At 61.5% G+C, this 114132-nt stretch carries 102 protein-coding genes, 5 tRNA genes, 2 rRNA genes and 2 pseudogenes (2 of these 111 cut by a window edge); 50 read left to right on the top strand and 61 right to left on the bottom strand.

Features of this window, described 5'->3' with window-relative positions:
• On the bottom strand, positions 1–37 hold the beginning of the coding sequence (gene moaB / locus PRJ_RS06745; protein WP_003254698.1) for a molybdenum cofactor biosynthesis protein B. 482 nt of this gene lie to the left of the window's left edge; 37 of the gene's 519 nt are visible here — the first part of the coding sequence; it begins with the start codon at positions 35–37; its stop codon lies beyond the left edge, outside the window.
• A 141-nt stretch (positions 38–178) separates the two neighbouring features.
• On the opposite strand from moaB, the gene PRJ_RS06740 reads away from it, so the two are divergent.
• Positions 179–1066: a LysR family transcriptional regulator gene (locus PRJ_RS06740; RefSeq protein WP_003254701.1), complete on the top strand. Its 888-nt coding sequence runs from the start codon at positions 179–181 to the stop codon at positions 1064–1066.
• Here PRJ_RS06740 and PRJ_RS06735 read toward each other — a convergent pair.
• Complete coding sequence (locus PRJ_RS06735; RefSeq protein WP_104960982.1) at positions 1054–1836, bottom strand: AraC family transcriptional regulator; 783 nt, start codon at positions 1834–1836, stop codon at positions 1054–1056. The two genes, PRJ_RS06740 and PRJ_RS06735, sit on opposite strands and share 13 nt — an antisense overlap.
• Positions 1837–2213: 377 nt before the next feature.
• On the opposite strand from PRJ_RS06735, the gene PRJ_RS06730 reads away from it, so the two are divergent.
• From PRJ_RS06730 to PRJ_RS06705, 5 genes are all read left to right on the top strand, one after another.
• Positions 2214–3827, top strand: coding sequence for an APC family permease (locus tag PRJ_RS06730; RefSeq protein WP_104960981.1), 1614 nt, complete (start codon positions 2214–2216; stop codon positions 3825–3827).
• 23 nt (positions 3828–3850) lie between these two features.
• Positions 3851–4777, top strand: coding sequence for a 4-hydroxyproline epimerase (locus PRJ_RS06725; RefSeq protein WP_104960980.1), 927 nt, complete (start codon positions 3851–3853; stop codon positions 4775–4777).
• Between the two features lie 46 nt (positions 4778–4823).
• Positions 4824–5771: a dihydrodipicolinate synthase family protein gene (locus tag PRJ_RS06720; RefSeq protein WP_104960979.1), complete on the top strand. Its 948-nt coding sequence runs from the start codon at positions 4824–4826 to the stop codon at positions 5769–5771.
• A 152-nt stretch (positions 5772–5923) separates the two neighbouring features.
• A complete protein-coding gene (locus PRJ_RS06710) occupies positions 5924–7501 on the top strand; it encodes an aldehyde dehydrogenase (NADP(+)) (protein WP_104960977.1) in 1578 nt (525 codons plus the stop codon).
• A gap of 2 nt (positions 7502–7503) precedes the next feature.
• Positions 7504–8751: an FAD-binding oxidoreductase gene (locus tag PRJ_RS06705; RefSeq protein ID WP_104960976.1), complete on the top strand. Its 1248-nt coding sequence runs from the start codon at positions 7504–7506 to the stop codon at positions 8749–8751.
• A gap of 123 nt (positions 8752–8874) precedes the next feature.
• Here the strand turns inward: PRJ_RS06705 and xenA are convergent, their stop codons facing one another.
• Complete coding sequence (gene xenA / locus PRJ_RS06700) at positions 8875–9966, bottom strand: xenobiotic reductase XenA (RefSeq protein WP_014755670.1); 1092 nt, start codon at positions 9964–9966, stop codon at positions 8875–8877.
• 49 nt (positions 9967–10015) lie between these two features.
• Here xenA and PRJ_RS06695 point away from each other — a divergent pair, with 49 nt between their 5' ends.
• A complete protein-coding gene (locus PRJ_RS06695; protein WP_020193084.1) occupies positions 10016–10351 on the top strand; it encodes a helix-turn-helix transcriptional regulator in 336 nt (111 codons plus the stop codon).
• Between the two features lie 132 nt (positions 10352–10483).
• Here PRJ_RS06695 and mqo read toward each other — a convergent pair whose 3' ends face one another.
• A complete protein-coding gene (mqo, locus tag PRJ_RS06690; protein WP_104960975.1) occupies positions 10484–12121 on the bottom strand; it encodes a malate dehydrogenase (quinone) in 1638 nt (545 codons plus the stop codon).
• Between the two features lie 327 nt (positions 12122–12448).
• Positions 12449–12640, bottom strand: coding sequence for a YhfL family protein (locus PRJ_RS06685; RefSeq protein ID WP_003254720.1), 192 nt, complete (start codon positions 12638–12640; stop codon positions 12449–12451).
• Between the two features lie 190 nt (positions 12641–12830).
• On the opposite strand from PRJ_RS06685, the gene PRJ_RS06680 reads away from it, so the two are divergent.
• The gene (locus PRJ_RS06680; protein WP_104960974.1) at positions 12831–13448 is read left to right on the top strand and encodes a LysE family transporter; all 618 of its coding nucleotides are present in this window, start codon (positions 12831–12833) and stop codon (positions 13446–13448) included.
• A 100-nt stretch (positions 13449–13548) separates the two neighbouring features.
• On the opposite strand, the gene PRJ_RS06675 is transcribed toward PRJ_RS06680, so the two are convergent.
• From PRJ_RS06675 to PRJ_RS06665, 3 genes are read right to left on the bottom strand one after another with little or no spacing between them, the layout of a single operon-like run.
• Positions 13549–14757 (bottom strand): hypothetical protein, encoded by a 1209-nt coding sequence (locus PRJ_RS06675; RefSeq protein WP_104886566.1) that lies wholly within the window; start codon positions 14755–14757, stop codon positions 13549–13551.
• Between the two features lie 10 nt (positions 14758–14767).
• A complete protein-coding gene (locus tag PRJ_RS06670; protein WP_104960973.1) occupies positions 14768–16672 on the bottom strand; it encodes a hypothetical protein in 1905 nt (634 codons plus the stop codon).
• Between the two features lie 8 nt (positions 16673–16680).
• Entirely contained in the window at positions 16681–17541 is an 861-nt protein-coding gene (locus PRJ_RS06665) for an SH3 domain-containing protein (protein ID WP_104960972.1), read from the bottom strand.
• A gap of 576 nt (positions 17542–18117) precedes the next feature.
• Between PRJ_RS06665 and PRJ_RS06655 the strand changes: the two genes are divergently transcribed.
• Both PRJ_RS06655 and PRJ_RS06650 read left to right on the top strand, forming a co-directional pair.
• Positions 18118–18435, top strand: a complete 318-nt coding sequence (locus PRJ_RS06655) for a hypothetical protein (protein ID WP_104960971.1) — start codon at positions 18118–18120, stop codon at positions 18433–18435.
• Between the two features lie 136 nt (positions 18436–18571).
• Entirely contained in the window at positions 18572–18844 is a 273-nt protein-coding gene (locus PRJ_RS06650; RefSeq protein ID WP_104960970.1) for a DUF3077 domain-containing protein, read from the top strand.
• A 53-nt stretch (positions 18845–18897) separates the two neighbouring features.
• Here PRJ_RS06650 and PRJ_RS06645 read toward each other — a convergent pair.
• The 5 genes from PRJ_RS06645 to dapA all read right to left on the bottom strand — a co-directional run bounded on the left by PRJ_RS06645 (position 18898) and on the right by dapA (position 22603).
• Positions 18898–18987: transfer RNA gene (locus PRJ_RS06645), tRNA-Ser, on the bottom strand.
• Positions 18988–19078: 91 nt separating this feature from the next.
• Positions 19079–19789 (bottom strand): phosphoribosylaminoimidazolesuccinocarboxamide synthase, encoded by a 711-nt coding sequence (purC, locus tag PRJ_RS06640; protein WP_003254733.1) that lies wholly within the window; start codon positions 19787–19789, stop codon positions 19079–19081.
• 30 nt (positions 19790–19819) lie between these two features.
• Positions 19820–20578 carry an MBL fold metallo-hydrolase gene (locus PRJ_RS06635; protein ID WP_003254735.1) on the bottom strand — a complete coding sequence of 253 codons (759 nt, stop codon included), beginning with the start codon at positions 20576–20578 and terminating at the stop codon, positions 19820–19822.
• On the bottom strand, positions 20579–21700 hold the full coding sequence (gene bamC, locus PRJ_RS06630; RefSeq protein WP_064492889.1) for an outer membrane protein assembly factor BamC: 1122 nt from the start codon (positions 21698–21700) through the stop codon (positions 20579–20581).
• 15 nt (positions 21701–21715) lie between these two features.
• Complete coding sequence (gene dapA, locus PRJ_RS06625; protein ID WP_003254739.1) at positions 21716–22603, bottom strand: 4-hydroxy-tetrahydrodipicolinate synthase; 888 nt, start codon at positions 22601–22603, stop codon at positions 21716–21718.
• Between the two features lie 259 nt (positions 22604–22862).
• Between dapA and PRJ_RS06620 the strand changes: the two genes are divergently transcribed.
• Positions 22863–23423, top strand: coding sequence for a glycine cleavage system protein R (locus tag PRJ_RS06620; protein WP_003254741.1), 561 nt, complete (start codon positions 22863–22865; stop codon positions 23421–23423).
• Positions 23424–23434: 11 nt separating this feature from the next.
• Positions 23435–23908, top strand: a complete 474-nt coding sequence (locus tag PRJ_RS06615) for a peroxiredoxin (protein ID WP_003254742.1) — start codon at positions 23435–23437, stop codon at positions 23906–23908.
• A gap of 117 nt (positions 23909–24025) precedes the next feature.
• On the opposite strand, the gene PRJ_RS06610 is transcribed toward PRJ_RS06615, so the two are convergent.
• Together PRJ_RS06610 and PRJ_RS06605 are read right to left on the bottom strand one after the other, a co-directional pair.
• Positions 24026–25096 carry an AI-2E family transporter gene (locus PRJ_RS06610; RefSeq protein ID WP_003254744.1) on the bottom strand — a complete coding sequence of 357 codons (1071 nt, stop codon included), beginning with the start codon at positions 25094–25096 and terminating at the stop codon, positions 24026–24028.
• Between the two features lie 20 nt (positions 25097–25116).
• Positions 25117–25356, bottom strand: coding sequence for a sulfurtransferase TusA family protein (locus PRJ_RS06605; RefSeq protein WP_003254745.1), 240 nt, complete (start codon positions 25354–25356; stop codon positions 25117–25119).
• A 122-nt stretch (positions 25357–25478) separates the two neighbouring features.
• Here PRJ_RS06605 and PRJ_RS06600 point away from each other — a divergent pair, with 122 nt between their 5' ends.
• Positions 25479–26915, top strand: coding sequence for a M48 family metalloprotease (locus PRJ_RS06600; protein WP_014590004.1), 1437 nt, complete (start codon positions 25479–25481; stop codon positions 26913–26915).
• 108 nt (positions 26916–27023) lie between these two features.
• Here the strand turns inward: PRJ_RS06600 and nadA are convergent, their stop codons facing one another.
• On the bottom strand, positions 27024–28082 hold the full coding sequence (gene nadA / locus PRJ_RS06595) for a quinolinate synthase NadA (protein ID WP_003254747.1): 1059 nt from the start codon (positions 28080–28082) through the stop codon (positions 27024–27026).
• A 274-nt stretch (positions 28083–28356) separates the two neighbouring features.
• Positions 28357–29865, bottom strand: coding sequence for a YdgA family protein (locus PRJ_RS06590; protein ID WP_104960969.1), 1509 nt, complete (start codon positions 29863–29865; stop codon positions 28357–28359).
• Positions 29866–30312: 447 nt separating this feature from the next.
• Here PRJ_RS06590 and PRJ_RS06585 point away from each other — a divergent pair, with 447 nt between their 5' ends.
• From PRJ_RS06585 to PRJ_RS06575, 4 genes and pseudogenes are all read left to right on the top strand, one after another.
• Complete coding sequence (locus PRJ_RS06585) at positions 30313–31665, top strand: APC family permease (protein WP_104960968.1); 1353 nt, start codon at positions 30313–30315, stop codon at positions 31663–31665.
• A gap of 66 nt (positions 31666–31731) precedes the next feature.
• A pseudogene (gene mcpU / locus PRJ_RS30630) lies at positions 31732–32940 on the top strand (methyl-accepting chemotaxis protein McpU); the annotation flags it as partial.
• Between the two features lie 102 nt (positions 32941–33042).
• Entirely contained in the window at positions 33043–33798 is a 756-nt protein-coding gene (locus PRJ_RS30625) for a methyl-accepting chemotaxis protein (RefSeq protein ID WP_370688784.1), read from the top strand.
• Between the two features lie 141 nt (positions 33799–33939).
• A complete protein-coding gene (locus PRJ_RS06575; protein ID WP_014589999.1) occupies positions 33940–34899 on the top strand; it encodes a cation diffusion facilitator family transporter in 960 nt (319 codons plus the stop codon).
• A gap of 96 nt (positions 34900–34995) precedes the next feature.
• On the opposite strand, the gene PRJ_RS06570 is transcribed toward PRJ_RS06575, so the two are convergent.
• The 18 genes from PRJ_RS06570 to PRJ_RS06485 all read right to left on the bottom strand — a co-directional run bounded on the left by PRJ_RS06570 (position 34996) and on the right by PRJ_RS06485 (position 48707).
• Positions 34996–35071: transfer RNA gene (locus PRJ_RS06570), tRNA-Lys, on the bottom strand.
• Between the two features lie 60 nt (positions 35072–35131).
• A complete protein-coding gene (gene queC, locus PRJ_RS06565) occupies positions 35132–35824 on the bottom strand; it encodes a 7-cyano-7-deazaguanine synthase QueC (protein ID WP_076403786.1) in 693 nt (230 codons plus the stop codon).
• Entirely contained in the window at positions 35824–36471 is a 648-nt protein-coding gene (queE, locus tag PRJ_RS06560; RefSeq protein ID WP_003254753.1) for a 7-carboxy-7-deazaguanine synthase QueE, read from the bottom strand. Before queE ends, queC begins: the two co-directional genes overlap by 1 nt.
• A gap of 168 nt (positions 36472–36639) precedes the next feature.
• On the bottom strand, positions 36640–37446 hold the full coding sequence (gene ybgF, locus PRJ_RS06555) for a tol-pal system protein YbgF (protein WP_003254754.1): 807 nt from the start codon (positions 37444–37446) through the stop codon (positions 36640–36642).
• Between the two features lie 6 nt (positions 37447–37452).
• Complete coding sequence (gene pal / locus PRJ_RS06550) at positions 37453–37953, bottom strand: peptidoglycan-associated lipoprotein Pal (RefSeq protein WP_003254755.1); 501 nt, start codon at positions 37951–37953, stop codon at positions 37453–37455.
• Between the two features lie 54 nt (positions 37954–38007).
• Positions 38008–39279: a Tol-Pal system beta propeller repeat protein TolB gene (tolB, locus tag PRJ_RS06545; RefSeq protein WP_012051477.1), complete on the bottom strand. Its 1272-nt coding sequence runs from the start codon at positions 39277–39279 to the stop codon at positions 38008–38010.
• 26 nt (positions 39280–39305) lie between these two features.
• Entirely contained in the window at positions 39306–40424 is a 1119-nt protein-coding gene (gene tolA, locus PRJ_RS06540; protein ID WP_010952368.1) for a cell envelope integrity protein TolA, read from the bottom strand.
• Positions 40424–40876, bottom strand: a complete 453-nt coding sequence (gene tolR, locus PRJ_RS06535) for a protein TolR (RefSeq protein WP_003254760.1) — start codon at positions 40874–40876, stop codon at positions 40424–40426. Before tolR ends, tolA begins: the two co-directional genes overlap by 1 nt.
• A gap of 14 nt (positions 40877–40890) precedes the next feature.
• Positions 40891–41586: a protein TolQ gene (gene tolQ, locus PRJ_RS06530; RefSeq protein WP_010952367.1), complete on the bottom strand. Its 696-nt coding sequence runs from the start codon at positions 41584–41586 to the stop codon at positions 40891–40893.
• A 2-nt stretch (positions 41587–41588) separates the two neighbouring features.
• Complete coding sequence (ybgC, locus tag PRJ_RS06525; protein WP_003254764.1) at positions 41589–42041, bottom strand: tol-pal system-associated acyl-CoA thioesterase; 453 nt, start codon at positions 42039–42041, stop codon at positions 41589–41591.
• A 125-nt stretch (positions 42042–42166) separates the two neighbouring features.
• Positions 42167–43213 carry a Holliday junction branch migration DNA helicase RuvB gene (ruvB, locus tag PRJ_RS06520; RefSeq protein WP_104960966.1) on the bottom strand — a complete coding sequence of 349 codons (1047 nt, stop codon included), beginning with the start codon at positions 43211–43213 and terminating at the stop codon, positions 42167–42169.
• Positions 43210–43827, bottom strand: a complete 618-nt coding sequence (gene ruvA, locus PRJ_RS06515; RefSeq protein ID WP_003254768.1) for a Holliday junction branch migration protein RuvA — start codon at positions 43825–43827, stop codon at positions 43210–43212. The genes ruvB and ruvA overlap by 4 nt, the downstream gene beginning before the upstream one ends.
• 109 nt (positions 43828–43936) lie before the next feature.
• Entirely contained in the window at positions 43937–44461 is a 525-nt protein-coding gene (ruvC, locus tag PRJ_RS06510) for a crossover junction endodeoxyribonuclease RuvC (RefSeq protein ID WP_010952366.1), read from the bottom strand.
• A 185-nt stretch (positions 44462–44646) separates the two neighbouring features.
• A complete protein-coding gene (locus PRJ_RS06505; protein ID WP_003254770.1) occupies positions 44647–45393 on the bottom strand; it encodes a YebC/PmpR family DNA-binding transcriptional regulator in 747 nt (248 codons plus the stop codon).
• A 114-nt stretch (positions 45394–45507) separates the two neighbouring features.
• Complete coding sequence (gene aspS / locus PRJ_RS06500) at positions 45508–47283, bottom strand: aspartate--tRNA ligase (RefSeq protein ID WP_004575741.1); 1776 nt, start codon at positions 47281–47283, stop codon at positions 45508–45510.
• Positions 47284–47376: 93 nt separating this feature from the next.
• A complete protein-coding gene (locus PRJ_RS06495) occupies positions 47377–47598 on the bottom strand; it encodes an FmdB family zinc ribbon protein (protein ID WP_003254776.1) in 222 nt (73 codons plus the stop codon).
• 94 nt (positions 47599–47692) lie between these two features.
• The gene (locus tag PRJ_RS06490; RefSeq protein WP_064492886.1) at positions 47693–48022 is read right to left on the bottom strand and encodes a ribbon-helix-helix domain-containing protein; all 330 of its coding nucleotides are present in this window, start codon (positions 48020–48022) and stop codon (positions 47693–47695) included.
• A gap of 211 nt (positions 48023–48233) precedes the next feature.
• Entirely contained in the window at positions 48234–48707 is a 474-nt protein-coding gene (locus tag PRJ_RS06485) for a Dps family protein (RefSeq protein WP_010952363.1), read from the bottom strand.
• A gap of 281 nt (positions 48708–48988) precedes the next feature.
• Between PRJ_RS06485 and PRJ_RS30565 the strand changes: the two genes are divergently transcribed.
• Positions 48989–49582 carry a cold shock domain-containing protein gene (locus PRJ_RS30565; protein ID WP_104960965.1) on the top strand — a complete coding sequence of 198 codons (594 nt, stop codon included), beginning with the start codon at positions 48989–48991 and terminating at the stop codon, positions 49580–49582.
• Positions 49583–49703: 121 nt separating this feature from the next.
• Here the strand turns inward: PRJ_RS30565 and PRJ_RS06475 are convergent, their stop codons facing one another.
• Together PRJ_RS06475 and PRJ_RS06470 are read right to left on the bottom strand one after the other, a co-directional pair.
• A complete protein-coding gene (locus tag PRJ_RS06475) occupies positions 49704–49910 on the bottom strand; it encodes a SlyX family protein (protein WP_010952361.1) in 207 nt (68 codons plus the stop codon).
• Between the two features lies 1 nt (position 49911).
• Entirely contained in the window at positions 49912–50331 is a 420-nt protein-coding gene (locus tag PRJ_RS06470) for an HIT domain-containing protein (RefSeq protein WP_014589992.1), read from the bottom strand.
• Between the two features lie 691 nt (positions 50332–51022).
• On the opposite strand from PRJ_RS06470, the gene PRJ_RS06465 reads away from it, so the two are divergent.
• From PRJ_RS06465 to PRJ_RS06455, 3 genes are all read left to right on the top strand, one after another.
• The gene (locus tag PRJ_RS06465) at positions 51023–52306 is read left to right on the top strand and encodes an OprD family porin (protein ID WP_019438836.1); all 1284 of its coding nucleotides are present in this window, start codon (positions 51023–51025) and stop codon (positions 52304–52306) included.
• A gap of 160 nt (positions 52307–52466) precedes the next feature.
• Positions 52467–54182 (top strand): proline--tRNA ligase, encoded by a 1716-nt coding sequence (locus PRJ_RS06460; protein ID WP_014589990.1) that lies wholly within the window; start codon positions 52467–52469, stop codon positions 54180–54182.
• A gap of 20 nt (positions 54183–54202) precedes the next feature.
• Positions 54203–55156: a hypothetical protein gene (locus PRJ_RS06455; protein WP_014589989.1), complete on the top strand. Its 954-nt coding sequence runs from the start codon at positions 54203–54205 to the stop codon at positions 55154–55156.
• 26 nt (positions 55157–55182) lie between these two features.
• Here the strand turns inward: PRJ_RS06455 and dinB are convergent, their stop codons facing one another.
• Entirely contained in the window at positions 55183–56241 is a 1059-nt protein-coding gene (gene dinB, locus PRJ_RS06450; RefSeq protein ID WP_162497235.1) for a DNA polymerase IV, read from the bottom strand.
• A 221-nt stretch (positions 56242–56462) separates the two neighbouring features.
• Here dinB and PRJ_RS06445 point away from each other — a divergent pair.
• The 5 genes from PRJ_RS06445 (at position 56463) to PRJ_RS06425 (ending at position 61157) form a co-directional block, all read left to right on the top strand.
• A tRNA-Met gene (locus PRJ_RS06445) sits at positions 56463–56539 on the top strand.
• Positions 56540–56673: 134 nt separating this feature from the next.
• Positions 56674–56750, top strand: a tRNA-Met gene (locus PRJ_RS06440).
• Positions 56751–56884: 134 nt separating this feature from the next.
• Positions 56885–56961: transfer RNA gene (locus PRJ_RS06435), tRNA-Met, on the top strand.
• 261 nt (positions 56962–57222) lie between these two features.
• A complete protein-coding gene (mprF, locus tag PRJ_RS06430) occupies positions 57223–59865 on the top strand; it encodes a bifunctional lysylphosphatidylglycerol flippase/synthetase MprF (RefSeq protein ID WP_104960963.1) in 2643 nt (880 codons plus the stop codon).
• On the top strand, positions 59865–61157 hold the full coding sequence (locus PRJ_RS06425) for a virulence factor family protein (RefSeq protein WP_064492882.1): 1293 nt from the start codon (positions 59865–59867) through the stop codon (positions 61155–61157). Before mprF ends, PRJ_RS06425 begins: the two co-directional genes overlap by 1 nt.
• 48 nt (positions 61158–61205) lie before the next feature.
• Here PRJ_RS06425 and PRJ_RS06420 read toward each other — a convergent pair whose 3' ends face one another.
• A complete protein-coding gene (locus PRJ_RS06420) occupies positions 61206–63116 on the bottom strand; it encodes a potassium transporter Kup (protein WP_104960962.1) in 1911 nt (636 codons plus the stop codon).
• 235 nt (positions 63117–63351) lie between these two features.
• On the opposite strand from PRJ_RS06420, the gene rimO reads away from it, so the two are divergent.
• Positions 63352–64683: a 30S ribosomal protein S12 methylthiotransferase RimO gene (gene rimO, locus PRJ_RS06415; protein WP_064492880.1), complete on the top strand. Its 1332-nt coding sequence runs from the start codon at positions 63352–63354 to the stop codon at positions 64681–64683.
• A gap of 71 nt (positions 64684–64754) precedes the next feature.
• Here the strand turns inward: rimO and PRJ_RS06410 are convergent, their stop codons facing one another.
• The 4 genes and pseudogenes from PRJ_RS06410 to PRJ_RS06395 form a co-directional block, all read right to left on the bottom strand.
• Positions 64755–65504, bottom strand: a complete 750-nt coding sequence (locus tag PRJ_RS06410) for a hypothetical protein (RefSeq protein WP_104886574.1) — start codon at positions 65502–65504, stop codon at positions 64755–64757.
• Positions 65505–65558: 54 nt separating this feature from the next.
• Positions 65559–67232 carry a DUF5666 domain-containing protein gene (locus PRJ_RS06405; protein ID WP_104960961.1) on the bottom strand — a complete coding sequence of 558 codons (1674 nt, stop codon included), beginning with the start codon at positions 67230–67232 and terminating at the stop codon, positions 65559–65561.
• Positions 67229–68074, bottom strand: coding sequence for a DUF6502 family protein (locus tag PRJ_RS30035; RefSeq protein ID WP_003254799.1), 846 nt, complete (start codon positions 68072–68074; stop codon positions 67229–67231). Before PRJ_RS30035 ends, PRJ_RS06405 begins: the two co-directional genes overlap by 4 nt.
• 191 nt (positions 68075–68265) lie before the next feature.
• A pseudogene (locus tag PRJ_RS06395) lies at positions 68266–68828 on the bottom strand (hypothetical protein).
• Between the two features lie 318 nt (positions 68829–69146).
• Between PRJ_RS06395 and PRJ_RS06390 the strand changes: the two are divergent.
• From PRJ_RS06390 to tsaA, 4 genes are all read left to right on the top strand, one after another.
• Positions 69147–69602 (top strand): GNAT family N-acetyltransferase, encoded by a 456-nt coding sequence (locus PRJ_RS06390; RefSeq protein WP_014755577.1) that lies wholly within the window; start codon positions 69147–69149, stop codon positions 69600–69602.
• 119 nt (positions 69603–69721) lie between these two features.
• Positions 69722–70432 (top strand): rRNA pseudouridine synthase, encoded by a 711-nt coding sequence (locus PRJ_RS06385; RefSeq protein ID WP_010952344.1) that lies wholly within the window; start codon positions 69722–69724, stop codon positions 70430–70432.
• Positions 70433–70481: 49 nt separating this feature from the next.
• A complete protein-coding gene (locus tag PRJ_RS06380; protein ID WP_010952343.1) occupies positions 70482–70943 on the top strand; it encodes a DUF1456 family protein in 462 nt (153 codons plus the stop codon).
• Between the two features lie 6 nt (positions 70944–70949).
• Positions 70950–71642 carry a tRNA (N6-threonylcarbamoyladenosine(37)-N6)-methyltransferase TrmO gene (gene tsaA / locus PRJ_RS06375; protein WP_104960960.1) on the top strand — a complete coding sequence of 231 codons (693 nt, stop codon included), beginning with the start codon at positions 70950–70952 and terminating at the stop codon, positions 71640–71642.
• A gap of 149 nt (positions 71643–71791) precedes the next feature.
• Here tsaA and PRJ_RS06370 read toward each other — a convergent pair whose 3' ends face one another.
• The 4 genes from PRJ_RS06370 to PRJ_RS06355 form a co-directional block, all read right to left on the bottom strand.
• Positions 71792–73114, bottom strand: a complete 1323-nt coding sequence (locus PRJ_RS06370) for a dicarboxylate/amino acid:cation symporter (protein WP_010952341.1) — start codon at positions 73112–73114, stop codon at positions 71792–71794.
• A 351-nt stretch (positions 73115–73465) separates the two neighbouring features.
• Positions 73466–74812 (bottom strand): ATP-binding protein, encoded by a 1347-nt coding sequence (locus PRJ_RS06365; RefSeq protein WP_104960959.1) that lies wholly within the window; start codon positions 74810–74812, stop codon positions 73466–73468.
• Positions 74809–75486 carry a response regulator gene (locus tag PRJ_RS06360; protein ID WP_020189835.1) on the bottom strand — a complete coding sequence of 226 codons (678 nt, stop codon included), beginning with the start codon at positions 75484–75486 and terminating at the stop codon, positions 74809–74811. Before PRJ_RS06360 ends, PRJ_RS06365 begins: the two co-directional genes overlap by 4 nt.
• Positions 75487–75682: 196 nt before the next feature.
• Complete coding sequence (locus tag PRJ_RS06355; protein ID WP_010952338.1) at positions 75683–76288, bottom strand: outer membrane beta-barrel protein; 606 nt, start codon at positions 76286–76288, stop codon at positions 75683–75685.
• A 129-nt stretch (positions 76289–76417) separates the two neighbouring features.
• Between PRJ_RS06355 and PRJ_RS06350 the strand changes: the two genes are divergently transcribed.
• The 3 genes from PRJ_RS06350 to PRJ_RS06335 all read left to right on the top strand — a co-directional run bounded on the left by PRJ_RS06350 (position 76418) and on the right by PRJ_RS06335 (position 79592).
• The gene (locus PRJ_RS06350; protein WP_004576834.1) at positions 76418–77209 is read left to right on the top strand and encodes a dienelactone hydrolase family protein; all 792 of its coding nucleotides are present in this window, start codon (positions 76418–76420) and stop codon (positions 77207–77209) included.
• A 111-nt stretch (positions 77210–77320) separates the two neighbouring features.
• Positions 77321–78675 (top strand): IS3 family transposase gene (locus tag PRJ_RS06345; RefSeq protein WP_104960958.1). Its coding sequence is split into 2 segments (ribosomal slippage): positions 77321–77794 and positions 77797–78675, totalling 1353 coding nucleotides; the frame shifts between segments, so codons are not numbered across the junction.
• A 215-nt stretch (positions 78676–78890) separates the two neighbouring features.
• Complete coding sequence (locus PRJ_RS06335; protein ID WP_010952336.1) at positions 78891–79592, top strand: 4'-phosphopantetheinyl transferase; 702 nt, start codon at positions 78891–78893, stop codon at positions 79590–79592.
• Between the two features lie 3 nt (positions 79593–79595).
• Here the strand turns inward: PRJ_RS06335 and PRJ_RS06330 are convergent, their stop codons facing one another.
• Entirely contained in the window at positions 79596–81203 is a 1608-nt protein-coding gene (locus PRJ_RS06330; RefSeq protein WP_104960957.1) for an ATP-binding protein, read from the bottom strand.
• Positions 81200–81898 (bottom strand): response regulator transcription factor, encoded by a 699-nt coding sequence (locus PRJ_RS06325; protein WP_019438844.1) that lies wholly within the window; start codon positions 81896–81898, stop codon positions 81200–81202. The genes PRJ_RS06330 and PRJ_RS06325 overlap by 4 nt, the downstream gene beginning before the upstream one ends.
• 1225 nt (positions 81899–83123) lie before the next feature.
• Between PRJ_RS06325 and PRJ_RS06315 the strand changes: the two genes are divergently transcribed.
• The 8 genes from PRJ_RS06315 to PRJ_RS06285 all read left to right on the top strand — a co-directional run bounded on the left by PRJ_RS06315 (position 83124) and on the right by PRJ_RS06285 (position 91871).
• Positions 83124–86003: a ribonucleoside-diphosphate reductase subunit alpha gene (locus PRJ_RS06315; RefSeq protein WP_003254820.1), complete on the top strand. Its 2880-nt coding sequence runs from the start codon at positions 83124–83126 to the stop codon at positions 86001–86003.
• A gap of 139 nt (positions 86004–86142) precedes the next feature.
• Positions 86143–86274, top strand: coding sequence for a hypothetical protein (locus PRJ_RS30285; RefSeq protein ID WP_003254821.1), 132 nt, complete (start codon positions 86143–86145; stop codon positions 86272–86274).
• Positions 86275–86714: 440 nt separating this feature from the next.
• A complete protein-coding gene (locus tag PRJ_RS06310; protein ID WP_003254823.1) occupies positions 86715–87965 on the top strand; it encodes a ribonucleotide-diphosphate reductase subunit beta in 1251 nt (416 codons plus the stop codon).
• A 150-nt stretch (positions 87966–88115) separates the two neighbouring features.
• The gene (locus PRJ_RS29785; RefSeq protein ID WP_147429954.1) at positions 88116–88832 is read left to right on the top strand and encodes a hypothetical protein; all 717 of its coding nucleotides are present in this window, start codon (positions 88116–88118) and stop codon (positions 88830–88832) included.
• A gap of 421 nt (positions 88833–89253) precedes the next feature.
• Positions 89254–89790: a Bro-N domain-containing protein gene (locus PRJ_RS06300; RefSeq protein WP_104960956.1), complete on the top strand. Its 537-nt coding sequence runs from the start codon at positions 89254–89256 to the stop codon at positions 89788–89790.
• A 340-nt stretch (positions 89791–90130) separates the two neighbouring features.
• A complete protein-coding gene (locus tag PRJ_RS06295) occupies positions 90131–90394 on the top strand; it encodes a hypothetical protein (protein ID WP_021784483.1) in 264 nt (87 codons plus the stop codon).
• Positions 90381–91115: a zeta toxin family protein gene (locus tag PRJ_RS06290; protein ID WP_104960955.1), complete on the top strand. Its 735-nt coding sequence runs from the start codon at positions 90381–90383 to the stop codon at positions 91113–91115. The genes PRJ_RS06295 and PRJ_RS06290 overlap by 14 nt, the downstream gene beginning before the upstream one ends.
• Before the next feature lie 426 nt (positions 91116–91541).
• Positions 91542–91871: a hypothetical protein gene (locus PRJ_RS06285; protein ID WP_223843555.1), complete on the top strand. Its 330-nt coding sequence runs from the start codon at positions 91542–91544 to the stop codon at positions 91869–91871.
• Positions 91872–92181: 310 nt separating this feature from the next.
• On the opposite strand, the gene PRJ_RS06280 is transcribed toward PRJ_RS06285, so the two are convergent.
• Both PRJ_RS06280 and PRJ_RS06275 read right to left on the bottom strand, forming a co-directional pair.
• Positions 92182–92460, bottom strand: a complete 279-nt coding sequence (locus PRJ_RS06280; RefSeq protein ID WP_104960954.1) for a type II toxin-antitoxin system RelE/ParE family toxin — start codon at positions 92458–92460, stop codon at positions 92182–92184.
• The gene (locus PRJ_RS06275) at positions 92450–92689 is read right to left on the bottom strand and encodes a type II toxin-antitoxin system RelB/DinJ family antitoxin (RefSeq protein WP_064492302.1); all 240 of its coding nucleotides are present in this window, start codon (positions 92687–92689) and stop codon (positions 92450–92452) included. Before PRJ_RS06275 ends, PRJ_RS06280 begins: the two co-directional genes overlap by 11 nt.
• Positions 92690–93507: 818 nt before the next feature.
• On the opposite strand from PRJ_RS06275, the gene PRJ_RS06270 reads away from it, so the two are divergent.
• From PRJ_RS06270 to PRJ_RS06235, 8 genes are all read left to right on the top strand, one after another.
• Positions 93508–94746 (top strand): OprD family porin, encoded by a 1239-nt coding sequence (locus PRJ_RS06270; RefSeq protein WP_104960953.1) that lies wholly within the window; start codon positions 93508–93510, stop codon positions 94744–94746.
• 683 nt (positions 94747–95429) lie between these two features.
• Positions 95430–96236 carry an NAD(P)-dependent oxidoreductase gene (locus tag PRJ_RS06265; RefSeq protein ID WP_104960952.1) on the top strand — a complete coding sequence of 269 codons (807 nt, stop codon included), beginning with the start codon at positions 95430–95432 and terminating at the stop codon, positions 96234–96236.
• 22 nt (positions 96237–96258) lie between these two features.
• Positions 96259–97140: an SMP-30/gluconolactonase/LRE family protein gene (locus tag PRJ_RS06260; protein ID WP_104960951.1), complete on the top strand. Its 882-nt coding sequence runs from the start codon at positions 96259–96261 to the stop codon at positions 97138–97140.
• Between the two features lie 64 nt (positions 97141–97204).
• Entirely contained in the window at positions 97205–98176 is a 972-nt protein-coding gene (locus PRJ_RS06255) for a TRAP transporter substrate-binding protein (protein WP_010952323.1), read from the top strand.
• Between the two features lie 65 nt (positions 98177–98241).
• A complete protein-coding gene (locus PRJ_RS06250; RefSeq protein ID WP_104960950.1) occupies positions 98242–98769 on the top strand; it encodes a TRAP transporter small permease in 528 nt (175 codons plus the stop codon).
• Complete coding sequence (locus tag PRJ_RS06245) at positions 98770–100050, top strand: TRAP transporter large permease (protein WP_104960949.1); 1281 nt, start codon at positions 98770–98772, stop codon at positions 100048–100050.
• Between the two features lie 67 nt (positions 100051–100117).
• Positions 100118–101041 (top strand): EamA family transporter, encoded by a 924-nt coding sequence (locus tag PRJ_RS06240; RefSeq protein ID WP_104960948.1) that lies wholly within the window; start codon positions 100118–100120, stop codon positions 101039–101041.
• A 25-nt stretch (positions 101042–101066) separates the two neighbouring features.
• On the top strand, positions 101067–101936 hold the full coding sequence (locus PRJ_RS06235; protein ID WP_104960947.1) for an aldose 1-epimerase: 870 nt from the start codon (positions 101067–101069) through the stop codon (positions 101934–101936).
• Positions 101937–102009: 73 nt separating this feature from the next.
• On the opposite strand, the gene PRJ_RS06230 is transcribed toward PRJ_RS06235, so the two are convergent.
• The 10 genes from PRJ_RS06230 to PRJ_RS06175 all read right to left on the bottom strand — a co-directional run.
• Positions 102010–102906 carry a LysR family transcriptional regulator gene (locus PRJ_RS06230; RefSeq protein WP_010952319.1) on the bottom strand — a complete coding sequence of 299 codons (897 nt, stop codon included), beginning with the start codon at positions 102904–102906 and terminating at the stop codon, positions 102010–102012.
• Positions 102907–103014: 108 nt separating this feature from the next.
• Complete coding sequence (locus PRJ_RS06225) at positions 103015–105051, bottom strand: pyridoxamine 5'-phosphate oxidase family protein (protein ID WP_104960946.1); 2037 nt, start codon at positions 105049–105051, stop codon at positions 103015–103017.
• A 27-nt stretch (positions 105052–105078) separates the two neighbouring features.
• Entirely contained in the window at positions 105079–105708 is a 630-nt protein-coding gene (locus PRJ_RS06220; RefSeq protein ID WP_064492310.1) for a glutathione S-transferase family protein, read from the bottom strand.
• Between the two features lie 169 nt (positions 105709–105877).
• Positions 105878–106429 carry a UPF0149 family protein gene (locus PRJ_RS06215; RefSeq protein ID WP_104960945.1) on the bottom strand — a complete coding sequence of 184 codons (552 nt, stop codon included), beginning with the start codon at positions 106427–106429 and terminating at the stop codon, positions 105878–105880.
• A 91-nt stretch (positions 106430–106520) separates the two neighbouring features.
• Positions 106521–107510: an asparaginase gene (locus PRJ_RS06210; protein ID WP_104960944.1), complete on the bottom strand. Its 990-nt coding sequence runs from the start codon at positions 107508–107510 to the stop codon at positions 106521–106523.
• Positions 107507–108661: a hypothetical protein gene (locus PRJ_RS06205; RefSeq protein ID WP_104960943.1), complete on the bottom strand. Its 1155-nt coding sequence runs from the start codon at positions 108659–108661 to the stop codon at positions 107507–107509. Before PRJ_RS06205 ends, PRJ_RS06210 begins: the two co-directional genes overlap by 4 nt.
• Before the next feature lie 10 nt (positions 108662–108671).
• Complete coding sequence (locus PRJ_RS06200; protein ID WP_020193031.1) at positions 108672–109568, bottom strand: nitrilase family protein; 897 nt, start codon at positions 109566–109568, stop codon at positions 108672–108674.
• Between the two features lie 545 nt (positions 109569–110113).
• Positions 110114–111757 (bottom strand): acetolactate synthase large subunit, encoded by a 1644-nt coding sequence (locus tag PRJ_RS06190; protein ID WP_023389386.1) that lies wholly within the window; start codon positions 111755–111757, stop codon positions 110114–110116.
• 587 nt (positions 111758–112344) lie between these two features.
• Positions 112345–112460: ribosomal RNA gene (gene rrf / locus PRJ_RS06180) — 5S ribosomal RNA — on the bottom strand.
• Positions 112461–112591: 131 nt separating this feature from the next.
• Positions 112592–114132, bottom strand: a 23S ribosomal RNA gene (locus PRJ_RS06175); it runs 1352 nt beyond the window's last position.

Genomic DNA, 114132 nt, shown 5'->3' with positions numbered 1-114132 from the left:
TCAGCGGTACGAAGACCGCATCAAGTTGGACGCGCACGGTGAAGCTCCTTGAAGGGCATTTTCACCACGCTAGAGGCATACCCCCAGAGGCGTCCAATCGATATGACGTACCGGCCGATCAATGACATCTATCGCAGACGTGGGTTAAGGTCTGCATAACCAGACGCCAGGCACTTTCATGGACATCAAGCAGCTCAAGTTCCTCATCGCCCTCGACCAGACCCGCCACTTCGGCCAGGCGGCGGCGCTGTGCCATATCACCCAGCCGACGCTGTCCATGCGCCTGCGCAACCTGGAAGACGAACTGGACCTGGTGCTGGTCAAGCGGGGCCAGCGCTTCGAAGGTTTCACCGAGGCCGGCGAGCGCATCCTGGCCTGGGCCCGCACCCTGCTCGCTGCCCACGACGGCCTGCAGGCCGAGGCTGCCAGTTGCCGTGGCCAGGTGGTCGGCAGCCTGCGCCTGGGCACGGTGCCGCTGGCCAGTTTCAACCCCATGCACCTGCTGCTGCCCCTGCGCGAAAAATACCCCGAACTGCACTTTCAGCTCAGCTCGCTGAGCTCGGAACAGGTCATCGACGGCCTCAGCCGCAACCAGCTCGACCTGGGTATCTGCTACCTGGACCAGGTCAACACCAGCTTCTTCGAAGTGATCGAACTCGGCACCACCACCATGGGCCTGCTGCACGATACGCGGCACTTCCAGTTCGCCAGCGACCGGCTGCGCTGGGACGAGCTCGGCGATATTCCGCTGGGGCTGCTGAGCAAAGGCATGCACTACCGCCAGTCGCTGGACCTGAGCTTCCGCAGCCGTGGTCTGGAGCCCAATGCGGTGCTTGAGAGCGACTCGAGCTTCCAGCTCATCCAGGCCATCAACACCGGCATATGCTGCGCGATCATGCCACTGGACTGCGGCCTGGAAGACCTCAGCGAGCACCTGCGCATCGTACCGGTGGCCGACGCCGCCATTCACAGCCCGGTCGGGCTGCTGCTGCGCCGCAGCGAGCCGCGCTCGGCGATTGCCGAGCAATGCTTTGCCGAGGCCCGGGGGCTGTTTCAGGCCACCTGATCGGCGGTAGCCTGGCGGTACTGGCGCGGCGTAAAGCCGGTCAGTTGCTTGAACTGGCGGCTGAAGGCGCTGTGGTCGGTGTAGCCGCAGCGCATCGCCACTTCAGTGATCGGCAGCTCCGAATGCAACAGGCGGTGGGCGTGCTCCAGGCGCGCCTTGTGGATCATCTGCCGGGGCGTGAGGTGGAACACCCGCTTGCAATAGCGCTCCAGCTGGGCCACGGAAATACCGGCGATGCGGGTCAGCTCGCCCATGCTGATCGGCTGGTGAAAATGCTGGCGGATGTGCTCGTCCACTGCGGCCAGGCGCTGGTAGGCGGGGTGGCTGTGGGCGGCTGACTGCAAGTCGACCGAGATGCCGACCAGGCCGATGATTTCGCCGGCAGGGTTGTACAGCGGGCGCTTGTGGGTCAGGCACCAGCCGGGCTCACGGCTGCCGTAGAGGTGCAGCTCCAACTGGTCCTCCAGCACCAGGCCTTCCTTGAGAACACGTCGATCCTGCTCGGTATAGCCGGGGCCAAACTGTGCCGGAAACACTTCGGCGCTGGTCTTGCCCAGCAGCGGTTGCAGGCGCTTGAGGCCACAGCGCTGGACCAGTGTGTTGTTGGCCAACGCATAGCGGGCGGCAGAATCCTTGATGAAGATCGCGGCGTTGGGGATGGCGTCGAGCATCGGCAGCAACAGCGATACACCGGCGAGCAGGGCCTCGAGGGTGGCGGGGCGGTGCTGGTCCAGGGACTGGTAGAGGGTTGCCAGGGGGGTGTCGGTCATCTGTCGGTTCTCTGCTGGCTGGGCCGGCCTCTTCGCGGGTGAACCCGCTCCTACAGGGCCCCCACAGATTTCGAATTCTGCGCCGTACCTGTAGGAGCGGGTTCACCCGCGAAAGGGCCGGCACTAGCACTGCATCTCTCAAACCCTTATCCGGTATGGCTTTGAGCCTATCCCCACGCTTTGCGCCTTACCACTGTTTTTCTGCAACTGTGCCGATTTCGTCATCCCCCTTGCAGAAAACCATCAAGAACCGCCGCCCTGATCGGTCCACTCTATGTCCCACGCAAGCCGCCCAAGTCCTACAAGAGCGCGGCCCAAAAAGCCGCATCTCGTGACATCAGACCTGCCTATCCAATAACCAACAAAAAGGCGAACCCATGTCAGGCAAATTCAAAAAACAGTTATCACTGCTGGACCTCACCTTCATCGGCCTAGGCGCCATCTTCGGCTCCGGTTGGCTGTTTGCCGCCAGCCATGTCTCGGCCATCGCCGGCCCGGCCGGCATCCTCTCCTGGTTCCTGGGCGGGTTCGCCGTACTGTTGCTGGGCATCGTCTACTGCGAGCTGGGCGCCGCCTTGCCCCGCGCCGGTGGCGTGGTGCGCTACCCGGTGTACTCGCACGGTCCACTGTTGGGCTACCTGATGGGCTTCATCACCCTGATCGCCTTTTCCAGCCTGATCGCCATCGAAGTGGTCGCCTCACGCCAATACGCCGCCGCCTGGTTTCCCGGGCTGACCAAGGCCGGCTCCAGCGACCCGACCGTGCTCGGCTGGCTGGTGCAGTTCGCCTTGCTGGGGCTGTTCTTCTTCCTCAACTACCGCAGCGTGAAAACCTTCGCCAAGGCCAACAACCTGGTCAGCGTGTTCAAGTTCATCGTGCCGCTGCTGGTGATCGGCGTGCTGTTCACCTTCTTCAAACCGGAAAACTTCGAGGTCCAGGGCTTTGCCCCGTTCGGCCTGTCCGGGGTGGAAATGGCGGTATCCGCCGGTGGCATCATCTTCGCCTACCTGGGCCTGACGCCGATCATATCGGTAGCCAGCGAGGTGAAGAACCCGCAGCGCACCATCCCGATTGCGCTGATTCTTTCGGTGTTGCTGTCCACCGCTATCTACGCCTTGCTGCAACTGGCCTTCCTCGGCAGCGTGCCGACCGAAATGTTGGCCAACGGCTGGGCCAGCGTGACCAAGGAACTGGCCCTGCCCTACCGTGACATTGCCCTGGCCCTGGGTGTGGGCTGGCTCGCCTACCTGGTGGTGGCCGACGCAGTGATCTCGCCAAGCGGCTGCGGCAACATCTACATGAACGCCACCCCGCGCGTGATCTATGGCTGGGCCCAGACCGGCACCTTCTTCAAGTACTTCACCCGCATCGATGCAGAGTCCGGCATCCCGCGCCCGGCCCTGTGGCTGACGTTCGGCCTGTCGGTGTTCTGGACCCTGCCGTTCCCGTCGTGGGAAGCGCTGATCAACGTGGTATCCGCCGCTCTGGTACTGAGCTACGCCGTAGCGCCGGTCAGCGTCGCCGCCCTGCGCCGCAATGCACCACACATGCCGCGCCCGTTCCGGGTCAAGGGCATGGCTGTGCTCGGCCCGCTGTCGTTCATCATCGCTGCGCTGATCGTGTACTGGTCGGGCTGGAACACCGTGTCGTGGCTGCTGGCCCTGCAGATCGTGATGTTCGTGCTGTACCTGCTGTGCAGCCGTTTCGTACCCACCCAGCACCTGTCGCTGGGTCAGCAAGTTCGCTCGTCGGCGTGGCTGATCGGGTTCTATGCGCTGACCATCCTGCTGTCGTGGCTGGGCAGCTTCGGCGGCCTGGGCGTCATCGGCCACCCATTCGACACCGTGGTCGTGGCGGCCTGTGCACTGGGCATCTACTACTGGGGCGCCGCCACGGGTGTGCCTGCCCACCTGGTGCGCCTGGAAGGCGACGACGAAAGCGAAGCCTGCGCTGAAACCTCTAACGGCCGCCCTGTTGCCGTCGCTTCCTGATCTTTTACGCAAGGGACAAGCCCATGAAACAGATTCACGTCATAGATTCCCACACGGGTGGCGAACCCACCCGCCTGGTGATGAAGGGCTTTCCGCAACTGCACGGCCGCAGCATGGCCGAACAGCGCGACGAACTGCGCGAGCTGCACGACCCATGGCGCCGTGCCTGCCTGCTGGAGCCACGCGGCAACGATGTGCTGGTCGGCGCGCTGTACTGCCCGCCGGTATCGGCCGACGCTACTTGCGGGGTGATCTTCTTCAACAACGCCGGTTACCTGAACATGTGCGGTCACGGCACCATCGGCCTGGTTGCGTCGTTGCTGTACCTGGGCCTGATCGCACCGGGTGTGCACAAGATCGACACCCCGGTCGGCCAGGTCAGCGCCACCCTGCATGACGACGGCGCCATCACCATCGGCAACGTGCCCTCCTACCGCTACCGCCAACAGGTTGCGGTGGACGTGCCCGGCCATGGCGTGGTGCACGGCGATATCGCCTGGGGCGGCAACTGGTTTTTCCTTGTGTCCGAACACGGCCAGCGCATCGAGCTGGATAACCGCGAGGTGTTGACCGAGTACACCTGGGCCATGCTCAAGGCCCTGGAAGCCCAGGGCATCACCGGCGAGAACGGCGCGCCCATCGACCACATCGAACTGTTCGCCGACGACCCCAACGCCGACAGCCGCAACTTCGTGATGTGCCCCGGCAAGGCCTACGACCGCTCCCCGTGCGGCACAGGCACCAGCGCCAAGCTGGCCTGCCTGGCCGCCGACGGCAAGCTTGCCGAAGGCCAGACCTGGGTGCAGGCCAGCATCACCGGCAGCCAGTTTCACGGCCGTTACGAGCGCGACGGCGAGCGTATTCGACCGTTCATCACCGGCCGTGCCCACATGACCGCCGACAGCACCCTGCTGATCGACGAACAGGACCCGTTCGCCTGGGGCATCTGAGCCCCCGGCCTTTTGACCAAACCCAATTTCGCCAGGAGTAACAACAATGACCAACAACATTTTCACCGGCACCATGCCCGCCCTGATGACCCCATGCACCGCCGAGCGCAAGCCGGACTTCGACGCCTTGGTGCGCAAGGGCCGCCAACTGATCGAGGCCGGCATGAGCGCGGTGGTGTACTGCGGCTCGATGGGTGACTGGCCGCTGCTGACCGAGGCCGAGCGCCAGGAAGGCGTGGCGCGCCTGGTGGCGGCCGGTATCCCGACCATCGTCGGCACGGGCGCAGTCAACACCCGTGAGGCAGTGTCGCATGCCGCCCACGCCGCCAAGGTCGGTGCCGCCGGCCTGATGGTCATCCCCCGCGTGCTCAGCCGCGGTGCTTCGCTGATCGCCCAGAAGCACCATTTCTCGGCCATCCTCGCTGCCGCACCGAAACTGCCGGCGGTGATCTACAACAGCCCTTACTACGGCTTTGCCACCCGCGCCGACCTGTTCTTCGAACTGCGCAGCCAGTTCCCCAACCTGATCGGCTTCAAGGAGTTCGGCGGTGGCGCCGACCTGCGCTACGCCGCCGAGCACATCACCTCCAAGGATGACGATGTCACCCTGATGGTCGGTGTCGACACCCAGGTGGTGCATGGCTTCGTCAACTGCAACGCCACCGGCGCCATCACCGGCATCGGCAACGCGCTGCCGCGCGAAGTGCTGCAACTGGTGAGCCTGAGCAAACAGGCCGCCAAAGGCGACGCCCGTGCCCGCCGCCTGGCGCGCGAGTTGGAAGCGGCGCTGGCGGTGCTGTCGTCGTTCGATGAAGGCTGCGACCTGGTGTTGTATTACAAGCACTTGATGGTGCTCAACGGCGACACCGAGTACAGCCTGCACTTCAACGAGACCGACGTCCTGACCGACGCCCAGCGCAACTATGCCGAACAGCAGTACGCGCTGTTCCGCAACTGGTACGCCAGCTGGTCGGCTGAGCAGAACATCGCCTGAGCAGCCACTGCTCTCCCTGTGGGAGCGGGCGTGCCCGCGAATCAGGCGACCCGGTGCATGGCACCGGCTTTGCCGGTGTTCGCGGGTGAACCCGCTCCTACAGGGGTCGTAATCCCCCCCATGCATCTGCATTAGATTTCCAAGGAGGCTCCATGACCCTCACAGGCAACCTGCTGATCGGCCAGAGGCCGGTAACCGGCAGCCGCGAAGCCATCCGTGCCATCGACCCGGCCACCGGTCAGGCGCTGGAACCGGCCTACCTCGGCGGCACCGGCGAACACGTGGCCCAGGCCTGCGCGCTGGCCTGGGCGGCATTCGACGCCTACCGCGAAACATCGCTCGAACAACGAGCAGAGTTCCTTGAAGCCATCGCCACACAGATCGAGGCCCTCGGCGATGCCCTGATCGACCGCGCCGTGATCGAAACCGGCCTGCCCAAGGCGCGCATTCAGGGCGAGCGTGGCCGTACCTGCACCCAGCTACGCACCTTTGCCCGTACAGTGCGGGCCGGCGAATGGCTGGACGTGCGGGTCGACAGCGCCCTGCCTGAGCGCCAGCCCCTCCCCCGCGCTGATTTGCGCCAGCGCCAGGTGGCCCTGGGGCCAGTCGCCGTGTTCGGCGCCAGCAATTTCCCGCTGGCCTTCTCGGTGGCCGGTGGTGACACCGCGTCGGCACTGGCCGCTGGCTGCCCCGTGGTGGTCAAGGCCCACAGTGCCCACCCCGGCACCAGTGAGCTGGTCGGCCAGGCAGTGGCCCAAGCAGTGAAGCAGTGCGGCTTACCGGAGGGTGTGTTCTCGCTGCTTTATGGCTCGGGCCGTGAAGTGGGCATTGCCCTGGTCAGCGACCCACGTATCAAGGCCGTTGGTTTCACCGGCTCGCGCAGCGGTGGCATGGCGCTGTGCCAGGCCGCCCAGGCGCGCCCGGAGCCCATCCCGGTGTATGCCGAAATGAGTTCGATCAACCCGGTGTTCCTGTTCGACGCCGCCCTGCAAACCCGTGCCGAAGCACTGGCACAAGGTTTCGTCGCCTCGCTGACCCAGGGTGCCGGCCAGTTCTGCACCAACCCTGGCCTGGTAATCGCCCGGCAGGGGCCGGCACTGCAGCGGTTCATCACTGCAGCCGACGGGTACGTGCAGCAGGCCGCCGCCCAAACCATGCTCACACCTGGCATTTTCAGTGCCTACCAGGCCGGTATCGCAGCCCTGGCAGACAACCCCTGTGCCCAGGCCATCGCCAGTGGCCAAGCCGGTCAGGGCCCCAATCAGTGCCAGGCACAGCTGTTCGTGACCCAGGCCGAAGCGTTTCTCGCCGACCCGGCGTTGCAGGCTGAAGTGTTCGGTGCAGCGTCGCTGGTCGTTGCCTGCACCGACGATGAGCAGGTCCGCCAGGTAGCCGAACACCTGGAAGGTCAGCTGACCGCTACCCTGCAACTGGACGAGGCCGACATCGACAGCGCTCGCGCCCTGCTCCCCACCCTTGAGCGCAAGGCCGGGCGCATTCTGGTCAATGGCTGGCCGACCGGCGTCGAGGTGTGCGATGCCATGGTCCACGGCGGGCCGTTCCCGGCCACTTCCGATGCCCGCAGCACCTCGGTGGGCACGGCGGCGATCCTGCGTTTCCTGCGCCCGGTTTGCTACCAGGACTTCCCCGATGCGCTGCTGCCGCAAGCGTTGAAACACGGCAACCCGCTGCAGCTGCGGCGCCTGCTTGATGGTAAACGGGAAGACTGAGCATGGTCGAAACCGCTGAAACCGATATCGCCGTGGTGGGCGCCGGCATTGTCGGCGTCGCCTGTGCCCTGCAACTGGCCCGCCAGGGCCATCGGGTAACCCTGGTCGACCGCCAGGCGCCCGGCCTGGGCGCGTCCTTCGGCAATGCCGGGCACCTGGCAACCGAGCAAGTGTTCCCGATTGCCGACCTGTCGATCCTCAAGCGCCTGCCTCGCATGCTGCTCGATCCGATGGGCCCGCTGCGCCTGGACTGGAAATACCTGCCCAAGGCCATGCCGTGGTTCACCCGGCTGCTGCTCAACCTGCGTCCGGCGCCGTTCCAGCGCAGCGTGGCGGGCATCCGCACGCTGAACGAAGGCAGCCTGGGCGCCTGGCAACGGCTGTTGGGCTCGATCGGGCGCAGCGAGTTGTTTCAAGAGGATGGTTCGTTGCTGGTGTTCGAGAAGCCTGAGTCACGCCAGGCGCTGGAGGCGTTGCGCACACGCATGCAACAGCAGGCGGTGCCGGTGGACTTCTGGTCGGCCGAAACCGTGCGCGAAGCAGCGCCGCAACTGAGCCCGTCACTGTTGGGCGGGCTGTTTTTCCCGCGCACGGGGCACTTCATCGACCCTTATCGGGTGGTGTGCGAATTGTTCGAGGCGGCCAAGGCCTGCGGGGTGCGCTTTGTCCAGGCGCAGGTCGATGGCGGGCATTTGCACAGTGCCGGCGTGAGCCTTGCCAGCGACCGGGGCACGCTCAAAGCCCGCCAGGTGCTTGTCAGCTGTGGCGCCCATTCTGCGAAACTGACCGCTGCGCTGACAGGCAAGCGGGTGCCGCTGGATACCGAACGCGGCTACCACCTGATGTTGCCGGGTGAGCACCAGCGCCTGCCGTTTGCAGTCACCTCGCTTGAGCGCAAGTTCATCATGACGCCCATGGCCGAAGGCTTGCGCCTGGCTGGCACAGTGGAGTTTGCCGGGCTACAGGCACCGCCGAGCATGCAACGGGCTTGGCAGTTGCACCGGTTGAGCAAGGGGTTGTTCCGGCACGACTTGAGCGTCGAAGGGGCAACGCCGTGGATGGGTTTCAGGCCTTCGTTGCCAGACTCATTGCCAGTAATCGACAGGGTGTGCGATGGGCGGGTGCTGTTGGCGTTTGGGCATCAGCACCTGGGGTTGACCCAGGCGGCGGTGACGGCGGAATGGGTGGGGCGGTTGGCTGAGCAGGCTGGTGGGCCTGAGATGGGTACATACCGACTGGATCGGTTTTAGCCTCTACCGGCCTCTTCGCGGGCAAGCCCGCTCCCACAGAGAGGGTGCAGCATCTGAAACCTGTGGTGTCTCTGTGGGGACGGGCTTGCCCGCGAATGGGCTGCAAAGCAGCCCCTCCAAGCCTCAGCGGTAACGCTCGAGCCAGTGCGCATAAGGCGCCGGCAAGGTCCAGGAGGCTTTTTCCACCCCCAGCTCCTTGGCCGCAAAGTAAGCCCAGTGCGGGTCGGCCAGGTGCGCGCGCCCTACCGAAACCAGATCCAGCTGGTTGGCCTGCAATGCGGCCTCCGCCAACTGCGGCGTACCAAAGCCCCACGCCGACGTCACGGGCAGCTTCGCTTCGCGGCGCACGCGCTCGGCAATCGGCCCCATGAACGCTGGCCCCCAGGGGATGTGGGTGTCGGGAATGGTGAAGCCGACACTCACGCTCAGCAGGTCGAGCCCACCGGCCTTGAAGCGGCGGGCCAGTTCGATCGACTCTTCCAGGGTCTGCTCATCGCGGCCATCGTATTCCAACACACCAAAGCGCGCGGTCAGCGGCAGGTTCTCCGGCCACACTTCGCGCACGGCGGCCAGTGTTTCCAGCAGGAAGCGGCTGCGGTTGTCGAAGCTGCCGCCATAGGCATCGGTGCGCTTGTTGGAGTGCTCGGAGAAGAAGCTCTGGCCCAGGTAGCCATGGGCGAAATGCAGTTCTATCCACTCGAAGCCGGCATCACGCGCACGGCGGGCGGCATCGACGAAGTCCTGCTTGACCCGGGCGATATCGTCCAGCGTCATTTCGCGTGGCACTTTCGGCAGGTGCGCGCCAAAGGCAATCGCAGACGGGGCAATGGTCTCCCAGCCGCGCGCGTCGTCGGCGGCAATGTGGTCGTCACCCTCCCACGGGCGGTTGGCGCTGGCCTTGCGCCCGGCGTGGGCGATCTGGATACCCGGCACGGAACCGGCAGCCTTGATGGCCTGCACCACCGGTACGAACGCCTGAGCGTGGGCATCGCTCCAGATACCGGCGCAACCCGGGGTGATACGCCCTTCCGGCGCAACAGCAGTGGCCTCGACCACCAGCAAGCCGGCACCACCACGGGCCAGGCCGGCCAGGTGTACGTGGTGCCAGTCGTTGATCATGCCGTCTTCAGCCATGTACTGGCACATCGGCGGAATGGCGATTCGGTTACGCAGGGTGACGTCTTTGAGGGTGTAGGGTTCGAACAGTGCGGACATGGGAAACTCCGGGTTCATTTGAATACTGTTGTTCGATCATAATCGAACTATGGCAATTAATGAAACCCCCGTTATCATGTCAACCATGCGAGCCTATAAACATCCCAACCCCGAAGACCTCATCCTTGAACGCCTGCTCTATGCGCTCAGCGACCCCGTGCGCCTGGAAATCGTCCGCCACCTGGCCGGTGTGGCCGAGGCCAGCTGTGGCGAGCTGGACGGAGGCCGGCCGAAGTCGAGTATGTCCCACCACTTCCGTGTGTTGCGTGATGCAGGGCTGGTGCAAACCCGCAATGTGGGGACTACCCATATGAATTCGCTGCGTAGCGAGATGCTGGGCGAGCGGTTTCCCGGGTTGCTGGAGTGCATACTGCGCCAGCAGTGATACCTGTGCAGGCCTCTTCGCGGGTGAACCCGCTCCTACCAGGGATGGCGATAAGCCTGAGGGTTGCGCTGGGCTTGGCAACAAAAAAGCCACGAGGTCTCCCCCGTGGCTTTCTTTCACAACAATGGCCGATTACAGCGCCATGTCGTTCTCAGGCTTGCTCTCGACCGGCTTGCTTGCCGCGCCACCGAATTCAACGCTGGCGTCGATCACCGGCGGTTTACCCAGTTGCAGCACTTCAGCGGTGTAGTTCCACTCTTTCTGGGTGGCCGCTGCCGAATCGTTCAGCTTGGTGCCGTAGCTCGGCACGATTTCCTTGATCTTGGCCTGCCACTCTGGGGTAGCGACCTTCTCCTTGAACACCGTTTCCAGCACGTGCAGCATGATCGGCGCAGCGGTCGAAGCACCCGGCGATGCACCCAGCAAGCCCGCGATGGTGCGGTCTTCGGACGCCACCACTTCAGTGCCCAGCTTCAGCACGCCGCCCCTCTCGGCATCACGTTTGATGATTTGCACACGCTGGCCGGCCTGCCACAGACGCCATTCTTCTTTCTTGGCGTTCGGGAAGTAGGTGCGCAGGGCTTCGAAGCGGTCATCGTCAGACAGCATCAGCTGGCCAGCGAGGTACTCGACCAGTGGGTACTGGTCGATACCGACTTTGGTCATCGGCCACACGTTGTGGGTGGTGGTGCTGCTCAGCAGGTCCAGGTACGAGCCGTTCTTCAGGAACTTGGTCGAGAAGGTAGCGAACGGGCCAAACAGGATGACGCGCTTGCCGTCCAGCACACGGGTGTCCAGGTGCGGGACCGACATGGGTGGCGCACCGGTCGAGGCGATACCGTAGGCCTTGGCCATGTGCTGCATGGCCACGGTCGGGTTCTCGGTCACCAGGAACGAACCGCCCACCGGGAAACCTGCGTATTCCTTGGCTTCCGGAATACCCGACTTCTGCAGCAGCTTCAGCGCGCCGCCGCCGGCACCGATGAACAGGAACTTGGCGTCGGTGGCCGACTCGGTGCCGTCCTTCAGGTTCTTGTACTCGACGTGCCAGGAGCCGTCCTTGTTGCGGGTGATGTCCTGCACTTCGCTGGACAGCTTCAGGTCGAAGCCTTTCTGGGTCTGCAGGTGGCCAACGAACTGGCGGGTGATCTCACCAAAGTTGACGTCGGTGCCGATCGGCGTCCAGGTCACGGCCAGCTTCTGGTTCGGGTCGCGGCCCTCCATCATCAGCGGGACCCACTTGGCGATCTGCGCGTGGTCCTCGGAGTACTGCATCGGACGGAACAGCGGGCTGGCCTGCAGTGCGTCGTAACGCTTCTTGAGGAACTTGATGTTGTCATCGCCCCACACGAAGCTCATGTGCGGGGTGGTGTTGATGAACGAGTGCGGGTTCTTCAGCACGCCCTGGCGTACCTGCCACGACCAAAACTGGCGGGAAATCTGGAAGGCTTCGTTGATTTCGATGGCCTTGGAGATGTTGACGTTGCCGTCTTTGTCTTCCGGGGTGTAGTTCAGCTCGGCCAGCGCGGAGTGGCCGGTACCGGCATTGTTCCAGCCGTTGGAGCTTTCTTCGGCCACGCCATCCAGGCGCTCGACCATTTCCATCGACCAGCTTGGCTCCAGCTCGTGCAGCCACACGGCCAGGGTGGAGCTCATGATGCCGCCGCCGACCAGCAGCACGTCTACTTTCTTGGTTTCTGCAGCGTGCGCTTGCATGACGCTTGCAGCGACCGCCAGACCCAGCAAGGTCTTGCCAGCTTTCTTGAACATTGATCAATTCCAGTCAGGAGAACAGAGTGAGGGCCTGTGGCTGGCCCCGGTAAAGCGTGTTCTTCAGCGCAGGCTTTTTGTTGATCATTGTTCAGCAGCCAGAGAACCAGAAAACGGCTCGGCCTTTGGTCGAATTGACCGACAAGGCTGAATCGTTTTTCCGATTGTATCTGAAATGCCAGCACAAACAAATTGCAGGCCGGAGCGTCAAGGCGACCGGTTGCCCCAGCGGCAGTTTGTCACGTCACAAACAAAAGCCCCCGGCCATGTGCATGACCGGGGGCCTTGGATCACGCCGCAAGCGTCGCGATCAGGGTACCGCCAAGATTACTGCTGCTGAGGCAGTTTATCGATCGGGCCGCAGCCACCGATGATCTTGGAGATGGAAACCGAAGGGTGGAACAGGTAGTCGTAGGTGCAGTTTTTCGGTTGGTTGTAAACCTGGCCAGTGCAACCCGACAGCAGGGCGACACCCGAAACGACGGCAACGGCTACGGTGGCCTTGAACAGCTTTTTCATTACTCAATCCTTTAAATGAATCATCTTCGACCATCGTCTGATGGCCGCGGAATCATACAGACTCCAGGCATTGGATCCAAGCCGCGCTTGGCACAGGTTCTTTGCAACTGTGCAACAACAGGTTGAAAAGCGCGCCTTTGGCGACGATAGTTCAGAGCACTGCCTTCGCAATACCCAACAGGAACTCACCATGCTTGGCGTCACCGACTACGGCGCATTCGTCATCGCCTTCCTCATTCTTCTGGCCATCCCCGGCCCGGGCAATTTCGCCCTGATCACCGCCACCGGCAAGGGCGGTATCAAGGCAGGCCTGGCCGCGACCTGTGGCGTGATCGTGGGTGACCAGGTGCTGCTGTGGCTGGCGGTAGCCGGTGTCGCCACCCTGCTGGCCACCTACCCTGCCGCCTTTCATGTGGTGCAGTGGGCGGGGGCTGCATACCTGGCCTACCTGGGCCTGCGCATGCTGCTGAGCAAACCCGGTGGCGCAGCGCACACCTGCCGCATGGACAACGGCCAGTACCTGCGCCAGACCATGATGATCACCCTGCTCAACCCCAAGGCGATCATGTTCTACATGGCGTTTTTCCCGCTGTTCGTCGACCCGGTGAAACACCAAGGGCTGGTGACGTTCGGTTTCATGGCGGCGACAGTGGCGGTGGTGACCTTCCTGTATGGGCTGATTGCCGTGGTGCTGACCCATCAACTGGCCGAGCGCATGCGCGCCAACCCGCGGATTGCCAATATGTTCGAGCGGCTGGCGGGGGCTTGCCTGGTGGGATTCGGCATCAAACTGGCGGCGATGCGCTGATCCCAAGCCCGACAGGGTCCGGGCGCGCCTGACAGCAACCCTGAAAAAGCCCCCGGCAACTCATGGTTCCCGGGGGCTTGTTCACTCAGCCATTACCCAGTCAATTGGTTTCCAGCTGATAGGCCTTGCTCACGAACAACGCCGCAAACAGGCTCTTGCCTTCCTTGAAGATGTACTGCTCTTCGAAACTGCCGTCTTCGACCAGCTTCTGCCCGATGGCGCATTCCGAATCGCTGTGGTTCTTGGCCTTGGCGCCAAAGTCACTGCTCCACGACGACAGCCCAACCTCCTGGCAGAAGGCTGCGAACTTTGCCTTGGGGACTTGCTGCTGGTATTCGCTGAAAGCCTCTTTCAGCGATTTGAAGCCGCTGTAACTTACCGAGTAGTTCTCGACCTTGGCCTTGCGGGCAAAGCCGCTCACCGCTTCAGCCAACACCGCCTGGCCGGAGTACGGGCTGTATGCCCCGATCAGCATCGCGCTCAGGGCACTCTTGAGCTGGGTTTCGACATCGTCCAGCTCCGGCAGCGACTGGAAGTCGGCCTTGCGCACGATTTCCCCCACCTTGGAGCCGTCGTTGCGGTGGGTGACCACGAACGCCATCGAGCCTTCGCCATCGCTGGAGCGCTTGATGGTGAAGTCCAGGTCGACTGTGGTACCAAAGTCACCCGTGCTGCTGACCAGAAACGCGCCAGTTACTGGCTGGCGCACCGCCATGTTGGCGCCCCAGGTGAAGTTCGACGGGGCGGCCCGACCATTGGCGGCCAGCTCGGCACGTGGCTGGACTTCGTCGCTGACATCAGCCACCAGCACGACTTCGGCACCCTTGCTGGCAACGTAAGGGTTGCTCATCTGCATGCCCAGCAACTGGATATGAATGCTGCCATCCTTGCTGTCTCCGTCATGGGCCAGCTTCAGCGCATCAGCCTTCAGGTACACCCCGGCCACATTGCGGCTGACATTGAGCTGGTACTTGGCCCAGCCCGCCAGGCCTTCCTCAGCCGAACTACCCTGTACGGACTCCATCAAGCCCGACAGGCCGCGCAGGAACTGCTGGGCGCCATTGGTCTGCGCCGCCGCCACGCGGATCTCCGGGTCGGCTACCGTCAGGTTGCCGGAAAACGCCGAGTAGGAAATGTCCCCCTCAGACAGCACATCCTCAAGAAAATAGCGCTCCTTGAAATCGTCGTAGTAGGCCAGCGCAGCCTTCTTGCCCGAGCTGGCGACCATCGCATAGCCACCACCGAGCACCAGCACCGCTGCGGCCACACCGCCAATCAGCAGCTGCTTCTTGTTCATCTGTTTGATCATGGTGTTTGCCTCACTGGACCATGGCGGAAGCGTTGTTCCAGTCGTTCACGTACTTTTGGGAGACCTCGGGGGTCCAGCTGAAATCGATACCGGCGTTGGGGAATTCCTTGGCCAGCACGGCGCCGAACGACACGCGGTCGGCACAGTGGTCCTGCTTGCAGGCCTCGGGTTCACCGGCGCTGTAGGCACGGTAGGTAGGCACGGCGCGGCCGTCGTCCAGCGGGTAGTACGGCGTGGCGTTGGCCACCTGGGTCACGTACCAGCCTTCGCTGTATTCCTCGTCCGCAACCAGGCGGCCGTTGCTCGGGAAGTCGATGCTGTAGAAGTCACCTTTCTTGCCGGTGACGTGCACCATCATCGGCATCACGCTGGCCGAAGTCGCAGGGTTTTGCTGCTCCAGTGGCGAAGCGAAGCGCACCTTGATACCGGCCATCTGCGCCAACGCCTCGGTTTCGCGCCCCTTGAAGTCGCTCATGCCGTCCTGCAACTGCTGGTAACGCTCCAGCACACGGGTGTGCACGCGGGCCAGTTCCTGTTGGCGCTGACGCTGCTCACGCACACGCTGCTGCTCTCGCTGTACCGCCCAGTTGGCACCGTCGCGCACATCGAAGAACAGGCCTTGGCGGTTGATGCCGATGCGGTTGCGGGTGATTTTCTGCGCGTCGTTGCCCCAGATGTTGTTCGAGATCGCCGACAAGTCTTTGACGATGAACAGGTTGGCCACATCGGTGGTGGTCGGCGAGGTGGTCTTGATCAGGTCGAAGATTTCCAGCGCAGCTTCCTTGTACTTGGTCGCGTCCAGGGCAAACGACTCGTCCGGGGTGACCGCGACGTAGTAAGGGTCGCTGCCGAACGGGCGGAGCACGCCGTAGCTGGAGCGGGTGAACGTCAGGTACACCTTCATCTGCCGGCCTGGGATCTCGCCGACCAGGAACGCGGCCTGGTCAGCTTGCGGCGTGAGATAAGAAACGGCCTTGTCCTTTACCGCAGGCTCAAGGCTCTTGTTGAAGATCAAACCACTCGGGTGAGCATAGACGCGGGTCCAGTTATCACCCCGGTAGGTACCCACAGCCTTCCAGCTGATTTTGTCGAAGCTGCCTTCACCAAAGCCGGACGCCGGGCACGGCATGGCCGGGGTGGTGCCGAACGACAGGGTGTCGCCATCGCCGATGATCGAGGTACTGAGCACCCATTTGCAGCCGGTGCCGTCCGTTACCTGCATCAGGTTGCGGTTTTCCAGGACCACCGAGCGACCGAAGTCCGAAGTGGGGGCTGCGGCGACTGCTGTGGCAGGTGCCGGGACGGGCGGCACAACAGGGGCTGCTGCCGGGGCTTCGGGGGTTGGGGCTGGCTCTGCAGCTACGGCTGGCGCCGGCACGGGGGCCGGAGCGGGTTTTGCCTGCGCAGGTGCGGCTTCGACCACTGCCGGCGCCGCTGCAGCAGCAGGGGCTGGGGCTGGGGCTGGGGCCGGAGCAGGTGCCGGTGTCGGTGCAGCAGCAGCCGGTGCTTCTGGCTGCGCAGGTGCCGGAGCGGGTGCAGCTGCTGCAGCCGGTGCCGGGGCGTCAGTGGCAGGTGCAGCAGCCAGGGTCACCAGCCCCAGGTTGCTGGCATTGCCCGAGCCGCTGGCGTACAGGTTGCCCTTGGCATCGACCGCCTTCCAGCTCACCTTGGCGGTCGAGCAGTCCTTGGCGAACACGAACGGCAGCTTGGTCAGCAGGCCCGCCAGCAGTTCCTGGTTATCCCAGGCCGGGCGGGTAATGGTCAGGTCGACCTGGGGTTTGCACCAGGTGGTGGCATCCCCGGGCACTTCGACCTTGATGTTGTCTTTCTTGGAAAAGGCCAGCTCGTGGGCGAACGCCTGCGGTACCAGACCACAAGCGCCGATCACAGCCAGCGCGAGCGCGTGCTTTTTCATGGAGTTCCTCAGATCAGTTCCCAGGTGCCGTTGGCTTGTTTGCAGAAGGTGTTCTGCTCTTGTTCGGTCTGGCCGCTTTGCGATTTCAGGCTGACGGTGACCGGGCGGCAGGCCGCTTCGGCGGCAACTGTCTGGGTCGGCAGCGACTGCACCGAGTCCAGGTCGAAACCTTGGGTTTCCTTGCTGGCGGCAACGTCCAGCTCGTCCAGGTTGACGGCTGGCGTTACACGCTTGGCAACCGCTTGCGCCTTGGGCTCGACGTAGTTCTTGTGCACATAGCCCACGGTCACACCCTTGCGCCCGACCAGGACCCAGTCACCGGTGGAGCCCACGGCGGTGAATTCGGTGTGGTTCTTCAGGCTGCCGACCTTCTCGCCAGCCTGGTTAGGCGCGGCGCGCACGTTGAGGTTGTCGCTGATGGTCACATACGGCTCGTTGATCAGCTTCATCGACGGCACCGCCTGGATCTTCGGCGCGCGCTTGACCTCGACCTGCTTGGTCTTGGTGTATTCCTTACCCGGCACGATCTGCGCGGTGGCGCCAGAGTGGTCGGACTTCCAGGTCACAGGCTGGGCGCTGGCGGTGGTCTGTTGCTGGCTCAGCACTTCCTGGGTGCGCAGCGCCAGGGCTTGCTGGTCCTTTTCATCGAGCATGTGGCCGATGCGGTTGCCCACGTAGGCGCCAATGCCACCTGCGATCAGCGCGGCGGCGATCTTGCCGTTGCCACTGCCCATGGTCGAGCCGATGGCCACACCGGCCAGGCCACCGATCACGGTGCCCGCTTGCTCTTTGCTGATCCCGAGCTGTGCACAGGCCGTGGTAGAGGCGATGGCGACCGCCAGAAGGGACGCGACGAATTTCTTACGCAAGTGGAGCACTCCATTTTCGGTGGGGCGCACAGCCGCGTACCGCAGCCAATGGTTGGCGGCAGCATTCGAGTTTGTGCGGGGTTTTCAGAAAGTGTGCAGCACTGGCCGCAGACGACAATTCAGCCGTCCAGCGAGGGGCGCAGGGGGAGACCAGTACGGCGCAAAGCATCCAACGAATCCATGTCAGGAAGAGTTCATCGCCCAGCGCGCGTAATCATTACGGCGTGTGGCCTGGGCGTGAGTGGCGTATCAGAGCGCCGCATTGTAGCCCAAGGTGCCATTGGCAGTTCAAGACAAAATGTTGCAGGAAGCCTGTCTGATTGATTAGTAGAAATCCGTCCTACAACTTGAACTCAGAATTATCCCCTTCCTTGTAGGGCGTTTCCCAAACATACTGCCAACCCGCTCAAACGGTTGCGACGGATTCGGTCGCGCTCTAGTCTCGGCTCGTCGTTGTGAAATCAGCGACCGGCTTTGACAGGCCGACTACTCAAGTTTCCGTTGCAGCGCTTAATGGCAGCTGTGCATGGGGCACATTCGTGTGCGCCGGGTCCTTGGGTACCGGTCTGTCAACCCATGTATAGCTGCCTCCATTCGTTTGACAGCATTGCCAGGCGGCTCCACTACCCAAGGCGCAAGACAGTCCCCGATCCGCCCTACTCCCCCGATTCCACCCAGATCCTGCAAGACACCCTGGTCCAGTCTTCAGAGTACGTGCTCTGCGCCCTGTCCGTGGCCCGCCAATCCGTGCAACTCAAACCTACCGCCCACAGCTCGATCGTGATGCAGGCCGTGATCCATGAAATGGAAGCAGTACAGGGGCTGGTCGAGTCAGCGTTGATGCAGTTGCAGATGCGGCCGCATTTACCCACAGAGCCTTACACCTTGCATTAGCAGGTCAGGCCCCTTCGCGGGCACGCCCGCTCCCACAGGGTCATCACAGCCGTCACGCACTGCACAGTACCTGTGGGAGCGGGCGAGCCCGCGAAGAGGCCAGCCCAGGCAACCCAAAATCCAGGGAAACAAAACAATGCCCACCGACAACACAAAAGAACCCACCACAGTCGGCAAGACCTGCTTCTACCAAGGCGAAAACAACACCCACCCGCTGTTCCGCATCGAACCCGGCATCCCCTGCCAGGACGCCCGCGAAAAGGCTTCCGAACTGATGGGTTACGTGCGCGACCTGATCATCACCGGCCTGATGGACGGCGACCAGAAACTGATCTGGGCCTCGCATTACCTGAGCGCGATGGCCAAGGCGCTGCTGGATGATGCTGAGTTGGGGATGATGAAAAAGTAAGCCGCAACGAAAAAGCCCCCGAAAGCTTTCGCTTCCAGGGGCTTGATCTTGTATGGCGGAGAGATAGGGATTTGAACCCTAGGTACTGTTGCCAGTACAACGGATTTCGAATCCGTCCCGTTCGACCACTCCGGCATCTCTCCAATGCCGCGCATCATACCAGCGTTCTTTAAAAACGCAAATCTTTTTTTCAAAAAAATCGCGTGGTATCAGGCGCTTGCGTGAACGCGCCGCTTACAGCGGCACGCCCAGGCGCTTGGCAACTTCTTCGTAGGCTTCGATCACGTCGCCCAGGCCCTGGCGGAAGCGGTCCTTGTCCATCTTCTTGCGGGTTTCTTTGTCCCACAGGCGGCAGCCGTCCGGGCTGAACTCGTCGCCCAGCACGATCTGGCCGTGGAATACGCCGAACTCCAGCTTGAAGTCGACCAGCAGCAGGCCGGCGTCATCGAACAGCTTGCTCAGCACTTCGTTGACCTTCAACGACAGCTTCTTCATTTCTACCAGTTGCTCGGCGGTGCCCCAGCCGAACGCGACAACGTGGGATTCGTTGATGAAGGGGTCGCCCTTTTCGTCGTTCTTCAGGAACAGCTCGAAGGTGGACGGCTCCAGCTTGATGCCCTCCTCCACGCCCAGGCGCTTGACCAGGCTGCCGGCAGCGTAGTTACGCACCACGCACTCGACCGGAATCATGTCCAGCTTCTTCACCAGGCACTCGTTGTCGCCCAGCAGCTTGTCGAACTGGGTCGGCACGCCGGCTTCTTCCAGTTTCTGCATGATGAAGGCGTTGAACTTGTTGTTCACCATGCCTTTGCGGTCGAGTTGTTCGATACGCTTGCCGTCGAACGCCGAAGTGTCGTTACGGAACAGCAGGATCAAGCGGTCGGCGTCATCGGTCTTGTAAACCGATTTGGCCTTGCCGCGGTAAAGTTCTTCGCGTTTTTCCATGATTGGGCTCCGCTTGCTTGAGGTGTTGGGCTAGGCGATTTCGCGCCAGTCGAGCCCGTGTTCCTGATTCGCCACCTGGAGCCAGTCCGGGTCACACCCGAGGGTGTCGACAAAGCACTGGCGGGCCAAGTGTGGCAGGTTGTTCTTGCTGCTGAGGTGGGCCAGCACCAGGTGTTGCAGGTTGTTCCAGCCCAACTCGTGCACCAGGCGCGCGGCCTGGTGGTTGTTCAAATGCCCTTGCATGCCACCCACCCGCTGCTTCAGAAAAGCCGGGTAGTGACCACGTGCCAGCAGGTCGCGGCAGTGGTTGGCCTCGATCAGCAGTGCATCCAGGCCCTGGTAACGCTCCAGCAACAGCGCGTCGTAAGAGCCCAGGTCGGTCAGCATGCCAAAGCGCCGCTTGCCGTCGCTGACCACGTACTGCAACGGCTCGTAGGCGTCGTGCTCGACCCGCGCTGCGGTTACTTCCAGGCTGCCGATACGCAGGCTTTGGCCACACGCGAGAAAACCGGCCACCTCCACCGGCTTGCGCATGCCGCGCAAAGTCCCTTGGCTGAGGTAGACCGGTACATTGTAGCGCCGTGACAGCAAGCCGACCCCATGCACGTGGTCGGCATGTTCGTGGGTGACCAGCACTGCACTGAGCTGAGCGGCAGAAACCCCGAGCAGCGCCAGGCGCCGCTCGGTTTCACGCAGGGAAAAGCCGCAATCGACCAGGATGAACGTGTCACCACTGGCGATCAGCGTGCCGTTCCCTTGGCTGCCGCTTCCGAGTACCGCGAAGCGCACTTAGCCCAGGTGGTCCTGAATGGCGCTCAGCACACGGCGGGCGACATCGGCCGGAGCCACGGTGTTGATGTTTTTCTCGACCGTGACCTGCACGCTCTCACCCACCTTGCTCAGGCGAACCTGGTAACGCTCGGCACGGGCTTCACGCTCTTCCTTGGTCGGCTCGCTGCCGAACAGGCGGCTGAAGAAGCCAGGCTGGTTCTGCTTGTCGTCAGGCTTTTCGGACAAGTTGATGTAGTACAGGCCCAGGCTGCGGTTGATGTCCTCAACACGCCATTCGCCACCCTGCTCCAGGGCACGGCCCACGCCAGACCAGGCGCGGTCCAGGTCGGAGCCCAGGTACAGCACCGGGTTGCCGCTGCCGTCTTCGCTCAGGCTGACGCGGCTTGGCGCGTCGAAATCGCGCGCGGCCAGCAGCGACACCGAACCACCCTTCTCGGCGCTGCGGTTCATGCTGGCAAGCATTTCGTCGGCCAGCAGGGCATCGGTGCCGGTATTGATGGAGGTGGACGGGAACGCAGGCTCGGCAGTGCTGCCCGCCGGGCGCTCGACGCTGACCACATACACTTCGGAGGTGTTGCGCTGCACGCCAGGCTCCATACGCACACGTACACGCACCTCGCTGTCGCCGCTGCTGGCAGTGCTGGCCAGACGCTGGCCAAGCGATGCCGACAGTTCGTCGAAACGCTGCCAGGCGGTGTTGAACTCACCCGTCTGCGGGCGCTCTTCAGCAATGCGGAAGCCGTTGTCCTCGAAGAACTGCCGGGCTACCGGCCACACTTCGGCTGGCGAATGCTGGGCCAGCACCCAACGGCTGCTGCCGCTGCGCTGCAGGCTGTAGTCGGTGACCTGGGCGGCACCGCCCGTCAGCGGTTGCGGGCGAGGCACTTCGAACTCACCCTTGACGGTATCGTCAGCGACGTTACGCGGAATCGGCAGCAGCGGATCAAGGCGCTTGACGTTGCTGGCGTCCGGCGGCAGCTGCATCGGCGCGGTCGGGTGCGCCTGCAGGTAGTCACTGCCGCGGTCGCGGAAATAGCCATCCTCGCCCCACAGCCAGCCACACCCACTGGTGTTGGAGATAATCAGGGCAAGGGCGGAAAGACCAGCCAGTCGCTTCATGCGGTGTACTTCCTCTTAAACCAGTACGCCGGACTGGCGCAAGGCAGTACGGACTTTTTCGTGGCAGCCTTCGCTCAGCCAGGTCAGTGGCAGGCGAATACCTTTTTGCATCAGGCCCATTTCGACGAGCGCCCATTTCACCGGGATCGGGTTGGACTCGCAGAACAGGTCTTTGTGCAGCGGCATGAGTTTTTCGTTGATTGCGCGGGCCTTCTCGGCATTGCCCTCAAGGGCGGCCTCGCACAGGTCCGCCATTTCGCGCGGAGCGACGTTGGCGGTGACGGAGATGTTGCCCTTGCCGCCCATCAGGATCAGCTCGACGGCAGTCGGGTCGTCGCCGGACATGACGATGAAGTCCTTGCTGACGCCATCGAGAATGGCCTTGGCGCGGGCCAGGTCGCCCGTGGCTTCCTTGATGCCGATGATGTTCGGCACGGTCGACAGGCGGATCACGGTCTCGGCCTGCATGTCGCAGGAGGTACGGCCGGGAACGTTGTAGAGGATCTGCGGGATGTCGACGGCTTCGGCGATGTGCTTGAAGTGCTGGTACAGGCCTTCTTGCGTCGGCTTGTTGTAGTACGGCACAACCAGCAGGCAGGCGTCGGCGCCAGCATTCTTGGCGTTCTGGGTCAGGTGCACGGCTTCGGCGGTGGAGTTGGCACCGGTGCCGGCGATGACCGGAATTGGTTTGGCGCTGCGTTTGACGCGCTCGACCACGTGCTTGATGACCAGGATGTGTTCTTCGACATCCAGCGTGGCCGACTCACCGGTGGTGCCGACAGCGACGATCGCATGAGTGCCGTTTTCCAGGTGGAAGTCTACAAGTTTGTCGAGGCTGCCCCAGTCAACACGCCCTTGTGCATCCATGGGTGTGACCAATGCCACCATACTGCCCGCAATCATGTAACTGCTCCTGCCGGAAAAAGAGAGCGGTAATGGTACTGGGGGCATCGACCTTGCACAAGCGAAGCAGGCGGGTGGAGCATTCCCCTCGGCGGCTTATTTCGCTACCCTTGGCCCTTTGATCGGTGCAGCGCGGCCCGCCGGGCCGTCGACCTTGCTCCCCGCCAGCGTCCAAGACCTCGCATGCGAGCCCCGGGCCCTGCCGACAGGAGGCTTTTGCCCGTCCTGTGCCGACCGCTCATCGCTTTAGGAATGCTGCATGTCCACCCCCACCGTCCGCGAACAATTCCTTGTCATCAGTGCCCTGGGCCCGAACCCCATGGAGCTGGCCAACGTCCTCAGCCGCGCTGCCTTCGAAAACCGCTGCGCGGTGGTCACCTCGCGCCTGAGCCGCCACGGCGAGACCAGCGCCCTGGTGCTGCAGGTGGGCGGCAGCTGGGATGCCCTGGCACGTCTCGAATCCACCCTGCCAGGCCTGGGCAAGAAGCACGGCCTGACCCTCGACGTGGTCCGCAGCGCGGACCAGGAAGTGCGCCCGCAGGCTCTTCCGTATGTGGCCTACGTGAGCGCTGCCTACCGCCCGGACATCATCAACGAGCTGTGCCAGTTCTTCCTTGACCACCGCGTCGAGCTGGAAGCCATGACCTGCGACACCTACCTGGCGCCGCAAACCGGTAGCAGCATGCTCAACGCCCAGTTCACCGTGATTCTGCCGGCCGGCACGCAGATCAGCTGGCTACGCGACCAGTTCCTGGACTTTGCCGATGCCCTGAACCTCGACGCACTGATCGAGCCATGGCGTCCCCAGAACCCTATGTAAGGAAACCGATCATGGCTGTAGCACTCGACCAACCTGTCGCCGACTTCCAGGCCCAGGCCACCAGCGGGCAAACCGTCAGCCTTGCCGAACTCAAGGGCCAGCAGGTGGTGGTGTACTTCTACCCCAAGGACAGCACCCCAGGCTGCACCACCGAGGGCCAGGGCTTCCGCGACCAGCACGACGCCTTCGCCGCGGCCAACACCGTGGTATTCGGTGTGTCGCGTGATGGCATCAAGTCGCACGAGAACTTCAAGGCCAAGCAAGGCTTCCCGTTCGAGCTGATCAGCGACAAGGACGAGGCCCTGTGCCAGCTGTTCGACGTGATCAAGCTGAAGAAGCTGTATGGCAAGGAGTACATGGGCGTTGACCGCAGCACCTTCCTGATCGACAAGGACGGGGTGCTGCGCCAGGAATGGCGTGGCGTGAAGGTGCCCGGGCATGTGGATGCCGTATTGGCGGCCGCCCAAGCCTTGAACAAGGCTTGAAATTGAATGGGGCTGCCTTGCAGCCCTTCGCGGGCACGCCCGCTCCCACCGGAATTGTGCAGGGCCCAGTGGGAGCGGGCGTGCCCGCGAAGGGCCGCAAAGCGGCCCCAATTACATTCAAAGCATCGGTGAAACGCTAGGCTCCTGCTTGGGCCACGCATCCAGCACGGCCTTGATCAGCGTCGCCAGCGGGATGGCGAAGAATATCCCCCAGAACCCCCACAGCCCGCCAAACAGCAGCACCGCGCAGATAATCGCCACCGGGTGCAGGCTCACCGCTTCGGAGAACAGCAGCGGTACCAGCACATTGCCATCCAGCGCCTGGATGATCGCGTACACCGTCATCAGGTAGATGAACTGGTCGCCCCAGCCCCACTGGAACAGCGCAATCAGGGTCACCGGCACGGTCACGACCACCGCGCCCACGTAAGGCACCACCACCGACAGCCCCACCAGCAACGCCAATAGCGCTGCGTAATTGAGCCCCAGGCTGATGAAGGCGATGTAAGTGGCAATGCCGCAGATCAGAATCTCGATACCCTTGCCACGGATGTAGTTGGCGATCTGCCGGTTCATCTCGCTGCCCACCCGGTTCAGCAAGGTGCGCTGGCGCGGCAGGTAGCCGCTGACCCAGCGGCCAATGAGTTCGCGATCCTTCAGGAAGAAGAACACCAGAATCGGCACCAGCACCAGATAGATCATGGCATTGACCAGCAGTGGCAGGCTGGACAGCGAGAAGGTCAGCGCCCATTGACCAAACTTGCCAATTTCACCGCGCACCGACTCGATGGCGTGCAATACCTGCTCGTCCGACACCAGGTGCGGATAACGCTCCGGCAGCAGCAGCAACAACGACTGCCACTTGCCGAGCATGCCCGGCAGCTCGTTGAACAGCGTGATCAGCTGGTGCCACAGCAGCGGTACCAGCACCAGCATGAACACCGCCAGTGCGCCCATGAACAAGGCGAACACCAGCATCACCGCCAGCCGTGTAGGTACGCGCACGCGCTCCAGGGCGTTGACCAGCCCCTGCATCAGAAACGCCAGCACCATGCCCGCCAGCACCGGCGCGAGCATGCCGCCCAGGGTGAGCACGGCGGTAAAAGCCAGGAACAGCAGGACCGCCAGTACCACCGCTTCCTCATCGGAGAAGTAGCGCTGCACCCAGTCGCGAAGCACTTTGAACATTGACGATCCTTGGAAAAGACTCAGGCCTTGCGCAGCCAGTAAGTGTAGGTACCGGCCTCGGCCGTTTCTTGCAGCAGGGTATGACCGGCCAACTGGGCGAAAGTGCGGAAATCGCGCTGGGAGCCTGCGTCCGTGGCGATTACCTTGAGCACCGCGCCACTGGCCAGGCGATTGAGCTCCATCTTGGCCTTGAGCAGTGGCAAAGGGCAATTCAGCCCGCTGGCGTCCAGTTCGGCGTCGCAGGTCAGGGTGTTACTCATCGCAGGGTCTCCAAAGGCATCGCCAGGCTGCTTCTTGGCATGGCTGGCTAGGATAGCGCCACTGGTCGTCAACGTGTGAGCCCGCTACAGTAGGTATCTTTGATCCGACGCGAGCTTCATGCATGAATCTACTGCGCCCTACCCTGCTGACGCTGGCCTGCCTGATGGCCCTTCCCGGCCATGCTGACGACCTGCCATCACTGGGTGATGCCAGTTCTGCGATCGTCTCGCCGCAACAGGAGCACCAACTGGGCCGTGCCTGGCTCAGCCTGCTGCGCGGCCAGGTCAATCAGCTCAATGACCCACAGCTCAAGGACTATGTCGAAACCAGCGTGTACAAGCTGGCCGAAACCAGCCAGCTGCAGGACCGGCGCCTGGAATTCATCCTGATCGACAGCCGCGAGCTGAACGCCTTTGCCGCCCCGGGTGGCATTGTAGGGGTCAACGGTGGGCTGTTCCTCAACGCCCAGACCGAGGGCGAATATGCCTCGGTACTGGCCCACGAACTGGCGCACTTGTCGCAACGCCACTTCGCGCGGGGTGTCGAGGCCCAGCAGCGTATGCAGTTGCCGATGATGGCGGCGCTGCTGGCCGGCATCGTACTGGCCGCAGGTGGCGCCGGCGACGCGGGCATCGGCATGATTGCCGGCACCCAGGCAGCGGCCATTCAGGAGCAACGGCGCTTCTCGCGCCAGAATGAACAGGAAGCCGACCGTATCGGTATCCAGAACCTGGAAAAGGCCGGCTACGATCCACGCAACATGCCGACCATGTTCGAGCGCCTGGCACGCCAGTATCGCTATGACGCCAAACCGCCGGAGTTCCTGCTGACCCACCCGGTGACCGAATCACGTATTGCCGACACCCGTAACCGCGCCGACCAGGCGCCCAAGGGTGGTATCGAAGACAGCATGCGCTACCAGCTGATCCGCGCCCGGGTGGCGCTGACCTACGAAGGCACGCCGGGGCTTGCCGCCAAGCGCTTCCGCGCCCAACTGGACGAAGACCCAAAGCTGGACGCCGCACGTTATGGCCTGGCCTTGGCACAGATCAAGGGCGGGCAATTGAACGAGGCGCGTGAAATGCTCAAGCCGCTGCTGGCCAAGGCGCCTAACGACATCACCTACAACCTGGCACAGATCGACCTGGACATCACCAACAACCGTCTTGCCGACGCCCAGCAGCGCGCCGAACGGATGCAGGGGCTGTACCCGGGCAACTACCCGTTGAAACAGGTGCGTGCCGACCTGCTGGTGAAACAGAACAAGCCGGCTGAGGCCGAGAAGGTGTTGAACGAGCTGGTGAAGAGTCGGCCGGATGACCCGGATGTGTGGTACGACATGGCCGAGGTGCGTGGCTTGTCGGGCAATACCATTGGCTTGCACCGGGCGCGTGCCGAATACTTCACGCTGGTCGGCGACTTTGATCAGGCAATCCAGCAGCTGGATTACGCCAAGCGTCGGGCGGGCGGTAACTTCCCGCTGGCCTCACAGATTGACCAGCGCCAGCGCGAGATCATGGAGCAGCGGCGCATGGTTCAGGAAATGATGGGGCGCTGAAGGCGATTCGCGGGCAAGCCCGCTCCCACAGGTACTCCACCGCCTTGGTAAACGGTGCAATATCTGTGGGAGCGGGCGAGCCCGCGAAGAGTATGACGCGGTCTGGCGTCAGGCATTACCAGACAGCTTCAGCCGCGCCGCCTGGGTAAAGTCCAGCATGCGATTAAGCGGCTTGATCGCCTTGGGCACCAGCGCCGGGTCAACGAAAATCTCGTTGGTGCCGTTACGCAGGCAATCCAGCACCCGCTCCAGGGTGTTCATCGCCATCCACGGGCAATGCGCACAGCTGCGGCAGGCCGCGCCGTTGCCGGCGGTGGGGGCTTCGACGAACTCCTTGTCCGGGCACAGCTGCTGCATCTTGTAGAAGATGCCGCGGTCGGTGGCGACGATGAAGGTTTTGTTCGGCAGGGTCTGGGCAGCCTTGATCAGCTGGCTGGTGGAGCCCACCGCATCGGCCAGCTCGATCACCGCTTCCGGCGACTCGGGGTGCACCAGGATCGCAGCATCCGGGTACAGCGCCTTCATGTCGGCCAACTGGCGCGACTTGAACTCTTCGTGAACGATGCAGGCACCGTCCCACAGCAGCATGTCGGCACCGGTTTGCTTCTGGATGTAACGGCCCAGGTGCTGGTCCGGGCCCCAGATGATGGTTTCGCCGTTGTCCATCAGGCTTTCGACAATTTCCAGCGCGCAGCTCGAAGTCACTACCCAGTCGGCGCGTGCCTTCACCGCTGCGGACGTGTTGGCGTAGACCACCACGGTGCGCTCAGGGTGCTGGTCGCAGAAGGCCGAGAACTCTTCCACCGGGCAACCCAGGTCGAGCGAGCAGGTGGCCTCCAGTGTCGGCATTAGCACGCGCTTTTCCGGGGTGAGGATTTTTGCCGTCTCGCCCATGAAGCGCACACCGGCCACGATGACCGTTTCGGCCGGGTGGTTCTTGCCGAAACGGGCCATTTCCAAAGAGTCGGACACGCAGCCGCCGGTTTCTTCAGCCAGCGCCTGGATGACCGGGTCGCAGTAATAATGGGCAACCAGCACGGCATTCTGGGCTTTGAGCTCGGCAGCGATGGCCGCACGGTATTCGGCCTCCTGCTCGGCTGTCAGCGGGTTGGGCTGCTTGGCGTCGAGGTGGGCCTGAACCAAAAGGCGTTCGGAAATCTGGGTCATGATCGCTGGACCTGCAGGCGCGCTTGCGCGTCAAATCGAGTGTATCACCCGGCCCTGACAGATCGGCTAAGGGCGCCGGACGGCATGCTGACCGCCACGGCCCTCTGCGGGCGCGGATTATTATCGGAGGCCGAAGGCTACAGACAATCCAGCGATTACTAAAGGGGTTTTTGTAGTGCTTGTGCGGGCCCCTTCGCGGGTGAACCCGCCCCTACACTGTGAAATCCTCGTAGGAGCGGGTTCACCCGCGAAGAGGCCGCAACAGGAGAAACCATCACCCCTGCGGCGACAGGGCCCCCAGATGCGCCGCCATGAACATGGCAAATTCTTCTACGGTCATTTTTCTGCCATTGAAATCGACCATGCCATCGGCATAGTGCAGGCTGCTGACCACATCATCGCCCTGCACGGTAGCCATGCCGCTCTGCAGCGCCATCATGCCGACCATCTCCCCCGCCTGGCTCGACTGCATGGCAATCGCTTGGGCGTCGGTCTGGCCATCCAGCAACGCCTGCAAGGTCGCCAGGTCACCGATCATCGGCTTGGACAGCGACAGCTTGCCTTTCACCTCGGTGATAATCTGCTTGCTCAGCTGGTCCGGCGGCAGGTCGAAGCTGGCCGGCGCGGCGAGGTCCATCGACAGGTTGAAGCGGCTCTCGCCATTGGCGGTCTTGAACGACAGGTTTTCCACCGCCAGCTTGGGCTTGGCGGCCAGCAATTTCTGCAAGTCACCCTGGAAGCGGGCCTTTTCGGCGTCGTCCATCTGGATCTGCGGTACCGGCTGGCCAGCCGCACTGGCGGCCTCGAACTCCGGCAAGTGCGACTGGTACCACTTCGACAAGGCCTGCAGCGCCGGGGCGTTTACCGAAGTCACGCTCACCGCCATCTGCGCCTTGCCTACCGCGCGGCCATCCCAGCTGATGTCACCGACCTTGTACTCCGCGCGGCCACCTACGGTGTCCGTGCCGTCGAGGGTTTGCAAGGCGTTCTGTTCCAGGCCCTTGATCAGCAGCACCTGCTGTTTCGGCCCAAGGGTGACCTTGGTTTCGGCCAACGCCAGATCGACGTTGCCGACATAGATGGCATCGTGCGCGGTGGCTGCGAGGTTACCGCCAAACGTCAGCCCTTTGAGCTCGAAGGTGGCCGGCGGCTGGTCGTCATGCACCCATTTCATCACCAGCCTGTCGGCCTGGCCCTGGAACTTCGAGGCCTTGCCCTCCTTGTCCCCACTGACTTCGAACTGCATGCCCGAGAAGTCAAGGCTGTTGCCATCCGCTTCGTCAAACTTGAGCGGCGCCAGCTGAACCTGGCTGACCACATTGCCGCCGTAACCCAGGCTGGTCTGCGCGCTGATCGGGGCCTTTTCACCCGCAGCGGCGAACCATGGCGCGACGGCGTCATCCTTCTGCAGCGTGCTGTTGCTGACCGCCATTACCGGCATCAGCTTCAGTGCCCTGACCCTCGACCAGGGAAACGGGCCGTGCTCGATCTGGTCGGTCACGCCCACGTCAAAATTGATCACCTCGCCCTGACCCACGTTGACGTCGCGAGCCTTGAGCCGGTACTGGGCAGTGCTGCTGAAGAGATGCTGCTCCAGCGACACACGCTCGATGCTCATGCTACCACCGGTACTGACCAGGGCCTTTTTGAGTTCGGCGTTGCTGCGTGCAAGGGCGTTATCCAGCTCTGCCGGCAGCTGCTTGCCGGTGTACCAGGCGCCTGCGGTAGTTGCGACGGCAATGGCGATAGCCAGGCCGGAAAGGATGCCAACTGATTTCTTCATGAATAGAACCGATTGCTGTCCGTAAGGGCTTCGAAGGCGGCCAGAGGCCACGCAGAAATCGAAGAGTACCACCCCCGATTGGGCCGAGTGCTGGCCCAGGTCGAGAAATGCCATTTTTCGGACACATCCGACAGCAAGGTGAGACAAGCAAAGGGCTCGTTAATTTTTACGAACACACAAATTGATCATAATCGCAAAAAAACGCGCAAAAACCGAACAAACCCCGTATTTAATCGATAGATATTTCAATCTGGCAACATCTTGTCATGTTTAACTTGACACCCACCTACCCATCGTTTTTTATTTTCACCACTTTGCGCGCCCCCACCGCGCCTTCCGCCGCTCCAACATAAAAGGTGAACAACATGGAGCCCACCCGCTCGCCCTTGCCGCATGCGCAATACACCGTGCCCGTCGTTTACGCCAAGCAGCAGGAGCCATGCCAGCATGCAGCCTGACCACAGCGCTTCCGGCAACGGCCAACTCCGCAAAACCCTGCGCCTCTGGCACGTGATCATCATCGGCCTGGCCTACCTGACCCCGATGACCGTGTTCGATACCTTCGGCATCGTCAGCGGGATTACTGCCGGCCATGTACCCAGCGCCTACATCCTGGCATTGGCTGGCATCCTGTTCACCGCGGTGAGCTATGGCACCCTGGTAAAACGCTTCCCGCAGTCGGGCTCGGCCTACACCTACACCCAGCGCGCGATCAACCCGCACGTGGGCTTCCTGGTGGGCTGGTCTTCGTTACTGGACTACCTGCTGCTGCCGATGGTCAACGCACTACTGGCCAAGCTGTACCTTTCGGCCATGTTCCCGGAAGTGCCTGAGTGGATGTGGGTGGCCGGCTTCGTCACCCTGATCAGCCTGATCAACATGCGCAGCGTGAACCTGGTGGCGCACTTCAACCTGCTGTTCGTGGGTGTGCAGGTGGCGATCATCGCCGTGTTCATCTACCTGTGCGTACGCGGCCTGGACCAGGGTGAAGGGCTGGGTACCACCTGGAGCCTGATACCGTTCGCCGACAGCCAGACCCAGTTCAGCGCCCTGGCCGCCGGTGCGACCATCCTGTGCTTCTCGTTCCTGGGCTTTGACGCAGTCACCTGCCTGTCCGAGGAAACCCGCGATCCGGCCAAGACCATTCCCCGGGCGATCTTCCTCACCGCACTGATTGGCGGTGTGGTGTTCATCACCGTGTCGTACTTCATCCAGGCCTACTTCCCGACCATGGCCCGCTTCCACGACCAGGAAGCAGCCCTGCCGGAAATTGCCCTGTACGTTGGCGGCAAGCTCTTCCAGTCGATCTTCATCGCCTGCACCGTGATCAACACCATCGCCTCGGGCCTGGCCTCGCAAACCAGCGTGTCACGCCTGCTGTATGTAATGGGCCGCGACAACGTGATCCCGGCCAGCGTCTTCGCCCGCCTGCATTCGCGCTACAAGACGCCAGTGCTGAACATTGCCGTGGTAGGGCTGATTTCGCTGTCGGCAATCTTCTTCGACCTGGTCACCGCCACTTCCATCATCAACTTCGGCGCCCTGGTCGCGTTCAGCTTCGTCAACCTGTCGGTGATCAACCACTGCTACCTGCGCGAAGGCAACCGTAAAGGCCTGGCCAACCAGCTGAAGTACCTGGTGCTGCCGACCATCGGCTTCTGCATCATCGTCTCGCTGTGGCTGGACCTGAACGCACATTCGCTGATGTTTGGCGGTATCTGGGCTGCGCTCGGGCTGGCCTATCTGGGCTGGCTGACCAAAGCCTTCCGCGCGGCACCGCCCAACTACGTCGCCGAATGACCCACGCTGCCAACAACGCCCGCGCCTGATCGCGGGCGTTGCATTTGTTCGAAAAGGAAAGCCCCCATGCCGCTGCGTCGCCTCTCCATCCAGTGGAAGATCACACTCCTCGCCGGCCTGTGCCTGCTGGCCATTGTCGCCTTGCTGGTCGCCACCTCGCTGACCCAGGCCCATCGCAGCGCCGCCCTGGTCAACCAGGCCAACACTGCCATGCTCGAAGACAGCGCCCGCCAGCGCCTGCAGGCCCATGCCGAAACCCAGGCCTTGCGTATCCAGCGCTACTTCATGGACGCCTACCAGTACGGCAATGGCTTTGCCCGCCTGGTACAGGTGCTGAAGGACCGTGGTGGTAGCGACCTGCGCGCCGAACTGACCCGCCAGGCGCGTGCCAGCCTGGCCGGCAACCCGGATGTGATTGGCCTGTACCTGGTGTTTCAACCCAATGCCCTGGACCAGCAGGACAGCCACTACCTCGGCCAGGACGCCATGGGCAGCAATGAGAGCGGGCGTTTCTCGCTGTACTGGTCCCAACCAAGCCCCGGCACCCTGGAACTTGAAGCCATGCCGGAAACGATGCTCGGCGACACCAGCATCGGCAGCAACGGCGCGGCGAAGAACCGCTGGCTGACCTGCCCGCAGGACACCGCCAGGACCTGCATGCTCGAACCGTACCTCGACGAGGTCAACGGCCGTCAGGTGCTGATGACCAGCATCGCTCTGCCCTTGCTGGAACACGGCAAGGTAGTCGGCGTGGTCGGCGTGGACATCGGCCTGGCCAACCTGCAGCAACTGAGCGTGGACGGCCGCCGCGACCTGTTCGACGGCCAGGGCCAGGTGAGCATCGCCACCGCCGCCGGCCTGCTGGCCGGCAACAGTCGCGACGACAGCGTGCTCGGCAAGCCCATGGACAAGGCGGTAGCCGACGGCCTGCTGCGCGTGGCCCACCCCTTCACGCCAATCCCTGACACAGCCCCGTGGCAGGTAGTGCTGGAACTGCCGGAAAGCGTGCTGCAGGCCCCTGCCGTCGCCCTCAACCAGCGCCTTGATGCCCATAACCAGAACGCCAACCTCACCAGCCTGCTGATAGGCCTTGGCACGGCTATCGCCGGTTTGCTGCTGGTGTGGCTGACCGCGCGCGGCGTTACCCGGCCAATCCTGGCCGTGGCTGCACGCCTGGAAGACATTGCCAGTGGCGAAGGCGACCTTACCCGTCGCCTGGACTACGCCCACCAGGATGAACTGGGCCAGCTCACCGGCTGGTTCAACCGCTTCCTCGACAAGTTGCAACCGGTCATTGCCCAGGTCAAAGGCTCGCTGCAGGAGGCCCGCAATACCGCCGACCAATCGGCCGCCATTGCCAGCCAGACCAGCGACGGCATGCAGCAACAGCATCGCGAAATCGAACAGGTGGCCACAGCGGCCAACGAAATGAGCGCCACCGCCCTGGATGTCGCCCACAATGCCTCGCAGGCGGCCCAGGCCGCACGCGCCGCGGATCAGGCCAGCCAGGAAGGCTTGCAACTGGTGGACAGCACGCGCCAGGGCATCGACCGCCTGGCCGCCGGTATGAACACTGCCATGGACGAGGCTCGTGCACTGGAAGACCGCAGCGGGCAGATCGGCTCGGTGCTTGAAGTGATCCGCACCATTGCCGAACAAACCAACCTGCTGGCACTGAATGCCGCCATCGAAGCGGCCCGCGCAGGCGAAGCCGGGCGTGGCTTCGCCGTGGTTGCCGATGAGGTGCGCGGCCTGGCCCAGCGCACGCAGGTTTCGGTGGAGGAAATTCGCCAGGTCATCGAAGGCCTTCAGCAAGGCACCCAGGACGTGGTCGGTGCCATGCATGCAGGCCAACGCCAGGCCCAGGACAGCGCCGCACGCATGGAGCAGGCATTACCGGCGCTGCAGCGTATTGGCGAGGCCGTGGCGGTGATCAGCGACATGAACCTGCAGATAGCCTCGGCGGCGGAAGAGCAGAGTGCGGTGGCCGAGGAAGTGAACCGTAACGTGGCCGGCATTCGAGACGTGACAGAATCACTGGCTGGGCAGGCCGATGAATCGGCACGCATCAGTCAGGCCCTGAACCGGCTGGCCAACCAGCAGCAGGCGCTGATGGAGCAGTTTCGCGTCTAGCCTGTCAGGGCCTCTTCGCGGGCACGCCCGCTCCCACAGGTTCGGCGTGCCCTAAGGGGCTGTGCAGTTCCTGTGGGAGCGAGCGTGCCCGCGAAGAGGCCCTGACAGGCACCGCACCATTGTTATTTTTGAGCACAACTTATGCCTAATCCAACCCGATCCACCTTCTTCGACATCACCAGCGAACAAGGGCTTTTACGCACCTCGATCGCCGCCACCCTGTTCATCGCCACCATCGGCATCGCCTTCGGCCTTGCCTCCGGATCGTTCTCCATCGTCTTCGACGGTGTGTACTCGCTGGTCGACGCCAGCATGAGCGGGCTGTCGCTGGTGGTGGTCAAGCTGATCACTTCGCACACCACCAGCGTGCAGATGTCGCGCAAGCTGCGCGAGCGCTTCACCATGGGTTTCTGGCACCTGGAGCCCATGGTACTGGCGCTCAACGGCATTCTGCTCGGCGGCGTGGCCATCTACGCGCTGATCAATGCCGTCAGCAGCCTGCTGCAAGGCGGGCGCCACCTGGAGTTCGGCATTGCCATGGTCTACGCGGCGCTGACGGTGATCACCTGCGTGACCATCGCCGTCATCGAGGCCCGCGCCAACCGTAAACTGAAGTCAGACTTCGTGCGCATGGACGTCAAGGGCTGGGTGATGTCGGCCAGCATCACTGCCGCACTGCTGATCGCCTTCTGTTTTGGTTATGCCGTGCAGGGCACTTCGCTGGAATGGGTATCACCCTATATTGACCCGGCGGTGCTGGCGCTGGTGTGCCTGGTGATCGTGCCGTTGCCGATGTCGGTGGTGCGTCAGGCGCTGTCTGAAATCTTCCTGGTCACCCCCGGCGACCTCAAGCTGCACGTAGATGAGGTGGCCAAGGCCTTCGTCGCCCGCCACGGTCTGCAGTCTTACCGCGCCTATGTCGCCAAGGTCGGGCGTTCGCGGGAGATTGAGCTGTATTTCATCGTGCCCAAAACCATGGCGGCGAAGACCATCGATGAATGGGATGCCTGGCGCAACGAGATTGGCGACGCGGTAGGCGGCGAAGGGCCGGACCGCTGGCTGACTGTGGTGTTCACTGGCGACCCGGAATGGGCCGAGTAATTGGTGGGCGCTCTGCGCCCCTTTTTTCCGAACACCCGTAGCGCAAACGAAAAAGCCCGCGACCATTTCTGGTAGCGGGCTTTCACGTACTGCGTATGGTGGGTCGTGTAGGATTCGAACCTACGACCAATTGGTTAAAAGCCAACTGCTCTACCAACTGAGCTAACGACCCATTTGATGGCGCGTATAATACTGATTTCTAACGAGAATTCAACACCCCATCACGATTTTTTCAAAAATACCGAGTCGGATCTTCGATACCGGCGGCCTTGAAACCATCGGCGCGCAGGCGACAGCTGTCGCATTTGCCACAGGCGCGGCCGTCATCGTCGGCCTGGTAGCAGGAAACGGTCAGGCTGTAGTCCACACCACGGGCCATACCGGCCTGCACGATCTGCGCCTTGCTCATGTTCTGCAGCGGCGCCTGGATGCGGAAGCCCTGCCCTTCTACGCCAGCCTTGGTCGCCAGGTTGGCCATGCGCTCGAAGGCCTCGACGAACTCGGGTCGGCAATCCGGGTAGCCGGAGTAATCCACGGCGTTGACGCCAATGAAGATGTCGCGCGCTTCCAGTACTTCGGCCCAACCCAGGGCCAGCGAAAGGAACACGGTGTTGCGCGCCGGCACATAAGTGACCGGAATGCCTTCACCCGGGGCTTCCGGCACGTCGATGCTGCTGTCGGTCAATGCAGAACCGCCGATGCCGTCGAGGTTCAGCCCAATCACCTTATGCTCGACCACACCCAGGTCGCGGGCCACGCGGGCAGCGGCGTTCAGCTCGGCACGATGACGCTGGCCGTAGTCGAAGCTCATGGTGTAGCAGCTGTAGCCTTCGGCCTTGGCCATGGCAACCACGGTGGCCGAGTCCAGGCCGCCGGACAACAGGATTACTGCGCGTTTTTCTGTCATGTGTACGTGCTCCTCAATCAACGTCCGGGCTCGTCGTTCCACAGCAGCTTGTGCAGCTGCAGCTGGAAGCGTACAGGCAGGTTGTCAGCAACGATCCAGTCAGCCAGGTCACTGGCGTTCACCTGATGATGGCTGGGTGAGAACAACACCTCACCGGCACGCTCGGCCAGGTTGTACTGGATCAGCTTGGATACCGCCCAGTCATAATCCTCGCGGGAACAGATGACGAACTTGACCTGATCGTTGCGTGTCAGCTGCTCGATGTTCTCGTAGCGGTTACGGTGCGACTCTTCGGAGCCTGGGGTTTTCAGGTCGACCACACGGCTGACGCGGGTGTCGGTGCCGGCAATATCCAGCGCGCCGCTGGTCTCCAGCGACACCTCGTAACCGGCATCACACAGCCGCTGCAGCAACGGCAAGGCGTTGGGCTGAGCCAGTGGTTCGCCACCGGTGACACAGACGTAGCGCGGTTTGAAGCCGGCCACTTGTTCGAGGATCGAATCAAGGGTGCGTACGGTACCGCCACTGAAGGCATAGGCACTGTCGCAGTACTGGCAACGCAGGGGGCAACCGGTGAGGCGCACAAATACCGTGGGCAGCCCGGCCGTTCGCGTCTCACCCTGCAAAGAGTAAAAGACTTCGGTGATGCGTAATGTGTCTTGCATGATCGCCACGGGCGTGACAGCTAAACAGGCTGTCCGCCTCCGTCAGGCACTGTCGCGGACTCGACATAGCGTTATCCGCAGCAGCGTGTTTACGAAAAAAGGGCAGTGATTCTAACGAAAAAACCCGCGACTGGCGCGGGTTTCTTTCGAGCGGTACAGCGACAAGGCCTAGAGCTTCTGCAGGTCACGCTGGGCCAGTTGAGCGGCAGAGGTGCCGGGGTACTGGGTGACGACCTGCTGAAGGATGCCTTTTACCTTGTCGGTATGGCCCATACGGCGCTCGACGTCAGCCAGTTTGTACAGCGAATCTGGCACCTTGCTGTGCTTCGGGTACTTTTGGCTGACCTGGGCAAAGGCCTGGCTGGCGCCTTGCAGGTCACCCTTGGCCAGGTTCACTTCACCCAACCAGTACTGGGCATTACCGGCGTACTGGCTGTTGGGGTACTTGCGCAGGAAGGCGTTGAACGCCTGGCTGGCCTTGTCGAAGTCTTTCTGTTTGATCAGGTCGAAAGCTGCGTCGTAATAGAGCTTCTCTTTCGCCGGATCACCGGGCTGGCTACTGCCGGCCGGTTGTTGCGCAGCAGCACCTGCTGCGGCATCGGGGGCGGCATTGGACGCACCACCACCGGAGGAATTGTCAGGGGTTGCGGCAGGCGCAGCGCCACTGTTGATGCGACGGTCCAGGTCCTGGTAACGCTCCAGGTTTTCCTGCTTCATGCGGGACACATCGTTTTGCAGCTCTTCGATGATGCCTTGCTGGCGGGAAAGCTGATCCTGCATCTGTTGCAGCTGCATGAACAGCTGGCCCTGTGCAGAGGCAGGGGCCGAAGCCCCTGACCCGGCATAGGCGCCGCTCGTGCCATAACCCGCAGGCGGATAGCTGCCTGCGTTGTCATCTACTACAGGGACCTCAGCCCAGGCCGCAAGCGGCAGGCTGAGTGCGAGGACGGTTACTACACGGCGGCACATACGCATAAGAACTTACTTACGCAGTTCTACGCGACGGTTCTGAGCCCAGGACTGCTCGTCGTTGCCGGTAGCAACTGGACGCTCTTCGCCGTAGGAAACCAGTTCCAGCTGAGCAGGGGAAACGCCCTGCAGAACCAGGTAGCGCTGAACGGCTTTCGCACGACGCTCACCCAGAGCCATGTTGTACTCGCGGGTGCCGCGCTCGTCGGTGTTACCTTCCAGAACAACACGGTTGCCGTTGGCTTTCAGGTCCTTGGCGTGAACGTCCAGAGCGCGCATGGCTTCTGGCTTCAGGTCCGAGCTGTCGTATTCGAAGTAGAAGGTGGTGATTGCGCGCAGGGCGGCTTCTTCGCTCAGGGAGCCGTCAACAGCGCCAGTGTTGGCACCGTAGCCAGCGTTAGGGTCTACAGCAGCGCCTTCGCCTGCGTTATCACCGCCCTTCGAGGAGCAACCTACAGCTACGGCCATGGCCAGAGCCAGCGCAGCAAATTTACCAAACTTCAGCATTTCCATCGTGAAACTCCTAATGAAACCCCAGTGTGTTAAGCAAAATGTATTACGCCGCAATCAGTTCAGGTAAGGGGACCAGGACGGTTCTCTGACTTCGCCTTGAGCGGTAGGAAGTGGGAGCCTCACGCGGCCGTTCAGCGACACGAGCATCAAGACTCCCCGGCCCTGCTGGCGGGTGGCGTAGATTAGCATGGTGCCGTTTGGCGCAACAGTGGGAGACTCATCAAGACTTGTTTCAGACAGAATCTTTACACTTCCGCGTTGCAAGTCCTGTGCCGCCACTTTGAAGTTGGTAAAGCCCTGTTGGCGATGAATCATTACCAAGGTCTTTTCGTCCGCCGAAAGTTTCGGGTTGGCGTTGTAGTTACCTACGAACGTTACGCGCTCGGCACCACCACCACTGACCGACTGTTTATAGATCTGCGGTTTGCCGCCACGGTCGGAAGTGAAGTAGAGGGTGTTGCCATCTTTACCCCAGAACGGCTCGGTATTGATACCCGGGCCTGCAGTAACACGGCTGATCTGGCGCGAGGCCACGTTCATCACGTAGATGTCCGGGTTGCCGTCCTTGGACAGCACGAACGCCAGGCGCGAGCCGTCCGGCGACCAGGCTGGCGCACCGTTCAGGCCTTCGAAGTTGGTCACCTGCTCGCGGCGGCCAGTATCGATGTTCTGCACGAAGATACGTGGGCGCTTCTGCTCGAACGAAACGTAGGCGATACGTTTGCCATCTGGCGCAAAGCGCGGCGACAGGATCGGCTCACGCGATTGCAGCAGGGTCACCGCACGCGCACCGTCGTAGTCCGAACGCTGGAGGGTGTAGCGGGTGTTGTTGGTGGAGAAACGCTCGGCCGTCACGTACAGCATGCGCGTAGAAAACGCGCCCTTGATGCCGGTGAGCTTCTCGAACGACTGGTCGGCAATGTAGTGCGCCATGTCGCGCAGCTGGTCGGTGCTGCCCGCCACGCTGCCGGTCAGCACTTGCTGCTCGGTGGCGACGTTGAACAGCGCGTACTGCACCTGCAGGCGACCGCCCGACGGCACGATGCTGCCGACCATCACGTACTGTGCACCCAGCGCTTTCCAGTCACGGAAGATCACTTCGCTGGCCTGCGACGGCTGGCTGATCATGTTCTGCCGCGGAATTGGCGAGTAGTAGCCAGAGTTGCGCAGGTCGTTGCCGATGATGTCGGCGATGTCTTCAGGCAACACGCTACCGCCCTGCAGACCGAACGGTACTACCGCGATGGGCGTGGCCCGGTCGCTGCCGCTGGTAACCAGGATGTTCTTTTCTTCTGCCACCGCCATGCCTGCCACGCAGCAGAGCATGACCAGCAGTCCTCTCAGACGTTTAATCACAACGCTAGATCCTCAGGTGTAAATGTCATCTTGAACGAACGATATTGGTTGAAATCGCTCGGCTTCATACCCTGCATCTCGGTCAAACGACCAATGTTCTTCACCGCAGCCACCGCCGAACTGTCATACGGGCCGTCACCACTGGACCGGGCCACGCTGACATTGGTGATGGTACCGTCCGGCAACATGTTGATCTGCAGGACCACCGTCATGCCCTTGCGCGCGGAAGGCGGACGTGCCCAGCCCTCGGCCGCGCGCATGCGGATCAGGTCGTCGAAGTCGCCGGCCACCTGGTCACCCTGCTCGTCGGCCAGCGCCTGCTGCCGCTCGGTGGTATCGGACAACAGCTCGGCCAGTGCCTGGGCTTTCTTGTCTTCTGCCGCCTTGCGGGCCGCTTCCTGTGCCTTCTTCTTCTGGGCATCTGCAGCGGCCTTTTTCTTGGCCTCTTCAGCTGCCTTCTTCTTCGCGTCCTCGGCCGCCGCTTTCTTCTTGGCGTCCTCGGCTGCTTTCTTCTTGGCCTCTTCGGCTGCCTTTTTCTTGGCGTCCTCGGCGGCTTTCTTCTTCGCCTCTTCAGCGGCCGCTTTCTTGGCCTCTTCTTCGGCTTTTTTCTTGGCTTCGTCCTCGGCCTTCTTCTTGGCGATGTCGGCCTGCTGTTTCTCGGCAGCTTTCTTCGCCTCGTCGGCCTTCTTGGCTTCGGCAGCTTTCTTGGCCTCGGCAGCCTTGGCGGCTTCAGCGGCCTTGGCAGCATCCTCGGCTTTTTTCGCCTCGGCGGCTTCGCGGGCCTCTTCGGCCTTTTGAGCGGCGTCAGCTTTCTTTTGTTCCGCGGCCTTCACGGCCTCCTGCTCGACCTTCTTCTGTTCCAGCTGCTCGACTTCGGTCTGGCGCGAAGCGGTTTTCTTCGCCTCCCCGGCAATCTTCTGATTGGTCTGGGTGGTTGCCTGGCTCTTGGACTTGAGCTGGTACAGGGTCGCCTGAACGATCGGCTTGGAAGGCGGCAGCTCCGGCGTCATGGCAAAACTGACGAACAGCAGGGCGAACACCAGCACATGCAGGCCGATGGCCCAGACACTGGGCCAGAAGTAGCTTTCCGAGGCGGATGGCTCTCGCTGTTGCATCAGGGCGCCTCGGTAATCAGGCCAACGTTACCGACACCGGCCTTCTGCAACCCGCCCATGGCACCCATGACCGCGCCATAGTCGACAGCCTTGTCGCCACGAATGAACACCTGGGTCTGCTTGCCCTGGTCACGGCCGGCAGCAATGATCTTGGTCACGGCGTCGGTCATGGCCGGCAAGGTCATGGCTTTGTCCATCTGCTTGTCGGTATCGACTTCGCTGCCGAGGTTCCAGTAATAGGTTTTATCGGCCTTGATGGAGATGGTGAGGATCTGGACGTTGTTGTCCTGCGGCAAGGCTTCGCTGGAAACCTTGGGCAGGTCGACCTTCACGCCCTGGTTGAGCATGGGCGCCGTCACCATGAAGATGACCAGCAGCACCAGCATCACGTCGATGTAGGGCACCACGTTCATCTCGGCGACGGGCTTGCGTTTGTGGCGAACTCGGGCCATGGGCTTCTACCTGATTACTCTTCGCTGGTGTGCACTTTGCGGTGCAGGATCGCCTGGAACTCGTCGGCGAAGGTGTAGTAACGGCCGATCAGTACTTCACTGCGCGCGGCGAAACGGTTGTAGGCAATAACAGCCGGGATTGCCGCGAACAGGCCGATGGCGGTAGCGATCAGTGCTTCGGCGATGCCCGGAGCAACGGTAGCCAGGGTGGCCTGCTGGGCGCTGGCCAGGCCGCGGAAGGAGTTCATGATGCCCCACACGGTGCCGAACAGGCCGATGTACGGGCTGGTCGAACCAACGGTGGCCAGGAACGGCAAGCTCTGCTCGAGTTTTTCTTCCTCGCGCGAGATGGCCACACGCATGGCACGGCCAACACCTTCCATGACGGCGTCCGGGTCAACACCCGGCTGCTGGCGCAGGCGCGAGAACTCCTTGAAACCGGCACGGAACACCTGCTCTACGCCGGAGTCCGGGTCTGGGTTGCTGCCTGCCTGGCGGTACAGCTTGGACAGGTCGATGCCCGACCAGAAGCGCTCTTCGAAGGCATCCAGCGCACGACGACCGGCGCGCAGCATGGTGCTGCGCTGGAAGATCATGATCCATGAGGTGACCGAGGCGGCCACCAGGGTCAGCATTACCAGCTGTACCACCACGCTGGCATTGCTGACCAGACTCCACATGGAGGTATGGTCGACGACGTTAGCTTCCACGCTTATTCTCCTGCATTCGATTGATTACCCGAGCCGTCCGCCGCAAAGGCGTCGCGCAGCTGGGGGGGTAGGGCTCGGGGTTTGAAAGTGTCGGCGCGCACGGCAGCCACCAGGAACTGCCCTTCGCAAAGCAGCGTTTCATCCTTTTCCCGCCAGACCTGCTGTACGAAACGCAAACTGGCGCGATTGAGTTCAAGGACCTGCGCGGTCACCCGCAATTCGTCATCCAGCCGCGCCGGCGCGTGATAGCGCGCTTCGCTGGAATGGACCACGAACAGCAGGTTGTCTTCAGCCAGTTGCGACTGGGAAAAGCCCAGGTGCCGCAGGCGTTCGGTGCGCGCGCGCTCCATGAATTTCAGGTAGTTGACGTAATACACCACGCCGCCCGCATCGGTATCTTCGTAATAGACGCGACACCGATGTGCGAACGGTTCGAGCTGATTTTGCGCGCGCATACTCTAGTGCTTACTCCTCAGCTTGCCAATCCGCTGTGGCAACTGTTTTTTCTTCATTAATGTCTTATTGCCAGCGCACCAGGGGCATGCCAGCGGTAGGACCACAAAAAGTCGCTTTCGATCTGTCATTCATCGCCTGGCTCGGAAAAATCGCCCCCCTCCCCCAAGCGCCCGGGAATATTCAGCCCAAAGTGCAGGTAGGCATGCCGGGTGACCACGCGGCCGCGTGGCGTGCGCATGATGTAGCCCTGCTGAATCAGGTACGGCTCAAGCACATCTTCGATGGTATGACGCTCTTCGCTGATGGCTGCAGCCAGGTTGTCCACGCCCACCGGGCCGCCATCGAACTTCTCGATCATGGTCAGCAGCAGGCGACGGTCGGAATGGTCGAAACCCCGCTCGTCGACATCCAGGAGGTTCAGCGCCATGTCAGCCACGGCCTTGGTGATATGGCCCTTGCCGCGTACCTCGGCATAGTCGCGCACGCGGCGCAGCAGGCGGTTGGCGATGCGCGGCGTGCCACGGGCACGGCGGGCGATCTCGTAGGCACCCTGGTCTTCGATGGCCAGGCCAAGGATGTTGGCCGAGCGGCTGACGATGGTGCTCAGATCCTTGTCGTTGTAGAACTCCAGGCGCTGGACGATACCGAAGCGATCACGCAGTGGGTTGGTCAGCATGCCGGCACGGGTAGTAGCCCCCACCAGGGTGAAGGGTGGCAGATCAAGTTTGATAGAACGGGCTGCCGGGCCTTCGCCGATCATGATGTCGAGCTGGAAGTCCTCCATGGCCGGGTACAGCACCTCCTCGACAACAGGCGACAGGCGGTGGATTTCGTCGATGAACAGCACGTCGTGCGGCTCGAGGTTGGTCAGCATGGCTGCCAGGTCACCGGGGCGCTCGAGAATCGGCCCCGAAGTGCTCTTCACCGACACGCCCATTTCATGGGCGATGATGTTGGCCAGGGTGGTCTTGCCCAGGCCGGGCGGGCCGAAGATCAGTGTGTGGTCAAGCGACTCGCCGCGGCCGCGAGCGGCCTGGATGAACAGCGCCATCTGCTCGCGCACCACCGGCTGGCCGATGTACTCGTCCAGGCTCAGCGGGCGAATCGCACGGTCCTGGACTTCTTCGCGGTCGCGGCCACTGGCGGCGATCAGGCGGTCGGCTTCGATCACTTGGAAATCATCCCTTTCAGGCTGCGGCGGATCAGCTCTTCACTGCTCAGGCCGGCCTTGTCCTTGATCGCGGCGATTGCCTTGCTGGCTTCCTGCGGCTTGTAGCCCAGCGAGACCAGGGCACTGACGGCATCGGCCTCGGCACTGGACTCGCTGGCGACCGGTAGAGGCCCATCGGACACCAGGGTGAACATGGCCGGCGAGGTTTCCCAGGCCTTGAAACGGTCCTTGAGCTCGACCAGCAAGCGCTCGGCGGTTTTCTTGCCGACGCCCGGTACGCGCACCAGGGCTGAGGTGTCCTGGGCCTGCACGCAGCGCACCAGTTCATCCACTTCCAGCCCGGACATCAGCGCCAGGGCCAGCTTCGGCCCTACGCCGTTCAGGCGGATCAGCTCGCGAAACAGCTCGCGCTCGCGCTTTTCGGCAAAGCCGTAGAGCAAGTGGGCATCTTCGCGCACGACCAGGTGGGTATGCACCGTGACGGTTTCACCCACTTTGGGCAGACGGTACAGCGTGGTCATGGGAACTTCCAGTTCGTAACCCACGCCGTTGACGTCGATAATCAGGTGAGGCGGTTGTTTTTCCGCCAGGGTGCCGCGCAAACGTCCAATCACGTTCCGATCCTTCCTCTCGGGGAGCCGGTCAAAGACCGCTCAACCCTATCAGCAAATGCAGCGGGTGAATGTAACACCCGAACAAAATGTGTATCAGCGCATGAAGCGCTTACAGACGCAAGCGCCCGCCGCGTCGCCGCGCTGTGGTCAAGCCATGCGGCACCAGGCTGGAGCGGGTGTGGGCGTGGCACAGAGCGATGGCCAGGGCATCGGAAGCGTCGATCTGCGGTTTCTGCGTCAATTTCAGCAGGTGCATGACCATCATCATCACCTGCTCCTTGTTGGCCCCGCCCGTGCCGGCCACGGCCTGCTTGACCTGGGTGGCGCTGTACTCGGCGATCTCCAGGCCGGCCTCGGCGGCGGCGACGATAGCCGCGCCACGTGCCTGGCCAAGCTTGAGCGCCGAATCGGCGTTGCGGGCCATGAACACCCGTTCGATGCCCATGGTCACCGGGCCGTGCTGGGCAATGATTTCACTGACACCACGAAAAACAATCTGCAGCCGCTCGTGCAGCTCACCGCTGCCGGTGCGGATGCAGCCCGACGCCACGTACTCGCAACCACGGGCGGTCTGGCGTACCACGCCATAGCCGGTGATGCGCGAGCCGGGGTCGATACCTAGAATCAGAGTCATAAAGCCCGTCGAAAAAATGATGCATCTCTACAAACTGCGCCGGCCCTTTCGCGGGTAAACCCGCTCCTACAGGCACTGCACCACATTTGAAATGGGCGTAATACCTGTAGGAGCGGGTTTACCCGCGAAAGGGCCGGCACAGGCGCTATCAAACGCTCAGAGTTGGCACAGAATGCCAAATCACCTTAGCCGAGGTTTTCCATGATCTCGTCGGAAATCTGGGCATTGGAATAGACGTTCTGCACGTCGTCCAGGTCTTCGAGCATGTCGATCAACTTGAGCACCTTTTCGGCACCGTCCTGGTCGAGCTCGGCACTGGTGGTCGGCTGCATGACGATTTCCGCGTCAGCGGCCTTGAAGCCTGCCTCTTCCAAGGCATTACGCACGGCATAGAAGCTGTTGAACGAGGTGAACACGTCGAACGAGCCGTCGTCATTGGCGACCACGTCGTCGGCATCGGCCTCCATTGCCGCTTCCATCAACGCGTCCTCTTCCACGCCCGGGGCAAAGCTGATCTGGCCTTTGCGCTCGAACAGGTAGGCCACCGAACCGTCAGTACCCAGGTTGCCGCCACACTTGGTGAAGGCATGACGCACGGCTGCGGCGGTACGGTTGCGGTTGTCGGTCATGGCTTCGACCATGATCGCCACGCCACCCGGGCCGTAACCTTCGTAGCTCAGCTCTTCGACATTGTCGCTTTCATTGGTGCCAGCACCACGGGCCACGGCGCGATCGATGATGTCGCGGCTCATGTTGGCGCCCAACGCCTTGTCCAGGGCCAGGCGAAGACGCGGGTTGGATGCCGGATCAGGGCCACCCTGCTTGGCAGCGACCGTCAGTTCACGGATCCACTTGGTGAAGACCTTGCCTCTCTTGGCATCCTGGCGCTCTTTGCGGTGCTTGATGTTCGCCCACTTGGAATGACCAGCCATAACGACTCCGAATCCTTTGAATCACAAACGGCCCCGCCCCATGACGGGGCGGGACGGGAAAAAACCTGCGTCGAAACGCAAAGGCGCATCCATGTGGATGCGCCCGGGGACTGCTTACTCGACCTTGGTCTGTTCGCGCAGTCGGATGTGCAGTTCGCGCAGGGCCTTGGCGTCGACCATGCCAGGGGCCTGGGTCATGACGCATGCAGCGCTCTGGGTTTTCGGGAACGCGATCACTTCACGGATCGACTGGGCGCCGGTCATCAGCATGACCAGACGGTCCAGACCGAACGCCAGGCCACCGTGAGGCGGTGCCCCGAACTTCAGAGCGTCGAGCAGGAAGCCGAACTTCTCTTCCTGTTCTTCCGCCTCGATACCCAGCAGACGGAATACCGCCTGTTGCATCTCTTTCCGGTGGATACGGATCGAACCGCCACCCAGCTCGGTACCATTCAGAACCATGTCGTAGGCACGGGACAGGGCGGTGGCCGGGTTGGCCTCGAGCTCTTCCGGGGTGCACTTCGGCGCGGTGAACGGGTGGTGCAGTGCAGTGAAGCTGCCGTCTTCGTTCTCTTCGAACATCGGGAAGTCGACGACCCACATCGGCGCCCACTCGCAGGTCAGCAGCTCGAAGTCGTGACCCAGACGAATACGCAGCGCACCCAGGGCTTCGCTGACCACCTTGAACTTGTCGGCACCGAAGAACACGATGTCACCGTCTACGGCGCCAACGCGGTCGAGGATGTTGTTGAGGTTGGCCTCAGGGATGTTCTTGACGATCGGCGACTGCAGGCCTTCGACGCCCTTGGCGCGCTCGTTGACCTTGATGTAGGCCAGCCCCTTGGCACCGTAGATACCGACGAACTTGGTGTACTCGTCGATTTTGCTGCGCGGCATGCTGGCACCACCTGGCAGACGCAGGGCGGTAACACGGCACTTCGGATCGTTGGCCGGGCCGGCGAACACCTTGAAGTCGACATCCTTCAACTGGTCGGCAACGTCGACCAGTTCCAGCGGAATACGCAGGTCTGGCTTGTCGGAGCCGTAGCGGCGCATGGCCTCTTCGAAGGTCATGTGCGGGAATTCGCCGAATTCCAGGTCGAGCACTTCCTTGAACAGCTTGCGGATCATGCTTTCGGTCAGGCCCATGATCTCGCTTTCATCGAGGAAACTGGTCTCGATGTCGATCTGGGTGAATTCCGGCTGACGGTCGGCACGCAGGTCTTCGTCACGGAAGCACTTGGCGATCTGGTAGTAACGGTCGAAGCCAGCGACCATCAGCAGCTGCTTGAACAGCTGTGGCGATTGCGGCAGGGCGAAGAAGCTACCGGCGTGGGTACGGCTTGGCACCAGGTAGTCGCGCGCGCCTTCCGGGGTGGCACGGGTGAGAATCGGGGTTTCGACGTCGAGGAAGCCGTTTTCGTCGAGGAAGCGACGGATGCTGCTGGTGATGCGCGAGCGCAGGCGCAGCTTGTCGGCCATTTCCGGGCGACGCAGATCGATGAAGCGGTAACGCAGGCGGGTTTCCTCGCCGACGTCGGAGTATTCGTTCAGGGGGAACGGCGGGGTTTCCGCTTCGTTGAGCACGTTCAGCTGGTAGCCGAGGATCTCGATGGCACCGGAAGCCATGTTGGCATTCACTGCACCTTCAGGACGCTTGCGGACCTTGCCGGTGATCTGCACGACGTATTCGCTGCGCACACGGTCGGCGGCAGCGAAGGTTTCGGCGCGATCCGGGTCGAACACGACCTGGGCCATGCCTTCGCGGTCACGGATGTCGAGGAAGATCACCCCGCCGTGGTCGCGGCGACGATGGACCCAGCCGCAAAGGGTGACTTCCTGGCCGTCCAGGCTCTCGTTCAGTTGGCCGCAATAATGGCTGCGCATCATGATGGTGGTTTCGCTTCTCGTGATTCGTGTATTCGGTGGAGGCCTTGGCCGCCCGGAGGGCTAATACTGCAAGACCCGGTCACAGCATTCAACTCAGTCGGCCTTGTCGCCGCCTGCCAGATTCTTTTTCGCCCCGGTCTTGAAGTCGGTTTCGTACCAACCGTTACCGCTCAGGCGAAAGCCTGGCACCGACAGCAGCTTTTTCAGTGCCGGCGCCTGACAGGCCGGGCAATCGGTCAGCGGCGCGGCGCTGATCTTCTGCAGCACTTCCATGCGGTGCTCGCAGGACGCACATTGATAGTCATAAAGGGGCATGGGTGTCTCTCGTCAACCATAACGCTGGCTGCCGGGGGGCAGCAAAAAGCGGGATTATATATGGTTAGCAAGCACTGCGCAGCCCGCCTGGCGATCAGCGCGCACTTGGCGGGTCCTGCAGCCACGCCACGCAGATTACCCGGATCAGCCCGCTGAAATTGCGCACTCCGCCCTGGCGCAGGTGCACCTCACGGTCCACGTAGGACAACACGGCACTGACCGAACAACGGTTGGCGGCGGCGATGCGCTCAAGGATACCCCAGTAGACAGCCTCCAGGCGCAGACAGGTAGAAAAGCCGTTGAGCCGCACGGAACGTGACACCGGCTGCGTCTGCAACATGTCGAAGTCCGCCTTGAACGGGTCGATGCACTGTTTTCCTGGCCAGCTGCCCTGGCCGGCCATACGCTTGTTCGCTTGCATCATGCGCCACACTTCCTCGTCACAGGTACCAGGTGACCTATGAAGCGCTGACGGGCGAGCTTAAAGCAGCGGCAAAATGTTCCTTCGCAAATACCTGAGTGCCAGGCGGAGCCTGTGGGAGCAGGCAATGCGGTGGATGGCACCGGCTGCGCCGGTGTTCGCGGGCACGCCCGCTCCCACAGGGGTTGCGCAAGCTTTCCGCCTTGAGCAACGGTTACTTGTCGTCGAGCAGTACCCGCAGCATCCAGGCGGTTTTCTCGTGAACCTGCATGCGCTGCGTCAGCAGGTCGGCGGTCGGCTCGTCACTGACCTTGTCCACCACAGGGAAAATGCTGCGCGCAGTGCGTACCACGGCCTCCTGCCCCTGAACAAGCTGGCGGATCATCTCGTCTGCCGGGGGGACGCCTTCCTCCTCCTTGATCGACGAGTGCCGTGCATAGAATGCATACGAACCCGGTGCCGGGAAGCCCAAGGCACGGATGCGCTCGGCGATCGAATCGACTGCCAGCGCCAGTTCGTTGTACTGCTCTTCGAACATCAGGTGCAAGGTGCGGAACGACGGGCCGGTGACGTTCCAGTGAAAGTTATGGGTTTTCAGATACAGCACGTAGGTATCCGACAACAGGCGGGACAGCCCATCGACGATGGACTTGCGATCTTCTTCGCTGATACCGATATCGATTGCCATGAAGCTCCCCTTTCCACAAGGCTTGAGACTCAAGCGGGTGCCGACCACTGTAGCAACACTTGTTGCATGCCGCATGTGACATGGCGCAATACATTGCCCACTGGGCGGCCTGCGGTTTGAGTAGGCTGCGGCTTTACTGTTAAATAGGCACTGTGCCACCCGTGCGGACTGTCATTGCCGGGTGCATAGGCTGGCCTGCCACGTGTTCGCGCTCTATATCTCATGCGCACCGTGCTGCCAGCTCTTCCTGTGATCGGCCTTATCAACAGTGAGCCAACCCCATGTTCAAGATCGTCCATCTGGTGACGGGCGTGGCAGCTTTGCTGCTATCGCTCATACCCAGCCTGAAAACCGATGCGACACCCTTCCTGCAACAACCCGACGCGGTCTACCTGGCCCTGCTCGGCCTGCTCAACCTTGTGCTGGCCCCGGTCGTGCCACTGTATCATCGCGGCGCGCGGCAACAACTGCAGCACCTGGCCTGCGCCCTGCTGGTAGTCGCCGTCGTGCTGCAGACCCTGACGCTACTGGCCCGCCCCGAAATGGGCAACCTGGCAGCCCTGGTGTGTGCGGCGCTGGCCGTGGCCGTGCATCTGGCCGTGGGCTTTGCCCGCAGCCCGCGCAAGGCACGCGGCACTCAACATATGGCACAAGATGCTGGCAACCGTGATACCGGCACCGTCAAATGGTTCAACACATCGAAAGGCTTTGGTTTCATCTCCCGAGACTCGGGCGATGACATCTTCGTGCACTTTCGGGCCATCCGCGGTGAGGGCCACCGCATTCTGGTCGAAGGCCAGCGCGTGGAGTTTTCGGTGATGCACCGCGACAAGGGCCTGCAGGCCGAAGACGTGGTTGCAGTAAACCGCCGTTGACCAACGGCTGACCGGCCGACGCTATCAACGGCAAACCAGCGTCCACAAGGACCGTGCTGCACCTGAAGGCAGCATCATACCTGTGGGGGCTGGCTTGCCGGCGATAGCAGCCTGGAACAACTCAATAATGAGGAGGCGGGGCCTCTTCCCCTTCGCTGCCATACTGGCCAACCATCTCTTCATGACGCTTGATCAGCTCGGCCATCTGCAATTGCAGCCGCTCGATCACCCGCGCTTGCTCCACCACCACGTCATTCAGCGCCTGGATAGTGTCATCCTGAAACGCCTGACGGGTTTCCAGTTCGACCATCCGCATTTCCAGTGTCATCTCAGGCCTCTTGGTATCCAGCAAGTTGTAGCCCGCGCAGACGCTGGCGAACAGCTTGCAGTTGATCATCGGTGTAGCCCACAGGCGCACACTTGCCCCATACCGGTGCCGGCCATGCAGCGTCGTCGCGCTGGCGCACAATCACATGCATGTGCAACTGGCTGACCACGTTGCCCAACGTAGCCACGTTCATCTTGTCGGCCCCGTAGCTGGCCTTCAACGCCTCTGCCAACAAGGTGGTTTCCTGCCACAACTGCTGTTGCTCTGCCACATCCAGCTCGAACAGCTCACTGATACCAGCGCGCTTGGGCACCAGAATGAACCATGGGTAATTGGCATCCTTGCTCAGCAGCAACTGGCACAGCGGAAACTCTCCCAACACCAGCGAATCCTGCTGCAAACGCGAATCGAGGACGAACACGGCATATCTCCTTCAGGCAATACCATCCCGCTTCAGGCGGAAAACAGGCCAGCAAGGATACCTTGCACACTCCCGGTAACACAGCGCTACTTTTCGCACCAAAATGAGGCCACCTGCCCGCCCTCCCCACACTGACCACCCCACAAACGATGCTGGATGAACAAGTTGCGGTAACACTTTGACTCTAAAGGCAAGTTTTTAATTTCTAATGATTCTCGATCGCATAAATCACACAAGCAGCCTTCGTCCCGCATTTACGGGACTTTCCGACCCTCGGTAGCAGGTTTTGTGAAAATTTCATGAACTGTTGCGAATTTTGAGCACGCTTGTTGCATTCCCTTCACGCCAAGTCGGCACGACATCTGCAGTAGCAGGTGTACGCGACAAATAACAACAGCGACATGGGTTACCAGGGAGTTTCCTCAACCGGAATCGGCAGTTACAGATTCGTTACGGTGCCAGGAACAGCGCTGAGGTTATACGGCCCCTGAACCGGGGCGTGATTTGCGACATGGAAATACTTAAAAGCGACACGGTGAAAAAGTTCCGCAAAGAGTGCTTATAGCCATATCGCCAACAACAGTCTGCGTGCTATACATTTTCGCCGACATAAAAAGAAAGAGCTGCCCCATATAACTAAAAGACTTGGACGCAGCGGTACTCTTCCTAAAAACCAAAGGAGCAAATCACGATGCGCGTGATGAAGTGGAGCATGATCGCCCTGGCCGTTTCGGCAGGGACCTCGCAGTTGGCAATGGCCTCGGCACAGGACGAGTCCAAAGGTTTCATCGAAGACAGCAAGCTGAGCGTCAAGACCCGCATGCTGTACTTTAGCCGTGACTTCCGTAACAACGCGCCTGGCTCCCAGAGCCGCGTTGAAGAAACCGGCCTTGGCTTCCTCGGCACCTTCGAATCGGGCTTCACCCAAGGCACCGTAGGCTTCGGTGTCGACGCCATCGGCATGCTGGGCCTCAAGCTGGACAGCGGCAAAGGCCGCGCCGGCACCGGCCTGTTCCCGACAGGTGCCGACGGTCGCTCGCAAGACGACTACTCCGAAGGCGGCGGCGCAGTGAAAATGCGCATTTCCAACACCGTGCTCAAGTTCGGCGACCAGTTCACCGCCCTGCCAGTACTGGCTACCGACGACAGCCGACTGCTGCCGGAAGTGGCTGAAGGCGGCCTGATCACCAGCAACGAAATCGATGGCCTGACCCTGCATGCCGGTCACTTCACCGCACTCAACGCCCAGGCTCAGACCTACCACGACAGCCTGAACCTGACTGAAGCCAACGTCTTTGGTGGCACCTACGCCATTACCGACAGCCTCAGCACCAGCGTCTACTACTCGCGTATCGAAGATCACTTCCGCAAGTGGTACGGCAACATCAACTGGGCGCTGCCGATCAGCGACAAGCAAGGCCTGGTGTTCGACTTCAACATCTATGACACCAAGTCGATTGGCAACAACCTGACCGGCGCCTACGTCAGCAAGTCCGACGGCACCAATGAGCTGGACAACATCGCAGCCAGCCTGTCGGCCGCTTACAACGTTGGCGCCCACACCTTCACCCTGGCCTACCAGAAAGTCAGCGGCGACGGTGATTACGCTTACGGCGTGGACGGTGGCGGCACCGTCTTCCTGGCCAACTCCGTTGCCCGTTCCGACTTCAACGCCGAAGACGAAAAATCCTGGCAAGCGCGCTACGACCTGAACTTCGCCGAGTTCGGTGTACCTGGCCTGACCTTCATGACCCGCTACGTTAGCGGTACCGGTGCCACCACCCGCACCACCGACAGCGGCAAGGAATGGGAACGCGACATCGACGTCAAGTACGTGATGCAGAGCGGCCCGGCCAAGGACCTGAGCTTCCGCGTACGTCAGGCCACCTACCGTTCGGGCGATGGCGTGTACTACGGTTCCCCATCGATCGACGAACTGCGCCTGATCGTGGAGTACCCGCTGAGCATCCTGTAAGCCTGGCTTGCAGTGCCCCGCACCTGAAAAAGCCCGGCAATCACGCCGGGCTTTTTCTTGGCTGACAAGTGTCACGCCCTGGGGCATCCTGTACGCCTTCGTTTCCCCCCCGTACAATGCGGGGCTATTTCAACGTCTTAGGCAATCGACACGGCTAACCATGCGCACCAGTCAATATTTGCTCGCCACCCAGAAAGAAACCCCTGCTGACGCAGTGGTCATCAGCCATCAGCTCATGCTGCGTGCCGGCATGATCCGCAAACTGGCCTCCGGCCTGTACACCTGGCTGCCGATGGGCTTGCGGGTAATGCGCAAGGTCGAAGCCGTGGTGCGTGAGGAAATGAACGCCGCCGGCGCCCTGGAAGTGCTGATGCCGAGCATCCAGCCCGCCGAGCTGTGGCAGGAATCCGGTCGCTGGGAGCAATACGGCCCTGAGCTGCTGCGCCTGAAAGACCGCCACCAGCGTGACTTCTGCGTCGGCCCTACCCACGAAGAAGTGATCACCGACCTGGCCCGTAACGAGCTGTCCAGCTATAAACAGCTGCCGCTCAACCTGTACCAGATCCAGACCAAGTTCCGTGACGAGATCCGCCCGCGCTTCGGTCTGATGCGTGGCCGCGAGTTCATCATGAAGGACGCCTACTCGTTCCATGCCGACCAGGCTTCCCTGCAGGAAACCTATGATCGCATGCACCAGGCGTACACCAATGTGTTCACCCGCCTGGGCCTGGACTTCCGCCCTGTGCAGGCCGATACCGGCTCGATCGGTGGCAGCTACTCGCACGAGTTCCACGTGCTGGCCGAGTCTGGCGAAGATGACGTGATCTTCAGCGACAGCTCCGACTACGCCGCCAACATCGAGAAGGCCGAGGCCATCCCGCGTGAAACCGTGCGCCCTGCCCCTACCGAGGAGCTGCGCCTGGTCGACACCCCGAACGCCAAGACCATCGCCCAGTTGGTGGAAAACCACGGCCTGCCGATCGAAAAGACCGTCAAGACCCTGATCGTACGCGGTGCCGAAGAGGGCAAGCTGATTGCCCTGATCGTCCGTGGCGACCACGAACTGAACGAAATCAAGGCCACCAAGCTGGAGCAGGTTGCCGACCCGCTGGTCATGGCCACCGAAGCCGAACTGCGCGACGCCATTGGCGCCGGTGCCGGCTCGCTCGGCCCGCTCAACCTGCCACTGGAAATCATCATCGACCGCTCGGTTGCCCTGATGAGCGACTTCGGCATCGGCGCCAACATCGACGACAAGCACTACTTCGGCGTCAACTGGGAGCGCGACCTGCCGGTGCCACAGGTTGCCGACCTGCGTAACGTGGTCGAAGGCGACCCAAGCCCGGACGGCCAGGGCACCCTGGTTATCAAGCGCGGCATCGAAGTGGGCCACATCTTCCAGCTGGGCACCAAGTACAGCGAGGCGCTGAAGTGCCAGGTGCTGGGCGAGAACGGCAAGCCGGTCGTGCTGTCGATGGGTTGCTACGGCATTGGCGTGTCCCGTGTGGTTGCAGCTGCCATCGAGCAGAGCTATGACGACAAGGGCATCATCTGGAACGACGCCCTGGCTCCGTTCCAGATTGCCCTGGTCCCATTGCGCTACGAAACCGACGTGGTCCGCGAAGCAACCGACAAGCTGTATGCCGAACTGACTGCCGCCGGCTATGAAGTGCTGCTGGACGACCGCGACAAGAAGACCAGCCCAGGCATCAAGTTTGCCGACATGGAGCTGATCGGCATCCCACACCGCATCGTCGTCAGCGATCGCGGCCTGGCCGAAGGCAACCTGGAGTACAAGCACCGCACCGAGCAGGACGCCCAGGCGTTGCCGCTCAATGAAGTGCTGACCTTCCTGCAGGCCCGCGTTCGCCGCTGATAACCAATGCACGAGTGATCATGTACAAGCGAAGTACCTTTACCCTTGGGGGCGCCGCACTGTGCGGCGCCCTGCTCGTCAGCGGCTGCGCCAACCAGATGTCCCAGCGCAGCGACCATGAGGAGCGCGTCGAGCGCAAACTGCTCGAGCATACCCTGCAGATCGATGTCGGCGAGCCGAAGGTGATGGAGCTTCCGCAGCGACGTGTGCGCGTGCATGAGCAAAAGCGCTTCGAAGTCACCGAATTCGAAGTGACCCGTCGTTATGACCGCTATACGCCTTACCAACCCTGGCGGGAGATCTACGAGATCCCGCTGGGTGCAGTGGCCGTGGTGGCGGGTGTCGGCGCCAATGTGGTCAACGTCTTCGCCTTGGGTAACCTGCCGCAAAGTATCACCCACGACTGGCTCAGCTATGGCGTGGATGGGCTCAACCCGTTCATGAACGTGCCATCCAACGGCCGCGCCCAGCAGAACCTGGCCGGGATCAGCGAAGTGCAGAAAGGCAAGCGCGAGGAATCCATCAGCCTGCCTTGGAGCGAGCGCCTGGTCGAGGTCAAGGCCGGCAAGATGACCCACGAGCTGACCACCGACCGCAACGGCGTGCTGCGCCTGAACCTGCTCGACAGCCCGTTCTCCGAGCAGAACCTCAACCACGTCGGTACCCTGCACCTGCAAGTACTTGACGAGGACAATGCGGTACGAGGCGATGCCAGCCTGTTGGTCAGCGCTACTCTGCGCAATAAGCTGCTCGAAGCCCATGAGCTGATCTTCGATGACCTCGAAGATGATGATGTCGGCCAGTGGGTGCACCGGGTCAAGCGCCTGTCCGAACTGGGCCTTGAAGAGGAAGCCAGTGAAATGGAACAGAGCCTGATCGAGCTGACCCGCAACGATCCGGAGCTGCAGCAGGAATTCTTGCAGTCGCTGACCAAGGCCACTGGCCGGTTGGTGGCTGATCCAGGCGTGCATTGACAGAAGGGGCTGCATTGCAGCCCCTTTCATTTGGGCGGGAACAGCTCCAGCTGTTCATGCGCGCCCCGCAAGTCACGCAACCTCACCCCTACCCCTAGCAAGCGTACCGGCTTGCCGCCACGGGCGAACGCCTGCCCCAGCAATTGCCGATAACTCTCCAGGTCCCGGCCCGCCCCGGCCTGCTCCATGGTGGTCTGGCTGAAGTCATGGAACTTGACCTTGACGAACGGTTTGTCTGGCCGGTAACTGCTGTCCATTCGGGCGATACGTTCGTTCAGGCTATCCAGCAGCTCTGGCAGCCGCGCCAGGCAACTGGCCAGGTCTGGCAGGTCGGTGTCGTAGGTGTTTTCCACACTCACCGACTGGCGTCGGCTGTCGTTATGCACCGCACGCTCATCAATCCCCCGCGCCAGCCCCCACAACCGCTCGCCAAAACTGCCGAACTCACGCACCAATGCCAGCCGTGACCACTCACGCAAATGCAGGCAGGTTTCGATGCCCAGCCGCGTCAGTTTGTCGGCCGTCACCTTACCCACCCCATGCAACCTGGCCACCGGCAAGGCTGCAACGAACGCTTCCACTTCATTTGGGGTAATCACGAACAGCCCATTGGGTTTGCGCCAGTCACTGGCGATCTTGGCCAGAAACTTGTTAGGCGCCACCCCAGCCGACACGGTGATATGCAGGGTACGGGCAACACGCCGGCGAATATCCTCGGCAATGCGCGTGGCGCTGCCCGAATACCACTGGCTGTCACTGACATCCAGATAGGCTTCGTCCAGGGACAAAGGCTCGATGAGCTCTGTGTAGTCGCGAAAGATCGTGTGGATTTCCCGCGAGGCCTCACGGTAGGCCTCGAAGCGCGGCTTGACGATCAACAGATCGGGGCAAAGCTTCAGCGCATGCCGCGATGACATGGCCGAGCGCACACCATAGGCACGCGCTTCATAGTTGCAGGTGGCGATTACCCCGCGATGGTCGGGCGAGCCCCCCACCGCCATGGGGCGACCGGCCAGGCGCGGGTCGTCACGCATCTCGATCGCAGCGTAGAAACAATCGCAGTCGACGTGGATGATCTTGCGCAAGGACATGGACGACCGTCAGCACTGTAAATTCATACAGATAGTATCGCATGCACCCTGCTCTGAAACAGCTCACCTGCTTTGCTACACGATAATCGGCCTGAAAGCCCCGCCGTGACTGAGCTGTACACTGTTATGGAGCGCTAAGGGTTTGAACAAAAAAGGTTTTTCCAAAACAATTGCTTGACATCAGTGCGTAAATCCGTAGAATTCGATCTCACAGGCGCGGGATGGAGCAGCCTGGTAGCTCGTCGGGCTCATAACCCGAAGGTCGTCGGTTCAAATCCGGCTCCCGCAACCAGATTCGAGAAAAGGCCACTGTTAACGCAGTGGCCTTTTTCTTTGCCCGTAAAAAAGCCTTTTCGAAAAAACCTCGAAAAATCAAAGCCTAGCGCTTGACATATTAACTACACGCTGTAGAATCCGCCCCAATGACGCGGGATGGAGCAGCCTGGTAGCTCGTCGGGCTCATAACCCGAAGGTCGTCGGTTCAAATCCGGCTCCCGCAACCAGATTCAAGAAAAGGCCACTGTTAACACAGTGGCCTTTTTCTTTGTCTGCAGATAAGCATTTTCGAAAAAACTTCGACAAATCAAAGCCTAGCGCTTGACATAAAAACCACACACTGTAGAATCCGCCCCACTGACGCGGGATGGAGCAGCCTGGTAGCTCGTCGGGCTCATAACCCGAAGGTCGTCGGTTCAAATCCGGCTCCCGCAACCATATTCGTCAGAACAAACCCCGCCTGTGTAAAAGCAGCGCGGGGTTTGTTGCTTTATACCTCCCTGACTTTCGTCGCCTCGATTTTCCCTCCCCTCATGCCAACCCGCAGGCGTGAGATGTCGTGTCCAGGATGAACTATCTTTAACCCTGCCAAGCCGCTGCAAACGCCTGAGGCCGGAGTAACATTGGATACGTTTTCCAAAGGGACTTTCACTTGGCCGCACCTTTCCTTCACCTCGCGCTGCATGCCCGGGGCAACTCATGACTTCGCACAATCCCGAACCTCCGGTGCCACTCGCTACGGCGCTACCCGGTGCGGTGCAGCGCCTGCCCCTACTCGAACGCCTGAGTCGCTACCGCCAGCCCATAGGCCTGATGGTGACCCTGCTACTGTTCACGATGGCCTTGATTGCCTGCCGTCACCTGCTGAGCGAGCTGGACATCTATGCCTTGCACGATGCCATGCTCAGCGTGCCGACCCAGTCATTGCTGGGCGCCTTGCTGGCAACGGTGATCGGCTTTGTGATCCTGCTGGGCTACGAGTGGTCGGCCAGCCGCTATGCGGGCGTGAAACTGCCAGCACGCAGCTTGGCACTGGGCGGCTTCAGCGCCTTTGCCATCGGCAACGCCATCGGCCTGTCGATGCTCTCTGGCGGCTCGGTTCGCTATCGCCTGTACGCACGGCAAGGGCTTGGTGCTGGCGAAGTCGCACGCATGACCGTGTTTGCCAGCCTGTCACTGGGCTGCGCGCTGCCGCCCCTGGCCGCCTTGGCGACATTGAGCAACCTGCCGGCGGCCTCGACAGCGCTGGGGTTGGCGCCCGGCCTGCTGGCAGCTGTTGCCAGCGCCGTGCTGGTGGTGTCTGTCTTACTGGTAATTGGCTTGTACCGCCGACGCCTGGCCGAGCAACCGGCGGCCAATAACCTGCTCGTTCAACTGGGGCGGCGCACACTTCGCCTGCCGGATGCACGCCTGGCGGCCCTGCAATTGCTGATTACCGCGCTGGATGTGGCGGCGGCTGCCACCGTGCTCTACCTGTTGCTGCCCGAAGCCCCTCCTTTCGGCGCGTTCGTGCTGGTGTACCTGCTGGCCTTGGCTGCGGGCGTGCTCAGCCACGTACCGGGCGGCGTCGGGGTGTTCGAAGCGATCCTGCTGGCGGCCTTTGCCGACCAGCTCGGTGCCGCACCGCTGGCGGCAGCCTTGCTGCTGTACCGGCTGATCTATGTGGTACTGCCACTGCTGCTGGCCTGCGTGTTGCTGCTGGCCAATGAAGCCCGACGCCTGCTGTTTGCGCAACAGGCCATCAAGGCCGCTTCTGGTCTGGCCGCACCGATCCTGTCGATCCTGGTGTTCCTGTCCGGCGTGGTGCTGCTGTTTTCCGGTGCCACGCCCGAGATAGATACGCGCCTGGAGCATATGGGCTTCCTGGTGCCACACCGGCTGATCGATGCCTCTCATTTCGGCGCCAGCCTGATCGGTGTGCTCTGCCTGCTGCTGGCCCAAGGCCTGCGCCGGCGCCTGTCCGCCGCCTGGCTACTGACCACCGTGCTGTTGCTGGTCGGCGCCCTGCTGTCGCTGTTGAAGGGCTTTGACTGGGAAGAGGCTTGCCTGCTGACCTTTACCGCCGCCCTGCTCGCGCTGTTCCGCCGCTCGTTCTATCGCCCCAGCCGACTGCTGGAGCTGCCCTTCTCGCCGGTGTTCCTGGTGGCCAGCGCCTGTACGGTGGGCGCATCAGTGTGGCTTCTGCTGTTCGCCTACCAGGATGTGCCTTACAGCCATCAGCTGTGGTGGCAGTTCACCCTCGATGCCGATGCGCCACGGGGCCTGCGCGCCGCCATGGGCAGTGCCTTGCTGCTGGCTGCCGTGGCACTGACGTGGCTGCTGCGTACAGCGCCGCCCGTGATCCACCTGCCTGACGAAGAAGAGTTGCAACGCGCCAACCGTATCCTGCAGGCCTCCGACCAGCCCGACGGTGGTCTGGCGCTGACTGGCGACAAGGCGTTGCTGTTCCACCCGCGTGGTAACGCGTTCCTCATGTATGCCCGGCGCGGCCGCAGCCTGGTGGCGTTGTACGACCCGATAGGCCCGGCCCAGGAACGCGCCGAGATGATCTGGCAGTTCCGCGACCTGTGCGACCTGCACCACGCACGCCCCGTGTTCTATCAGGTGCGCGCAGAGAACCTGCCGTTCTACATGGACATCGGCCTGACCGCATTGAAGCTCGGTGAAGAAGCCCGGGTCGACTTGCGCCGCTTCGACCTTGAAGCCAAAGGCAAGGAGATGAAAGACCTTCGCTACACCTGGAACCGCGGCGGACGCGATGGCCTGAGCCTGGAGATCCATGAGCCCGGCCACGCCCCGCTGACTGAGCTGAAGGAAATTTCCGACGCCTGGCTCGGCGGCAAGAACGTGCGCGAGAAAGGCTTCTCGCTGGGGCGCTTCAGCCCAGACTACCTGCAGCACTTCCGCATAGCCCTGATTCGCTTCCAGGGCCGCCCGGTAGCCTTCGCCAACCTGCTGGAAACCCATGGAAACGAGCTGGCCAGCCTCGACCTGATGCGTGCGCACCCCGAAGCGCCAAAGCTGACCATGGAATTCATGATGATCGGCTTGATCCTGCATTACAAAAGCCATGACTACGGGCGTTTCAGCCTGGGCATGGTACCGCTTTCCGGCCTGCAACCAAGGCGCGGCGCCCCCTTGACCCAACGCTTGGGTTCGCTGGTGTTCCGCCGTGGTGAACAGCTTTACAACTTCCAGGGGCTTCGACGCTTCAAGGACAAGTTCCAGCCGGACTGGGAACCCCGCTACATGGCCGTGCCAGCCGGGCTCGACCCGCTGGTGGCACTGGCCGACACCGCCGCCCTGATTGCAGGCGGCCTGACTGGATTGGTGAAACGCTGATGACCCGACGCTTTTGGTTGTACCTGCTGGTTCCCCTGCTGCTGGCCGCCCTGGGTGGTGCGCTGGCCTTCTGGCTGTGGACGCGCCCGGCCCCCGAGGCGCGCCTGGAACAGTTGAGCATCAATGACACCAGCATCACCCGTGTTACCCCTGGCGTGCACCCCAAGGCCCGGGTGGCCATCGGCGTGCCACAAGACCAGGCACTGACGGGCAAGCAATTGCTCGACCTGAGCCAGGCCGGTGAAGCCCAGCTGGTGCAGGTGATTCTGCCGCCTGGCGACTGCAGCAAGCAGCAACAGGCCATGGACCAGGCGCTGAACCAACTGCAGGAAAAACCGACCTTGGTCGCCGGTATCGGTCCCGGTGCCGCCCAGGCCTGGCGCTGGCTGGCCAGCCAGAACGATGACAAGGCGCGGGCCATTTCCGTGGGCTTCACCCTCGAACAGCCTGACTGCCAGGCACCGCTGCCCAAATCGGCTGCCCATGGCCACTGGAACGTCGCCTGGAACGACAACCCGGATGACGCCAGCGCCGCCTTCGTGCGCGACCAGGCCAACGCCGAAACCAGCATCAGCGACTACGACATCCACTTGCCACAAGTGCTCAAGGCGCAACTGACCCAAGCCCTGGTCGGCCGCGACGGTAACGCACTGGCCATCCCGGTGGTCGAAGTGCCGGCCGGGCAAACCACAGACACGGTTACCTTGTTCCTCTCTGGTGATGGCGGCTGGCGCGATCTGGACCGCGACGTGGCCGGGGAAATGGCCAAGCTGGGTTACCCGGTGGTGGGCATCGACACGCTGCGCTACTACTGGCAGCACAAGACCCCGGAACAAAGCGCCGCCGACCTTTCCGAGCTGATGCATCACTACCGGCAGAAGTGGGGTACCAAGCGCTTCGTGTTGACCGGGTATTCGTTCGGCGCCGACGTGCTGCCGGCGATCTACAACCGCCTGCCCGTCGAGGACCAGCAGCGTATCGATGCGGTGATGCTGCTAGCCTTTGCGCGCAGTGGCAGCTTCGAGATCGAGGTCGAGGGCTGGCTGGGCAAGGAAGGCCAGGAAGCGCCAACCGGGCCGGAAATGGCCAAGCTGCCGGCGTCCAAGGTCGTGTGCGTATATGGCGTCGAGGAAACCGACGAGAGCGGTTGCACGGAAAAGACGGCAGTAGGTGAGCGCCTGAAACTGCCTGGCGGGCACCACTTCGACGAGAACTACCCGGCACTCGCCAAGCGGTTGATTGGCGAGATCGAAACGCGCCAAGGCAAGTCCAGCGTAGCTGAGCAGAACTGACAAGGCTCAGGGCCGCTCTGCGGCCCTGAGCCTGCTGTATAAACCCATTCAGATCTCGACCTGGGTCCCCAGCTCGATCACCCGGTTCAACGGCAGGTTGAAGAAGCGCAAGTTGCCGTTGGCATTCTTCAGCAAGAACGCGAACAGGTTGCCCCGCCAGCGCGACATCCCCTCCAGCCGTGACGCGATCACCGTCTCGCGGCTGAGGAAGTAAGTGGTGCGCATGGGCGTGAAGTCCAGGCCATCCAGATGACACAGCTTCAACGCGGCAGGCACGTCCGGCTCATCCATGAACCCAAAGTGCAGCAACACCCGGAAGAATCCGTCGCCATAGGCTTCCACCTCGAAACGCTCATGTTCCGGTACCCGGGGCCGGTCCTCGCTGACCACAGTCAGCAGCACCACCTGGCTGTGCAGCACCTGGTTGTGCAACATGTTGTGCAACAGCGCATGCGGCACGGCATCGGAGCGTGCAGTCAGAAACACCGCCGTACCCTCGACCCGGTGCGGTGGCTGAATGCGGATGCTGCTGATGAACAATGGCAATGGCAGCGCCCCTTCATCGATGCGCTCGACCAGAATCTGCTTGCCGCGCTTCCAGGTGCTCATCAGCAGGAACAACACACCACCGGCCAACACCGGGAAGGCACCGCCCTGAGCGATTTTCGGCACGTTGGCGGCGAAGAACAGCCCGTCGACAAGCAGGAAGCCGACCAGAATCGGCACTGCGAGCAGCGGCGGCCACTTCCACAGCAGCAGCATCACCGCTGACACCAGGACGGTGGTGATCAGCATGGTACCGGTCACCGCAACCCCGTAGGCAGCCGCCAGGGCGCCTGACGACTCGAAACCGATGACCAGCAACACCACGCCCACCATCAGCGTCCAGTTCACCGCACCAATGTAGATCTGCCCCTGCTCGTCGCTTGAAGTGTGCTGAATGTGCATACGCGGAATATAGCCCAACTGGATGGCCTGGCGTGTCAAGGAGAAGGCCCCGGAAATCACCGCCTGCGAGGCGATAACCGTGGCCATGGTGGCCAGCCCGACCAAGGGCAGCAGCGCCCAGCCCGGCGCCAGCAGGTAGAACGGGTTGCGCGCGGCCTCCGGGTTTTGCAGCAGCAATGCACCCTGGCCAAAGTAATTGAGCACCAGCGCCGGGAGCACCAGGATGAACCAGGCCCGGGCAATCGGCTTGCGGCCAAAGTGCCCCATGTCGGCGTACAGCGCCTCGGCCCCCGTCAGCGCCAGCACGACCGCGCCGAGAATGGCCACGCCGATGCCAGGGTGCACCACGAAGAAATTGACTGCCCAGACCGGGCTGAACGCCTTGAGTACTTCCGGGCTTTGCGAGATGCCATGCACACCCAGCGCGCCCAGCGCCAGGAACCAGGTAACCATGATAGGACCAAACAGCTTGCCGATTTTCTCGGTGCCGTGCCGCTGTACCAGGAACAATGCCACCAGCACCACCAGCGAAATTGGCACCACCCAGTGGTCGATACCGTCGAAGGCCAGGCCCACGCCCTCCACCGCCGACAGCACCGACACCGCCGGGGTGATCATGCTGTCGCCATAGAACAGCGAAGCGCCGATCAAGCCACAGATCACCATCAGTGTGCGCAGCCGCGGGTACGCCGCCGTGGCCCGCCGCGCCAGTGCGGTCAGCGCCATGGTGCCGCCCTCCCCCTGGTTATCGGCGCGCAAGATGAACATCACGTACTTGAACGAAACCACCCACAGCAGCGACCACAGGATCAGCGAGAGGATCCCCAGCACGCCATCATGGTTGACCGACACCCCGTAGCCGCCGGTAAAGACTTCCTTGAGGGTATACAACGGGCTGGTGCCGATATCGCCATAAACCACCCCGACCGCCGCCACCAGCAGGCCCACCGCCCGCGATGCCCCCTGCTTCCCCTCGTGCCCGCTCTCAGCGTGACTGCTTGCCTGAACCATCGACCACTCCCGCAAACGGCCATCACGGCCCTTGGTAATCAGTCTGCCACCAGGCCCTGGAAGGTACCCCGGTACAACGGCGCGAAGCATAGCGCAGCGTTCGTCGTATTTCTGCTGGTCAAGCGCCCTTGCGCTCGCTAGAATTGCGCACTTTTTGATCAGAGGCGCCAAAAGCGCCCGTCAAGTTCGCCCCCGATTCCGGCCGGGCGACCTGCATTCAATACCGAGGTTAGTCATGTCCACCACGCCCGCCACCCCCAAGGTAGGTTTCGTAAGCCTGGGTTGCCCAAAAGCCCTGGTCGACTCCGAGCGCATCCTCACCCAGCTGCGCATGGAAGGCTATGAAGTCGTACCCACCTACGAGGACGCCGACGTGGTGGTGGTCAACACCTGCGGCTTCATCGACAGCGCCAAGGCCGAATCGCTGGAAGTGATCGGCGAAGCGATCAAGGAAAACGGCAAGGTGATCGTCACCGGCTGCATGGGCGTCGAAGAAGGCAGCATCCGTGACGTGCACCCAAGCGTGCTGTCGGTCACTGGCCCGCAGCAGTACGAGCAGGTAGTCAACGCCGTTCACGAAGTGGTACCGCCGCGTCAGGACCACAACCCGCTGATCGACCTGGTGCCGCCACAGGGCGTCAAGCTGACCCCGCGCCACTATGCCTACCTGAAGATCTCCGAAGGCTGCAACCACAGCTGCAGCTTCTGCATCATCCCGTCGATGCGCGGCAAGCTGGTCAGCCGCCCGGTGGGTGAAGTACTGAGCGAGGCCGAGCGCCTGGTCAAGGCCGGAGTCAAGGAAATCCTGGTGATTTCCCAGGACACCAGCGCCTACGGCGTCGACGTCAAGTACAAGACCGACTTCTGGAACGGCCGCCCGGTCAAGACCCGCATGCTCGAGCTGTGCGAAGCACTGAGCAGCCTGGGCGCCTGGGTACGCCTGCACTATGTGTACCCTTACCCGAACGTTGACGACGTGATCCCGCTGATGGCTGCCGGCAAGATCCTGCCGTACCTGGACATCCCGTTCCAGCACGCCAGCCCGAAAGTGCTCAAGTCGATGAAGCGCCCGGCCTTCGAAGACCGCACCCTGGCACGCATCAAGAACTGGCGCGAGCAATGCCCTGAGCTGGTGATCCGCTCCACCTTCATCGTCGGCTTCCCGGGCGAGACCGAGGAAGACTTCCAGTACCTGCTGGACTGGCTGACCGAAGCCCAGCTCGACCGCGTGGGCTGCTTCCAGTACTCGCCGGTAGAAGGCGCCCCGGCCAACGACCTGGGCCTGGAAGAAGTACCGGACGACGTCAAGCAAGAGCGCTGGGACCGCTTCATGGCCCACCAGCAGGCCATCAGTGCTGCCCGCCTGCAATTGCGCATCGGCAAGGAAATCGACGTGCTGATCGACGAAGTCGAAGAACAAGGTTCGGTTGGCCGCAGCTTCTTCGATGCACCGGAAATCGACGGCAGCGTGTTCATCGATGGCGACCATGGTTTCAAGCCAGGCGACAAAGTGCGTTGCCGTGTGGTGGATGCCGACGAATACGACCTGTGGGCTGAACCCATCTAAAACGGCTGAAGCCTGCAAAGCCCCTGCCCCGGCGTTCTCCATAGAGAATGACCGGCGCAGGGGCTTTTTTGTCAGAACGTGTGGAACAGCATCAGGCCGCCCTCGGCATCCGGGCTGGCATCCGAGAAGCCTTTGACTGCATAGAGTTGGACTTTCCACTGCTGGTTGAGCTTGTGGGTGAGGAACAGGGTAAGCTCCTTGATCTGCGCCCCGGTCGAGACCACTTTCTGCCGCCAATCGTAGGAGGCGCCGGCCGAAGTACCGACCGCCACCGGCAGGGCAAAGCCGAGACTGGCAAATACCGGGTCATCGAAGTCGCTATCGGGCGGGTCACCGAACTTCTTCCAACCCAGTGTCGCGAAACCGGTGACCGGGCCAAAGCCCTTGGCTATGTCGACCTGGGTGGTGTAGTCGTACTGGCCGGTGCCCAGGCACTGGTCTTCATCAGCGGTAGGGAATTTGACCTTGCCGATCAGGTCCAGCATCAGGCCGCCGTCACTACCATCGAGCAGTGCATAGGCGACGCTGGCAACCGTGTCACCCAACCCGCTTTCCACGTCTCGGCAACCACCGGGCAAGGGGTCACCATTGGGGCCGACTTCGGGGTTGGTGATACGCAACCAAGGCACGGTAACCTTGTAGGTCATGGGGCCGCTCTCATACTTGCCGACTACCGGCACATACCAGATTTCCGAAGTGGTGCCGGTACCATAGTCGCCACTTGAATAATCCATGCCAATGGCGGCACTGAAGGTATCGGCCAGCGCCGACACGCAGGTGCACGAGAGCAAACAGGCGAAAAGAGGGAGCGTGGGTCTCATTTGCAACTCAGTACTCTTTCGGGAAGCATGGCCAGACTTACCCAGCCTAGTTGGCTAACGCCCGGATCGCTCTGGATGCTCGACTTTTTCCACCGTCTCTGCCTTTTCCGGCCTCTCCACCTTTTCAACTTTCTCTGGTAACTCCACCTTTTCGACCCGTTCAGGCTTTTCTACTTTTTCTACTTTCTCGGGCTTCTCGACTTTCTCGACCTTCTCGACTTTCTCGACTTTCTCGACCTTCTCGACTTTCTCGACCTTCTCGACCTTCTCGACTTTCTCGACCTTCTCGACCTTCTCGGGCTTCTCGACCTTGTCTACTTTTTCGACCTTTCCGGTGTTTTCGACTTCGACCTTCTCAACCCGATCGGAGCTTCCACTGTTGCTGCGCGTCGATTGCTCCAATGCGTCGAGGTGTACCGACTTTCCCGACTTTTCACCGCTGCCATGGTCACTGGAGCCGTCAACGGCACTGCGCCCACTGTGATCATCGCTGTTTTCATCGCGATCGCTGGCCCCATCGCTTGCGCCATGACCGCTGCTGGAGCCGCCGGAGCTGCTTCCGTCATGCTCACCACCGTGCCCCGACTGGCTTCTGTCAGGATTGTCGACAAGGTCGTCCTGGAATTCCACGCGGGTTGCCCGCAGCTCGTGAGTTCCATTGAGCACCCCGCTCACCCGCACACGTTGATCAAGCGCCAACGCCGCTGGCTGCCGACCGACAATTACGGTGCCCTGCCCCAATGTCACATTGAGACCTGCAACCACCAACTGCCGAGCTTGTGTGCGCTGTACCAGCCCTTCAACCACCGCCTGCTGTACACGACCAGCAAAAGGCAGGCTCGGGTCTGGACGGGTTTGCGCCACTTCAAGCTGGCGCCCGGTCCACTGGCCGCGCACCAGCACCTCACGTGCAGGCGCCACACGGGTACCCAACTTCAACCCCTGAAGGCTGCCAGTGCGATCAACCGCGCCGATGGCGCTGGCCTCCCTCAACCCCGGTGCCCGTTCGATACGGGTCGCCACGACTTCTCCCCGGGCATCGCGCAGGCCGCTGACCCTCACGGGCTCACCCGGGCGCAACCCTTCAGCTACCCGCGCGCCAGCGGCCAGCCGCACGGGTTGCCCCATGACCCGCAGCGGGGCCGAGGCATTGGGCAGCGCCGTCAACGGCCCTTCGAAGACGTTGAGGATCGAAATGCGCCCCGCTTGCAGGCCGCGCTGGGTGGCGAATGCCTCCACCGCCACCACCTGCCCGATCGCCAGGTGACCACTGCTGGCAGGCGCACCGTTTTCACTCACCGGTACGTCCTTGCCATAGTGCACTTCCATGCCATTGACGCAGATCGAGGCGAAGCCGGTGATGGTACCGACGATGCCTGTACCCCCAGTACCACCCGGGCGCAGGATCGGCGTACCGGTACCACCTCCCCCCCCGTGGCGCTGATCAAAGTAGGTGCCGTCCACACCCTCCGCCACCGCGCCTGTGCCGCCTGTACCACCCGGGCGTTGCTGGACTGGGGCACCGGTGCCACCGACGCCGCCATTTTCATTGCGCACACCGGTGCCGCCTATGCCACCGGGAAACTGCAGGCCTGCGGCACCGGCCATACCCATCTCGTCACGGCTGACACACACCGGCGCTGCGGCCACCTCGGCCGGGGCCATCAGGTTCCACCCGAAAACCAGGGCAAACATGACAGCACTGAGGTAGCGCACAAGAAGTGTCATGGGCCAGGTGTCTTTGACGGATCCGAATCGGTAGCTTCAGTGTAGAAATAAAGCCCGACAGTGATGCGCTGACGTTGTTCGATACCGGGCTCATCAGCACTCTCCAACGCTGCTGCAAGCCGGCTGAAGGCAAGTAGTGTCTGCATGCCATCCTTGGCCACCACATCTCGCAAATGCTCGACGCTGGCCGGGCTCAAGGCATCGTAGTGCACGCTACGCTCAAAAAATGGCGGGCCTTCGCCGCTGAGGTTGTGCACCGCCGCACAGGCATGGTCATGCAGGTTGTGGCCGAAGTACGCAGCCTTTTCATCAAAACCCTTCTGTGGCACGAATGCATGGGCTTCCAGGTGCACGCAATCCTGCTCATCGAGCCGCACGACGCCCAGGCGCAACCATTCGTCCAGCACCACCCGGCCGCGAATATCGGTGCTGACCTTGGCGACCAGGGCGTCGAATGAGCAATCGCCACCCACACTGGCTAGCCGCGCAAGCGCCCTCGCCTGGCCGGGTGCCGAGCAGAATGGTGGGGTGTTGGTCCATACATTGACCAACTGTGCACCTAGCGTGATGTTATCCGGCAGGGCCGCAATTGCAGTGTCACCCTCATTACGCAGCCGCCGGACATCTTTACGATGTACGCCGGTAAGCAGGCTGATGCGGCTATCGGTTGGCGCGGTGTCGTTCAGGCGAAACTCGCGATGGGCCACATCGACGAACACCTCCTTGAGCAGGTCGGTGAACATCGTGTAGGTAACCCCTTTGCGCAGCATCAGGCGCACCAGCGGGCGCATCACACGCCGCAGCGCACTCAGCATCGACGGGGGTAAGACAGGCGATTGCATCGAGGGCATTCCTTGACAGAGGCACCCAGTATAAGACGCGGGAATTAATCCCACGCAAACCGCAATCATATCCCGGCATGGACGAGGAAAAAGCTGTCAGCACTCATTGGAAATGACGTGATAAAGGCAAGACAGGCCAGAACCTGCTCATACAAAACCCGTCCGCTGGGTTTTGTATGGGCCACCTCGGGTCAGCGCCAATCAGCTTCTGCTGTTGTCATCCCCGGCCTCGCCGCCGGCATGAACACCGTGGTCATCACCCGGTTCGCCACCCACATGGTTGCCGTGATCGTCACCAGGTTCACCACCAACATGATTGCCGTGATCATCGCCAGGCTCACCGCCGACATGATTACCATGATCATCCCCGGGTTCCCCACCCGCGTGATTGCCATGATCGTCACCCGCTTCAGCATGGTTACTGCTGCGCCCAGCGTTCGAATTACCGTCGTGGCCACTGCCGCTGTTGCCGGCATGGCCACCACCGTCACCGCCGCTGCCGTGGCCACCACTTCCGCTTCCGCCACCATGGCCACCGCCGCCACCACTTCCACCACCACCGTGGCCACCGCCACCGCCGCTTCCACCGCCACCGTGGCCACCGCCGCCGCCACTTCCACCGCCACCGTGGCCACCGCCGCCGCCACTTCCACCGCCACCGTGGCCACCGCCGCCCCACTTCCACCGCCACCGTGGCCACCGCCGCCGCCACTTCCACCGTGGCCACCGCCGCCACCGCCACCGCCACCGCCATCTTTAGCGTAGGCACTGGAGCCATGAGAAATCGAGTCAGGGATCAAGGCAATGGACATCGACAACACGCCAGCTACAGCAGCCGCGAGTAAAGCCTTCTTGAAAAGCAGGTGGATTTGCATAGTCCGTCTCCAGGTCTTCGCCACGAGAACGCCAAATCAGTCAGTAATCTTGCTTCAGATTGAACTTATACTTACGTGGGATTTTTTCCCACGCTTAATTAATAGACCGTCACTCCCCAAGTCTCAAGCGCCAAGCGAACCAGCCGACCGGTGGTTGGCCTGCTATGTTTTCCCTATCGCCCCAGAGGAACACCGGCATGGCTGCGCTACTGACGCTGCAAACCCCGCGCTTGTGCGACTACAGCGAGCTGGTACAGGTGTGGGAGGATTCAGTACGCGCCACCCACGACTTTCTGCCAGAGGGCTATATCCTGCTACTGCGCGAACATGTGCTGCGCCGCTACCTCGACGCAGTGATGCTGATCTGCTGCAAGGACCGCCAGCGCATCTGTGGCTTCGCCGGTGTCGCCAACGGGCGGGTGGACATGCTGTTCGTCGCACCTGGCTACCGCGGCCAAGGGGTAGGCAAGCGCCTGCTGCGCTATGCCATCAGTGAGCTGAATGCCGAGTACCTTGACGTCAACGAGCAGAACCCGAAAGCGCTGGGCTTCTACCTGCATGAAGGTTTCGAGGTCATCGGCCGTTCGGAAACCGACGGCCTGGGCCAGCCCTATCCTCTGCTGCACATGAGGCTGATGCGCACAGTGCCTTGAGGCGGCGCCTGAATGTGCCGCGCTATGTGTCCAAAATGGCGCATCTGACACAGATTCCCATCATCTACCGCTTGCAGGCAGGTACAATGGAGGCCTTTCCCTGCCTTGCGAATTGCCCCATGTCCGAACCCGTCCGCCTGTCCAAACGCCTCATCGAGCAGCTCGGCTGCTCCCGCCGCGAGGCCGAGCAGTACATTGAAGGAGGCTGGGTAACGGTCGATGGCGTGGTGGTCGAGCAGCCGCAGTTCAAGGTCGAGCAGCAGCGCGTCGAGCTGCTGCCAGGTGCCCGTGCCGAAACCCTGGAGCCAGTGACCCTGCTGCTGAACCAGCCAGCCGGCATGGACAGTGAAGACGCCCGCGCCAGCATGAACATGGGCAGCCTTAGCGAGGCCCACCGCGAAGGCGTGCGCGCCCTGCACGGGCATTTTGCCCGGCAGGCCTGCGTGGCACCGCTGGAGCGTGGCGCCAGCGGCCTGCAGGTGTTTACCCAGGACTGGCGGGTATCCCGCAAGATCGAGGCCGACCTGCGTCGCCTGGAGCAGGAGTTCATCATTGAAGTGCGCGGCGAAACCACCCCCCAGGCGCTGGAACGCCTGGCGCGTGGGGCCATGCGCAATGACCGCGAGTTGCCCAAGGCCAAGGCCAGCTGGCAGAACGAGACACACCTGCGCATGGTGTTGAAGAACCCACAACCAGGGCAGATTTCCGAGCTATGCGCCTACCTGCGCCTGGAGCTTTTAGGCATGCGACGCATTCGCCTGGGCGGTGTGTCGATGGGCAAGCTGCCCTTGGGCCAATGGCGTTACCTGGCTACCTCCGAACGTTTCTAAGCAATACGCCGCGCTGGAACGCGCGGCACCTGAACAGGATTCTGCTGCAATGAACCACAACGACGTCCTGCGCAGCCTGCGCTACATGCTCAAGGTGAACGACGCCAAGATGGCCGAAATCATCGGGCTCTCTGGCCTCGAAGTGCATCCTCTGGTGCTGGCCACCTACCTGAAAAAAGAAGAAGAGGAAGGCTTCGTGCGCTGCCCGGAACGGGTGATGGCGCACTTCCTTGACGGCCTGGTGATCTACCGCCGAGGCAAAGACGAGAGCCGCCCGCAGCAGCCGATCGAGCTGCCGGTAACCAACAACCTGATCCTCAAGAAGCTGCGTGTGGCCTTTGAGCTCAAGGAAGACGACCTGCACGCGATTCTCAAGTCGGTCAACTTCCCGGTCAGCAAACCGGAGCTCAGCGCGCTGTTCCGCAAGGCTGGCCACGACAACTACCGCCCGTGTGGCGACCAGTTGATGCGCAACTTCCTCAAGGGCCTGACCCTGCGCGTGCGCGGCTGAGTGGCCATGCAGCATACGGTTGTCCCGGTCGGCATCGTCCACTCCTGTTTCAAGGAAAAGTTCGCCATTCCGCGCCAGCCGCAGCTGGCGCCTGCCGCCCGTGGCGTACTCGAACTGTTGCCGCCGTTCGATCAAGGTGACGCGGTCGAAGGCCTGGAGCAGGTCAGCCATGTCTGGCTGCTGTTCCTGTTCCACCAGGCCCTGGAAGAAAAGCCGCGTCTGAAAGTGCGGCCTCCGCGTCTGGGCGGCAACAAGAGCATGGGGGTGTTCGCCACCCGCGCCACCCACCGGCCCAACGGCATCGGCCAGTCGGTGGTACGCCTGGAGGGCGTGGAGCCCGGGCGCCTGCTGCTGTCCGGGATCGACCTGCTCGACGGCACGCCGGTGCTGGATATCAAGCCGTATGTGCCCTATGCCGACAGCGTCGCTGGCGCCAGCAACCAGATGGCCAACGCAGCGCCTGTGGCAATTGCCGTGCAGTGGGCGGACAACGCCCTGATCCAGGCCCGCGAGCATGCGCTGCGTTTGAATGAGCCGCTGGTGCAACTGATCGAGCAATGCCTGGCGCAGGACCCACGGCCGGCCTACCAGATACCACCGTCCGAGCGGGTGTACGGGGTGAAGTTCTGGGATGTGCAAGTAAGGTGGCATTACCCGCAGCCGGACGTCATCCGGGTGTTGGAAGTGGTACTGGGCTGAGGGCCACGGGCTTCGCCCGTGTTCGCGGGCAAGCCCGCTCCCACAAGTCCAATCGCGCCAGCTTTTAGAAATTGAGCAAGGCCCACACAAGGGACCGCGCTAACACGAAAAAGGCGACCTTTGGTCGCCTTTCTCATTTCAACCAGCTATCAACGAGCCGGGCCTTCAGCCACGCCCAGGTCGTCCGTCGGGCGGGTATCGATCAGCGGCGCACCACCGGAGTCCAGTTCCGAAGCCAGCTTGTCGTTGTCCATTTCCTTGACCCACTTGGCCACTACCACGGTGGCAACGGCGTTGCCCACCAGGTTGGTCAGGGCGCGGGCTTCGGACATGAAGCGGTCGATGCCGAGGATCAGCGCCAGGCCGGCAACCGGCAGGTGGCCAACAGCCGACAGGGTCGCGGCCAGCACGATGAAGCCCGAACCGGTAACGCCGGCAGCCCCCTTGGAAGCCACCAGCAGCACCAGCAGCAGGGTGATCTGGTGAGTGATGTCCATGGTGGTGTCAGTGGCCTGAGCGATGAACACCGCAGCCATGGTCAGGTAGATCGAGGTACCGTCCAGGTTGAACGAGTAGCCAGTCGGGATAACCAGGCCCACTACCGATTTCTTGGCACCCAGGCGCTCCATCTTGGCCAGCATGCGTGGCAGGGCCGACTCCGAGGACGAAGTACCCAGCACGATCAGCAGTTCTTCACGGATGTAGCGGATCAGCTTGATCACGCTGAAGCCGTGGGCACGGCAGATACCGCCCAGCACCACCAGCACGAACAGCAGGCAGGTGATGTAGAAGCAGGCCATCAGGTAGCCCAGCTGCACCAGCGAGCCAACACCGTACTGGCCAATGGTGAAGGCCATGGCGCCGAAAGCGCCGATCGGAGCCAGCTTCATGATCATGTTGATGATGTTGAACATGACGTGGGCGAAGCGGTCGATCATGTCCAGTACCGGCTTGCCGTAGCTGCCCAGGCGGTGCAGGGCAAAGCCGAACAGTACCGAGAACATCAGCACTTGCAGGATGTCGCCGTTGGCGAAGGCGCCGACGACCGTATTGGGGATGACGTTAAGCAGGAAGCCGACGGTAGTCTGCTGCGCGCCGGCGGCGGCGTAGGCAGCCACGCTGCTGGCGTTCAGGGTGCTGACGTCGATGTGCATGCCAGCGCCTGGCTTGACCACGTTGACGACGACGAGGCCGATGATCAGGGCGATGGTGGAGACTATTTCAAAGTACAGCAACGCGTAGCCGCCGGTTTTGCCGACCGACTTCATGCTCTGCATGCCGGCAATGCCGCTGACCACGGTACAGAAGATGATCGGGGCGATGACCATCTTGATCAGTTTGACGAAGCCGTCACCCAGGGGTTTGAGGGCAACGCCCGTTTCCGGGTAGTAGTGGCCGAGCAGGATGCCGATGGTGATGGCGACCAACACCTGGACATACAGGGATTTGTACAGCGGCTGACGTGTCGTCATGGCTAATTTTCCTCAAGTGTGCCGGTTCACCCTTCCCAGGGTGATGGGGGCACCTGAATCGCTAACCCTCCTGCACTTGGAGGGATTTGTCGTTGTGTTCGAGCTGCCTGGGCAGGCCTCTGCGAGGATCAATAGCAAGGGTGGTGCCAAAATGCCCATGAAGGGTGCAAGGTCCGTATTTGCTGGGGATAAATGCCCAACGACAGGGCGATACTCCCGGGACGGATTGGCGGATTTCCGCCCGATGGCGGAATTTGTACAAGGAGGAATGGCGGAAATCCGCCCTTTGTGGATTGCCTGTGCCGGCCCATTCGCGGATTGACCTGCGAACGGGCTGGCACAGGCTACGAATCAATCCAGGTGGAAGGTGATCCTGAACGCAGCGCCCCCCAGCGGCGAATCGCCAAGGCTCAGCTCGGCGTCATAGCTGTCGACGATATCCTTGACCACTGCCAAGCCGATGCCCTGCCCCGGGTGCTGGCTGTCCAGCCGCTCCCCACGCTCCAGAATGCGTTCACGCTGGTCGACGGGCACGCCCGGCCCGTCGTCCTCGATGCACAAGGTCAGATACCCCGGCGCCTTCACCAGGCTCACCCGCACTTGGCCCAGGCTCAGCCGGTAGGCGTTCTCCAGCAGGTTGCCGAGCATTTCCAGCAACGCGCCCTGCTCCATCGGTACCTGCGCCGCGTCCGGCAACTCCAGCACCACGTCCACACGTTTTTCCCGGTAAACCTTGGCCAAGGTGCTGCACAGGCTGTCGAGCAACGGCCGCAGCAATACGCTGTGGCGGACCAGGCCACTCTTGCGCAGGCTGGCGCGTTGCAGCTGGTAGTCGATCTGCTGGCTCATGCGCTCGATCTGGCTTTGCAGCACCCGCGCCTGCTCGCGCTCGCCGCTGCGTTGCTGCAAGCTTTCACCCACGCCCTGCAGCACCGCCAGCGGCGTCTTCAGGCTGTGGGCCAGGTCGTCCAGCGAATCACGGTAGCGCGTGCGCTGCTCACGCTCACTGCGCAACAGACGGTTGAGCGAGCGGGTAAGGCGCAGCAACTCGCGTGGGTGCTCGCCGCTCAGGCCGTCACGTGCACCGGATTCCACTTCATCCAGTTCGTGGCTGAGGCGTCGCAACGAGCGCAGCCCCCAGGTCAGGCCTGCCCACAACAACACCATGAGCGCCAGCAATGCAGCGCCGAACCCCAGGTAGAGCTTTTCGCGCAGGCCATTGAGGGTGGCCTTGTACTCGCTCACGGGCTGCAGAGCGACAATGCTGTAGGCGGCGCTCTGCCCGCCCAGCAGCTTTATCTCGACGTCGTATACGAAGAACTCTTCGCCATCGGACTGGTGAATGCGGTCGAACTCGTTGCCGCGCCCGTCATAGCGCGGCTGGTAGTTGATGTGCCGGTCGGCGGTGGCCCGCGACTGCCAGACCAGTTTGCCGTCGCGGTCAAAGATATAACCGAGCAGGCCTGTGTAGGGCAGGTTGTAGCGCTCGTCCGGCAGCAGCGTCGGCATCTGCAGCTGGCCATGCTCGATACGCGCAGCGGAAATCAGCGTGGTCACATCCGAGGCCAGACGCTGCTCGATCGATTCCTGCAGAGCCAGGCTGAAGGCCTTCTGCAAGGCCGGCAGCAGCGCCAGCATGAACAGCAGCGCCAACACTGCGGCGGCCAGCATCAGGCGCACCCGCAGCGAGCGGATCATCGGCAGCGCTCGGTGAACAGGTAGCCCAGGCCGCGCACCGTGTCGATGGGTTTGAAGCCGCGCTCGCCTTCAAGCTTGCGGCGCAGGCGGCCAACCAGCACTTCGATGACATTGGGGTCGCGCTCTTCGTCTCCTGGGTACAACTGCTCCATCAGGCGATCCTTGGCCACCACCTGCTGGTGATGGCGCATGAGGTATTCGAGGATGCGGTATTCGTATGCGGTCAGGGGCAAAGCTTGTTCGTCGAGGGTGGCCTGCTTGCGGTTGAGGTCAAGCACCAAGGGGCCAGCGGCGATGGTCGACTGGGTGAAACCACTGGAGCGGCGCAACAGGGCATTGAGCCGTGCTTCAAGCTCCTCGAACTGGAACGGCTTGACCAGGTAGTCGTCGGCACCGGCGGCCAGGCCCTCGACCTTGTCTTGCCAGTTGCCACGGGCTGTGAGGATGAGAATGGGGAAGGTCTTGTCCTGGCTGCGCAGGCGCGTGATCAGCTCCAGGCCGCTGATACCGGGCAGGCCCAGGTCGATGATGGCAAGGTCGAAATGGTACTGCTCGGCCTGGTACAGCGCCTCTTCGGCATCAGCGACCGCCTCGACCACATGGCCGCTTTCGCCCAGGCGGGTGTAGAGGTGATGGCGAAGCAGGGCTTCGTCCTCGACCACCAGCAGTTTCATGTGCAGCTCCTTATGTGTATTGCCTGTACCGGCCCTTTCGCGGGCACGCCCGCTCCCACAGTAATCGCACAGTCCCTGAAACCTGTGTAGCACCTGCAGAAACCAAAGGCACTGCACAGGTTCTGAGGTTTGTGCAGCACCTGTGGGAGCGGGCGTGCCCGCGAAGAGGCCAGTACAGGATAACGCGGCTCGTCCGTCAGAACTTGTATGAAGCCGCCAGGTAGGTCTGGGCGCTGCTGGTCAGACGCAGGGTGCCGTCCTTCGGCCCGCCATGTGCGCCCACCTCGGTCGCGGCATTGGTGCGCAGGTAACGGTAGCCCAGTTCGACCGAGGCCTTGTCGGTGATGTCCTGGATCACACCGGCCTGCAAGCCGTAGGCATAACCGTAGTCAGTGTCCCGGCTGGCGCCTGGCGAGTCCTGGGTCAGCTTGGTCACACCCAGGCTGCCACCACCGAACAGCTTGGTGGTATCGCCCACCGGCAGGAACAAGTCGTAGCTGCCAAGCAGGTTTTCCTGGCGCAACTTCAGGCCACTGTGGTCGCCAGAGACGTTGTCATAGGTCATGTAGTAGCGGCCCTGGTCGTTGATCTTGCCCAGACGCACACCCCAGGTATCGTCCTTGCCGATGATACCGTCGGCGTTGAGGTGGTCGGTGTTGCGTTGCAGCAGGCCGGACTTGCGGACTTTGTCGCTGGTCTGGCCGTAGGTGAGGCTGGCGAAGTTGTCGTCCGCGGCCTGGGCGGTGGTGATGCCAGCGGCACAGACGGCCATGGCGGCAAGCAGGGTATTGAAGGTTTTCATGGCTGGGTACTCCAGTTGGGTGCGCTGTTTCGGTCTGGAAGCTAGAGTAATCAGGGCACCCTGAACCGCGACTGAACCCTGGCTGAACACCGGCTGAACGAACCGATAGCAAAACAAGGAGTTGTGAACATGCGAGCCCTGCTGGCCCTGACCCTGATGTGCAGCGCCGCCCTCGCCCAAGCGGCGGTAGTGACCCGTGAAATTCCTTATCAGGACGACGATGGCAACCGCCTCGTCGGCTACTACGCCTACGATGACGCGCTGGACGGCAAACGCCCAGGCATCGTTGTGGTGCATGAATGGTGGGGCCTGAACGACTATGCCAAGCGTCGTGCGAGAGATCTCGCGGCCCTGGGCTACAAGGCACTGGCCATCGACATGTACGGCGATGGCAAGCACACCGAGCACCCGCAGGATGCCCAGGCATTCATGGCCGCAGCGATGAAGGACCCGGCCGCAGCAGCAGCGCGCTTCGACGCGGGCCTGGAGTTGTTGAAAAAGCAGCCGAATGTGAACAAGCATCAACTGGGCGCTGTCGGCTACTGTTTTGGCGGCAAGGTGGTGCTCGATGCCGCACGCCGGGGAGAAAAGCTCGATGGCGTGGTGAGCTTCCATGGCGCATTGGCCACCCAGACCCCGGCAAAACCTGGCGTAGTGCGGGCCGATATCCTGGTCGAGCATGGTGCGGCGGACAGCATGGTCACCCCACAGCAGGTAGAGGCGTTCAAGGCCGAGATGGATGCGGCCAAGGTCAACTACCAGTTCGTCAGTATTGAAGGGGCCAAGCACGGGTTCACCAACCCCGATGCCGATCGGCTGAGCCATGGTGAACATGGTGGGCCGGACATTGGCTATAACAAGGCAGCGGACGAGCGTTCCTGGGCGGATATGCAGGCGTTCTTCAAGAAGGTGTTCAAATAAAAGATTGTGCAATCGTTGTAGGAGCAACTGTCTTGCTCAATTTCTAAAAGCTGGCGCGATCTGTGGACTGCCCCCAAGAAGTTGGACACCAATCCAACCCTTGGGGGATCTATGGGTAAGTACACCGAGCAATTCAAGCTCACAGCGATCACAGCCTACCTGGATGGCAGCAACGGTTTCCGAAAGGTGGCTCAACACTTAGGTATCGATTTCAGCCTGCTTCGACGCTGGGTGGCCAGTTATCAGGCCAATAATGGCATTGGTCCAGGCTCGCATGGGCGGCGCTATACCAGTGATTTCAAACAGCAGGTGCTTAGCTATATGCACGAGCATCGGCTTTCGCTGCGCCAGACCGCTGCCCACTTTGGTCTTGGGCAGTCCTCTCAGATAGGCATTTGGCAGCGGCAGTACTACAGTGGCAGTCCTGCACCCTCTACTGCCATCAAGCCAAGAAAGCCAATCGACGTGTCGAAGAAGATCAAGCCTGCCAAACCCACCGATACCAATGATGATCAGAAGTCTCGAGATCAGCTGATGGCTGAACTTGAGTACCTGCGCATGGAGAATGCTGTCCTAAAGGAGCTCAAGGCTCTGCGCGAGGAAAAGGAACGAACACGCGGGAAAAAGCCCTGATCGTTTCCAAACTCAAGCGCAGGTTTCCTTTGCCTGACCTCCTTCAGTTGGTCGAGCTGGCGCGCAGCACCTTCTACTACCAGCTCAAAGCTCAGCAGAAGCCAGACCGGCATGCTGAGCTCAAGGCATTGGTGCATCGCGTCTATCACGAGCAGAAACGGCTTTATGGTTATCGCCGTATCGCACTCGTAATCAGGAAGGAAAAGCGGGTGAACAAGAAGGTCATTGAACGGCTGATGGCTGAGCAGGGATTGAAATCAGTAGTGCGCCCCAAGAAATATCGCTCCTATCGAGGTACCGTCGGCAAAGTGGCAGCGAATGTACTGGAGCGAAATTTTGTCGCTCAACGCCCAAACCAGAAGTGGGTGACTGACGTAACCGAGTTCAAAGTAGCTCAACAGAAGCTCTATCTGTCGCCCGTGATGGATTTGTACAACGGCGAAATCGTGGCCTACGAAATGGCCAGTCGCCCGTGCTATAGCCTGGTTGGGAACATGCTTGGCAAAGCGCTCGATTGCCTGGGAGAGAAACCGAAGCTCGTGTTGCATTCGGATCAGGGATGGCATTACCAGCAGGCGCAATACCGCCGTAAGCTAAGCGAATGCGGGATAAAGCAGAGCATGTCTCGAAAAGGCAATTGCCTGGACAACGCGGCCATGGAAAGCTTCTTCGGCACGCTCAAATCTGAGTTTTTCTACCTGAAGCGTTTCGAGAGCATTGATGAGCTGAGAGCGGGTCTGGATGAGTACATTCACTACTACAACCATGATCGCATCAAGCTGAGGCTCAATGGCCTGAGCCCTGTGGAGTACAGGGCTCAGGCTGCAGCTTAAAACTGTCCAACTTTTGGGGGGCAGTCCATCTGTGTGGGAGCGGGCTTGCCCGCGAACACGGGCGAAGCCCGTGCCATCCACCGCGGTGTATTCTTCGCGGGTAAACCCGCTCCCACACGATCACGCTTTGATCTGCGCCATGTTGTCATGGCTGCGGTAAGTCATCCTGCCACGCCACCTCCCTTAGCGCCTGCACAGCTGGCACAATAGCCGCCATGAACACACTTCCCGCCTGCTGCGCCCCGCTCCGGCACCACTGGCCCCTGCCCCGTCCATTGCCCGGCGCGGTGCTGGTCAGTTGCGCCTTCGACCCTGCCCACCTGGCAACCGACGACTTCCAGCGCGCCGGTATCGTGCCCAGCGCCAGCCTGCAGCGCTCGGTCGCCAAGCGCCAGGCCGAGTACCTGGCCGGTCGCGTATGTGCCCGCGCCGCGCTCCAGCACCTGGACGGTCGCGACTACGTGCCCGGCACCCACGAAGACCGCTCGCCCATCTGGCCCGCCGGTATTCATGGCTCGATCACACACGGCAAGGGCTGGGCCGCTGCGGTGGTCGCCGGCGAAAACAGCTGCCAAGGTCTGGGCCTGGATCAGGAAGCCTTGCTGGATGACGAGCGCGCCGAGCGGCTGATGGGTGAAATCCTTATCCCGGCAGAGCTCGAACGCCTTGACCGCCGCCAGCTTGGGCTTACGGTCACCCTGACGTTCTCGCTGAAGGAAAGCTTGTTCAAGACCCTGTACCCACTGACTCGCCAACGCTTCTACTTCGAACACGCAGAAGTGCTCGACTGGTCCGCGGAAGGGCTGGCGCGCTTGCGCCTGCTCACCGACCTGTCACCGCAGTGGCAGCAAGGCGCAGAGCTGCAAGGCCAGTTCTGCCTGCAGGACGGCCACCTGCTGAGCCTGGTCAGCGTCTGACCTTTACAGCGGTGCCTGCTGCCTTGGCCAGTTCAGGCTGAAGCAGGCACCGCCCAACGCCTCGCTGCGGCCCACCGTGGCCCGGCCCGCGTGCCAGTAGATGATCCGCCGTACGATCGACAAGCCCAACCCGTGCCCGCCCGAGGCACGGGTACGGCTGTCATCGAGGCGGGTGAAGGGCGTGAAGATGCGGTCCCAGAAGCCCTCGGGGATCCCCGGGCCGTCATCCTCCACATCGATGCGGCAACGTTGCTGGCCCAGCTGATAGCTCAGGCGCACTTCGCCCTCGGCATGGCGCATGGCATTGCCGACAAGGTTCTGCAAGGCCCGGTGCAAGTAGCGCGGCTCGGCCTCGACCCAGGCGCCTTCGGCATCCGCGCCCTGGCAGTCGCCGCGCACAACCCGCACCTCGGCACGCAAAGGTGCCAGCTCTTCGATCACCCGATCGAGCAAGGCATCCAGATCGACCCGCTGGAACTTCAAGGCCGGTGCGCCCTGCTCCAGGCGGGCGTAGGTCAGCATCTCGTCGACCAGCTTGTCGAGGTCCTGAATATCCCCGTCCATGCCCGCCAGATGCTTAGCCCGCACCTGTTCAGTCGTGGCGCTTTCGATCATCTCCAGGCCAAAGCGCAGGCGCGCCACCGGCGTGCGCAGCTCGTGGGACACCGCTCGCACCAGCTCGCGCTGCATGGTCAGCGAGCGCTGCAGGTGCTCGGCCATGCCATTGAAGGCAGCAGCCAGGCGCCCTACCGAGTCGGCGTCGCCGGCCGGCACGCGGGTGTCCAGGCTGCCCTGGGCGATGCGCGTGGCAGCAATCTCCAGGCCCGACACACGACGTTCCAGCTGACGCACCAGCAGGTAGACCACCAGGCCGATCAGGCACAGCCCCAGGAAGGCAATCAGGATCAGCAACTGCGGCGGGTAAGGGTTGAGCTGGTACAGCGGGCCGATTTCCAGTACCCATGGCGAGCCCGTCAGCCCGGCGAACACCCGGATCGAGTCACCATCCTTGCCCAGCGCCATCACCGTGTCGCCCTCCTCCACCCGGCGCCGCTGGTCATCGTCCAGGCTGACCCGCTCGATACGTTGCAAGGCAACGCCAAAGCCGAAGCCTTTTTCCTGCTTGATCTGTGCCAGACGCTGCTGCTGTTCGGCTACCGGGTAGCGCACCAATTCGTCGGCCAATAGATAGAGGGTGGCCCGCGCCAACTGCTCGCTGATCTGTTTGATCTGCGCGACCAGCATCAGGTCTTCCTGGCCCACCTTGCGTAGCACTTGCGCCGCATGCGGGCCAATCTTCTCGACCACCACCAGGCCACGGTACAGGCGCGCCCGCTGGCCACCGTCAAGGCTGCGTGCGCTCATCGGCTGCAGCGCCAACGGCACGCCAAGCAGGCGTTCCCAGATCAGCAGCGAACGCTTGCGTTGGGTTTCATTCTGCATTGCCAGGTTGTCGGCCATCAGGCTGAAAGTGCCCTGGGCCAGGCCCTCGCGGTGCTGGGCAGCGCGCACTTCGTTGACCAGGTGCAGGCTGAGCACGCCAAGCAGGGCCACCAGCACCAGCACGGCCAGCATGCCGCCGTAGATGCGCAGGAAGATCGAATTGTTCATGGCGCCTCGCCCACGAACAGGTAGCCTTTGCTGCGCAGGGTCTTGATCAACCGCGGCTGAAGCGGGTCATCGCCGATCTTGGGGCGGATTTTCGAGATGCGGATATCGATGGAGCGGTCCTGGCCGTCGTAGCCCACGCCACGCAGTGCGGTGAAGATCTGTTCACGGGTCAGCACCCGGCCAGCGTTGCTGGCCAACAGCCAGAGCAGGTCGAATTCGGCGCCGGTCAGCTCGATCAACTGCTCGCCCAGGTGCGCCTCACGCAGGCGGTTGTCGATACGCAGCGCACCGAAGGCCAGGTCCTGGCGCTTGCTGTCCACGGTTTCGCTGCGGCGCAGCAGGGCCTGGATACGCGCCAGCAGCAAGCGTGGGCGCACGGGTTTGCAGACGTAGTCATCGGCGCCCAGGTCCAGGCCCTGGACCTGGTCGAGTTCATCGCTGCGCGCGGTGAGCATGAGGATCGGCCCCTGGTACTGGCTGCGCACCCGGCGGCAGATGCTCAGGCCGTCCTCGCCGGGCAGCATCAGGTCGAGGATGACCAAGTCGGGCTGGCTGTCGATGATGCGCCGGGCGGCGCGGGCACCATCACCCTCCACGCTGACCTCGAAGCCGTTGGCCTGCAGGTACTCGGCGGTCAGCTCGGCCAGGCGCTGGTCGTCTTCGACAATGAGGATGCGGGGTAGGGTTTGGTCCATGACTTTGGCCTTGTTTGTTCTTGGGATCGTGTCAGGGCAGCTGAGAGTATGACTGTAGATGGGTGGGGCCTGCGAGATCGAGTGCCGCCCGCACGGCGTATCGCGAGCGAAGCTCGCTACAACGGCCTGTGTCCAACCCCCGATGTGTGCCCACCACCGTGGTAGGAGCGGGTTTACCCGCGAATACGGTGGCGGCGGCAACGGTGAACGGCGGATGGAAAATGGCCAGTAGGGCCGGCCCTTTCGCGGGTGAACCCGCTCCTACACGGCGGCCTGTGCCCAACCACCGACATGTGTCCACCCTTGATCAGGCGTAGGAGCGGGTTTACCCGCGAATACGGTGGCGGCGGCAACGGTGAACGGCGGGTGGAAATTGGCCAGCAGGGCCGGCCCTTTCGCGGGTGAACCCGCTCCTACACGGCGGCCTGTGCCCAACCACCGACATGTGTCCACCCTCGATCAGGCGTAGGAGCGGGTTTACCCGCGAATACGGTGGCGGTGGCAACGGTGAACGGCGGGTGGAGATTGGCCAGCAGGCTCGGCCCTCTCGCGGGTAAACCCGCTCCTACAGGCGACCGCGCGCGGGGGAACCAGGATCTTCAGGCATGCCCCTACCGCCCCCTCGACTGAACCGTTTTTTGTGATAGGGTTCGCGCCCGAAAAAAACTGCCCAAGGGCGTCACGAAGCAGAAAAATACTGCAAACCACTTGGCACAAGGCCTACAGCGAATACCCACCATTCACTCACAAAGTACGCACACGTTATCCACAGGCGATTGCCTTGCAAAGCCCCCAATACCGCATTATCTTGTATCCCGATCGCAGCGAACCACTAGATATAGGGGTTCGTGCAAAATCACACACAAAAGTCAACCCGCAAGATCAAGCGATTTTCCGGGCGGAACTTGAAGTGATTTCAGCAGCCAAACCGCTCCTGCGGAGGCGACCGAGGCAAGCCCTTCCAGGGCCTTGTTCGGGCATGGGTGTTGCAGGCCAGGCCTGGCATCCATCAGCAACAGATTTTGGGCACCGCCCAGAACCTTTGACTTCGGCCAGGGAGCGGCAAGCCATTGCCCCTTATTCCTGAGTCTGTCCCGAAGTCGGTACGCCCGTGCGGGCGGATGCGCATGCATTACGCATCCCCGCGAGGCCATCGAGCAAGTGGACGGAACGGTGGGCGCCCCAGGGCGCCTGAACAATATAGAAATTGTGGAGACACCCACCCATGCAAACCGACACAACTCGCGAGAACCCGCAGGCCAAGGTGCCGCAGGCCGCCGATTCCAACCAGGATCTGGCTGCCACCGCCCCTGGCCAACTGCGCGTGATCAAGCGTAACGGCACTGTCGTCCCTTACACCGACGACAAGATCACCGTCGCCATCACCAAGGCGTTCCTCGCAGTTGAAGGCGGCACTGCCGCCGCTTCGTCGCGCATCCACGACACCGTTGCGCGCCTGACCGAGCAGGTTACCGCCACGTTCAAGCGTCGCATGCCATCGGGTGGCACCATCCACATCGAAGAAATCCAGGACCAGGTCGAACTGGCCCTGATGCGCGCCGGCGAGCAGAAAGTTGCCCGCGACTACGTGATCTACCGCGACCAGCGCGCCAAGGAACGCGCCACCCGCGCCAACACCGACGCCGTGGTCGAGCCGCACCCGAGCATCCGCATCACCCTGGCTGACGGCAGCCTGGCGCCGCTCGACATGGCCCGCCTGAACACCATCATCAGCGAAGCCTGCGAAGGCCTGGCCGAAGTCGATGGCGACCTGATCCAGCGCGAAACCCTGAAGAACCTGTACGACGGCGTGGCCATCAAGGACGTCAACACCGCCCTGGTAATGACCGCCCGTACCCTGGTGGAGCGCGAGCCGAACTACTCGTTCGTTACCGCCCGCCTGCTGATGGACACCCTGCGCGCCGAAGGCCTGGGCTTCCTGAATGTAGCCGACAGCGCCACCCACCACGAAATGGCTGACCTGTACGCCAAGGCCCTGCCGGCCTACGTCGCCAAAGGTATCGAGTTCGAGCTGCTGAACCCGGCCCTGGCCGACTTCGACCTGGAAAAACTGGGCAAGGCAATCAACCACGAGCGTGACCAGCAGTTCACCTACCTGGGCCTGCAGACCCTTTACGACCGCTACTTCATCCACAAGGATGGCGTGCGCTTCGAGCTGCCGCAGGTGTTCTTCATGCGTGTGGCGATGGGCCTGGCGCTGGAAGAGAAAGACAAGGAAGCCCGTGCGATCGAGTTCTACAACCTGTTGTCGTCGTTCGACTACATGGCCTCGACCCCGACCCTGTTCAACGCCGGTACCCTGCGCCCGCAGCTGTCCAGCTGCTACCTGACCACCGTGCCGGACGACCTGTCGGGCATCTACCACGCGATCCACGACAACGCCATGCTGTCGAAATTCGCTGGCGGCCTGGGCAACGACTGGACCCCGGTCCGTGCACTGGGCTCGTACATCAAGGGCACCAACGGTAAATCCCAGGGCGTCGTCCCGTTCCTGAAAGTGGTCAACGACACCGCCGTTGCCGTGAACCAGGGTGGCAAGCGCAAAGGCGCTGTATGTGCCTACCTGGAAACCTGGCACCTGGACATCGAAGAGTTCATCGAGCTGCGCAAGAACACCGGTGATGACCGCCGTCGTACCCACGACATGAACACCGCCAACTGGATTCCTGACCTGTTCATGAAGCGTGTCTTCGATGACGGCAAGTGGACCCTGTTCTCGCCTTCGGAAGTGCCAGACCTGCACGACCTGACCGGCAAGGCCTTCGAAGAGCGCTACGAGTACTACGAAGCCCTGACCGAGTACAACAAGATCAAGGTGTTCAAGACCATCCAGGCCAAAGACCTGTGGCGCAAGATGCTGTCGATGCTGTTCGAGACCGGCCACCCATGGCTGACCTTCAAGGACCCGTGCAACCTGCGTTCGCCGCAGCAGCACGTGGGCGTGGTCCACAGCTCGAACCTGTGCACCGAGATCACCCTGAACACCAACAAGGACGAGATCGCAGTCTGCAACCTGGGCTCGATCAACCTGCCGAACCACATCGTCGATGGCAAGCTGGACACCACCAAGCTGCAACGCACCGTGAACACCGCTGTGCGCATGCTCGACAACGTGATCGACATCAACTACTACTCGGTGCCGCAAGCGCGTAACTCGAACTTCAAGCACCGTCCGGTCGGCCTGGGCATCATGGGCTTCCAGGATGCGCTGTACCTGCAGCACATTCCTTACGGCTCCGATGCTGCCGTCGAGTTTGCCGACAAGTCGATGGAAGCGGTCAGCTACTACGCCATCCAGGCTTCTTGCGACCTGGCCGATGAACGCGGCGCCTACGAGACCTTCCAGGGTTCGCTGTGGTCCAAGGGCATCCTGCCGCTGGATTCGCAACAGATCCTGATCGAGGCCCGTGGCCAGAAGTACATCGACGTCAACCTGGAAGAAACCCTGGACTGGGCGCCGGTACGTGCCCGCGTGCAGAAAGGTATTCGTAACTCGAACATCATGGCCATCGCGCCAACCGCGACCATCGCCAACATCACCGGCGTGTCGCAGTCGATCGAGCCTACCTACCAGAACCTGTACGTGAAATCGAACCTGTCGGGCGAATTCACCGTGATCAACCCGTACCTGGTTCGCGACCTCAAGGCCCGCGACCTGTGGGACTCGGTCATGATCAACGACCTGAAGTACTACGACGGTTCGGTACAGCAGATCGAGCGTATCCCGCAAGAGCTGAAAGACCTGTACGCCACTGCGTTCGAAGTCGAGACCAAGTGGATTGTCGACGCTGCTTCCCGTCGCCAGAAGTGGATCGACCAGGCGCAGTCTCTGAACCTGTACATCGCCGGCGCCTCGGGCAAGAAGCTGGACGTGACCTACCGCATGGCCTGGTACCGTGGCCTGAAAACCACCTACTACCTCCGTGCCCTGGCCGCCACCAGCACCGAGAAGTCGACCATCAACACCGGCAAGCTCAACGCCGTTTCCAGCGGTGGCGACAGCGCCCCGGTCCAGGCAGCCGGCCCAGCGCCAGTGCCGAAGGCCTGCGCGATCGACGAGCCTGACTGCGAAGCCTGCCAGTAAGGCCTGAATGCCGTGCGGGGTGCCTACGGGTGCCCCGCGCGGCATTTTTGTATCCGCGCCTCAGAGAAACCTTGCCCTTTGCCCACTGTTCACGCAGCTCGGTAAAAGAACAGGACCTCTCAAAAAAGGATGTAAGCCCATGGCGCGGAAAAAACTGGCATCTCGCAAGATTGGTCGCAACGCCGAAACCGGCCGTTTCACCTCGGTGGAACAGGCACGCAAGCACCCCAAGACACACATTGTCGAAACGCTGTACACCCACCGTAGCTAGTGGTAGCTGGCCTCATCTCCGGCAAGCCCGCGGTGAGGCCGATTCCGCCAATACAGCCCTCAGAAACACCATATGATGTGCCTTAAAATTTAAACTGGCACAACATATAGGTTGGCGCTACACTCTCCCCCCGTAGAAGAAGCCACCCGCTTCGTGAACGGACGCACGCCAAACCGGTCAAAAAAGTTACCCTCGCCGGCAAGACACGCGCCCCGATCGAAGGTGAATTCCGGTATACTTTGCGCCCTCTGAAAAGAGCACCTATTCAATTGTCCTGGCCCCTCCCAGAGGCCTGGCCAGGTACAAGCCAGAACACATTCAGATGTAAACGAGAGTCAGCCTCTCGAGCTGCCCATTCGCCATTACGGCCTTGCGTCAGGCATCACATTCTTAAAATCCAACCGGTTGCCTCTGGGCGACCCTCAAGCAGGAGCCAAACCATGCTGAGCTGGGACGAATTCGACAAAGAAGACGGCGAAGTAGCCGCCAAAGGCAACACCCCTGCGCAGGCCGCTGCCGCCGCCACCCTCGACAAGCTCGACAGCGCCGGTGGTGCCGCCGCCTTGGAGGCCCGTGCGGCCACCGCTTCTGACTCCGAAGCCGTCAAACGTGCAAAGGCTGCCCTCGACGCCCTTGACGTTGCCGAAGGCCTGGCCGAGCTGGAAGGCTCCTCGGCCCGCGTTGCAGTAGATGAAAAGCGCATGATCAACTGCCGCGCCGACCTCAACCAGCTGGTACCGTTCAAGTACGACTGGGCCTGGCAGAAGTACCTGGACGGCTGCGCCAACCACTGGATGCCGCAAGAGGTCAACATGACCGCCGACATCGCCCTGTGGAAGAGCCAGGACGGCCTGACCGAAGACGAACGCCGCATCGTCATGCGCAACCTCGGCTTCTTCTCCACTGCCGACTCGCTGGTTGCCAACAACCTGGCCCTGGCCGTGTACCGCCTGATCACCAACCCGGAGTGCCGCCAGTATATTCTGCGCCAGGCCTTCGAAGAGGCGATCCACACCCACGCCTACCAGTACTGCATCGAGTCGCTGGGCATGGATGAAGGCGAGATCTTCAACATGTACCACGAGATCCCGTCGGTCGCTAAAAAAGCCGCCTGGGGCCTGAAGTACACCCGCGCCATCTCCGACCCGGAATTCAACACCGGCACCGTCGAAACCGACAAAGAGCTGCTGCGCAACCTGATCGCCTACTACTGCGTCCTGGAAGGCATCTTCTTCTACTGCGGCTTCACCCAGATCCTGTCCATGGGCCGCCGCAACAAGATGACTGGCGTTGCCGAGCAGTTCCAGTACATCCTGCGTGACGAGTCGATGCACCTGAACTTCGGTATCGACGTGATCAACCAGATCAAGATCGAAAACCCGCACCTGTGGGATGCGGCGATGAAGGAAGAAGCGACCCAGATGATCCTGCAAGGGACCCAGCTGGAGATCGAATACGCCCGAGACACCATGCCACGCGGCGTATTGGGCATGAACGCAGCGATGATGGAGGATTACCTCAAGTTCATCGCCAACCGTCGTTTGACCCAGATTGGTCTGAAAGAAGAATATCCGGGGACTACCAACCCGTTCCCTTGGATGAGCGAGATCATGGACTTGAAGAAGGAGAAGAACTTCTTTGAGACGCGGGTGATTGAGTATCAGACGGGTGGTGCGTTGAGCTGGGACTGATCTCCAAAGGGCTGCCGAAAGGCAGCCTTTTTTGTTGAGAAAATAAATCGAGGCCAAAATTGTCGAACAGCATGATCGATCTATTTTTAATAGCTACTCAATGAAAGGCACAATGAACTTAAAAGCAAGGTAGCCCACCTCCTTAAAGCATTGGCAAGCGAGGATTTAGGCACCAAAAAGAAAGCCGCTCAAGAAGCACTTTCCGCGGCCGAAAACCTGAAGCTCGTAATTCCCTCTACTGATGTACCAAACTGGTTACATAGCATAATACACTATATCAGTGGCCAGTTAGGACCGAATTGGAGAAGCTCTGTACTACTACAAAGCTTAATCCCGACACTTCCTTCTCTCAATGAACACACTTGGAACATTAACGACAACAAAAGCTCAGCTATAGACTTCGACGGTGTCTTCGAACTTTACAGAAAAGAAAGCAGACTGCCCGAGCTATTCTCAGAAATAGTAAAAATACTGGAAAGCATAAAGGATAGCGGGGATGTTGACAGCCTCAGTATGATTGAGGCTCTCGCAAAGGTCATATCTACAATTAAGAAATGCAGCAGCGGCTCCTACTTTTCAGTCAACGGTGCCTGGGCGTTCTTAACCAGTTTCTTGAACAACTATCTATGGGTAGAACTGGGGAAAATTCCTGTTTTAGGCAGTGCTTTTGAAGCCTTAAGAAAAACGATAGACGAGACTGAAGCCGAGATTGAAAAAGTAAACTCCCTAGTCAAGCAAGATCTTGACAAGCGAGCAAAAACAGAAATCAAGGCGATTGGAACCGCAAACTTTGAATTTGTCACCTATGGAAAATCAGGCACGTTGATTGAGCGCTCATCCAGTTCAAATTTAGAAACTGAGTCCTAAGCTTATCCACTGCTATCGAAGCGATCAAAACCAAACCGAAAAATAGGTATCGATGAGACAATTTCAGACATGGACTACAGCTTTTTTGTTTGACGGCTTCGCCTGATGGAATTACCTTTTTTATCGGCGCCTAAGAAACGCCTCACGTAGCGGTCAATCCGCCCCGACAGATGCGGCTTTTTTTTGCCTGTGGTTTAATCCTGCGCGCAGAAAACGTGTTATGTCGGGAGCGGACTAATACAAGACCCGCAAGGGGAATACGTCCGGTCCGCTACGTGGGATTTCTTAGCTCCCGACACCCAGCCCTAAGAAAGCTGTAATCACGTAGAGGTAATGGAAATGCCCGTCAAATCCGATAGTTACAGGCTTTTCGCACATGCGTCTCGCCTGTGCCATGCTCAAAGGACCACGGAGGCCAGCCATGACTGACCTTCAAAAACCCTCTCTCTTCATCCGCCACAACCGCCCTCTCCACACCCTCTGGCTCGAATCCCAAGCCTGGTTCTGCGCCCACGAACTCGGCCGGCTGAGCGGTCACTTCTTCGACGAACACTGCATGCGCAAGCTCGACCCGGATCAGTACCGCACAGTGCAACTGCTGCGCTATGGCAAGTACCAGGAGACCACCATGGTCAGTGAGTCCGGGGCCTATACCTTGTTGGCGCATCACCATGTGCCGGAGAACCGCCATTTGCGCTGGTGGCTGACGCATGAGGTGGTGGCGGTGCTGCGTGATGCTCAGGCTGACGGGGCAGGCGATGCGCCCCGGCTGGGGCAGATGTGCTGGCCTGGTGGGCGGAGTGCGACGTTGCTTTATTGGCAGAGTGAGCCTTGGGTGAGGATGCGGGATATGCCGGTGGTGCTGGCTGGGGAAGTTGAGCTGCCGGGGCCGGTGGAGAAGCGCAAATTGAGTTGGCGCGAGTGTGCGCAGCGGGCGCTGCGGATGCATGGGGTTTAGCGGGCGATTTTTGTCTGTTCTGACCCTTTCGCGGGTGAACCCGCTCCCACACCGAACTCGGATGCCTGGACTGATTCCGTTAGCCTAAACAGCGTTTGCGTGCTCTGCTAATACGCGGTTCCGGCTATTGCAGAACCAGTGGGAGCGGGATCAGTCTACTGCCAGTCAGTGAGCCAATCGGGGCCGTTTTGCGGCCCTTTTTGGGCAAGCTATGCTGCTTTTGTAGGATTTTGATTCAACACTGCCCGCAAAAACCACACTCGCGGCCTTCTGGTTATCTGCCAGGGCTATTACACTGATGAGCAATCAATCTACGCGTGTGATCGAACCAGGAAAAGCTATGGCAACCTTGCGCGAAAACCAGCTTAGCGACGAGGCTATCGAGAATCTGGAGAACCAGATCCCAGAGATGGCTGCAGCTGCTACACGCCTTGCGTATTTCCGGGCTGTTGCAGCGGGGCATACGGTTGTCACTGTCGACAACAACCACATCATCGCAACCCACGCTGATGGCCATGTTGAAGTGCTTGCAGAAACCAAACCGAGCCTGAAGGTGAAGACCGGACAGCGCTTCACCGTGCGCAAGCTCAGTGGGCGCGCCTAAGCTTCGCGTTTTTGCCGGCCCTAATGGGTCTGGCAAAAGCACCATCAAGGACCAGATTCCAGCTCGGCTGGTCAACCTTTACGTCAATGCTGATGAACTTGAAAAGTCTGCCAAAACGACAGGGTTCATCGACCTGAGTGATTATGGTCTTGAGCTCACCGAGCAGGCATTACGGACCTATCTCACCCAGCATCCATTGATCATAAGGGCAGGACTGCAGGAGAGCGCAGGCCGGCTAACACTCGTAGGCCAAAAAATCGAATTCCGAGGCGTGGATGTAAATTCCTACCACGCTGCAGTCATTGCAGACCTCATCCGCCATCAATTGCTCGAACGCAGAATCAGCTTCACGTTCGAGACAGTGATGTCCTCTTCGGAGAAGGTTCGATTCATGGAAACGGCTCAGCAGATGGGCTACCGGACCTACCTGTATTTCGTAGCCACCGATTCACCGCAGATCAATATTCTTCGGGTAGCAAACCGGGTCGATGATGGCGGGCATGACGTCCCGAGAGACAAAATTACCCAGCGCTATGCTCGAACACTCTCACTGCTTCCAGAGGCCATTTCCGCAGCAAATCGGGCTTATATTTTCGATAACTCCGGAGATGAGTCTGTCTTTCTTGCAGAGATTACTGATGGCGCCACGCTGGAGTTTCATCAGGACGACATGCCAGATTGGTTCATCAACGCCTACCTGAGCCGGGTTTGGGAATCTTGATGAACTGGCTGAAGGCAAGAGGAGTGCGACGGCACAGCTTCTGCTTTCTTGCATGAACTGCTGGAGCTAGGGAGCGCTCGATCTCATCCGGTCAGTCGCTCCGCAAAAAAAGAGGCCCCGCCCACGCCGACAAGAGGGGTACGGCACAACGAGGTGCCGGGACTGGACATGCCAGTCTACGTGGTCGAGGGCGAGGCCAGATCTGAAAATAGCGCAGGGTTGCGGCCGGTCCACAGGCGATTGGATTGAATTTGTAAACCATGTCCTCTCCACACCCTCTGGCTCGAATCCCAAGCCTGGTTCTGCGCCCACGAACTCGGCCGGCTGAGCGGTCATTTCTTCGACGAACACTGCATGCGCAAGCTCGACCCGGATCAGTACCGCACGGTGTAACTGCTGCGCTATGGCAAGTACCAGGAGACCACCATGGTCAGCGAGTCCGGGGCCTATACCTTGTTAGCTCATCATCATGTGCCGGAGAACCGCCATTTGCGCCGGTGGCTGACACATGAAGTGGTAGCGGTACTGCGTGATATTCAGGCAGATGGGGCGGACGATGCGCCGAGGCTGGGGCGGATGTGCTGGCCTGGTGGACGCAGCGCTACGTTGTTGTATTGGCAGAGTGAGCCTTGGGTGAAGATGCGGGATATGCCGGTGGTGCTGGCTGGGGAAGTGGAGCTGCAGGGGCCGGTGGAGAAGCGCAAGTTGAGTTGGCGGGAGTGTGCGCAGCGGGCGCTGCGGATGCATGGGGTTTAGCGGGCATTGTGTTGCCTGTGCTGGCCTCTTCGCGGGTTCAAACCCGCTCCTACAGAGATCGCAGTTTGCCGGCGTTACCTAGCAAGCTGGTCTGCCTGACTTGGCAATGAGCCCTCTGGGCTGATGGGGGACCTGTGTGGGTTCATCGAGGCGTTGAACCGTCGCGAACACCGGCGAAGCCGGTGCCATTCACCGAGTCGGATTCTTCGCGGGCACGCCCGCTCCCACCGAAGCACAGCTCTAGCTTTGAGGCGGTGTTTTACCTTGAGATTTTGGCCTGGGGCTGCCAAACCCTATAGGCCCACTCAAGTCACTCAGCAGCCTTTTTGTGAGCTTGGTCCCGCTCACGACGATCGACAGCGACGACAAGAACCACGATCTCTTGGTCAATGACCTGATAGACCAGCCTGTACCCACTGCTGCGAAGCTTTATTTTGTAGCAATCTGGCAGCGAGTGAAGGCGGTTTGCCTCGATTCGAGATTTCAGCAGGACCTCTGCCAGTTTCTTCTTGAACTGCTGACGCACGGTATCGCCCAGCTTCTTCCACTCCTTCAATGCGCGGGCATCGAAGTCGAGGCTATAGGTCATCCAGCTGGACCCTCACGCGCTGCGGAGAACCAAGACGCTCTTGTACGGTCGCAATGAGGTCTTCATCTTCCTCGGTCATAAGGACTGGCCTGAAGGGTAGCTTGCCCCGCTCAGCGACATATTGCAGAGCCTGCCGCATGAGCTCGGAGGGGGTTACACCGAGGCGCTCGAGCTCTTTGTAGGCGCGGGCTTTGAGATCATCGTCGACGCGGATGTTGATGGAAGCCATGGCTTGGCCCTCATGTAAAGACGACTGTCATTACAGCGCACTGATCTTGGTGATTCTGCAATGATGGATTGTTTGCCGGGGCCGCTGTGCGGCCCTTTCGCGGCACAAGGCCACCCAGGGAATCGCGTAGCACGGGAGATTTGCCAAGATAGCTGGCGGCCGTGGCGCCAGGGAGCGCTCGATCTTAACCGGGAAGCGTTGCGGAAAAGGAAGAGGCCTCGCCCACGCCGACAGGAGGGGTACGGCACCAACGAGGATGCCGGGACTGGACATGCCAGTCTGAGTGGTCGAGGGCGAGGCCAGATCTGAAGATAGCGCATGCTCGCGGATGGGACCACTGCTGATTCGATTTGATTTGTAAACCATGTCCCCGGTTTGAGGTGCGAGGCAGGCAATGGGGGCATGCCCGCACAGAGGATCGCGTACGGCGCGAGAGCCCCAGTCGTAGTATGTCTGTACAGAGTCCACGGTAGAGCTTCTGCAGCCCGGATTTCGCGTCCTTGGATCCTTATTACTCAGCTATCAGCCGTTGACAGCCCACCTTCCCCTTGCTAATAATCGCCCATAGTTGTACGACAACACATAACAAAAACAACAATCCGTGGACGAACCCATGTCGACACCCATCCCGCTGCACCCGCACCTGTTGCACACCCCTCTTCCCCCGGCCAGCTCGCGTACACCAGCCAGTACGTAGCGCCCGGTTACCGCGCATTCACCCCTGGCCCTGACCGGCCCGTTATCTACCCGCCCCTGCCGCAGGCCGCTTGCGCGTGCCCGGTGGACGGGCTGCCACACCCTTAGGGAGCACAACAATAATGAAAATCTGCCACACCCTGCCCTTCGCCCTGCTTGGCGCCGGGGTTATCGCCGGCCTGCCGGGCACCAGCCTGGCTGCGGGATTTGTCGAAGACAGCAAGGCCACCCTCGGGTTGCGCAACTTCTACATCAACCGCAACTTCACCAACCCCAGCAACCCGCAAAGCAAGGCCGAGGAGTGGACGCAAAGCTTCATCCTCGACGCCCGCTCGGGGTTCACAGAAGGGCCAATCGGCTTCGGCGTGGATGTGCTGGGGATGTGGTCGGTCAAGCTCGACGGTGGTGGCGGCACTTATGGTACGGCGTTGCTGCCTCGCCATGACGATGGCCGGCCAGCCGACGATTACGGGCGCCTGGCAGTGGCGGGCAAGGCGCGTATTTCCAAGACCGAACTGAAGATCGGTGAATGGATGCCGGTGCTGCCGATTCTGCGTTCGGACGACGGGCGTTCGTTGCCGCAAACATTTCGTGGCGGGCAGGTGACCTCCAACGAAATCGCAGGGCTGACCCTGTACGGCGGCCAGTTCCGCGGCAACAGCCCGCGTAACGACGCGAGCATGGAAGACATGAGCTACGGCGGCGGCGTGTCGGACCGTTTCAACTTCGTCGGCGGCGAGTACAAGTTCAACCAGGACCGCACGCTGGTGGGGCTGTGGAATGCGGTGCTGAAGGACGTGTACCAGCAGCAATACCTGCAACTGAGCCACAGCCAGCCGGTGGGTGACTGGACCCTGGGTGCGAACCTCGGCTACTTCCATGGCGATGACGACGGCTCCAGGCGCGCTGGTGAACTGGATAACAAGACCTACTCGGGGATGTTCTCGGCCAAGTACGGCGGCAGCACCTTCTGGGTGGGGCTGCAGAAAGTCGATGGTGATACCTGGATGCGGGTGAACGGCACCAGTGGCGGGACCTTGGCCAACGACAGTTACAACTCCAGCTTCGACAATGCCAACGAGCGTTCGTGGCAGGTGCGCCATGACTTCAACTTCGTCACCGTCGGGGTACCGGGGCTGACCCTGATGAACCGCTACATCAGCGGGCACGATGTGCACAGCGGGGGCGTGACCGATGGCAAGGAGTGGGTGCGTGAAACGGAGCTTGCGTATGTGATCCAGAGCGGGGCGTTCAAGGATTTGAGCGTGAAATGGCGTAACTCGTCGATTCGCCGGGATTACAGCAATAACGAGTTTGATGAGAACCGGTTGATCTTCAACTATCCGCTGTCGTTGCTCTGATCAAGAAATGCGGGTTTACCCGGGAATACGGTGGCGGCGGCGACGGTGAATGGCGGGTGGGGATTGGCCAGCAGGGCCGGCCCTTTCGCGGGTAAACCCGCTCCTACAGCGGCCTCAGTCAACCTCCGATGTGTGTCCACCATTGATCAGGTGTAGGAGCGGGTTTACCCGCGAATACGGTGGTGGCTGCGACGGTGAATGGCGGGTGGGGATTGGCCAGCAGGGCCGGCCCTTTCGCGGGTAAACCCGCTCCTACAGCGGCCTCAGTCAACCTCCGATGTGTGTCCACCATTGATCAGGTGTAGGAGCGGGTTTACCCGCGAATACGGTGGTGGCTGCGACGGTGAATGGCGGGTGGGGATTGGCCAGCAGGGCCGGCCCTTTCGCGGGTAAACCCGCTCCTACGGCGGCCCGTGCCCAACCACCGATGTGTGTAGGAGCGGGTTTACCCGCGAATACGGTGGCGGCGGAGACGGTGAACGGCGGGTGGAGATTGGCCAGCAGGGGCCGGCCTCTTCGCGGGTAAACCCGCTCCTACGGGCGACCGCGCAGGCCTTTCGCATTTTTTACCCGCAAAAAGGCCGGCAAAAGCCGCCCAAGCCTCATTGACAACACACAGAACCACCGCCAATAATCACCCAAGTCATACGACAACCTACAACAACTAACAACAAGAGCCGGCCATGACCACTACCCCCTTCAATCGCCTGCTGCTCACCGGAGCCGCAGGCGGCCTGGGCAAGGTCCTTCGCGAACGCCTGCAAGGCTACGCCGAGGTCCTGCGCCTGTCTGACATCAGCCCCATGGCCCCGGCCGCGGGCCCGCATGAAGAAGTCATTACCTGTGACCTGGCCGACAAGGCTGCGGTGCATGCCCTGGTCGAGGGCGTAGACGCCATCATCCACTTTGGCGGGGTTTCTACCGAACACGCCTTCGAAGAGATTCTCGGCCCCAATATCTGCGGCGTGTTCCACGTGTACGAGGCGGCGCGCAAGCACGGGGTCAAGCGCATCATCTTCGCCAGCTCCAACCACACCATCGGTTTCTATCGCCAGGATGAGCGCATCGACGCTCACGCGCCGCGCCGGCCCGATAGCTATTACGGGCTGTCCAAGTGCTACGGCGAAGATGTGGCCAGCTTCTACTTTGACCGCTACGGCATCGAGACCGTCAGCATTCGCATCGGCTCGTCGTTCCCGCAGCCACAAAACCTGCGCATGCTCTGCACCTGGCTCAGTTACGACGACCTGGTGCAGTTGATCGAACGCGGGCTGTTCACCCCCGGGGTTGGCCACACCATCGTCTACGGCGCCTCCGACAATCGCACCGTGTGGTGGGACAACCGCCATGCCGCGCACCTGAGCTATGTACCCAAGGACAGCTCCGAAACCTTCCGCGCAGCCGTGGAGGCCCAACCGGCACCCGCCGCCGATGACCCGAGCATGGTCTACCAGGGCGGCGCTTTCGCCGTGGCCGGCCCGTTCAACTGACCCCTCGCCAGGAGGCACGGCCATGAACTGCGAACTGATCGTCGACGCCCGCAACGGTACCGGCGAAAGCCCTGTGTGGCACCCCGGTGAACAGGCCCTGTACTGGGTAGACATTCCCGCTCGCCAATTGCATCGCTGGCAAGCGGCCGATGGCAAACACCAGTGCTGGCAGGGCGACGAGATGCTGGCCTGCATCGCCCGCAGCGGTCAGGGCTGGGTTGCGGGTATGGAAAGCGGCATTTTCCAGCTCCAGGCCAAGGCGGACGGCAGCCTCGACAGCCGGCTGCTCAGCAACGTGCAGCACGCCCAGGCCGGCATGCGCTTCAACGATGGCCGCTGCGACCGTCAGGGCCGCTTCTGGGCCGGGACCATGCTGCTGGACATGCAGCAAGGTGCCCACGTGGGCGCGCTGTACCGGCATGACGGCGAAGGCCACCTGCACCTGCAGCAGGACGGCATGATCGTGCCCAATGGCCTGGCGTTCAGCCCCGACGGCAAGCGCATGTACCTGTCCGACTCGCACCCCAACGTGCAGAAGGTGTGGGCCTTCGACTACGACACCGACAGCGGCACGCCGCACAACAAGCGGCTGTTCGTCGACATGCGCGGCTACCCAGGGCGCCCCGACGGCGCCGCGATCGACCAGGATGGCTGCTACTGGATCTGCGGCAACGACGCCGGGCAGGTTCACCGCTTCACTCCTGACGGGCGCCTCGACCGCTCGCTCAGCGTGCCGGTGAAAAAGCCGGCCATGTGCGCCTTTGGTGGCGCCAACCTCGACACCCTGTACGTCACCTCGATTCGCCCCGCGGGCATCGACCTCGGCGACCAGCCACTGGCTGGCGGGGTATTTGCCCTCAACCCTGGCACCAAGGGCCTGGAGGAACCTGCCTACCGGGGCTGAGCCCCACTGCCACACCCACACTTGCACGCCCGAAACCGGATAATAAAAACCACGGAGTTTCACCATGACGTTCAAACGCAAGCTGCTTCTTGCCGTACTCCCGTTCGCCTTCAGCGTGGCCATGCCCGCCTCGGCACTGGACATCAAGTTCGCCGAGATTCACCCGGCCGGGTACCCGACCGTAGTCGCCGAACAGAACATGGGTAAAAAGCTGGAAGACGCCAGCAATGGCGAAATCACCTTCAAGATGTTCGCCGGCGGCGTTCTGGGTTCTGAGAAGGAAGTGATCGAACAGGCACAGATCGGTGCCGTGCAGATGACCCGTGTCAGCTTGGGGATCGTCGGCCCGGTGGTGCCGGATGTGAACGTATTCAACATGCCGTTCGTGTTCCGCGACCATGATCACATGCGCAAGATTATCGACGGCGAGATCGGCCAGGAAATCCTCGACAAGATCACCAATTCCGATTTCAACCTGGTGGCCCTGGCCTGGATGGATGGCGGCTCGCGCAGCATCTACACGAAAAAGCCGGTGCGCAGCCTGGAAGACCTCAAAGGCATGAAGATTCGCGTACAGGGCAACCCGCTGTTCATCGACATGATGAACGCCATGGGCGGCAACGGCATCGCCATGGACACCGGAGAAATCTTCAGCGCCCTGCAGACTGGCGTGATCGATGGCGCCGAGAACAACCCGCCCACGCTGCTTGAGCACAACCACTTCCAGAGCGCCAAGTACTACACACTCACGGGTCACCTGATCCTCCCGGAGCCGGTAGTGATGTCCAAGACCACCTGGAACAAGCTCAGCCCCGAGCAGCAGGCGTTGGTGAAGAAGGTTGCGCGTGAAGCACAGATGGAAGAGCGCGCGCTGTGGGACGCCAAGTCCGCCGCCAGCGAAGAGAAGCTCAAGGCCGCCGGTGTCGAGTTCATTACCGTCGACAAGAAGCCGTTCTACGACGCCACCGCTTCGGTACGCGAAAAATACGGCGCGCAGTACGCCGACTTGATGAAGCGTATCGACGCTGTCCAGTAACCGCGCCCCTTTCTGAACGACCTCGGCAGCGCGGCGCCCGTCGCACTGCCGCTTTGGTGATGCCCATGAAAAACCTGTTCCTGCGTGTGAATGACACGCTGTACTGCACCTGCACCTGGGTTGCCGGCCTGTCGATCCTGACCATGTCGCTGATCATTCCGTGGGGCATTTTCGCCCGCTACGTGCTCGGCACCGGCGCCAGCTGGCCGGAGCCGGTGGCGATCCTGCTGATGGTGGTGTTCACCTTCGTCGGTGCCGCCGCAAGCTACCGGGCCGGGGCACACATGGCGGTGACGATGATCACCGACCGCCTGCCACCGCTGCAGCGCAGCCTGGCCGCGCTACTGGTGCAAGTACTGATGATTCTGGTGTGCGTGTTCATGACCTACTACGGCACGAAGCTGTGCATCACCACCTGGAACCAGTTTCTGGCGTCACTGCCGGGTGTGCGGGTGGGCATGACCTATGCGCCGATCCCGATCGGTGGCGTGCTGACCCTGGTCTTTGTGCTGGAAAGGCTCCTGCTGGGCGATCAGAGCCACCGCAATGTCATGCGCTTCGACCACCTGGAAGAAAACGAAGGAGCGGCATAAATGGATGCGTTCATTCTGTTGGGCAGCTTCATTGCGCTTATTCTGCTGGGCATGCCAGTGGCCTACGCCCTGGGGCTGTCGGCGTTGATTGGCGCCTGGTGGATCGACATCCCGCTGCAGGCGATGATGATCCAGGTGGCCAGTGGGGTTAACAAATTCTCGCTGCTGGCGATTCCGTTCTTCGTGCTGGCCGGCGCGATCATGGCCGAAGGCGGTATGTCGCGGCGGCTGGTGGCGTTTGCCGGGGTACTGGTGGGCTTCGTGCGTGGCGGGCTGTCGCTGGTCAACATCATGGCCTCGACCTTCTTCGGCGCGATTTCCGGCTCGTCGGTGGCGGACACCGCATCGGTGGGCTCGGTGCTTATCCCGGAAATGGAGCGCAAGGGCTACCCGCGCGAGTTCTCCACCGCCGTCACCGTCAGCGGCTCGGTACAGGCGCTGCTGACGCCGCCCAGCCACAACTCGGTGCTGTACTCGTTGGCGGCGGGCGGTACGGTTTCCATTGGCTCGCTGTTCATCGCAGGTGTGATGCCCGGGTTGCTGCTGAGCGCCGTGATGATGGGCCTGTGCCTGATCTTTGCCAGGAAGCGCAACTACCCCAAGGGTGAGCTGATTCCGATGCGCCAGGCGCTGAAGATTGCCGGTGAAGCGCTGTGGGGCCTGATGGCCATGGTAATCATTCTGGGCGGTATTCTGTCGGGCATGTTCACCGCGACCGAATCGGCAGCAGTGGCGGTGGTGTGGTCGTTCTTCGTGACCATGTTCATCTACCGCGACTACAAATGGCGCGACCTGCCAAAGCTGATGCACCGCACGGTACGGACCATCTCGATCGTGATGATCCTCATCGGCTTTGCTGCCAGTTTTGGTTACGTGATGACGCTGATGCAGATTCCGTCGAAGATCACCACGGCGTTCCTGACCCTCTCGGACAACCGCTATGTGGTGCTGATGTGCATCAACTTCATGCTGTTGCTGCTGGGCACGGTGATGGACATGGCCCCGCTGATCCTGATCCTTACGCCGATCCTGTTGCCGGTCATCACCGGTATCGGCGTGGACCCGGTGCACTTTGGCATGATCATGCTGGTGAACCTGGGGATCGGGCTGATCACACCACCGGTGGGCGCCGTGCTGTTCGTCGGCTCGGCCATCGGCAAGGTGAGCATCGAGTCGACGGTGAAGGCGATGCTGCCGTTCTACCTGGCGCTGTTCATGGTCCTGATGGCGGTAACCTACATTCCGGCCATCTCGCTGTGGCTGCCCAGTGTGGTGTTGTAAATAAAATCGGGGCTGCGAGGGGCTGCCAGGCAGCCCCCTTGACCCTACCTGCAAACGGATCCTGCACATGGCTGTCCCCTCCTCGGCTGCACCTCTATTCCCACGCAAACTGGCAATCGCCTTGCTGGCCCTGCTGGCCTGTTCGTTCGCCGGCAATCACATCGCCGCTCGCATCGCATTCGACGACGGCACCGGCGTGCTGCTGGCCATTCTCTGCCGCTCAGGTATCACCTTGCTGGTGCTTGCCTGCCTGCTGCTGTGGCAACGCCAGGCCCTAGGCCTGCCCGCCGGTACCCGGCACTGGCAACTGTTGCTTGGCCTGCTGATCGCCACCCAGAGCCTGTGCCTGTACTCGGCGGTAGCACGCATTCCGGTAGCCCTGGCGCTGCTGGTGGGCAACACGTTCCCGATGCTGCTGGCGCTGCTCACCTGGGCACTGGGCGGTGCACGCCCCACGGGCCGCACCGTGCTGTTCATGGGCCTGATCCTGTGCGGCCTGGTGCTGGCGCTGGATGTGCCGGCACGCCTGGCCGACAGCGCTGCGGCCAACCCGCACTGGGCAATAGGGGTGAGCCTGGCTTTCGGCGCGGCCTGTGCCTTTGCCTGTGCCTTGTGGATCACCGACCACAAACTGGCTGCCGTGCGCGGCCCTGTACGCAGCCTGCTGACCTTGCTGATCGTTTTCTCCAGCATGCTGGTTGCAGGCGCAAGCGGCGTGATGCCATCCGGTTTGTCACTGCCGGGCAGCAGCAGTGGCTGGGCGGCCCTGGCCAGCCTGGTGATGCTGTATGGCCTGGCCTTCAGCTTGCTGTTCGTCTGTGTCCCTCGCCTGAACATGGCGCAGAACGCACCCGTAATGAACGTTGAACCCATCGCCACGTTGTTGCTGGGTTGGGCCTTGCTCGACCAGCACCTGAGCCCTGTGCAACTGGTCGGCGCTGCGGTGGTGGTGTGTGGCATCGTGCTGCTCACCTACCGCCGGGCCAATTGATTGATCTTCCATAAAGGAGCCTTGCATGGCTGTGACCGAACTGCACCTGCAAGACCGCCTGACACGCCTGAGCCTGGCCCCGGAAATCGGCGCCAGCCTGGTCAACTGGCAGGTAAAGGCGACCGGGCAGGCGCTGCTGCGCCATACCGACGCGGCCGCGCTGGCCAGTGGTACGCCACGACGCCTGGCCTGCTACCCGCTGGCGCCGTGGTCCAACCGTATTGCCGAGGGTGGGTTTGCGCGCCCCGAAGGGTGGCAGGCACTGCTACCGAATACCGGGCATGACCCTTACCCGATTCATGGCAGCGCCTGGCAGCAGGCCTGGCAGGTAGAACAGCACAGTGAACAGCATGCTCGGTTGACGCTGGACAGTGCCGTGCCGTTCGCCTACCAGGCCACGCTGGATGTGCAACTGCATGAAGGTTGCCTCAACCTGGACCTGCATCTGATGCACCTGGATGAGCCAGCTACCTGGTGCGGGCTGGGGCTGCACCCCTACTTTCCGCGGTATCCCGATACCAAGTTGTACGCAGCCGCACGCAAAGTATGGCTGGCAGAGGATGGGCGGTTGCCATCGTACCAGGCCGAGGTGCCCGAACAATGGCGCTTCAATGCCATGGGGCGTTTACCCGAGACGGTGGTTGATCACGCCTTCAGTGGCTGGCCTGGGGAGTGTGTGATCGAACAGCCCAGCGCGGGTTATCGACTGGCGTGCAGTGCCAGCGGGGCTGAGCACTTCTTGCTGTTTTGCCCGCAAGGGCAAGGTTTTTTCTGCTTTGAGCCGGTTAGCCACCCCATCAATGCGCACCACCTGCCAGGGCGACCAGGGTTGCGGTTGCTGCACCGGGGGGAGGCAATGAACCTGGGGTTCAGGATGCAGTATCGGGCGTTGTGAGCGGGTTGCCTGAGAAAGGGCCGCCACGATATCGAACATTGTCTGACATCCTTTCTCGACCCGCTTTACGACGTTAATCCAGCTGCTGATCGCGCAATCCTTGCGCCAGCATATCGATAAAGGCCCTGACCTTGGCCGAGCCGTACTTGCTTTCGCGGTGCAGCACATGAATGGGCCAGGGCGCCTCTTCGTACTCGGCCAGCAGCACCTGCAACTGCCCGCTGGCCAGTTCGTCTGCCACCTGGTACGACAGCAGCCGGGCAATCCCCAGCCCGCCGCTGGCAGCTGCGATTGCCCCGTCATTGCTGGTGACCGTCAGCCGCGGCTTCATGCGCACCAAGGTCGGCTCGTCGGTCACTCCGAAGCGCCAACCCGCACGCGGCGACAGATTGGTGGTGCCGATTATCGCATGCCCGGCCAGGTCCGACGGATGCTTCGGCACACCATGGCGCGCCAGGTAGTCGGGCGAGGCACACAACATGCGCCGCACCCTGCCCACCCGCAGCGCCTTCAACCCGGAGTCGGGCAACGGCCCGATGCGCACGGCCACGTCCATGCCCTCCTCGACCATGTTCACCACGCGGTCGAGAAAGAACGCGGAAACATCGACTTCCGGGTACTGCTGCAGGTAACGGACGATGCACGGCATGACGAACTTCTTGCCGAACAAAATCGGGGCGGTCACCGCCAAATCGCCCCTGGGAGTCGCGTTGATACCGGCAGCGGCTTCATTGGCCTCGTGGATACTGGCGAGGATGTGCCGGGTGTCTTCCAGATAGCGGCCGCCGGCCTCGGTCAGGCGCACGCTGCGTGTTGTGCGCAGCAACAGCTTGACCCCGAGCTGCTCTTCCAGGGCGCTGACGGCGCGGGTGACGGCGGCCGGGGAAATGTCCAGACGGCGAGCAGCAGCGGCGAAGCTTTCCAGCTCGCCGACGGCGACGAACACCTTCATCAGGTGGATCTGGTCCATGCGGGCTCCTGAAGGTTAAGAGGCGTGGGGATTATCTTTCATCTGGATGCCTGGTGTTAGCTGTGCCGGCCTCTTAGCGGGCAAGCCAGCACCTGCGACTGGCTTGAATCAGACATCCAGCACCAACGCCTGCCCCCCCTCCTCCACCTTCGCCGGCACAGCGCAACAGATCAGCACCGACCCTGCCTCCGGCAACTCTGCCGGCGGATTCGAATAATGCACCTGGCCGCTTACCAGCCGGGTCTTGCAGGTACCACACGAACCACCCCGGCAACTGAACTCCGGGGCCAGCCCACGCGCCTCGGCCAGTTCCAGCAAGGTGCCGCTACCGGGTACCCAGCGAGCCTCCTTGGCCGACGCGGCAAAATACACCGGCACCGGTTCGTCAGCGGCAGGTGGCTGTTGCAGGATTGGCTGGTCTGCGTCGGTGTGCCGCCGCAGCGTCGACGGGCCAAACGCTTCGGCGTGAATCCGCGCATCCGGCACATGCACCCCACGCAGCCCTTCGTAAAGCTGCTGGGTGAAGCTGCCCGGGCCACACAGGTAGAAATCGTAGTCGTCCAACGCCAGCGTTGCCTTGACCTGTTCGATACCCAACCGGCCGGCAAACTCGTAATCACGACCGACCTGCGCGTGCCCTTCAGGCTGGCTCAGGGCACGGTATACCTGCAGTAGATCGCCAGCCTGTTGCCGCAAGGCCGCCAGTTCCTGCTGGAACGGCAAGTCGGCCAGGCTGCGGGCGCCATGGAACAGATGAATGCGCCGGGCCTGCCCTGTCCTCAACTGCTGGCGCAGCATGGCCAGCAACGGCGTGATGCCCACGCCCGCGCCGATCAGCACCAACGGACGCGTGCTTTGCTGGTCAAGCGTGAAGCTGCCCATCGGCGGGCGCACATTCAACACATCGCCGGCCACAACGCGCTCATGCAAATACCGCGAAGCCGGGCCCTGGGCTTTGACGCTGATGCGCAAGAATCCATCGTCGGGGGCACTTGAAAGGCTGTAGGTGCGGATCAGCGCCGACTCGCCATCACGCGGCACTTGCACAGGCAGATGCTGGCCAGGGGCAAAGGCCACACGGCAGCCTGCCGGTGGTTCGAGATAGAACGAGCGGATGTCGCGGCTTTCCTGCTCCACCCGCAGCACCTGCCAGGCCAGCCATTGGCGCTGTTGTTGCCGCTGCTCCAGGCGCGCATCGGCCTCGCCCCAGGTACCGGTCATCAGACTGGTCGGCGCGTACTCCTTGAAAGCCCAGCGCAGGGCAACGGCTGCCGGACGCCACACCACCTGCTCGACCTGCAGTGTCCATAACCGCTCAGCGCCTTCAAAGGCCTGGATGGCCGGGCTGTCCAGCAGCACCTCGGCACGCCCGTACAGTTGCAACACATTGCCATTTTTGAAGTCGATGAACAGCAAGCCGGCCCGCGGGTTAACCACCAGGTTGCCCAAGGTGTTGAAATGTAGATTGCCTGCATAGTCGGGAATGGTGAGCCGATTGCCTTCGACCTTGATGAACCCTGGCCGGCCACCACGGTGGGAGACATCCACCGAGCGCTGGCCGTCAGCATGCTCGACATAGCTGGCGACGAAGAAGGTATCGGCCGCCTGGATCATGCTGACGGTTGAGGTATCCAGTGTTGTCGCATCGATGCGCCCGAGGGCGGGTTCGGTGACGCGGGTGTAGTCACGCAACTGGATGTACTGCGGGCAGTTGCCAAACGCCTGCTCTACGGCCACTTGCAGTTGCCCTTGGGCAGAGTGGCGGATCTGCCCGTTGATGCGATTGCGCCGACGGGTGTGCAGTTCGATCCCCAGCAGGCCGACCGCCTGCCCGGCTGCCAACCCGGGGGTGGCGGGGTCATCTGCTGGCAACGTGGTGTGGATCGTCAGCATACGAGGGTCGGGCGAGCTTACGAACCCTTCCGGCCCTTCCAGCAGCGTGGCCCAAGGCCGACCCTGGGCATCAACACTGGCGGCGACCATGAACGGTAACTGGTGATAGAACGTTCGATGCTGGTCGGGCATGTGGTCACGAATGACCTTTTGCCCGAACGCCTCCATGCGTTCTGCTACACCGACCTTTTCCTGCAGGGTCTTTTCACCCGCATGCCAGGGCGAGGGGCGGTGATCAGGAGATTGTTGCATGGCGGCGTTCCTCGCGATGGCGGGGTTTCAGGCGTGGGTTTGCAGCCCGATCACGGTGCGCGGCATGGGGACGAAACGCGGCAGCGCCTCGATCCGCGCCAGCCAGTTGCGCACATTGGCATAGGGCTCCAGCGACACATTGCCTTCGGGGGCGTGAGCGATGTACGAGTAGTTGGCAATGTCCGCTATGGTGGGTGTGCTACCCGTCAGGAATGGCGTGTTGGCCAACTCGGCATCGATCACCTTGAGCAAGGTGTGGGCGCGGGAAATCACTTCGTCGGTATTGAACGAAGCCCCGAACACCGTGACCAGGCGGGCGGCGGCCGGGCCAAAGGCCAGCGGGCCGGCAGCGACCGATAGCCAACGTTGCACACGAGCGGCGGCGGCAGGTTCTTCGGGCAGCCAGGCACCGTTGTCATACTTTTTGGCCAGGTAGACGAGGATGGCGTTGGAGTCGGCAATCACGGTGCCGTTGTCATCGATGACTGGAACCTGGCCGAACGGGTTGAGGGCGAGGAAGTCCGGCTGCTTGTGCGCGCCTTTGGCCAGGTCGACGAACACCAGCTCGGTGGGCAGGTTCAGTAGCGAGAGCATCAACTCGATGCGATGGGCATGGCCAGACTTGGGGAAGTTGTAGAGCTTGATCGGGTTCGACATGGGCTTGGCTCCTGGTCAGCGCCGGGATGGGGCTGATGGAGCACATGCTGCACTGGATCGGCTGGCAGCAGAATCAGTGCGCAGGGGAAACCATAATTTCGCTGGGCGGAATAATGGTTTCCAAACACTTGCGCTGGCGTCTGCAGGTGAGCGCTAGCCTACGATCCGATCAGTGCAGTTTTTTGAAATGTCGGTACAGCCCACGCGCAGCCTCGACCACCTGCGGCACACAGGCCTGGATATCCTCATCGCTCATCTGGTCCAGCAGCTCGAAGTTATCTTCCAGCCCATGTAGCGAAATGGCCTTGAGGAGCGGGGCCTGCTCCGGTGGCAACTCGCCCCAACCGGCCACCTGGGTACCGCGCATGTAGCCGAAACACCACTCCTCCATCACGATCACAGTGCCCTGCTCGCCTTCGCGTTCCTCGAACAGCGGTTCGAACTGGTCGACCTCATTGCTCAGTTCTTCTGCCACCTGGCTGGCATAACGCAGCATCAATGCCGTGTAGGCCTCCTCATGCGCGGGCTTCTTGAACTTCGGTACCTTGCCACCCGCTACCGCCGGCAGCCATTGTTCCGGCAGGACAGTGATCGGCGAACTGGCGAGTGCGACGAAAAAGCCATTGAGCTCGGCCAGGTCCAGCACCGAGTAGTCATTGCCATAGGTGATCAGCAGGTCTTCGAGGCGGTCGAGTTCTTTTTCGCTGAGTACGGGGAGCATGGGTAAGAATCCTGGGAAGCAAAAGTGTGTGCACCCTAGCACAGCAACGCCGGAAGGGCTGCCCGCGCGAACGCCCGCGCGGGCAGATGGTTCAGGGCTGCAACCAGTCCTGCAGCTCATGTTGCCGGTCGGTGCTTATCAGCAGCCACAGCAAGATGCGGCATTTGCGCGGGCAGAGTTGCCCAGCCATGTAGACGCCTTTTTTCTGCAGGTCGATCTCTGCACCAGCAAACCCGTAGGTTGCCCGGGCTGTAGGCCCCCTACCTGTGCGCGTAGCAACCATGACCGGCAAGGTGGGCGCCAGGTGTTCCAGCACTTCGGACCAACTGGCGGAAACATGCCCAGCACCGAAACCGGCGATGACCAACCCCTCATAACCCAATGTGGCCACAGCCCGCAGCAGCGCCGTGTCCGCGTCCAGGCAGGCTTCCAGCAGGGCAACGCGCTGGTCGGTGCGATACGGTAACGGCAACACTTTCCGTCGCCCGGGCGGATGGCGATACAACACAACACCCTCCACAACGTCGCCCAACGGGCCACATCCGGGCGACTCGAATGCCGCCATCGCCAGGCTGGCCGTCTTGCGAACCCTTGCCGCGCAGTGGACCTGATCATTCATGACCACAAGCACACCTCGCCCACGGCTGTCTTGTGCCAATGCAACCTGAGCCGCAGCCAACAAGTTGGCCGGCCCATCATTGCCCGGCTGACTCGCCGAGCGCATGGCACCGGTCATCACCAACGGCACATCGAATGGCCAGAGCAGATCCAGGAAATAGGCCGTTTCCTCAAGGCTGTCGGTCCCTTGGCTCAATACCAAGGCCTGAGCTCCGCGCTCCACCTCGCCACGGGCCCATGCCAGCACCTGCAGCAACGTCGCGAAGCCCAGCGATGCACTGGGGAGCAGGCACAATGAAGCAACGTTCAACTGCGCCATCTCGCGCAACTGTGGAACCTGAAGCAATTGCCGCTCACAATCCAGGCTTGGCGTTACACCATCCCCGACAGCACAGGCCTGCATACTGACCGTGCCGCCCAGAGTAGCGATCGACAGCCTGGGCAGGCTCGAATGTTCGCTCATGCTTCTCCCCCCACAAGCAACCCGACTACCGGCACGATGCCAAGCGTGCAGATGGCCATCGACACCACATTGCCGATGTAGCCATGCACATAGGCCGGCAACCGCTGAGTGATCGCCACTGCCAGCGGCGGAGCCACCAGTGCACCCAGCACTGCACTGGCCACCACCACTTGCCAGCTGCCGCCATGTGTCAACACCGCGGCCGGGACGATCGACACAATCGGAATGTAGGTAGGGTACCACCCACGGGCTTTCCACTGTCCACGCCAGAGTAGAACCCCGACCAGGGATGCCAGGGCCTGCCCGGCCACTATCTGCATCACCAGCATAGAACCGTAGGACAGTGCAGCCGGGCTCAACAGGTATGCCAGCAACACACCCAGCAATAGCCCGAGGCTGGCCAGCTCATTACCAAAGAATGGGGCTTCGCTGAAGTCGGCCAGAACGCGCCGCAAAGTCCAGACCACACCGTAGTCAGGCTGATTGACAACCGGCGCCACGACGGTGGGTTCACCGCATTGGCGTACCCATGAAGGAAAGCGCTTGCACAGGATGAAGGCCACCACGCTTGCCACTGCCATGCCACTCACATTGCCCACTACCACTGGTAACTGCAGGGGATAACACAGGTAATTGACCATCAGCAGGCTGGCCGGTGTTACCAGTAGTGCCCCCAGTAGCGCCCCTGTGATCGTCACCCGCCAGCCCGCACCAAAAAGCAAGACCATGGCTGCCGGCAATGACACGAAGGCAACGAACGTTGGTTGCCAGGTGCCACTGGCCAAGGTCCATCCCCACAACACATGGCTAAGCAGCAAGCCCAAAAGCGAGCTGGTAAACACCCATGGCCATAATCCGCTGCCATAGCAGATGGCAAAGCCCTGCCAGCGGTACCCTCGCAGCTGCGCCCAGTGCGCCAGGCACGCCCCCAGCAGCAAGCCTAGCGCGGGCAGTTCGTGCTTGTAGAAAGCCACTTCACTGATATCACCAACAATCCAGCGCAAGCGGCTGAGCGGCTCATCGAGCGTCGCCACCCTCTGTGCATAATCCAGCCATTGGCCATGGCCAAGGCTTGCAGCGAAAAACACCAGCAGGCAGCCGAAAATCAACGCAAGCCAATGCTGCTGTCGTGAGAAGAAGAGCGTGTTCATTCGCAACTCCTCAACGTGGCATAGGTGCATGCAAGCGATAGCCAAGGGTGGCATCGTAGAGGTCGGTGCGCCGGTCTCTTGGCAGGTCGTTGAGGCTGTTCCAGATCGGTGCCGAGCGCGCACTGCTCAAATCGACATCGGCATAGATGATCTCCTCGGCTTCTGCACTGCCCACCTCGCCGATCGGCCAGCCATTGGTACCGGCGATCAGCGAGCAGCCCAGAAAGCGCCCGCCCCGCTCGCTGCCGACACGGTTCGCGGCGGCGATATAAACGTTGTTGACATGCGCTGCCGTCATGGTCAGGTACGAGGCCATACAGCGCCCTGCATCATCGAACAAAGGTGGCGGGGTCCATACCCAGTTGTTGAGGCTGCAGATGATGTCGGCACCTTGTGCGGCCATCACCCGTGGTACTTCCGGGAACCAGATGTCCCAGCAGATCAGCAGGCCGATACGGCCGATAGGCGTCTCGAATACCGGGAACCCCAGGTCACCGGGGGTGAACCAAAGCTTTTCCTGGTTCCACAGATGCGCTTTGCGGTAATGCCCAAGCAGGCCTTCGGGGCCAAACAGGACAGCACTGTCGTAGAGCTTCAGCCCGTCGCGTTCGGCAAACCCCGCAGCCAGGTATACCTGGTATTGCCTGGCGAAGTCCGCCCAGGTTTTCAGGCAAGGGCCGTCCTGCAGCACCTGCGCATGGGAATAGGCCTCGGCACGGGAGTTGAAGGTGTAGCCCGTGTTGGCCAGTTCAGGCAGTACGATCAGGTTCGCACCTTCGCGTGCTGCGCGCCGGGCCAATGCCAGGCCTCTGCTCACGTTACTCTCACAGTGCTCAAGACCGACCTGAGGGTCGTACTGGATGACAGCGATACGTACGGGGCTGACGGGGGAACAGGATTCAGACATGGCGGCTTCCTTTTTGTGGTTGTTTTGGAAGGACGCCAGTAAAGCGATGTTGGGTCAGGGAGCGACAGTCAGGAGAGTCCTATGGGACCAAAGGAAAGTCACATAATGGCAGTAGGACTCCCCCTACAAAATGGCCCGTACGCCGTTATTTCCCAACCTGATAGTGGGGGTAGTACTCGAGGGTAAAGCCACCATTGAACTGGGCTGAAGCAACCCAGTAACTCAGGCGCCGACGATGCAAGTGCGGTGAATGGAGTGTGTGGCACGTGCGGCAACCGGCCTCTTGTTCGATAAGACGGCGGTAGTCGAGATCCGGGGGGTTAGGGAAACGCGCGGCCCACGGCTGCGTGGGCAGTAATGGGTCGATGGCCAGATCGGCAGGATGGTTGTGTGTTGAACCAATAGTCATGTTCTCGTGTTCTCCATGAGTAGAGAACCTGAGAATGATCAATTGCGAGAGGCATAAAGTGGTTACCACCCGACGGCACCTACAGGATCGTGAGATACCTGTGGGTGCCGGCTTACAGCGATAAGGTCGTCAGGGCTTACACCGCCAGGGCGCGCTCACGCAGCTCGCTGTTGAGGATGCGGTCGTTCTCGCTGTAATCGACCGGGCAGTCGATCACGTGCACACCCGGGGTCTTGATGCAGTGCTCAAGCAGCGGCAGCAGGCCTTCGGCACTTTCCACGCGGTGGCCGTTGGCGCCGTAGGCTTCGGCATATTTGACGAAGTCCGGGTTGCCGTAGTCCAGGCCGAAATCGGTGAAGCCCATGTTGGCCTGCTTCCAGCGGATCATGCCGTAGCCGTCGTCACGCAGGATCACCACGGTGATGTGCATGCCCAGACGTACTGCAGTTTCCAGTTCCTGGCTGTTCATCATGAAGCCGCCGTCGCCACACACCGAGATTACCGGGCGGTCCGGGTGCACCAGGTGCGCAGCCATTGCCGATGGCAGGCCGGCGCCCATGGTCGCCAGGGCGTTGTCCAGCAGCACGGTGTTTGGCTTGTGCGCTTTGTAGTTGCGGGCGAACCAGATCTTGTAGATGCCGTTGTCCAGGGCGACGATGCCTTCGGACGGCAGTACACGACGGATGTCAGCCACCATGCGCTGTGGGTAGACCGGGAAGCGGTCGTCGTCGGCGCCTTCGGCGATCTGTGCTTCGTTGGCTTCACGGATGGCCATCAGGCGGGTGAAGTCCCAGTGCGACGTGTCGTTCAGTGCTTCACTGATCTGCCACACGGCGTTGGCGATGTCGCCGATCACTTCTACTTGCGGGAAGTACACGGCATCGACTTCGGCAGCGCGGAAGTTGATGTGGATGACTTCGGTGCCGCCACGGACCATGAAGAACGGTGGCTTCTCGATCACATCGTGGCCGATGTTGATGATCAGGTCGGCGGCTTCGACGGCGCGGTGAACAAAGTCGCCCGACGACAGCGCCGCGTTGCCGAGGAAGCGCGGGTGGCGCTCGTCGACCACGCCTTTACCCATTTGGGTAGTGATGAACGGGATGCCGGTCTTGTCGATCAGCTGCTTGAGGACCTTGGCGGTCATCTTGCGGTTGGCACCGGCACCGATCACCAGGATCGGATTACGCGCGTTCTGCAGTTTCTCGACGGCAGCTTCGATGGCCACATGCTCGGCCAGCGGGCGGCGGTGCAGGCTGCGCGGGATCGGCAGCGCGTCGGTCTGCTCGGCGGCGATGTCCTCCGGCAGCTCCAGGTGCACCGCACCCGGCTTTTCTTCTTCGGCCAGGCGGAAGGCTTCGCGCATGCGGGCCGGGATGTTGTCGGCCGAGGCGAACTGGTGGGTGTACTTGGTGATGGGGTCCATCATGCCGCACACGTCAATGATCTGGAAGCGACCCTGCTTGGACTTCTTGATCGGCTTCTGCCCGGTGATCATCATCATCGGCATGCCGCCCAGGTAGGCGTAGGCGCTGGCGGTCACCAGGTTGGTGGCACCAGGGCCGAGGGTCGACAGGCTGACGCCGGTCTTGCCGGTCAGACGACCGTAGGTGGCAGCCATGAAACCTGCAGACTGCTCGTGACGGGTCAGTACCAGCTTGATCTTCGACTTGCGCAGGGATTCGAGCAGGTCGAGGTTTTCCTCACCGGGAATGCCGAATACATACTCGACACCTTCGTTTTCCAGGCATTGCACAACGACATCGGCGGCCTTGGCCATCTTGCTTGCTACCTCAAGTGATGGGACGGGGAAGTCCAGAAATGCGCAGCACGGTACGCTGGCATCGCCAGGTCCAGGAACAAAAGTGCCCCGAACCAAAGTCTTGACGTAGGGGGGGTGCGGGAAAGTCACGTTAATGCTGCGTTGAGGCCATTCTAACCTGGCTTCGCACCATCCTCTGTAGGAGCGGGTTTACCCGCGAAGGGGCCGGACCTGCTGGCCAATCCCCACCCGCCGTTCACCGTTGCCGCCGCCACCGTATTCGCGGGTAAACCCGCTCCTACACAGATCGGTGGTTGGACACAGGCCGCTGTAGGGGCGGGTTCCCGCGAATGGGCCGGGCCTGCTGGCCAATCCCCACCTGCCGTTCACCGTTGCCACCGCCACCGTATTCGCGGGTAAACCCGCTCCTACACAGATCGGTGGTAGACACACATCGGGGGGTGGACACAGGCCGCTGTAGGAGCGGGTTTACCCGCGAACACCGGCGAAGCCGGTGCCATCTCCGCTCTCGAGCAGGTCCAGTTTTTTGCCCACAAAGACAAAACCCCTACCTGCATGCGCAGATAGGGGTTTTGCGAAATGAATCTTGACGATGACCTACTCTCACATGGGGAAACCCCACACTACCATCGGCGATGCATCGTTTCACTACTGAGTTCGGGATGGGATCAGGTGGTTCCAATGCTCTATGGTCGTCAAGAAATTCTGTTGCCAGAATGTCCAGATGGACAGCCCAGCGAATCCGGATATGCGATATTTGTGGTCTTACGAATTTTCGGGTCTTTCGTCTTCACCACCGCAATCTGCGTCAGCAAATTGCTTGGGTGTTATATGGTCAAGCCTCACGGGCAATTAGTATTGGTTAGCTCAACGCCTCACAGCGCTTACACACCCAACCTATCAACGTCGTAGTCTTCGACGGCCCTTTAGGGGATTCAAGATCCCAGTGAGATCTCATCTTGAGGCAAGTTTCCCGCTTAGATGCTTTCAGCGGTTATCTCTTCCGAACATAGCTACCCGGCAATGCCACTGGCGTGACAACCGGAACACCAGAGGTTCGTCCACTCCGGTCCTCTCGTACTAGGAGCAGCCCCTCTCAAATCTCAAACGTCCACGGCAGATAGGGACCGAACTGTCTCACGACGTTCTAAACCCAGCTCGCGTACCACTTTAAATGGCGAACAGCCATACCCTTGGGACCGGCTTCAGCCCCAGGATGTGATGAGCCGACATCGAGGTGCCAAACACCGCCGTCGATATGAACTCTTGGGCGGTATCAGCCTGTTATCCCCGGAGTACCTTTTATCCGTTGAGCGATGGCCCTTCCATACAGAACCACCGGATCACTAAGACCTACTTTCGTACCTGCTCGACGTGTTTGTCTCGCAGTCAAGCGCGCTTTTGCCTTTATACTCTACGACCGATTTCCGACCGGTCTGAGCGCACCTTCGTACTCCTCCGTTACTCTTTGGGAGGAGACCGCCCCAGTCAAACTACCCACCATACACTGTCCTCGATCCGGATGACGGACCTGAGTTAGAACCTCAAAGTTGCCAGGGTGGTATTTCAAGGATGGCTCCATGAGAACTGGCGTCCCCACTTCAAAGCCTCCCACCTATCCTACACAAGCAAATTCAAAGTCCAGTGCAAAGCTATAGTAAAGGTTCACGGGGTCTTTCCGTCTAGCCGCGGATACACTGCATCTTCACAGCGATTTCAATTTCACTGAGTCTCGGGTGGAGACAGCGCCGCCATCGTTACGCCATTCGTGCAGGTCGGAACTTACCCGACAAGGAATTTCGCTACCTTAGGACCGTTATAGTTACGGCCGCCGTTTACCGGGGCTTCGATCAAGAGCTTCGCTTGCGCTAACCCCATCAATTAACCTTCCGGCACCGGGCAGGCGTCACACCCTATACGTCCACTTTCGTGTTTGCAGAGTGCTGTGTTTTTAATAAACAGTCGCAGCGGCCTGGTATCTTCGACCGGCATGGGCTTACGGAGCAAGTCCTTCACCCTCGCCGGCGCACCTTCTCCCGAAGTTACGGTGCCATTTTGCCTAGTTCCTTCACCCGAGTTCTCTCAAGCGCCTTGGTATTCTCTACCTAACCACCTGTGTCGGTTTGGGGTACGGTTCCCAGTTATCTGAAGCTTAGGAGCTTTTCTTGGAAGCATGGTATCAACCACTTCGTCGCCTAAAGGCAACTCGTCATCAGCTCTCGGCCTTGAAATCCCGGATTTGCCTAAGATTTCAGCCTACCACCTTAAACCTGGACAACCAACGCCAGGCTGGCCTAACCTTCTCCGTCCCTCCATCGCAATAACTGGAAGTACAGGAATATTAACCTGTTTTCCATCGACTACGCTTTTCA

Source organism: Pseudomonas sp. XWY-1 (assembly GCF_002953115.1).
GTDB lineage: Bacteria > Pseudomonadota > Gammaproteobacteria > Pseudomonadales > Pseudomonadaceae > Aquipseudomonas > Aquipseudomonas alloputida.
The sequence above is the reverse complement of the archived record's forward strand: the minus strand, read 5'-3'. Positions and strand labels throughout refer to the sequence as shown.

Coding starts and splice junctions, on each gene's coding strand:
- PRJ_RS06740 (WP_003254701.1), top strand. CDS start 179: ATGGACATCAAGCAGCTCAAGTTCCTCATCGCCCTCGACCAGACCCGC.
- PRJ_RS06735 (WP_104960982.1), bottom strand. CDS start 1,836: ATGACCGACACCCCCCTGGCAACCCTCTACCAGTCCCTGGACCAGCAC.
- PRJ_RS06730 (WP_104960981.1), top strand. CDS start 2,214: ATGTCAGGCAAATTCAAAAAACAGTTATCACTGCTGGACCTCACCTTC.
- PRJ_RS06725 (WP_104960980.1), top strand. CDS start 3,851: ATGAAACAGATTCACGTCATAGATTCCCACACGGGTGGCGAACCCACC.
- PRJ_RS06720 (WP_104960979.1), top strand. CDS start 4,824: ATGACCAACAACATTTTCACCGGCACCATGCCCGCCCTGATGACCCCA.
- PRJ_RS06710 (WP_104960977.1), top strand. CDS start 5,924: ATGACCCTCACAGGCAACCTGCTGATCGGCCAGAGGCCGGTAACCGGC.
- PRJ_RS06705 (WP_104960976.1), top strand. CDS start 7,504: ATGGTCGAAACCGCTGAAACCGATATCGCCGTGGTGGGCGCCGGCATT.
- xenA (WP_014755670.1), bottom strand. CDS start 9,966: ATGTCCGCACTGTTCGAACCCTACACCCTCAAAGACGTCACCCTGCGT.
- PRJ_RS06695 (WP_020193084.1), top strand. CDS start 10,016: ATGGCAATTAATGAAACCCCCGTTATCATGTCAACCATGCGAGCCTAT.
- mqo (WP_104960975.1), bottom strand. CDS start 12,121: ATGTTCAAGAAAGCTGGCAAGACCTTGCTGGGTCTGGCGGTCGCTGCA.
- PRJ_RS06685 (WP_003254720.1), bottom strand. CDS start 12,640: ATGAAAAAGCTGTTCAAGGCCACCGTAGCCGTTGCCGTCGTTTCGGGT.
- PRJ_RS06680 (WP_104960974.1), top strand. CDS start 12,831: ATGCTTGGCGTCACCGACTACGGCGCATTCGTCATCGCCTTCCTCATT.
- PRJ_RS06675 (WP_104886566.1), bottom strand. CDS start 14,757: ATGATCAAACAGATGAACAAGAAGCAGCTGCTGATTGGCGGTGTGGCC.
- PRJ_RS06670 (WP_104960973.1), bottom strand. CDS start 16,672: ATGAAAAAGCACGCGCTCGCGCTGGCTGTGATCGGCGCTTGTGGTCTG.
- PRJ_RS06655 (WP_104960971.1), top strand. CDS start 18,118: ATGTATAGCTGCCTCCATTCGTTTGACAGCATTGCCAGGCGGCTCCAC.
- PRJ_RS06650 (WP_104960970.1), top strand. CDS start 18,572: ATGCCCACCGACAACACAAAAGAACCCACCACAGTCGGCAAGACCTGC.
- purC (WP_003254733.1), bottom strand. CDS start 19,789: ATGGAAAAACGCGAAGAACTTTACCGCGGCAAGGCCAAATCGGTTTAC.
- bamC (WP_064492889.1), bottom strand. CDS start 21,700: ATGAAGCGACTGGCTGGTCTTTCCGCCCTTGCCCTGATTATCTCCAAC.
- dapA (WP_003254739.1), bottom strand. CDS start 22,603: ATGATTGCGGGCAGTATGGTGGCATTGGTCACACCCATGGATGCACAA.
- PRJ_RS06620 (WP_003254741.1), top strand. CDS start 22,863: ATGTCCACCCCCACCGTCCGCGAACAATTCCTTGTCATCAGTGCCCTG.
- PRJ_RS06615 (WP_003254742.1), top strand. CDS start 23,435: ATGGCTGTAGCACTCGACCAACCTGTCGCCGACTTCCAGGCCCAGGCC.
- PRJ_RS06610 (WP_003254744.1), bottom strand. CDS start 25,096: ATGTTCAAAGTGCTTCGCGACTGGGTGCAGCGCTACTTCTCCGATGAG.
- PRJ_RS06605 (WP_003254745.1), bottom strand. CDS start 25,356: ATGAGTAACACCCTGACCTGCGACGCCGAACTGGACGCCAGCGGGCTG.
- PRJ_RS06600 (WP_014590004.1), top strand. CDS start 25,479: ATGAATCTACTGCGCCCTACCCTGCTGACGCTGGCCTGCCTGATGGCC.
- nadA (WP_003254747.1), bottom strand. CDS start 28,082: ATGACCCAGATTTCCGAACGCCTTTTGGTTCAGGCCCACCTCGACGCC.
- PRJ_RS06590 (WP_104960969.1), bottom strand. CDS start 29,865: ATGAAGAAATCAGTTGGCATCCTTTCCGGCCTGGCTATCGCCATTGCC.
- PRJ_RS06585 (WP_104960968.1), top strand. CDS start 30,313: ATGCAGCCTGACCACAGCGCTTCCGGCAACGGCCAACTCCGCAAAACC.
- PRJ_RS30625 (WP_370688784.1), top strand. CDS start 33,043: ATGCAGCAACAGCATCGCGAAATCGAACAGGTGGCCACAGCGGCCAAC.
- PRJ_RS06575 (WP_014589999.1), top strand. CDS start 33,940: ATGCCTAATCCAACCCGATCCACCTTCTTCGACATCACCAGCGAACAA.
- queE (WP_003254753.1), bottom strand. CDS start 36,471: ATGCAAGACACATTACGCATCACCGAAGTCTTTTACTCTTTGCAGGGT.
- ybgF (WP_003254754.1), bottom strand. CDS start 37,446: ATGCGTATGTGCCGCCGTGTAGTAACCGTCCTCGCACTCAGCCTGCCG.
- pal (WP_003254755.1), bottom strand. CDS start 37,953: ATGGAAATGCTGAAGTTTGGTAAATTTGCTGCGCTGGCTCTGGCCATG.
- tolB (WP_012051477.1), bottom strand. CDS start 39,279: ATGCTCTGCTGCGTGGCAGGCATGGCGGTGGCAGAAGAAAAGAACATC.
- tolA (WP_010952368.1), bottom strand. CDS start 40,424: ATGCAACAGCGAGAGCCATCCGCCTCGGAAAGCTACTTCTGGCCCAGT.
- tolR (WP_003254760.1), bottom strand. CDS start 40,876: ATGGCCCGAGTTCGCCACAAACGCAAGCCCGTCGCCGAGATGAACGTG.
- ybgC (WP_003254764.1), bottom strand. CDS start 42,041: ATGCGCGCGCAAAATCAGCTCGAACCGTTCGCACATCGGTGTCGCGTC.
- ruvC (WP_010952366.1), bottom strand. CDS start 44,461: ATGACTCTGATTCTAGGTATCGACCCCGGCTCGCGCATCACCGGCTAT.
- PRJ_RS06505 (WP_003254770.1), bottom strand. CDS start 45,393: ATGGCTGGTCATTCCAAGTGGGCGAACATCAAGCACCGCAAAGAGCGC.
- aspS (WP_004575741.1), bottom strand. CDS start 47,283: ATGATGCGCAGCCATTATTGCGGCCAACTGAACGAGAGCCTGGACGGC.
- PRJ_RS06495 (WP_003254776.1), bottom strand. CDS start 47,598: ATGCCCCTTTATGACTATCAATGTGCGTCCTGCGAGCACCGCATGGAA.
- PRJ_RS06490 (WP_064492886.1), bottom strand. CDS start 48,022: ATGATGCAAGCGAACAAGCGTATGGCCGGCCAGGGCAGCTGGCCAGGA.
- PRJ_RS06485 (WP_010952363.1), bottom strand. CDS start 48,707: ATGGCAATCGATATCGGTATCAGCGAAGAAGATCGCAAGTCCATCGTC.
- PRJ_RS30565 (WP_104960965.1), top strand. CDS start 48,989: ATGTTCAAGATCGTCCATCTGGTGACGGGCGTGGCAGCTTTGCTGCTA.
- PRJ_RS06475 (WP_010952361.1), bottom strand. CDS start 49,910: ATGACACTGGAAATGCGGATGGTCGAACTGGAAACCCGTCAGGCGTTT.
- PRJ_RS06465 (WP_019438836.1), top strand. CDS start 51,023: ATGCGCGTGATGAAGTGGAGCATGATCGCCCTGGCCGTTTCGGCAGGG.
- PRJ_RS06460 (WP_014589990.1), top strand. CDS start 52,467: ATGCGCACCAGTCAATATTTGCTCGCCACCCAGAAAGAAACCCCTGCT.
- PRJ_RS06455 (WP_014589989.1), top strand. CDS start 54,203: ATGTACAAGCGAAGTACCTTTACCCTTGGGGGCGCCGCACTGTGCGGC.
- mprF (WP_104960963.1), top strand. CDS start 57,223: ATGACTTCGCACAATCCCGAACCTCCGGTGCCACTCGCTACGGCGCTA.
- PRJ_RS06425 (WP_064492882.1), top strand. CDS start 59,865: ATGACCCGACGCTTTTGGTTGTACCTGCTGGTTCCCCTGCTGCTGGCC.
- PRJ_RS06420 (WP_104960962.1), bottom strand. CDS start 63,116: ATGGTTCAGGCAAGCAGTCACGCTGAGAGCGGGCACGAGGGGAAGCAG.
- rimO (WP_064492880.1), top strand. CDS start 63,352: ATGTCCACCACGCCCGCCACCCCCAAGGTAGGTTTCGTAAGCCTGGGT.
- PRJ_RS06410 (WP_104886574.1), bottom strand. CDS start 65,504: ATGAGACCCACGCTCCCTCTTTTCGCCTGTTTGCTCTCGTGCACCTGC.
- PRJ_RS06405 (WP_104960961.1), bottom strand. CDS start 67,232: ATGACACTTCTTGTGCGCTACCTCAGTGCTGTCATGTTTGCCCTGGTT.
- PRJ_RS30035 (WP_003254799.1), bottom strand. CDS start 68,074: ATGCAATCGCCTGTCTTACCCCCGTCGATGCTGAGTGCGCTGCGGCGT.
- PRJ_RS06390 (WP_014755577.1), top strand. CDS start 69,147: ATGGCTGCGCTACTGACGCTGCAAACCCCGCGCTTGTGCGACTACAGC.
- PRJ_RS06385 (WP_010952344.1), top strand. CDS start 69,722: ATGTCCGAACCCGTCCGCCTGTCCAAACGCCTCATCGAGCAGCTCGGC.
- PRJ_RS06380 (WP_010952343.1), top strand. CDS start 70,482: ATGAACCACAACGACGTCCTGCGCAGCCTGCGCTACATGCTCAAGGTG.
- tsaA (WP_104960960.1), top strand. CDS start 70,950: ATGCAGCATACGGTTGTCCCGGTCGGCATCGTCCACTCCTGTTTCAAG.
- PRJ_RS06370 (WP_010952341.1), bottom strand. CDS start 73,114: ATGACGACACGTCAGCCGCTGTACAAATCCCTGTATGTCCAGGTGTTG.
- PRJ_RS06365 (WP_104960959.1), bottom strand. CDS start 74,812: ATGATCCGCTCGCTGCGGGTGCGCCTGATGCTGGCCGCCGCAGTGTTG.
- PRJ_RS06360 (WP_020189835.1), bottom strand. CDS start 75,486: ATGAAACTGCTGGTGGTCGAGGACGAAGCCCTGCTTCGCCATCACCTC.
- PRJ_RS06355 (WP_010952338.1), bottom strand. CDS start 76,288: ATGAAAACCTTCAATACCCTGCTTGCCGCCATGGCCGTCTGTGCCGCT.
- PRJ_RS06350 (WP_004576834.1), top strand. CDS start 76,418: ATGCGAGCCCTGCTGGCCCTGACCCTGATGTGCAGCGCCGCCCTCGCC.
- PRJ_RS06335 (WP_010952336.1), top strand. CDS start 78,891: ATGAACACACTTCCCGCCTGCTGCGCCCCGCTCCGGCACCACTGGCCC.
- PRJ_RS06330 (WP_104960957.1), bottom strand. CDS start 81,203: ATGAACAATTCGATCTTCCTGCGCATCTACGGCGGCATGCTGGCCGTG.
- PRJ_RS06325 (WP_019438844.1), bottom strand. CDS start 81,898: ATGGACCAAACCCTACCCCGCATCCTCATTGTCGAAGACGACCAGCGC.
- PRJ_RS06315 (WP_003254820.1), top strand. CDS start 83,124: ATGCAAACCGACACAACTCGCGAGAACCCGCAGGCCAAGGTGCCGCAG.
- PRJ_RS30285 (WP_003254821.1), top strand. CDS start 86,143: ATGGCGCGGAAAAAACTGGCATCTCGCAAGATTGGTCGCAACGCCGAA.
- PRJ_RS06310 (WP_003254823.1), top strand. CDS start 86,715: ATGCTGAGCTGGGACGAATTCGACAAAGAAGACGGCGAAGTAGCCGCC.
- PRJ_RS06300 (WP_104960956.1), top strand. CDS start 89,254: ATGACTGACCTTCAAAAACCCTCTCTCTTCATCCGCCACAACCGCCCT.
- PRJ_RS06295 (WP_021784483.1), top strand. CDS start 90,131: ATGGCAACCTTGCGCGAAAACCAGCTTAGCGACGAGGCTATCGAGAAT.
- PRJ_RS06285 (WP_223843555.1), top strand. CDS start 91,542: ATGGTCAGCGAGTCCGGGGCCTATACCTTGTTAGCTCATCATCATGTG.
- PRJ_RS06280 (WP_104960954.1), bottom strand. CDS start 92,460: ATGACCTATAGCCTCGACTTCGATGCCCGCGCATTGAAGGAGTGGAAG.
- PRJ_RS06275 (WP_064492302.1), bottom strand. CDS start 92,689: ATGGCTTCCATCAACATCCGCGTCGACGATGATCTCAAAGCCCGCGCC.
- PRJ_RS06270 (WP_104960953.1), top strand. CDS start 93,508: ATGAAAATCTGCCACACCCTGCCCTTCGCCCTGCTTGGCGCCGGGGTT.
- PRJ_RS06265 (WP_104960952.1), top strand. CDS start 95,430: ATGACCACTACCCCCTTCAATCGCCTGCTGCTCACCGGAGCCGCAGGC.
- PRJ_RS06260 (WP_104960951.1), top strand. CDS start 96,259: ATGAACTGCGAACTGATCGTCGACGCCCGCAACGGTACCGGCGAAAGC.
- PRJ_RS06255 (WP_010952323.1), top strand. CDS start 97,205: ATGACGTTCAAACGCAAGCTGCTTCTTGCCGTACTCCCGTTCGCCTTC.
- PRJ_RS06250 (WP_104960950.1), top strand. CDS start 98,242: ATGAAAAACCTGTTCCTGCGTGTGAATGACACGCTGTACTGCACCTGC.
- PRJ_RS06245 (WP_104960949.1), top strand. CDS start 98,770: ATGGATGCGTTCATTCTGTTGGGCAGCTTCATTGCGCTTATTCTGCTG.
- PRJ_RS06240 (WP_104960948.1), top strand. CDS start 100,118: ATGGCTGTCCCCTCCTCGGCTGCACCTCTATTCCCACGCAAACTGGCA.
- PRJ_RS06235 (WP_104960947.1), top strand. CDS start 101,067: ATGGCTGTGACCGAACTGCACCTGCAAGACCGCCTGACACGCCTGAGC.
- PRJ_RS06230 (WP_010952319.1), bottom strand. CDS start 102,906: ATGGACCAGATCCACCTGATGAAGGTGTTCGTCGCCGTCGGCGAGCTG.
- PRJ_RS06225 (WP_104960946.1), bottom strand. CDS start 105,051: ATGCAACAATCTCCTGATCACCGCCCCTCGCCCTGGCATGCGGGTGAA.
- PRJ_RS06220 (WP_064492310.1), bottom strand. CDS start 105,708: ATGTCGAACCCGATCAAGCTCTACAACTTCCCCAAGTCTGGCCATGCC.
- PRJ_RS06215 (WP_104960945.1), bottom strand. CDS start 106,429: ATGCTCCCCGTACTCAGCGAAAAAGAACTCGACCGCCTCGAAGACCTG.
- PRJ_RS06210 (WP_104960944.1), bottom strand. CDS start 107,510: ATGAGCGAACATTCGAGCCTGCCCAGGCTGTCGATCGCTACTCTGGGC.
- PRJ_RS06205 (WP_104960943.1), bottom strand. CDS start 108,661: ATGAACACGCTCTTCTTCTCACGACAGCAGCATTGGCTTGCGTTGATT.
- PRJ_RS06200 (WP_020193031.1), bottom strand. CDS start 109,568: ATGTCTGAATCCTGTTCCCCCGTCAGCCCCGTACGTATCGCTGTCATC.
- PRJ_RS06190 (WP_023389386.1), bottom strand. CDS start 111,757: ATGGCCAAGGCCGCCGATGTCGTTGTGCAATGCCTGGAAAACGAAGGT.